Raw genomic sequence first — 112,972 nt, 5'->3', positions numbered from 1 at the left:
TTTCAACGTCTCCGGCTTTCCGGGGCTCGGCGCTGATGAAGAATTCCTCGGCGCCCAAGGCCCTGGCAAAGTCCACGTCGTGGGTCACCGCAATGATCGCCGTGCCGCGGGCCAGCTCCTCGCGCAACAGCATGGCAAGTTCCCGCCACGTGTTGGCGTCCTGCCCGAAGGTCGGCTCGTCGAGGATCAGGATGGCCGGGCTGGAGGCCAGCACCGTGGCCACCGACAACCGCCGCTTTTCGCCGCCCGAAAGGGTGAACGGGTTCGCCTCGGCAAGGTGCTCGAGCCGAAGCCGCTGCAGGAGTTCGTCGACCCTCCGCTCGATGGACTCCGCGTCGAAGAGCGGTTCCCGGGTTCCGGGTTTCACGGCATGGCTTGGGCCGAAGGCCAGTTCCTCGCGGACCGTGGCGGCCACGAACTGGTGTTCCGGCTCTTGGAAGACCGAACCGATGCGGCCGACCAGCTCGGTTGCACGCCAGTTGTAGGGGCGCGCCTCGGTGCCGTCGGCGAGGTCCATGGTGGCCAGCAGGCTGCCCGAGACCTGGGGCAGGAGTCCGCCCAGGGTCAGCGCAAACGTCGACTTGCCGGCGCCGTTGGCCCCGCGGATGCACCAGGCGTTGCCGCCGGTGATGCGGAGGTCCAGGTTGCCGGCGGCAATCGATCCGCCCTTTTTCCGGGCGACCGACAGGTCCTTGGCCTCCAGCAGGACGGTGGCGTCCGCCGGGGCCGATTCGATGGCCCCGATCGTTGGCGAGCACCCGGGTACCCAGACGCCGGCCGCGATGAGTTCATCGCGCACCGGGCCCGGCGCAAAGAGCGTCTCCGGGCTCCCGTCATGCGCGACTCCCCCACCGGGTTCCAGCACGATGACCCTGTCCATGTGCGGCGCCCAGGCATCGAGGCGGTGTTCGACGATCAGCAGCGTTGCCCCGGTGGAATCCAACGCCCTGATGACAGCATCGCGGACTTCAAGGACACCTTCCGGGTCAAGGTTCGCCGTGGGTTCGTCGAGCAGCACCAGGCCAGGTCCCATGGCGAGGATTCCGGCGAGGGCCAGCCGTTGTTTTTGCCCGCCCGAAAGCGCGCTGGTCGGATGGTCCAGCGGAACGTCCAGGCCAACCGCGTCGAGTGCCTCGACAATCCGTCGCTGGATCTCTGCGGGCGGCACCGACAGGTTCTCGGCGCCGAAGGCCACGTCGTCCCCGACCCGGGCCTGGACCACCTGGGTTTCAGGATCCTGCTGCATGAGACCCACCAACCCGCGGCCCTCGGACGCCGGTCGGCCATCGAGCAGGAGTTCCCCGGAGGAATATGCCTCGTCGTCTTCGTGTAGGACCCCGGCCAGGGCATAGAGGAGCGTGGATTTGCCGGCACCGGAGGCGCCTGCCAACAGCACGCGCTGCCCCGCGGGAATCTCCAGGTCAAGTCCCCACAGTGCCGGGTTGCTCCGGTCTGCGTGACGCCACCCCCAGTCCTTGGCGGTGACCGACACGGCCGCACCGTGCATGTCCGGCGTCGGGGTGCCGGAGCCGTGTTGAAGCGTTGAAGGGGTGTTCATGGCTTCGGGCCCTTCCTAGCCGAACGTTGGTTCGGTTGCCGCCTTGCGGCTGGACAACGCGCCCAGTGCACCGGTCTTGGCCAAGGCACGGGTGGCGTAGAAGGACAGCAGGCCCGCAATGACCAGGCCGGAGATGGTCATGAAGGCAACGTAGGTCAGCTGCATGGCCATGGTGTATTCGGGGAACCAGCGGAAGATGAAGGCGTCGTTGATGCCGCCAAACAGGCCCGTTGCGGCGCCGGCGAGCAGTGCCACGGGCAGGTTCCAGCGGCGGTAGCGGAACGCGGCGAAGACGGCTTCGGCGCCCAGACCCTGGACGAGTCCGGAAGCCAAAACCGTCAAGCCGAACTCGGAACCCAGCAGCGCGCTCACCATGGCGGCGACAAGTTCGCAGAAGAGGGCTGCTCCGGGCTTGCGGATGATCAGCGCGCCCAGGACCGCGGGGAACAGCCACATGCCAGCAACCAGTGCGGAGGATGGCGGGAATGCCAAGAACAGGAAATCCAGGACGTGGTGGGTGTTGTTCCATGCCCAGAAGATGACGCCCGAGGACACCGCGATGACCGCGGCAATGACGATGTCGACGACACGCCACGAACTGGTCCTGGGTGCTGCGTTGCTTTGGCCGTTACGGCCTTCGATGGTGCTCATGATGATGATCCTCCTTGGATACAAGGAGGGGAGGGAATGCGTTTTTCGGCGCACCCCTGAGAACTCGACTTCCTTCGCCGGTACTAGCCGGGGCAGGTTCGAGGGTCTGCGGCTTTCCGCACTCTCAGCGCTTTTGCATCGGCCTAGACCGCGCAGCGCTCCCCTGTCGTGATTGTTTCAGTCCTGTCATGCTACCGCAGGCTATGCTGGAGCAGGTACCGTTGCCGCAACATATTGGGAGCACCCGTGAACAGCTTGATGAAACTACTTGGCCCGGCCATCACCATCGCCGCAGGATTCGTTGGCGGAAAGATCGTCGACAAGCTGTGGGTTGGATTTACGGGCCAGCAGCCGCCGAAGCACGGAAACAAGGAAGCCCAAGCGGAAGCCACAATGCGCCAGGCCATCGGGTTTGCCCTGCTTTCGGCAGTCACCGCGGCGCTGATCCAGGTGCTCACCGACCGTGGCACCCAGAAGGCGATTGCCAAGTTCACCAAGAACTCGTAACTTACTGACTTCCAGGACCCGAAGAACTTTCTTCGGGTCCTTTGTCTTGCGCCGAAGAGCAACGTCGCGGATGCCACGGATCGGGCCCGCCGGATCCGATCCGTCGTCGGGATGCGTATAGTCCACCAAACGGGATCGGCAGTCACACCCCACGTGACGCTACGGAGGACACCCTATTTTTGGGTGTCCTCCGTAGCATCAGCTGCAGGGTCCGGCGCTACCCGCCATCCCGGCTCTGCTTTTCCGCTTAGGACAGCTCGGCGCAGAGGTCCCGTTGTGTTCCGGAAGCACTGAGCAATGTAGTACGACCGTCATCGAGGTCAAAGGTGAAGACGATGCGTCCCGTGTACTGGATTGCCGACGGCGCTTCTACCCCCGGGACGTTTGACGCGTCCGGAGGGGGAAACAGGATCAGGCCGGTGCTTCCCCTCGACGTGATGGTCACGACGTTGTCAGCGTCGGGGGCCGACGTATGCTCGGACGTTCCGTTGGTTTCGAAGGACACGGATTTCCCGGTGTCGGCGTTCGTGTAGGTCAGCAGGTAGCCCTTGCCCGAGATGATCTGGCTGCCGTTTGCGAACGACTTGATGCGCGCCTTGGCGCCGGTCCCGGCAACCCCCAGCGCAAAATCACAGGCAGCCCCGGCGGGGACCACCACGCCAGGCGGAAAGTCCGGCCGGGGCGGCGGAGGTGCTGCGACAGCTGCCGACGATACGGCGAGCAGCGCGGAGGTAAGCAGGGCAGCAGGTGCAAATCGACGAACGGTGGTGCGGTTCATGGGTCTCTCCGTTGTTCGGGGGCCGTTGCAAAAACCTGGCATCCAAGCCCATGGAATCCTTGGGTTCCGAGGCCTTGGCATGCACCAAAGCCAATCCCAGGTACTACTCCTTTACAAGAGAGATCTGTACTCGCTTTTCTTCTTTTCCGCTGTGCTGGATCCATCGAATGCGCCCTGCAACCACTGAACGCCACGTCATCGACGGGTATAACCGAGTCTTGGCATGGAGCCTCGTTGCCTCGCCGCCAATGGCGCTCTCGGCCGACTGTTCTTGATTGTGACCGGTTGCCAAGACCCGCTGCGGGCACCTAGTCGATGAAGTCGGTGCGGTCCGCGGGCGGGTTTTCGCCGTGCTCCCGGCCTTCGCGTTTGCCGGCAGCCTCGACCACCGTGGCCAGCTCGTCGGTGACCAGGGTGTCACGCTTGAGGTGTCGGGTGCGGTAGCCGGCCCGGCCGACCATGTGCGCCGAGACAGGTGCGGTGAGCAGCTGGACGATCCAGGCCAACAGCAGCACCGGGGCCACGGCCCAGCTGCGCAGCTCCAGACCCAGCGCGGAAAGCAGCAGGAACAGGCCCAGGACCTGGGGCTTGGTCGCCGCGTGCATGCGTGAGAGCAGGTCCGGGAAGCGAAGCATGCCGATGCCCGCGGCCAGGGACATAAGGCAGCCCAGGATCATGAAGACGCCGGCAACAATGTCGATGATCGTGTCGTCCATCAGGCGTTCCTTCGATCCGTGACATAGCGGGAAACCGTGACCGATCCGATGAACCCGACCAGGCAGGCCAGAACCACGAAGACCAGGTTGTTGGTGTGCTTGTTCACCGTCATTTCGAGGGACAGCGCCGCCGAAACGATCAGCAGCAGCACGTCGGTGGCGATGACCCTCTCGAGGATCGATGGTCCCCTGACCAGTCGGATGATGGCAAGGAAGGCGGATACCGAAAGTATGGTCCCGCAAATCCACAAAACTACACTCATGGCGTCCCTTCCTTGCCCGTGGCGGTTTCATTTGATTCTGCGTTCAATGCTGCAAGCTCGTCCTTGCTGCCCATCATGCGGATCAGCTTCGCCTCGAGGGCCAGCACATCGGCGCGCGCCTTCTCGACACTCGCTTGGTCCTTGACGTTCAATACGTGCAGGTAGAGCGTGGAGGAGCGTCTGTCCACCTCTACCACGAAGGAGCCCGGCACCAGCGTCAGTGCATGCCCCACCGCGGTGACCATGAGGTCCGATTCGGTGCGCAGCGACACCGCGACCACCGCGCTCTTGGTCTTCGGCCCGCGGAACACCGCAAGGAACATGACCTCGAAGCTTGCACGCACCACGTCCCACAGGAACGACACCGCGAAGGCGAGGGCCCGCAGCACGTTGAAGCGGCCCGAAAGGATCACCGGCGGCAGCTGGAAGAGGTTGACGACGATCAGCGAGAGCAGCAGCCCGAACACCAGGTTTCCCGGCGCAAAGTCCTGCCACAGCGCACCCCACACCAGGACCATCCACACCAGCAGTGGGAGTTCCTGGCGCAGCGTGGCACGTTGGCGCTTGCCGCTTTCGTTCTTGGAGTCGCTCAGTCTCTGTTGCGGACTCATCGCGGGACCTCCGTCATCGATCCGAGCACTGCCTCGATGTAGTTGCCGTTGTCCATGATCTGGGCCGCGGCCCTGTCGCTGAACTCGAAGATCGGGCCGGCGAAGACCGTCAGCGCCAGGCCCACCAGGACCAGCACAGCGGTCATGGCGACCATGCCGTTGGGAAGCAGCGCGGTGTCGCCGCGGTCGCTGTAGCGGCTTGCGGGTTCGTCGGCGACGATGTCGTAGGTGGCCCCGCGGGCACCGTGCACGCCGACCAGCAGCAGCGGGTCCGGGTCGGTGGCGTCCTCGGCCTTGCGCCAGAACGCCCTGTTCCACACTCGGGCGACGGCCAGCAGCGTCAGCAGCGAGGTGAGCAGCGATACGCCGATCAGCGTCCACGCCAGCGGCGTGCCGACCTCGGCGCCGCCCTGGACCAGTCCCAGCTTGCCCAGGAAGCCGGAGAACGGCGGGATGCCGCCGAGGTTCATGGCCGGGATGAAGAAGAGCAGCGCAAGCACCGGGGAGATCTTGGCCAGCGAACCCAGCCGGTCGATGTTCGAGGTGCCTCCGCGGCGTTCGATCAGCCCGACCACCAGGAACAGCGAGGTCTGGACCACGATGTGGTGTGCCACGTAGTAGATCGTCGCGGCCATGCCCAGCTGGTTGCCCAGCGAGACGCCGAAGATCAGGAAGCCGATGTGGCTGGTCAGCGTGAAGGAGAGCATTCGCTTGATGTCCGTCTGCGCCACGGCGCCCAGGATTCCCACCAGCATCGTGAGCCCGGCCGCGACCATCAGCAGCGTCGAGAGCTTGTTCCCGGGGAACAGCAGCGTCTCGGTGCGGATGATCGCGTACACGCCGACCTTGGTCAGCAAGCCCGCGAACACCGCGGTCACCGGGGCCGGGGCCGTCGGGTAGGAGTCCGGAAGCCAGAAGGACAGCGGGAACACCGCGGCCTTGATGCCGAAGGCGACCAGCAGCATCACGTGCAGCACCATCTGGGTGCCCTCGGAAACCTGCGGCAGCTTCACCGCCAGGTCCGCCATGTTCACGGTGCCGGCGGCCGCGTAGATCATCGCGATCGAGATCAGGAACAGCAGCGAGGAGGCCACGGAGACCACCACGTAGGTGGTGCCGGCGCGGATGCGCGCGTTGGTCCCGCCCAGGGTCAGCAGCACGTAGGAGGCCGTCAGCAGGATCTCGAAGCCCACGTAGAGGTTGAAGAGGTCCCCGGCCAGGAAGGCGTTGGACACTCCGGCCACCAGGATCAGGTAGGCCGGGTGGAAGATCGAGACCGGCCCGTCCTCGTCGCCGTCGGCCATGCCCTGGCTGGTGGCGTAGAGCAGCACGGCAAGCGAGACGATCGTGGAGACCACCAGCATGAAGGCGGAGAACCCGTCGACCACCATGGAGATGCCGAACGGCGGCGCCCAGCCGCCCAGGGTGACGGAATAGGTCCCGCCGTTCCAGACGGTGGCGAGCATCCAGGATTCCAGCGCCAGCGTGAAGACCAGGACCCCGATGGTGACAAGTCGCTGCGAACGCTTGTGACGGCGCAGGATGAAGGCCAGCGCGGCGCCGAAGATCGGCAGCGCGACGGCGAGCGGTGCAAAGGACACCGCGGTGAGCGGGGCATCGATCATGCGCGGGCCTCCCCAGGGTCGGTGTTCGTGTTGGATGCGGAGACTGATTCGTCCCCGTCGAATTCGGTGGTGTCCTCGGGGACTGGCGAGTCCTCCTCGAAGTCGAAGGGCGACTGCTGGGAGACGCGCAAGTCCTCGTCGTCGTCGGCGACCACGTCGGCCCGGGAGATGACCCAGGAACGGTAGATGATGCCGAGCATGAACGCGGTCACCGCGAAGGTGATCACGATCGCCGTGAGGATCAGCGCCTGCGGCAGCGGGTCCGAGTACGCGGCCGGGTCGGTGCCCTTCTCGTAGAGCGGGGCTTTCCCGCGCGGCCCGCCCGTGGAGAGCAGCAGCAGGTTCACCCCGTTGCCCAGCAGCACGATGCCCAGCAGCACCCGGGTCAGGCTTCGTTCGAGCAGCAGGTAGATGCCCACCGCAAAGAGGACGCCCATCACTACAAGCAATGTGACATTGGTACTCATCGTCCCACTCCCGTGTCGGCGTCAGATACTAGGTCGTGCAGGTCGGTGGGGCTGCGGCCCTCGGAGCGCTCGTCGATTTCCGAGCCGAGCGAGCGCAGCACGTCGATGACCAGACCGATGACCACCAGGTACACCCCGATGTCGAAGATCGTGGAGGTCACGAACTTGTGCGTGCCAAAGAGCGGCAGCGTGAACTCGAAGGCCGCGGAGGTGAACATCTGCAGCCCGAACGCCAGCGGCGCCACGGCCGTCAGCGAGGCCAGGCCCAGCCCGACGCCCATCATGGTGCCGGGGCTGATCGGGGTCGATTCGGCAAGTTCCACGCGCCCGCCGGCCAGGTAGCGCATGGTCAGCGCCAGGCCGGCCAGCAAGCCGCCGGCAAAACCGCCGCCCGGGGTGTTGTGCCCGGTGAGCAGCAGGTACAGCGAGGCCAGCAGGATGGTGTGGAAGAGCAGCCGGGTGACGACCTCGAAGGTGATCGAGCGGCGTTCCGGTGCCAGCGTGTGGCCGGCGACCAGCCACGAGTCGTGCGTGGAACGTGCGAAGTTCCGCGCCACGGCCAGGCCGGCCTTGCTCCGCCCGTGGCTTCCGATGGCCTCGGAGCCGAGGTCCACCGAACCGGTGGCTACGGCCGAGGCCCGCAGGCGCGAGTCGCCGCGGCCGCGCACGAAGATCAGCGAGGCGACGCCCGTGGCGGCCGCGGCCAGCACCGTGATCTCGCCGAAGGTGTCCCAGGCGCGCATGTCCACGAGCGTCACGTTCACGATGTTCTTGCCGGCGCCGCCGGTGTAGGCAAGCTCCGGGTAGGCCAGCGAGATCGGCTCGGCAATGCGCGAGGCCATGGCCGTCGCGGCGATGTACACCATCGAGGCGCCGAAGCCGATGCCGATCAGGGCGCGGCCCAGCCGGTGCCCGGTGGGGTTCTTGGCCCAGATCTCGACGGGCAGCGCGCGCAGCGCCAGCACGAAGGCGACCAGCACGATGGTCTCGACCAGCAGCTGCGTGACGGCGAGGTCCGGGGCCCCCTGCAGGGCGAAGACCGCGGCCATGCCGTAGCCGGTGACCGAGACCATGAGCACGGCCAGGAAGCGGCGGTCGGCCTGCAGCGCGCCGATGGCGCCGATGATGATGATGACCCCGATCACCAGCTGCGCCGGGGAATCGAAGGCGATGAGGTTGCCAGGGGCCGGCGTGGTGAACCAGACCGAGACGAACGTCGGCACCACCAGCGCCACAATCAGGATCACGACCAGGTAGAAGGAGAGCGAACCGCGCTGGGTGCGGCCGGTGAGCCAGATCGCCAGGTTGTCCACGCCATTGACCAGGTGCTTGTAGTCGCGGTCCGCATCCAGCAGCGCCGGGACCCGGGCTTGGACGGCGAAGACCCGCTCGCGGGCCAGGAACAGTCCGGCGCCGGCGAGCATGGTCAGCACGCTCAGCCACAGGGCGGGCGTGAAGCCGTGCCAGAGGCCCAGGTGGATGGGGTGTTCGGCGGCCGGGAAGAGGCCGACGTAGGGGTCGATGATGCCTTCCAGCACGCCCGGAACCCAGGCGAAGACCACGGTTGCCACGGTGAGCACCAGCAGCGGGGCCAGGAACAGAGCCGGGACATTCGGGAAGGGCGTGGGAGCCAGGCCCTTCTTGGTGGCGAATCCGCCCCAAAGGAAGCGCGCGGAATAGGCGAAGGTCATGACCGCGCCCAGCACCACGCCGACCAGCAGCAGCGTGCCGGGAGTACCGTTGGCGTGCGCGTACTCGAGCAGCGCCTCGTAGACCGATTCCTTGGTCACGAAGCCGAGCAGCGGCGGGAAGCCCGCCATGGAGGCCGCGGCCATGGCCGCGACGGCAAAGAGCAGCGGGGAGCTCTTGTAGAGCCCGGAGAGCTGGTGCAGGTCGCGGGTTCCGGACTTGTGGTCGATGATGCCCACCACCAGGAAGAGCGTCGCCTTGAAGAAGCCGTGCGCCAGCATCATGGCCATGCCCGCAAGCGCCGCGTTGGCGTTGCCCAGACCCATGATCAGGATCAGGAAGCCAAGCTGGGAGACGGTTCCGTAGGCCAGCACCAGCTTCAGGTCGTGCTGCTTCAGGGCGCGCCAGCCGCCGATCAGCAGCGTCGCCAGGCCCAGGCCCAGCAACATCGGCTCCCAGAAGGCCGTCTGGTTGAAGCCCGGCGCCAGGCGTGCCACCAGGTAGACGCCGGCCTTGACCATCGCGGCGGCGTGCAGGTAGGCCGAGACCGGTGTGGGCGCGGCCATGGCCCCGGGGAGCCAGAAGTGGAAGGGCACCAGGGCCGATTTGGAGACGGCGCCGACCAGGACCAGGAGGATCGCGACGTCGATGAACGTGCCCATCGAGACGAGCTCCGGGGCCATGGCCATGATCTCGGAGATGCGGTAGGTTCCCGCGGCCTGTCCCAGCATGACCAGGCCGACCAACATCGTCAGCCCTCCGAAGGTGGTGACGATCAGCGCGGTCAGCGCCGAACGCCGGGCGCTCATGCGGGTGCGGTTGAAGCCGATCAGCAGGTAGGAAAGGATCGTTGTCAGTTCCCAGAAGATGAACATCAGGATCATGTCATCGGCCGTCACCAGGCCGAACATGGCGCCGGCGAAGGCCAGCAGCTGGGCGCCGAAGGTGCCGATGTTCGCGTCTTCGCTCTTGAAGTACCTGGCGCAGTAGAACAGCACCAGGGCCCCGACGCCCAGCACCAGCAGGCAGAGGATCGCGGCGAGCGCGTCCATGCGGAAATCCAGGTGCGTGTTCAGCGGTCCGATCCACTCATAAAGCTCGGAGGGCGGCGCGTTGGGAAGTCCGCTCGCGGCCGACTGTTGTGCGTCGGTGAAGGACGGGAAGTTGCCCAGAAGCCATACGAAGGCGATGGCCGGAACGGCCGCCAGGACGTAGAACGTTGAGCGACCCAGTTTCCGGAAGATCAGCGGGGCGATGCCGGCCACGGCAAAGAGCGCGAACAGGACGAGGAGCACAGTATCTCCTGGGGTCGGCGCGGCCAGGATCCTGGCAACAAGTGGTCAATGTATGGCTTTTAACCCTACCAGCCGAGCCATTCCCCCCCTGCCCGTCCGCGCCCAAACGCCCCTTTTCAGGAGCGGGAATTCTGCGGGCCCGGACCGTGTTAACCCGGCCGGACGCGGCCGGCGCACGACACGGAACCCGTCTTGGCGGAGCATCGTTAACCCGATGGAAGCCGGGAGCGGTTACGATGCAGCCATGAGCGAGTTTTCCGTCGGGACGCCGGACCCGGCCATCAAACCCAAAGTTGTCAATAAAACCGTGTTGGCTTGGGCGTCCTGGGACTGGGGGTCCGCCGCGATCAACGCGGTGATGACAACCTTCGTCTTCACGGTCTACCTGACCAGCGAGCTCTTCGGCGACAAGGACGCGAACTCCGTGGTGCTTGGCAACGCCCTGGCCATCGCCGGGTTCGCGATCGCGCTGCTGGCCCCGGTCATGGGGTTGCGCTCGGATGCCGGCGGCCGACGGCGCTTCTGGCTCGGGGTCAACACCGTGGTTGTCGCGGTGCTCACGGCCGCCTGCTTCTTCGTCTTCCCCGAACCGCGCTTCCTGGTCCTGGGTGTCACGCTCATCGCCCTCGCATCGATCTTCGCCGAGTTCGCCGCGGTGAACTACAACGCCATGCTGCCGCAGATCTCCACCCCCGCAACCATCGGCAAGGTCTCGGGTTTCGGATGGGGAATGGGCTACCTCGGCGGCATCGTGGCCCTGGCGATCGTCTTGTTCATGCTTGTCACACCGATCTTCCCGTGGGCCGGCGCCTCCGAGGAAAATGCGCTGAACCTGCGCCTTGTCGCGGTGTTCTCCGCTGTATGGTTCATGGGATTCGGCCTGCCGGTGCTCTTTGCCGTCCCGGAAATCCCCGGCACCGCGGGCGGCCCCCGCTTCACGGTGCTGCAGTCCTACACGGAACTCTGGCACCGCGTGGTGGCGCTGGCCCGCGCGGACCGCCACACCGTGTACTTCCTGGTTTCCAGCGCCGTGTTCCGCGACGGGCTAGCCGCGGTCTTCACCTTCGGCGGCGTCATTGCCGCGGGCACCTTCGGCTTCCCGCTGACCCAGGTGATCATCTTTGCCATTGTCGGAAACGTCGTTGCGGCCATCGGCGCCATGCTCGGAGGCTGGCTCGATGACAAGATCGGCCCGAAAAACGTCATCGTCACCTCGTTGATCGGACTCGTTGTTGCCGGCTTCGGCGTCTTCTTCTCACCCGACGCCGCGGGATTCTGGATCTTCGGGCTGCTGCTGTGCCTCTTCGTGGGGCCCGCGCAATCCTCCAGCCGGGCTTTCCTGGCGCGGCTGGCGCCGGCCGGGCAGGAGGGCGAACTCTTCGGGCTGTACGCCACCACCGGACGCGCGGTGAGCTTCCTTGCGCCGGCGCTTTTCGCGACATCCATTGCACTGGCGAAGCCGTTCGTCGAGGACGCGCAGCGCTATGGAATCCTTGGCATCATCCTCGTCCTGGTGCTGGGCCTGGCGTTGCTGCTGCCGGTGCGTGCGCCCCGGCGTCTGGGCGTGGAGCAGCTCGCCTAACCGGGTGCCACGGTGTTCTCGTTTCGGTCCCGGCTACTGACACCGGCCGGCCGCCGTGGTTCGATGGGACCATGAGCGCACCCTCCCCCGTGACAGTGACCGTGACAGGAGCGGGCGGACAGATCGGCTACGCCCTGCTATTCCGCATAGCCTCGGGCGCCATGCTTGGCCCGGACACACCGGTGCGCCTGCGACTCCTGGAAATCCCGGCCGGCATCAGGGCCGCCGAGGGAACCGCCCTCGAGCTGCAGGACTGTGCCTTCCCCGCCCTCGACTCCATCGACATCACCACGGACGTGTCCGCCGGGTTCGACGGGACGAACATCGCCCTGCTGGTCGGGGCCCGTCCGCGCGGACCGGGCATGGAACGCGGGGACCTTCTGCAAGCCAACGGCGCCATCTTCGCCCCGCAAGGTGCAGCCATCAATGCCGGGGCGGCCGACGACGTGAAGGTCTTGGTGGTCGGCAACCCGGCGAACACCAATGCATTCATTGCCTCCGCGCACGCACCAGACGTCCCCGCCGAACGGTTCACCGCCATGACGCGCCTCGACCACAACCGGGCGCTTGCGCAATTGGCGCTGACACTTCAGATACCGGTCCGCTCGATCTGCAACGTCACCATTTGGGGCAACCATTCGGCCACGCAGGTTCCCGACATCACCCACGGCATTGTCACGGATTCCAGCGGGGTGCCGCGCACCCTGCCCGAGGCGCTGGCCGCGGTGTTGGGCAGCCCCGGGGCGGTCGAGGCATGGCTGGATGAAACGTTCATTCCCCGGGTGGCCAAGCGCGGTGCCGAGATCATCGAGGTCAGGGGCTCGTCCTCGGCGGCATCGGCCGCGGCCGCGGCGGTGGACCACATGCACGACTGGGTGCTGGGCACCGGAGCTTCCTGGACGTCCGCGGCCCGGGTCTCCGACGGATCCTACGGAGTGGACCCCGGGCTGATCAGTTCGTTCCCGGTGCGCAGCAACAACCAGGCCTGGGAGATCGAGCAGGGGCTGGCGGTCTCGCCCGCGGTGCAGGCGCGCATCGACAGGTCGATCCGGGAATTGCGCGACGAGCGCGACATGGTCCGCAGCCTGGGAATGGTCCGCTAGAACGCTCCAGGCAGACCCGTCCACGGGTCGCGAGTCACCGCGACGGTTAAGCAGCGGAGGCCCGGACCACGTGGTCCGGGCCTTGGGCAGGGCGGGCTAGTTTTCCAGCGTCGTCCGGTGGAAGTTCAGGTGGCTGCGCGAGGCTGTGGGCCCGCGCTGGCCCTGGTAGCGGTTGCCGTAGGCACCGGAACCATAGGGGTGCTCCGCCGGGGAGGAAAGCTTGAAGAAGCAAAGCTGACCGATCTTGGACCCGGGCCACAGCTTGATCGGCAGCGTTGCCATGTTGGAAAGTTCCAGGGTCACGTGCCCGGAGAAACCCGGGTCGATGAACCCGGCGGTGGAGTGGGTCAACAGGCCCAGCCGGCCGAGGGAGCTCTTGCCCTCGAGGCGCGCAGCGATGTCCGTGGGGAGCGTGACGGTTTCGTAGGTCGAGCCGAGCACGAATTCACCGGGGTGCAGGATGAACGGCTCGTCGGGTTCAACCTCCACCAGGCGGGTCAGCTCCGGCTGGTCCAGCGCCGGGTCGATGTGGGCGTACTTGTGGTTGTCGAAGAGCCGGAAGAACCGGTCGATCCTCACGTCAACGCTCGCCGGCTGAACCATCGCCGGGTCGAAGGGGTCCAGCTTAATACGGTCGGCCGCGAGTTCGCGTCGAATATCACCATCAGAAATCAGCACAACACCCAAAATATCCCATTTACCGCTCCTATCAGGCATTGGCAACGAGGTTGTGGCCCACATGACCTCACCACCGGAATCCTCCGGCGGCTCACAGGCGGTGGTCGCGCAAGGATTATCCAAGGTTCAGCGGTTATCCTGAAACTATTCCTTGGTGTTTCAGTTCGTGAAAGGGCATCGTGTCTTCGTTTCGTCTTGGCGTTCCCGCGCTCCTGCTGGGCGTCGGCCTGCTGGTCTCCGGCGTCGCCGCGGCTCCGGCAGCCATGGCTGCCCCGGCGATACCTTCGGTTGGCTCGGAGAAACAGCCCAAGGCGCCCACCGCGAACGAGCTCACCAAGGACCCGGCCTCACTGCTGGTTTTGGTCAACCGCGACAACGCCCTGAAGCCGGCAAACTACAAGCCCAAGGATCTCCGCACGGTCGCGGGCAGCGACTCGCAGCTGCGTGACGAGGCGGCCACGGCGTTGGAACGTTTGCTCGACGCCGCGCGCAAGGATTCCCGTTCGCTGACGGTCCTGAGCGCCTACCGTTCATACGACCGGCAGGCAGCCCTCTTCAACCAGTACAAGGCGCGTTACGGGGTCGAGTTTGCAACCCGCATTTCGGCTCCGGCGGGCACCAGCGAACACCAGCTTGGACTCGCAACGGACTTGGGCTCGCACAACACGGCCTGCGACCTGAAGGCCTGCTTCGGTGACACTCCCGAAGGCAAGTGGTTGGCCAAGAACGTCGAACGCTTCGGCTTCATTGTTCGCTATCCCGCCGACGGCGAAAAGGTCACGGGCTACAAGCACGAGCCCTGGCACCTGCGCTACGTCGGCGTTGAACAGGCCATGGCCATGAAGGCATCCAAGGCCAAGACCTTCGAGGAATACCACGCGAGCCTGGTCAAGGCCACGAAGGTGAAGCCGTTGACCGCCGAGGAAATGAAGCAGCAACGCGAGTCCCTGCTGATCCTGCGCTTCCTTCCCCCGTACCGCGATTGGTCCATCGGCTACGACTTCGCCCGCTGACCTCCGGGACAATCGGCCAGGCTTCCGCCCTCGTCGGCAGCATGTTCCACAAACTGTTTTAGGCAAGACTAAAACACGCTACGCTTTAGTCATGCCTAAAAATGATTTCGGCGCCACCGTCGCCGCCGAAACAACCCACGCATCGACGACACTGCCGTCATCCCGACGCCTCTTGTGGCTGCTTGGCCCTGCCCTGGTCGCAGGCGTCGCCTACCTGGATCCCGGCAATGTCGCGGCCAACATGAGCGCCGGCGCCCAATACGGGTACCTGTTGGTGTGGGTGGTTGTCAGCGGCAACGTGATGGCGTGGTTGGTCCAATACCTCTCGGCCAAGCTGGGCGTGGTCACGGGCAAGTCCCTTCCGGAGGCGCTGCGCGACCGCTTCGGGACCCGCGCGGGCAGGATCGCCTACTGGCTGCAGGCCGAGGCCGTCGCCATGGCCACCGACATCGCCGAGGTCATCGGCGGTGCCGTGGCCCTGTACCTGCTCTTTGACCTGCCGCTGCTGCTCGGCGGATTGATCACCGGGGTGATCTCCATGGGCCTTCTCCTGGTGCAAACCCACAAGGGCCCCTGGGTCTTCGAACGCATCGTGATAGCGCTGCTGCTGATCATCGCGGTCGGATTCTGCGCCGGGGTCGTGATCGCCCCGCCCGAGGCCTCCAGCCTGGCCGGCGGACTGGTTCCGCGCTTTGCCGATGCCAACTCGGTGCTGCTGGCCGCATCGATCCTCGGGGCAACGATCATGCCCCATGCCATCTACGCGCATTCCTCGCTGGCGCGCGACCGCTTCGGCAGTGACCCGAGACAGCACAGCATCCCCCGCCTGCTGACGGCAACGCGCTGGGACGTCTCGGTCGCCATGCTCATCGCGGGCTCGGTCAACGTCGCCATGTTGCTGCTGGCCGCCGTCAACCTGTCGGGGGTCGAGGGAACCGATACGCTCGAGGGTGCGCACGCCGCACTGGAGACGGCGCTGGGCCCGGTCATCGCCACGCTCTTCGCCGTGGGCCTGCTGGCCTCCGGTCTGGCCTCGACGGCCGTCGGCGCCTACGCCGGGGCGGAAATCATGGACGGGCTGCTGCACCGGCGCATCTCCATCGTCGCCCGCCGGCTGATCACGCTCACGCCCGCGCTGATCATCCTCGCCGCGGGCGTCGATCCGACATTCGCGCTGATCCTGAGCCAGGTTGCGCTCTCGTTCGGCATCCCGTTTGCACTAATCCCTTTGGTGAACCTCACGGCCCGACCCAGCGTCATGGGCGGCTACGCCAACAAGTGGTTCACCACCGCCGCGGGCATCCTGGTTTCGGTGATGTTGATTTCGTTGAACGTGGTCCTGATCGTCCTGACCGTCCAAGGCTGAGCCGGTTCCCCGGGATACGGCGAAGGGCGCGGGTGTTTTCACACCCGCGCCCTTCGCTTTCCTGCGCAGCAGTCGATCCCCTCGCAGGGCCGCCGCTACTTGGTGCGGATCGGCAGGCCGGTGAAGGTCGGCTTCGAGGATTCCGAGAAGAAGTCGTTGCCCTTGTCATCGACGACGATGAACGCCGGGAAGTCCTCGACCTCGATCTTCCAGATGGCTTCCATGCCGAGCTCCTCGTATTCGACGACCTCGACCTTCTTGATGCAGTCGAGCGCCAGACGCGCGGCCGGGCCGCCGATGGAGCCCAGGTAGAAACCGCCGTGGGTGTTGCAGGCGTCGGTGACGGCCTTGGAGCGGTTGCCCTTGGCCAGCATGATCATGGAGCCGCCGGCCGCCTGGAACTGGTCCACGTAGGAGTCCATGCGTCCCGCGGTGGTCGGGCCGAAGGAACCCGAGGCCATGCCTTCGGGGGTCTTGGCCGGACCGGCGTAGTACACCGGGTGGTCCTTGAGGTATTGCGGCATGTCCTCGCCGGCGTCCAGGCGTTCCTTGATCTTGGCGTGCGCGATGTCGCGGGCCACCACCAGCGGGCCGGTGAGCGAGAGGCGGGACTTGACCGGGTGCTTGGTCAGCTCGGCCAAGATCTCGTCCATCGGCTTGTTCAGGTCGATCTTCACCACGGAGGATCCGCCGGTGCCGGAGACACCCGCGGTCTCGTCGTCGTGCGCGGCGATGGCCGGGTGGTCGGACTCGGGCATGAAGCGCGCCGGATCGGTTTCCAGCTGCTCCACGAACACGCCCTCGGGGGTGATCTTGGCAAGCATCTGGCGGTCGGCCGAGCAGGAGACGGCGATGGCCACCGGCAGCGAGGCGCCGTGGCGCGGCAGGCGCACCACGCGCACGTCGTGGCAGAAGTACTTGCCGCCGAACTGGGCGCCGATGCCGAAGTTGCGGGTCAGCTCAAGGACCTGCTTCTCGAGCTCGGTGTCGCGGAAGCCGCGGCCGGTCATCGCACCGGTGGTCGGCAGGTTGTCCAGGTACTTGGCCGAACCGTACTTGGCGGTCTTCATCGCGAACTCGGCGGAGGTGCCGCCGATGACGATGGAGAGGTGGTACGGCGGGCAGGCAGCGGTGCCCAGCGAGCGCAGCTTCTCATCAAGGAAGCGCAGCATCGCGTTCGGGTTCAGGATCGCCTTGGTTTCCTGGTACAGGAACGACTTGTTGGCGGATCCGCCGCCCTTGGCCATGAAGAGGAACTTGTACTGGTTCTCGTGTCCCGGGGTGGTGTCCGCGTACAGCTCGATCTGCGCCGGCAGGTTGTTGCCGGTGGACTTCTCTTCCCAGGTGGTCAGCGGGGCCAACTGCGAGTAGCGCAGGTTCAGCGTGGTGTAGGCGTCGTAGATGCCCTTGGACAGGTCCTTCTCGTCCGGGCCCTGGGTCAGCACATGCTGGCCGCGCTTGCCCATGACGATCGCGGTGCCGGTGTCCTGGCACATGGGCAGGATGCCGCCGGCGGCGATGTTTGCGTTCTTCAGCAGGTCCAGGGCGACGAACTTGTCGTTCGGGCTGGCTTCCTCATCGTCGAGGATGTTGCGCAGCTGCTGCAGGTGCGCCGGGCGCAGGTAGTGGGAGATGTCGTGGAGCGCGGTGGTGGCCAGCAGCTCCAGTGCTTCGGGGTCGACCTCGAGGTACGTTCGGCCGCCCGGGCCCTCGACGGTGCGGACACCCTCGGTGGAAATCTGGCGGTAGGTTGTCTCGTCCGCCCCGATGGGCAGGAGGTCTTCGTACTGGAATTCGGGCATGAGGTTTCCTCGCAAAAGATTCAAAACGTATGCCACCAGTTTAGGACGGTTGGGGGAACAACCAGACATCGGGTTGCGCCGCCGGGCGCAATATAGACATGCTTGGGGGCATGAGCGAAGAGAACCAGCAATCCCAGAACGCCTCGGCCACCGAGGAAAACCCCGCCGCGACCGCCAGCGTCACGAACCCCAACGCCCCCGTCACCCACTTCGAGATGATGATCCGTGCCGGGCAGAACGACCCCGCCCTCAGCGGCCAGGTCATCGCATCCTTCATGGCCTCCGAGGTCTTCTTCCTGAGCCGCGAGAAGGTCACCGGCGAAGCCACGAACGCCCAGCCGATGGTGTTGCAGAACGCGAACGGCCAACCGGTCATCGCGCTCTTCACCCACCTGGCACGCATTCCCGGAACCTACATCGACGCGGCCCCCTACGGAGTCCAGGTCCTGGGCGCAACGATCGTGCGTTCGCTGATCGACACGGGCTTCGTGATCAACCCGGGCCACGAACTGAGCTTCGAGATCGACGCCGAAGGCGTGAAGACCATCCGCGAGGACTTCAATCCCGATGGAACGCTGAAGAACCAGCAGGCATAACTCGTTCCGCTGGTACCCCGGCATCCATGGTGCCGGGGTTGCCAACGGCTGGCCCGTGAACGAGCTTGGGTACGAAGGACTGCGCACTCGGATGCGGCGGCGGTCTCCGCGCTGTTCCCGAGGGTGGGATTCCATGCGTTCCGGGCGTGGTCGCGGCTGGAATTCCTGCCGGTGTTCGCCCGCCCCGAGCTGTCCACATCCCCTCCGAGCCGGGCCCAAATTGTCGGTGGCGGGGTTCAGAATGAATGCGTGGATTACCCTCACCAAACCCCCACAGATCCTGCCCGCCAGCACCCTGTCCGGGGTCCCGGCGGACTACGGAGGATCTCGGCCCCGTTCGTGGTCGCCCCGCCGTCCGGGGTGCGGATCCGCAGCCGACTGCGCCCCACCGAGTCCGAGGCCCGCGCGCTGAGGCTGATCGGGGAGCATCTGGGGCACCTGTACCGCACGGACCTGTCCGGGCGGGTGGCGCTGGGAAGTGTCCCGGCCGCGGAGCGGGGCAGGGCCGAGCGCAAGCGCAACCTCACCGCCGCATCGTCGTCCCGGTGGGCCGGGTCGATCACACGGGCCGCCGAGGACCAATACCAGCTGGGCCTCCGTGCCCTGGCCGCGGAGGTCTCGCACCTGCGTGCGGCCACAACGGCCCTGCACCTACGGATCGCGGTACCCGTCGGACAGAACGGCGGGAAGGTCCGCGGCTACGGGAACGAGGCGGAGCGGTTCCAAAAGACCCGCCGATTGGCCCAGCTGAATGACCGCCTCGAGACGGCCCAATCCGCCCTGGCCGCGGGGCGCCCCTTGATCACGGTGGGCGGCAAGCGCCTCTGGAAGACCCGCAACCACTTGGATGCCGCCCACCTCACCCGGGAGCATTGGGAAGAACGGTGGGCATCTGCCCGGATGTTCCTGATCGCGGACGGGGAATCCGGACAGATCGGCGGCAACCAAACCATCCGCCTCAACGAAGACGGAACCCTGGCCATCAAGATCCCCACATTCCTGGATCCGGCCCTGGGTGACCACTTGGTGCTGTCGGTCCCGGTCGCGTTCAGCCACCGTGGCGGGGAGTGGGCGGACCGGGTGGCCGCGCGCCGCAGTATCCGCTACGACATCAGCCACGACCCGATCAAGGGGCGCTGGTATTTGGACGCGTCCTGGGGCTACCGCGACGTGTCTGTCCCGCCGCTTGGGACGTTGCACTCCTCCGGGGTGGTGGGGGTGGACCTGAACGCCGACCACTTGGCAGTCTGCCGGCTGGATGCCTCGGGTAACCCAGTCGGCCATCCGGTGACCATCCTGTTGGAGTTGGCGGGCCTGCCGACCGGCACCCGGGACGGACGGCTGCGCGCGGCGATCACCGCCCTGCTGGATCTCGCCCAGGGCACCGGCGCCGCGGCCATCGCCATCGAGGACCTGAACTTCCGGGACGCGCGGAGCACCGGGCGGGAGACCATGGGCCGCGGGGTGCGCGGGAAGCGCTTCCGCCGCACCGTGCACGGCATCCCCACCGGGAAGTTCCGGGAGCGGCTGGTGTCCATGGCCGCCAACCGTGGGCTCCACGTGATCGCCGTGGACCCGGCCTACACCTCGCGGTGGGGCGGCCAGCACTGGCAGAAACCCCTGCAAGCAGCTTCCGGTGGGACTGTGACGCGGCACCACGCCGCATCCGTGGCCATCGGCAGGCGCGCCCTCGGGTGCCCGATCAGGCGACGGGAGGACGGACCCCGCACGCGACAGCGGACGCTTGCGGGCCAACCCAGTCCCAGGCCCGGTCACGCACCCGAAAGCGCGGCCATCGGCACAGGCCCGGTTCGCCCGGCGGCCGCGAGCCGCCCGGGCCCGCCGGGAACCGGCCGGCGGTAGCCTCCCAAGACCGTTCGGGGAAATGGTGCGCTACTTGAACGCACCTAGCAGGAACGGTACTAAAGTTAAAGCATGAATTTTGAAGATACCTCGCTGCCCGGTCTCGGTGTCCGTCGCGAAATCACCCTCGCGTCGGGCCGCCGGGTCGGGGTGGTCATCCTGCGTGACGGATCCATGCAGCTGATCATCTCCCAGCGTGAAGATCCCGATGCGTGCGCCGCTGCCATTCCATTGAGTGTGGACGAAGCGGGGGCCATCGGCGCCATGCTGGGCGCACCGCAGCTGGTCACCCAGCTGACCGACCAGCACCGGGACCTCCCGGGGGTCAACACCCAGCAATTCGTGGTCAGCCACGAGAGCCCGTACGTGAACCGGACCCTCGGCGACACCAACCTGCGTACCCGTACCGGTGCGTCGGTTGTTGCGATTTCCCGCAGCGGAAACGTTTTCCCTTCCCCGGAGCCGTCCTTCGAACTCAATGCCGGTGATGTGTTGGTCATTGTCGGCACGTCCACTGGCCTTGACAGTGCCGCCCGCCTGATAAACGACGGATAAGGCGAAGGATCATGGGGGAAACAGCAGTCATTCTGATTGAGCTTGGAGCCGTCTTCCTTGGCCTTGGCCTCTTGGGACGCATGGCAGCCAAATTCGGGATGTCGCCGGTTCCGCTTTACCTCGTCGGCGGCCTCATGTTTGGGCACGGCGGGTTGATCGATCTTGGCGGAATCTCCGAATTCGGTGAAATTGCCAGTGAAATCGGCGTGATCCTGCTGCTGCTGATGCTGGGGCTTGAATACACTGCCCGAGAACTGGTCACGGGACTCAAGGGGTCCTGGTTTGCCGGGATCGTGGATTTCCTCTTGAATTTCACCCCGGGGGCAGGCCTTGCTTTGCTCATGGGATGGGGAGCCACCGGGGCCTTGGTCCTGGGCGGGGTCACCTACGTTTCTTCTTCCGGAATCATCGCAAAGGTCCTCTCCGACTTGGGGCGATTGGGTAACCGTGAAACCCCGGTTGTCCTTTCGATCCTGGTCCTCGAAGACCTGGCCATGGCCATTTACCTACCCGCACTCACCGCAACCTTGGCCGGCCTGAGTTTCTTTGGCGGGCTGCGCACGGTGGGCATCGCCTTGGCAGCAATTACCGTGGTGCTGCTTGCGGCACTTCGGTTCGGCCCGCAGATTTCCCGGCTCATACACTCGGCCGACCAGGAGAATTTCCTGCTCAAGCTCATCGGCGCGGCCCTGTTGGTTGCCGGCATCGCTTCGGCCCTTCAGGTTTCCGCAGCTGTGGGGGCGTTCCTCCTGGGCATCGCCATTTCCGGGTCGACAGCAAGCTCGGCAGCAAAGGTCCTCGAGCCCCTGCGCGATCTTTTCGCCGCCATGTTCTTTGTGGTCTTTGGGCTCAACACCGACCCGACAACCATTCCCGCCGTCCTGCCCATGGCCATTGGACTGGCAGTGGTCACCTCGGCGACCAAGGTCCTCACCGGCGTCTGGGCGGCGAAACGCGCAGGCATCGGCGTGCCGGGCCGCTTGCGTGCAGGTGTCGCATTGATCGCCCGCGGTGAATTCTCCATCGTCATCGCCGGCCTGGCGGTTGCCTCCGGCGTGGTCACCGGCGAGCTCGCTGCCCTGGCAACCGCCTACGTGTTGTTGCTCGCCGTCCTGGGACCGGTGGCTGCGCGCTTCGTGGAACCGCTGAGCAGGCCGTTCCTGCGCAAGCGGACCCGGCCGTCCCCAACACGCCCCGACAGCCCCTTCGTCACCGATTAGGTTTTGGGGGCCCACTTTGGGATATGCTGTCTGTGCCCGGGCGGTCAATAGGCTTCTCGGCGCATCGCGGGCGTAGCTCAATGGTAGAGCGCCAGCTTCCCAAGCTGGACACGCGGGTTCGATTCCCGTCGCCCGCTCGTGATTGTTGAGACCCGGCCGTTGGCCGGGTCTCAATGCGTTAAGCCGCAGTGCGCTCCGTGCACCGGGGACCGTGAAGTTCCCGACCTGCGATTCCGTCCGATCGGGAAGGTGCCACAACGTATGCTCGGTGTACTCTCGGGTTTTGCCGTGGTCTGGACGGTGATCGCCGTCGGCTACCTGGTGGGACGCACCGGGGTGTTGGGCCCCGATGCGCGGTATGTGCTCAACCGCCTGACCTTCTTCGTCGCCAGCCCGGCTCTGCTGTTCACCACTCTGGCGGACTCGGACCCTGTCGCTGTGCTGGGTCCCTACCTGGGCATCGCAGCGATCTCGTCGATAGCCACCGCCCTGGCCTTTGTGCTGGCCACTCGGTGGTGGCTGCGCCGCGACATCACCGAGACGACCATCGGCGCCATGAGCTCCTCGACGGTGAACTCGGCCAACTTGGGTCTGCCCATCGCGCTTTACGTGCTTGGCGACATTTCCTACGCGGCACCGGTGATCCTGTGGCAGCTGGCCCTCTACTCCCCCGTTTGCCTCGCCATCCTGGATGCAAGCACCTCGAGGCACCGCACCACGCCCCTGTCGATGCTGGTCCAGACGGCGAAGAACCCCATGATCGTGGGATCCCTGGCCGGATTGGCTTGTGCCCTGTTCAACGTGGAGTTGCCCCAGCCCCTGGCGGATCCCATCGGGCTCATTGCGGGCGCGTCCATTCCTGCGATGTTGATCGCCTTTGGCATTTCGTTGGTCGGATCCAAGCCGCTGGAGGCCTCCGGCGGCCGCAAAGCCGACACCGTCGTTGCCACGGCACTGAAATTGGTGTTCCAGCCGGTGGCGGCGTGGGCCTGCGCCCGGTGGCTGTTCGGGCTGGAAGGCAATGATGTCTTTATCGTGGTCATCATGGCTGCGCTCCCCACGGCCCAGAACATCTTTGTCACGGCCTCTCGCTATGAGCGCGGGGTCGTCTTGGCCAAGGACACGGTGCTGCTCACCACGATCGTTGCGGTTCCGGCCATGATGCTGGTTCCGCTGCTGCTTACCTAGCGGCGGCAGACCAAACACATGCGCCCCGTTCCGGCAAGGCATCCTTGGGCGTTTTATCCTCTTCGGCGAAGCTGGTTTCCACTGTGTACCGCAGGGGTGACATTGTTACGAATTTATCCACCTGGGTTGGCAATATTCAGCGAATAAGGCCCATTCAGCAAACATTTTCGACGCACTTCGGAACATAGCACTTATGCCGGCCGGGCCTCCGTGTTAGCGTCACATCAAGGTTCGCATCGGCAGGCGTTTTGTTTCACAGGACGCAGCCCGCCCTAGGTGCGAACATTTTTGTTTTCGAAAGGAACGTACTGCCCCATGAAACGCCAATTCTTTGCGTTGATGACCACCGCCGTGATCGCTGTGACGCTTACCGCTTGCGGAGGATCCTCAACCCCGTCCGCGACCTCCGGATCCGCCGGCGCCACGGGAACAGCCAGCGGCCTGACATTGCAGCAAGTCAAGGACGCCGGGGTGCTCAAGATCGGCACCGAGGGAACCTACAAGCCTTTCTCCTTCCATGAGGGTGGCACCGGCGCGCTGACCGGCTTCGACGTGGAAATCGCAACGGCGATCGCCGGCAAGCTTGGCGTCGAGGCCAAGTTCGAGGAAACCCAGTGGGATGCCATTTTTGCCGGTCTTGAGGCCGGCCGCTTCGACATGATCGCCAACCAGGTTTCGATCACCCCCGAGCGCAAGGCAAAGTACCTCTTCTCGACTCCCTACACGGTGAGCACCGGCGTGATCGTGACCAAGGCCGACAACACCGACATTTCTTCGTTCGCCGATCTCAAGGGCAAGACCACTGCCCAGTCGCTGACCAGCAACTGGTACCAGCTGGCCAAGGACTCGGGCGCAAAGGTCGAAGCCGTCGAGGGTTGGGCCCAGGCCGTCACGTTGCTCAAGCAGGGCCGGGTGGATGCGACGATCAACGACAAGCTGACTTACCTGGACTCGCAGAAGACCAAGAACGATCCAAGCATCAAGATCGCCGCCGAAACCACCGACAAGTCCGAAAGCGCGGTCGCCTTCCGCACTGGCAGCGAGGACCTCGTCAAGGCCGTCGACGGTGCATTGGCCGAACTGAAGGCCGACGGGACGCTGGCCAAGATCTCCGACAAGTACTTCGGGGCCGACGTCACCAAGTAGGTTTGAACGTTGTTGTCGTACACGTTGCTGCAAGTGGTTTTCCGACTAACTAAGGAGACCGGTCAATGAACGTCGACTGGAACCTATTCCTCGATTCGTTCTGGCCCATTGTGATCGGCGGACTCAAGGGCACCATCCCGCTGTCGTTGGCCAGCTTCGTCATCGGGCTGGCCATCGCCCTGCTCATGGCGCTCATGCGACTGAGCGCCAACCGCCTGGTGTCCTTCATTGCCCGGGCCTACATTTCGGTGATCCGGGGAACCCCGCTGCTGGTCCAGCTCTTCGTGATCTTCTACGGGATGCCCAGCATCGGGGTGACCCTGAACCCGTGGCCGAGTGCCATCATTGCGTTCTCCCTGAATGTCGGCGGGTACGCGGCCGAAGTCATTCGCGCCGCGATCTTGTCGGTCCCCCGCGGCCAGTGGGAGGCCGGATACACCATCGGGATGTCGCGAGCCACTACGTTGCGCCGGCTGATCCTCCCGCAGGCCGCCAGGGTGGCGGTGCCTCCCCTGTCCAACACCTTTATTTCCTTGGTGAAGGACACTTCCCTGGCGTCGCTGATCCTGGTGACCGAGCTCTTCCGCAAGGCAATGGAGATCGCTGCCTTCAGCCAGGAGTTCATGCTTATCTACATGGAGGCCGCGCTGGTCTACTGGGTGTTCTGCCTGGTGCTGTCCACCGGCCAGTCGCGTTTGGAAGGAAGGCTCGATCGCTATGTCGCACACTAGACCCCCGGCGGACGCCCCCGTGATGCTGCGTGCCGACGGCCTGCAGAAGAGCTTCGGTTCGAACCAGGTCCTCAAGTCCATCGACCTTGCCGTGCGCAAGGGCGAGGTGCTGGCGCTGATCGGCCCTTCCGGCTCCGGCAAGACCACGGTGTTGCGCTGCCTGAACGGGTTGGAGATCCCGGACGTGGGTGCCGTGGCATTCGACGGCGGGCCCGAAGTCACCTTTGATTCCAGGACCACGCAGAAGCAGGCACAGGTCCTGCGCACCCGCAGCGCCATGGTGTTCCAGAACTACAACCTGTTCCCACACAAGACGGTGTTGGAAAACATCATCGAGGGACCGGTACAGGTCCAGAAGCGCAAACGTGCCGAGGCGGTTGCCGAGGCCACGGAACTTCTGGCTCGGGTGGGGCTGGCCGACAAGCACAACCAGTATCCGCACCAGCTCTCGGGCGGGCAGCAGCAACGAGTGGGAATCGTCAGGGCGCTGGCGCTGAAGCCTTCGCTGCTGCTCTTCGACGAGCCGACCTCGGCCCTGGATCCCGAGTTGGTGGGCGATGTCCTGAAGGTCATCAAGGAGCTTGCCGACGAGGGGTGGACCATGGTCCTGGTGACCCACGAGCTGGCGTTCGCCCGCGAGGTGGCCGACGAGGTGGTCTTCATGGACCAGGGCGTGGTGGTCGAGCGCGGACACCCCGACGTGGTCTTGCGCGCCCCGGAGAATGAACGCACCCAGCAATTCGTGCACCGCCTGCTCAACCCGTTCTAGCATCCTTTGAGATCGCGATGCCCACAAGGCGCCCAAACATCGTTTGGGCGCCTTGTGGCGTCAAGGGGGGCTTGTAGGATCCACGAGGACCGTTGTCGCCCCGGGTCGCCCGCCGAAGCCCTGAACGCGCTGGATTACGACAGGTCCCGTCGTCAACACAATATTTGGCGTGCCAGCCTCATCTTCCGGCCTCCAGACCGTAGGCTATGGGCATGGCGAAGATGACAGCAGCTCAGCATGTGGAAACCATCAGAGCCGGTTACTCGTTCGAGGGGCCGGCAGTCAATTTGGGCGCGGCCCTGGTCGATGGCCAGGTCCATCCCGAGGCGCAGGTGCGCCTGCCCGTGCGCATGATGAATCGACACGGTTTGGTCGCCGGCGCCACCGGCACGGGCAAGACCATCACCCTGCAGTTGATGGCCGAGCAGCTCTCCGGCCACGGCGTCCCCGTGTTCCTCGCGGACATCAAGGGAGACCTCACCGGCCTGTCCACCCCCGGACAGCCGACCGAGAAGCTCATGGCGCGCACCGCCTCGGTGGGCATGGAGTGGTCGGCAAAGTCCTTCCCCGTCGAGTATTTTTCCCTCGGCGGCGACGGCACGGGCATCCCCATCCGTGCGACCATCTCGTCCTTCGGCCCGTTGTTGCTCTCCCGCATCATGGAGCTGAACGAGACCCAGGAATCATGCCTGCAGTTGATCTTCCACTACGCGGACACCAAGGACCTTGAGCTGTATGACCTCAAGGACCTGCGCGCCGTCATCCAGTACCTGACCAGCGACGAGGGCAAGCCCGAGCTGGAGAATCTGGGCGGCGTTTCCAAGGCCACCGCCGGCGTCATCCTGCGCGAGCTGGTGACCCTGGAAGCGCAGGGCATGGACAGCTTTTTCGGCGAACCGGAATTCGATACCTCGGAGCTCCTGCGTGTGGCTCCGGATGGCCGCGGCGTGATCAGCTGCCTCGAGCTGCCAACGCTGATGGAGAAGCCCGTGCTTTTCTCCACGTTCATGATCTGGCTGATCGCGGACCTGTTCGCCGAGTTGCCGGAGGTCGGCGACCCGGAAAAGCCCAAGCTGGTGTTCTTCCTCGACGAGGCCCACCTGCTGTTCCGCGGCGCTTCCAAGGCATTCCTGACCTCGATCACCACGACCGTTCGCCTGATCCGTTCCAAGGGCGTCGGGGTGTTCTTCGTGACCCAGACACCCAAGGACGTTCCGTCGGACGTGCTGGGCCAGCTGGCCAACCGCGTGCAGCATGCGCTTCGCGCATTCACCCCGGATGACGCCAAGGCACTGAAGGCAACCATCTCGACGTTCCCGACCAGCGAGTACGACCTGGAAGAGGCGCTCACCCAGGCCGGGACCGGCGAGGCCGTGGTGACGGTGATGAATGAAAGGGGCGCACCGACCCCGGTGGCCTGGACGCGGATGTGGAGCCCCGAATCGACGATGGGTCCCTCCAACCCCGGGACGGTCGCGGGAATCATCCAGGGCTCGGCATTGATGCAGGTCTACGGCACATCCGTGGACCGGGAGTCGGCGTTCGAGAAGCTCACATCGGCATCGGAAACCACGTCCGTCCTGGCACCGAATGCCCCGCGCGCAGGCTTCCCCGGCGTGACCGCCCCCGTGCCCACGGGCGGTTCCGTGGGCGGACGGATCCCGGGCGCCGGCCAATCCCAGGCGGACATCGACGCCGAAGCGCGCAGGATCGAGGAGTCCATCCTCGGCAAGCCCTCCTCGCTGCCGAGCTCGGCCCCGGGCCCGGGTGCCGCCGACTATTCCATGCCCGAACTCGAGGTCGACAAACCTGCCAGGAAGTCGACGCCACGCACGCGGTCCGCGCCCCCGGCACGGCCTGCCCAGCAGGGGAACCCGTTGCTGGACATGGCCCTGCAGGCTGCCAACGCGATCGGCAGCGAACTGTTGCGCGGCATGTTCGGAACCAAGAGGCGCAGGCGCCGCTAAGGACACGCAGGTCATAACCGCTTCGGATTCCCGGTAGCCTAGAGGATCATGAGCGAACGACTTTCCCCCACCAGGGTCGCAGCCATTTGGGCGGCGGCCCTGGTGCTGCTGGCCGTAGTAGCAGCATCCGTCATCATCTTGGCGAACCACACGGTCTTCGGTCCGGGCCAGAAGGTCCGGGAACTCCAGGCGCATCTGGTGGCAGGCGAGGGCGCGCAGGCCCTGGGCCTGCTCAACGCGACGGTGCCAGAGGGCAACGGCCTGCTGCTCGACGGCGACGGGCTGCGTGCCGCAAGCGCCGAGATCAAGGACTTCACGGTGGGCAAGCCGGAGCCGATCCCCGGGAGCGGGAAAGTGGTGCGGGTAACGGCAAGCTACACCGTCCACGGCACGGCCCAGCAGACCAGCTACAGCCTGCGGTCCGATGGCCGCCGCTGGCTGTTCTTCGACCGGTGGGGCTTCGTGCCCTCGATCCTGCCCACGGTGGAAGTCTCGGCGAGCACCACCAACGAAGTGGACATCAACGCCCTGCCCGCTCCGTTGGAGAACGGCAAGACGACCGTCCCGGTGTTTGCGCCGGCCGTGGTCAACGCGGGTTTTGAAACACCGAACTTCGTGGCCGATTCCCGCGGCATCGCGGTCACCGACCCGAACGCGCAGGGAACCGCGGTCAAGCTCCGCACCGAACCCACCAAGGCGCTGGTGGAAGAGGTCAACGGGCAAATCAAGAAGTACCTTGCCGACTGCGCCAGCCAACAGGTCCTGATGCCGGCAAGCTGCCCCATGAGCTACTCGACCTCGGCGCGGGTACGCTCCGATTCGATCCACTGGAGCATCCTGGACTACCCGAAGGCCGAGATCGTTTCCTACAACGGGGAATGGGCCCTGCGCCCGCTGACGGTCAAGACCCGGCTCAAGGTCACCGAACAGGATTTGCGCACCGGAGCTTCCTCCGAGCGTTCGATCGACGAAAGCTTCGGCTTCACCGCCCAGCTTGAGGCAGGCACCACCAAGGCCCGGGTCATCCCTGTGTCCAGCGAGTGACCCGTCCCTAGTGGCCCATGGCGGGAACCAGCCGGTATCCCCTGCGCCGCAGTTCCGCCGGCGTCCTCGACTTGAGGTGCCGTTGGTGCAACACGATAGCCACGGCGACCATTCCGGCGGCCAGCGAAATGATCGCTCCGCTTCCCACGGACCAGCGGGCGCCGAATTCGGTGCCCAGCCAGCCGACCAGCGGGGCGCCGAACGGCGTTCCGCCCTGCACCACCACAACGTAGAGTGCGATGACCCGGCCGCGGAAGGCGGGATCCACCGAAAGCTGGATGGTGGTGTTTGAGCTGTTCAGGAACGTCAGCGACGCGAACCCCACGGGGACCATCATGACCGCGTACCAGAAGAATGTCGGCATGGCGCTCGCAACCAGGGCGGCCAGCCCGAAACCGACGGCGCCACCCAGCAGGTAGCGCAGGCGCGGCCTGGCCCGGTGGGCCGCCAGCAGCGCCCCGGCCAGGGTTCCGACGGCCATGATGGTTCCGAGCAGGCCGAACTCGCCCGCGCCGACCCCGAACACGTCGGTGGCCATCATGGCGTTGGTCAGCTGGAAGTTCAGCCCGAAGGTGGAAATCACGAAGGCAAGGCCGAAGATCAGCAACAGGTCCGGCCGCTTGCTGACGTAGGCGATGCCCTCCCTGATCTGTCCCTTTTCCCGGGCCGCCAATGTGGTTGGCTGGAACAGTTCGGCGCGCATCTTGCTCAGCGAGAAGATCACGGCGCCGAAGCTTGCCGCGTTGATCAGGAAGGCCGGGCCCGTTCCGAACAAGGCAATGACCAGGCCTGCCACGCCGGGGCCCGCAAGCCGTGCCAGGTTGAAGGAGGCGCTGTTCAGGGCCACCGCATTGGGCAGGTCGTCGGCGGGTACGAGTTCGGAGACGAACGCCTGGCGTGCCGGTGCGTCGAATGCGCTGGCAACGCCCAGGCCCAGCGCCAGGAGGTACACGTGCCAGAGCTCTGCGGTTCCCGTGACAACCAGCAGGCCGAGGCAGAGGGCGAAGAATCCCATGGCCGTTTGGGTGATCACCAGCAGCTTGCGCTTGTTCATCCGGTCCGCGAGGACCCCGGCGAAGGGCCCTAGGAACAGGATGGGGAGGAACTGCAGGCCGGTGGTGACGCCGGCCGCGGTCCCGTCGTGGTGGGTGAGCACCGTGAGGACCAGCCAGTCCTGGGCAACGCGCTGCATCCAGGTGCCGATGTTGGACACCAGGGCGCCGGCGGTCCAGAGCCGGTAGTTGGGGATCCTCAAGGCGCGGAACATCTTGCTCATTTTGCGCTCATTTCCTGCAACAGGGCGGCGGCCCTTGCAAGGATCTGTCGGTCGTCCTCCCCCAGCTGGTCGATCCGGCGGGCCAGCCATGCCGTGCGCTGGCTGCGGGCGCCGACGAAGGTGCGCATGCCTTCCTCGCTGATGTCGATCATCACCTGGCGGGCGTCCTGCGCGTTGGAGGTGCGTGTCACCCACCCGGACTCGACCAGCGATTTCACGATGCGTGTCATGGAGGGCGCCGCGACCTGTTCGCGCTGGGCCAGCTCACCGATGGTGTGCCCTTCCGACTTCAGGGCGGCCAGCACCGAGTACTGGGCGGGGGTCAGCATTTCGGAGCTGGATTCCAGGCGCAGCCGCCGGGAAGTCTTCATGACGGCCACGCGCAGTTCGGCGGCCAGGTCTCCGGTCCTGGTGGCGTTTTTCTTGCGTGCCGCGCTTGTTCGTACGGGTTTCGATTCGTTTTCAGTTGCGTTCGCTTGATCCGGGGTGGTCACGGATCCTCCTTCGGCGCGCCCCGTATCCGGGCGTCTTTGGTTTCGACCTCAATTAGTTCCTTAGCATTGCTAACAATACTTCGGTGGAAATATTCCCGCCATGACGCCGATCACCATCACGGGATCCGCCCGGGTGAGGTGCTCTACGCCGCGCAGCGGACAGCAAAAGGCCCCCTGGGTGTCGACCGGAAAATCCGGAAAACACCCAAGGGGCCTCGGCTCGACGGCCAAACCGCAGGTCAGTCCATGCCGCGCAGGTCAAGGACCAGTTCGGTCTCGCCCTCGGCATCCAGGATCACCGGGATGCCCCAGTCCTGCTGGTACAGGTGGCATGCGGCGTGGTCGGGGATCTCGCCGCCCGGCTCTCCGTCGCAGGCCGCGGCGCGGGCGGTGATGTGCAGCACGCCTTCGGAGATCTCCGGGTTGAGCTGCAGGGTGCGCTTCAGGCCGGTGGAGGTTCCGCCGCCGCCAAGCAGCAGCTCCTCCGGGGAGGAGGAAATCTTTAGCTGCGTGGGATCGCCCCAGCGGTCGTCGAGCTTCTGTCCCTTGGGTGCGGAGAAGCGCACGGTCAACTCGTGTGCCCCGGCCGTGACCTTCGTCTTGGGGCGCTGGGTCTGTGCCGCGCCCTCGTCGACCACCAAGGCTTCCGCCGGCAGCGGCAGCCGCACCAGCTGGTGGTTGTTGGTCTCGACGACCAGCAGCACCGGCTCGCCGTCCACCGTGTCGTCGAGCTGCACGTCTGCCGGCTCGTTCAAGCCGCGGGCCAGCGTGCTGACCGTGGCGGTGGCAGGGTCGTAGCGGCGCACGGCGCCGTTGTAGGTGTCGGCGATGGCGACCGAGCCGTCCGGCAGCACGGCAACGCCCAGCGGGTGCTGGAGGCGGGCCTGGTCCGCGGCGCCGTCACGGAAGCCGAAGTCGAAGAGCCCGGCGCCGATGGCCGACTCGACGGCCTCGACCGACCCGTCCTCGGCCAGCACCAGGCGGCGCAGCGCGGAGGTCTCGGAATCGGCGACCCAGATGTTGCCCTGGGCGTCGGAGGCCAGGCCCGAGGACTGGGCGAACCAGCTCTCCCCCGGCTTGCCGTCGGCCAGGCCCTCGAGCCCGGTTCCGGCGAAGACGCGCAGCGCCAGGCTGGACGGGTCGAAGGAGAAGATCTGGTGGGTCCCGGCCATGGCGATGACGACCGCGTTGGCCTTCTCGCTCCACAGCACGTCCCACGGCGAGGACAGCGAGGTGTTCAGCGGGTCGTTGCCCAGGTCGCTGATCCAGGCGTCCGCGTCGGCGTTGTCGGCCGCGGTGCGGGCCTGTTCTGCGTCGAGCAGGCGCTGCACGCCGTTGCCGGCCAGCGTTCCCACGGCACCGGTTTCCAGGTTGAGCGAGCGCAGGCGGTGGTTGACGGTGTCGGCGACGACCACGTGGTAGCCGAGGCTTGCGGCCAATTTGGCCGGCAAGAGGGTCAGGCCCTGGGGTTCGTTGAACTGCGCGGTTTCCGCGTCGCCGTCGGCGAAGCCCTTGACGCCGGATCCGAAGGTGCGCACCACGGTGGTCAGGTCGTTGCCCAGTTCCACGATGCGGTGGTGGCCGGAATCGCCGACCAGGAAGTTTCCGTTTTCCAGCGCGACGGCCTTGCCCGGGAAGCGCAGGTCGCCCTCGCGTGCCGGGGGCGCCACGTAGGGTCCGTCCCCGCGGTGCAGGGTCCCCTTCTCGGTGTGCTCGGCAATGAGTTCCTCGATCAGCGATTCCATGCCGCTGGCGTGGCCCTCGCCGGAGAGGTGGGCCACGATGTAGCCCTCGGGGTCGACGACCACCAGGGTCGGCCAGGCGCGGGCCGCGTAGGCCTGCCAGGTGACCAGCTCCGGGTCGTCGAGCACCGGGTGGTGGATTTCGTAGCGCTCGACGGCCGCGGCCAGCGCCACCGGATCGGCCTCGTACTCGAACTTCGGGGAGTGTACGCCGACGGTGACCAGGACGTCCGAGTACTTCGCCTCAAGCGGGCGCAGTTCGTCCAGGACGTGCAGGCAGTTGATGCAGCAGAAGGTCCAAAAATCCAGGATCGTGATCTTGCCGCGCAAGTCCTCGAGGGACAGCTGCTTGCCGCCGGTGTTCAACCAGTTCCGTCCGACCAGTTCGGAGGCACGAACCTTGTAGGAGGTGCGAACCGATTCGGTTCCGGTGTTTGAGGGCGCTGTCATGGGGTACTCCTTGAGCTTGTCGGCTGACGCGGTGCTGCACCCCATTATCCAGCTTTTGGCACCCCGCCAGCGACATCATGACCGGATGCTACTTCCGGCCCCGGAGCCGACCCCGGCTTCGCCCATCCCTTAGCGGGCCTGGGCCAGTGCCGCGTTGAGGATCTCGCCTGCCATCTGGGTGAACTCGGGCGAGTCCAGCCCGTCGCTGGCGATGAAGGAAACCATGCCGACGTAGTCCCCCTGGGCCTTGACCAGCACCAGGGCCTGCTGGCGCATGGCGTGCCCCGGCTTGGCACGGGTCCACAGGATGGTCGAATCGGCCTGGCCCTCCTTCACGGCGGGCTTCTGCGTGGTGAACGGGACGGTTTCCGAATCCTGATGCAGGGAGACCTTGTTGCATTCGGTGAGCATGCGCAGCACCGTGCCGTAGTGCTTCTCCAACGCCGGCTTGTCGGTGATCTTCGCGACCTCGACCGAACCGGTGGCCGCGATCTTGTCGGTCAGGAAGTCGGTGCGCGCACCCTCGGCGCCCATTTGCACGGGCGACCAGTTCAGCGACTCGATGACCTCGGAGCACTGCGAGGGAATGACGACCACGCCGTTGAGCGAATCCTTGGGGGCTTCCTTGAGGGACTCCAGCTCCTGGCCGTTGATGACGCGCGCCTGGTCGAAGCCAAGGCGCGCGGCCATGGAGATGCCCGAGGCAACGGCCAGCTGCGCGGTGGTCAGCTGCTCCTGGGCGCCGGCCGAGGCCCCCGCGGATGCACTGGGGCTGGCGCTCGAGGGCAGCGGCGCGTGGCCCGCCGGGAGCTCCATCGACTGGTCCTTGCCCGCGCAGCCGCTCAGCAGCAGGCCCAGCGACGCGGTCAGGGCGAGGGCGCGCATGGCACCCATCTTGGTCTTAGCGGCCACGTCGTTCAATCTCCTGGTCTTGTTGTTTCAGCTGGGCAAACATTTGGTTGTAGGCCTGCAGTTCCGCGTCGTTGTCGCGGTCGGCCTGGCGGTCCGAGCGCTTCGATTCCTTCGCGTCGTCGCGGCTCCAGGCGACCATCACGCCCAGGGCCAGCAGCAGCGTGGGCACCTCGCCGATGCCCCACATCGCGGCGGCCCCCAGGCGCTGGTCCTCCATCGCCGGCGCGCCCCACGGGCGCCCCAGGTTGCCGAACCAGTCGGCCTGGATCAACGAGGTCGATCCCATCAGGGACACCCCGTAGAAGGCGTGGAAGCTCATGGTGGCCAGCAGGATCACCAGGCGCAGCGGGTAGGGTGCGCGCTTGGGAACCGGGTCGGTGCCGATCATGCTCAGCGCAAAGAGGTACCCGGTGAGCAGGAAGTGCACGTTCATCAATTCGTGGCCCACGTGCTGGCGCAGCGCAAACCCGAAGAGGTCGGTGTTGTAGAAGATGATGATCGACCCGGCGAAGTTGGCCGCGGCGAAGATCGGGTGCGTGATGATCGCCGAGTACTTCGAGTGCACCAGCACCAGGATCCACTCGCGCGGGCCGCGGGTGCCGTCGGTGCGCGACGAGAGGGCCTTCAGGGCCAGCGTCACGGGCGCGCCCATGACCAGGAACATCGGGGCGACCATGGTCAGGGCCATGTGGTCGACCATGTGCATGGAGAAGAGCACCATGCCGTAGACGGCGGGGGCGCCGGAGGTGATGTAGAACAGGGCCACCAGGCCGACCATCCAGGCGGCCAGCCGCAGGATCGGCCATTTGTCGCCGCGTCGGCGCACCTTGACTGTCGCAATCACGTAGAGCACGGCAAGAAGAATGATGATGGCGATCCACAGCCAGTCAAAGCGCCATACGGTGAGCCAGCTGTCGCTCGTGAGTTCCGGCGGCAACTCGTAGCCGCTGAGCAGGCGCGCTGGGGTCGGGACCTCCGGCGGGGTATCCGGGGTCGGCGGCGCGGTGCTGCCCAGCACGGTACCCAGCGCCATGACCACGGCCATGACGAGTGCCTCTACCCCGACCACGCGCCAAGCGGCGTTCAGGGCGCCGATCTTGCCGGCCTCGAGGCGCGGAATCACGTAGCGGCGGTGGGCCAGGCCGAGCGCGCCCAGCCCGATGGTTGCCACCGCCTTGGCGATGACCAGCCAGCCGTAGGGGCTGTTCAGTTGCTCCCAGCTGGTGATCCGGATCGTGGCGCTGACAACGCCGGAACCGGCGACCAGGAAGATCGAGATGGTGGCCAGCGCGGAGAACCTGTGCAGGACGGTGCCGGCCAGGACGGGCGTGGTTCCGCCGTGGCGTCCCGGTGCCTTGCCCTGCAGCAGCGGGGCCAACGCGGCGAGCACCGCGATGCCGCCGAACCAGAGGGACACGCCCACCAGGTGCAGGCCGATCGCGTTGACCGCTCCCCAGTGGTCGGTGCCGCCGGCCGCGTGGCCGATCAGCGACAGCGGCAGCACGCCCGTCATCGAGAATGCCGCGGCGGCTCCCACCCAGGCCGGGGAGCGCACGCCGAAGGCCAGCGAGGAAGTGATCGCGGCAATGACGATCATCCAGGCCCAGGCCCGGCCCACGGAAATCTCCAGGACGAAGTCGAGCATCGCCGTGGTGTAGGTGGGGTCCAGGCTCATCGGCTTGCCGACGAGGTCCCAGAAGCTGAAGACCAGCACCGCCGCGGCCGACACTGTCCAGACCATGCCTGCTGCCGCAGCCAGGTTCATGGCGCGCACGAACGCGGGGTGGGCCTTGCCGCCGTCGGTGTCGTGCTCGCCCTGGGCGGGGCGCTTGGGCTTGGTGGAGCGCGGCAGGATCGCCGCGGCGAAGACCAGGGCGGCGATGGTGACCGACATGGCAGTGTGGTGCATGGCCTTGGCGATCGGCAGTGCCCAGCGCACGAAGGCGCCCGGGTCGCCGAGTTGGCTGGCCGCGGAGGTGCCGGCGAAGATGCTGGCGGCCACCAGGGCCATGAGGCCCAGCAGCACCGCGGGAAGGGTCAGGACCGGCCAGAGCCTGCCGACGGAACCCCCGGAGGTCTTTGCTTCATCCCGGAGTCCGGTGTTCTGTGAGTTGTTCACAATGTCCTTTCAACTTCCACGCTTGTTCATTCTCCCATCGTTCGGCGCCCGCCGTGGTGCCGTGGTGGCGCGCGCCACCACGGCACCACGGCGGGCACGCGATCAACCGGCGAACAATTCCCTGCCCAGGTACGACCCCTCCGCGCACCCCGGAAGGATTGCGTAGACGGCCGAGCCTATTGCCGTTGTCCATTCGTTGAGCATGTCGGCCTGGGCCAACCGCCTTTGGATGGGCAGGAACTGGCGCCCGGGATCGCATTGGTAGGAGGCGAATAGCAATCCCGCGCTGTCCGGTTCGAGGTAGTTGTAGCCGCGGCGCAGAATGATCTCGTCGGCCTCGCGCGGCTGGGACCGGGCAACGTGCGAATCCGGGGAAATCACGGGCAACCCCAGTTCGTCCGTGGCGCGCAGATCCGGCGCATCGAACTCGTGGCCGCCGGTCAGCGGCGCACCAGTGTCCTGCCGCCTCCCCATGGTGAAGTCCCGGCCCGGGCGGTCCACCTGGTCCCAGGAGTCCAGGTCCATTTCGATGCGGCGCAGCACCAGCGAGGTGCCGCCGGGAACCCACGGTTCCAGGTTTTCGCCGCCCCAGAGCGCACGGTCCAGCATGTCACCCCTCGGGTTTCCGGTGCCGTCCAGCTGCCCGAAGAGGTTGCGCATGGTCGCGGCCTCGTCCTGGGACCCGCGGGAATGGCGGAACCCGTCCTGCACCCAACGGATCCTTGCCAGCGGTCGCAGGTCCTTGAGCAATGCGCGCGAGGCGTGGGCGATCGACATCCTGTCATCCCCGCAGAGCTGAAGGACCACGTCGCTTTGGCCCCATGCGGGGTCCAGCCGGTCAGTGGGGAAGGATTCGAGATCCTTGAGCCAGGTCGGCTGCAGGCCCGGGTTCATGATCCTGACCGCGCGCGACCCCAGCCCGATGGTGACGGTCAGCCGTGCGGGGTTTGCCGAGAGCTCGGGTTCGGTGTCGGCCAGGATGCCCCGCCCGGCCATGAGCCGGGCCGCATCGTCGCTGATGAGCCTGAACATACGGCGCAGGATCTCGCGTTGTTCGACCCCGCTTGAGGCGTCGGGCAGGACCAGGTCCAGTGCCAGGAAGGAAACGAAGGCCGGTGCCGGGTTCTGGATTCCCGGTTGCCTGTCCCCGTGGAAGGCAATGGTTTCCTGTCCGTGCAACGGGCCGCCGGGCAGCCCTTCGGCGGCCCGTGCGGTGACGGCGCCGGATCCGGCGGCAAAGCCCGCGGCGGCACCGGCAACGGTTGCCGCACCGCCAAAGAGCAGTGCGCGCCGCGAAGGAACGCTTGGTTGATTGGTTGTGTTTGTCACCGCGATCAGCTGTCCCCGTGCCCGGAGTGTTCGGCCTCCGGCGCGTAGGATTCCTTGGCACCGCCGAATTCCTTGATCTCGAAGTCCACTGTCTGGGTGCTGTGGTCCGCGTAGGTGAAGACCATGGTGGCGGTGGAACCTGCCTTCAGTTCCTGTTTCAGGCCCATGAGCATGATGTGCTTGGATCCCGGTTCCAAGGCAACGGTCGAGTTGGCGGGAATGGCCAGCGGGCCGTCGAGCTTTTGCATGCTCATGGACGTCCCGGTTCCCGTCATGTCATGCAATTCGACGCTCTCGGCAATGGGCGAAGAAACCGAAACAAGGGCCTGTTCCTGGCCTGTGGTGTTGTGCAATTCGGCGAAGCCGCTGGTCATTCCCTTGGGCGCGGCCTTGATCCAGGCTTCGCTGACATGAACCGCGTCTTCGTGGGTCGTTGAATGCGTGCCGTGGCTTGCCGCATCGGGAGTATTGGCGCTTGCACAGCCGCTCAACAGGGCTGCCGCGACGACAGCGATGACGCCTGCGCGGGCGAAGCGGGTGGTTGGGGTGTTCAACGTGGTGGTGTTCGAGGGCATGGGAAATCTCCAATGTGTGTGGCGGAGCATCCGGACTTGGCCCGACGGGCAGCCTGCGGATTCCGCGCGGCATCCAACGGGTGCGGCCAACCGGGGCCCGGCCGCAGGAGAACATGCGGCGGCCCGGCAGCGGGCACACGTGGGTGCCAAGGGTGTGTGAAAGTGTGTGCGTCCGCGAGATTTCACTCGGACGCCCTGGAAGGCCGTTGCCGCACGACTGTGGCGGCGACGGCACCCGGACGGCTTACTTGCCTTGGCGGCGAACCTTCAGCAGGACCATCAGCACCGAGCCCAGCACGACGACCCCGGCAATGAGCCAGACGACCGCTGCAGGAAGCCCTGACAGCTGCTCTGCGGGGCTTTGCTTGTCCGGTGCCGGAACCGGCGCCGCCTCGGAGCTTGGTGCCGCGCTTGGGGCCGCGGTGGCCGCAGGCGTCGGTGTCGCGGATTCGACGGCTTTCGGGTCCTTCACGCTGAAGGCCAGCTTCTTGTCGATGGGGTGGCCATCGGAGGAGACGACCCGTGCGACCAAGGTGTAGTCGCCGTTGGGCAGCGTGGCGTCGGGTGTGATGGTCAGGTCCCTGCGCGCGATTTCGTAGCTCGTCTGGACGCTGTCGCCCTTCTCGTCCTTCAGCTCAACGATCGTTCCGATTTCCTTCAGGTCGCCGCTGAAGGTCAGGACGAATTTTTCCGGGGATGACTTGAGCACAGCACCGTTCGCCGGCGTTGATGCCACCAACTCGTCGTGGGCCTGTGCGCTGCCGACGCCGAAAAGCGTCATCAGGCTTAGTAGTGCAACGGCAAGCAGGGCCGCAAAGCGTGCCTTGGAAGTCGAAATCTGGGTTGAAGCATTCATGGTTTGTGGTCCTTGTCCCCCGCCGTTCCCGGCGGGTTCCTGTGTGGATGGTTCTGCAATTAGCAATAAGCGAAAGCAGGACCGACAGGAGGACCGCGCCGGCGCAGCGCGGGCAGCAAGACGTCCAGGCGGGCCACAGGCATTGGGGATGAGACAACCCGGGATCGTTTGGCAACAAGTGGCTGCCACGCGCGGGAAGACAGGATGCGCCGCGGAACGTACAGCAGAATGCTGTCGACCATGGAGCGTACGGCAAGTTCGCCCTTGCGGAGGGCCGCGACGGTCAGCAAAGCGGCCAACAGGTGTGCAACCGGCATGAGGTAGCCGAGGGGCGATTCTGCAACTGCGTTTGGCTGCAGGACCTGCTCAACGCTCAGAACCGTGGAATGCGAACCATGTCCCGGCAGGGTTCCCGTTTCATGCAGGTTCCCGGTTGCCGATTGGTGTCCGAAAAGGCCGAAAACCGCATGGTAGAGCCCCTGGCTCAAGACAACGGCAATCGTCGTGCGGATCAGGGAAAAATTGGTCGAGGCCAGTGCAGTGCAAACGGCACCGGAAACTGCCAGGACAAGGCCGACAATCGCCAAGGGCGGCATCATGCCGTCGGCAATGGTGTGTGAGGCAACGGCAAGGCATGTGCACACAAGCGCACCGATCCAGCCACGCACAATGCGCAGGCCGTGATCTTCCATGCCGAGTCCTTCCAAGAGTTTTGTCCCTGGGCGTTCATGCCCAGGCAGCCTATTCTACGCGATTCTACGATACGTAGAACTCAAGCCTTGTTGGGACATGACCATTAAACCAAATTGCCCCCGTGCAATCGGTCCGAAGACCCATTGCACGGGGGCAGTTTGAAAGCTTCTGCGGGAGCGCAGACTACTTGCCGGTAACGGCAGCCTTCAGCTTCGAGCCAGCGGTCAGCTTGACCGAGTGGCCTGCTGGGATCTGGATGGCTTCGCCGGTCTGCGGGTTGCGGCCGGTGCGAGCTGCACGGTCGGTGCGCTCAACTGCGAGCCATCCCGGGATCGAAACCTTTTCGCCCTGCGAAATCTGGGAAACGAATACCTCGAACACTGCATCCAGAACGCCGTTGACGGCTACCTGGGAGTTGCCGGTCTTCTCGGCGACGGCTGCAACAAGTTCACTACGGTTCATAGCCAAAGTATGTCCTCCTGGACTTTTCTTCCCGACCGATTCCGGTTCAGGACGCCTCGCATTCGCGGGGACTTCTGTGTGAGAACTTACCAAATGTTCAGACGCGAAACGCCCGAAATGGGCTGAATTCCCGGGATTTTTTTGAACTTTGGCAGGTTTTTCGCGTTCAACGGCCAGTTTTAAGCCAAAAGAGAGATAAAGGGCACTTTTTTGAGCCGGCGCCGGCCACGCCCCAGGCGCCCGGTTTCCGGGCGTCTGGGGCCAGATTCCGACCCGTTTTCGGACCGCTCCGGCCCGGCGATTCGGTGCTCCTAGGTTGCACTCGGCTCAGGACAGCAGCTTGATTCCCGTCGCCTTTTCGGCCTCTTCCCATATGGCTTCGGCGGCCCGGGAATCGGTCGTGACTCGTGCCGGCTTCGACCGGACAGGAGCCCCCTTGACCCACCCCCGGGGGCCGAAGAACACGGCGCCTTCGTTCCGGAATGCCTGCGGGTCCAGTGCCGCACGCACCACCGCCAGGGCGCCTCGGTTCTTGCCCTGGGTAAAGGCCGCCTGCAACGAGTCGGCGAAAAGCGTTCCCCGACTTGGCTCATTGACACCGGGAACCCTCGGGGTTCGGCCCGAAATCGAGTAGCCGGGATGTGCGCTCAACGCACGCACCGGACTCCCGGCAGCCTGCAGCCTTCGGTCGAGTTCGAACCCGAAGGACTGCACCATGATTTTCGACTGCGCATAGGCCTGCCATCCCGAGTACCCGTTGTGCAGCTGCAGGTCATCCAATCTCAATTTGACCAGAAGGGTCGAAAGCGATCCCAAGGTGAGCACCCGGCTCCCCGGGGTCCGTTCCAGCACGGGCAACAGGCCTGCAACCAGCGCAAAGTGCCCGAAGAAGTTGGTGGCAGCGACCAGTTCCAGTCCGTCCGGGCTTTGTTTCCGCGCCCTTGGGGCATGGACCACGCCAGCGTTGGCGATGAGCACATCCAGGCCGTCCAGCTCGCTGAGTAGAACGACTGCCTCGGCGACGGATTCGAGGTTTGCCATGTCCAGGATTACCGAAGAGACGTTTGCGTTCGGCACCCGCGAACGAATGGCCTGCAGCGCGGCATCCGCCTTTGCCTGGTTCCGGCAGGCCAGAATCACTTCGGCACCCCGCTGGGCCAGCTGCAGGCTGGTCCAGAAACCAATGCCAGCATTGGCACCCGTCACGAGGATCCGCTTGCCCGAGGCATCCCCCACCGCGTTCTGTCCGCATTCCGCCGAATCACCGAGGATTGGACCGTTCTTTGTGATGCCGCATTGATGTGTGCTCATGGAGACCAAAGCTACCCCCTAGTCCCCTGTTTCGTCAGGAGTCGCGGGACACCGTGAACACGGGCTTCTGACGCATTGTCGCCGCGGTGCCCCGCTGGTTAAGGTTGAGACGGAGAACAAAGAGAGGCCGGTCGACTCAGATGACACACCGCAACCAAGACGAAAACCGTGATGCGTCACTGCATGCCGCACGGTATCGGTTGGCGCAGGAACTGGCGACCAAAGATATTCCGGTTGATGAATACACTCAAGCCACAGGGCGTAAATTCTCCAATGAAAAGGACGTTCCTACCGAGACGCCGCATTTCCATGCCGATGAGGAAGTCTGGGAGGTAGCCAACAGCGCCCTTGATGCGGCCTTTGCGCGCGGCGACTTCGACAACCTCGCCTACGCGGGGAAGCCCATCCCGGGATTGGGCAACAACGCCGACCCCGACTGGTGGGTCAAGGGGATGATGGAGCGGGAAAAGATCAGCGGCGTTGGACCGCCGGCCTTGATGCTGCGCAAGGAGGACGCGGAGCTCGAGGCAACCGTGGACGGCTTCCATTCAAGAGCCCAGGTGCGGGAGCTTCTTGAGGATTTCAATGCTCGAATCATCAATGCCCGCCGGCAGCTCAACGGCGGTCCTCCGGTGATTACCAAGTTGCGGGACGTCGATGCCGAGCTTGAGGGCTGGGAATCGCGCCGTTCCCAGCGAGCGGCGTCGGCAGCATCCGAGACGGACTCGACGACCCCGGAACGCGCATCGGGGTGGAAGCGGTGGTTCGGCGGTGCTTAGCCCCGCCGGGCGGCAACCAATCCTCCGATTCGCCGATTCCATGGAGCATGGTCAATGCGGGGCATTTGCTCAGGCCAGATGCCGGATTCTTCCTGATCTTTAAATGGCCAAAGGCCCCAACCGATTCGGTTGGGGCCTTTGACTGCTTCTGGAATTTACCAGGAAGACTTGGTGATGCCCGGAAGCTCGCCACGGTGTGCCATGTCGCGGAAGCGAACACGGGAGATACCGAACTTCTGGAAGGTACCGCGCGGGCGGCCGTCGATGGCGTCGCGGTTGCGAACGCGGATCGGCGATGCGTTGCGGGGCAGCTTCTGCAGGCCCAAGCGGGCCTCTTCGCGTGCCTCGTCGGTTGCATTCGGATCAACGAGGGTCTTCTTGAGGGCTGCACGCTTTTCGGCGTAACGCTCAACGATGACCTTGCGCTGCTCGTTCTTTGCAATCATAGACTTCTTAGCCATGTTTAGCGCTCCTCTCGGAATTCGACGTGCTTGCGGACTACCGGATCGTACTTCTTCAGCACGAGGCGGTCCGGGTCATTGCGGCGGTTCTTGCGGGTCACGTAAGTGAATCCGGTACCGGCGGTCGACTTGAGCTTGATGATGGGACGTACGTCCTTATCCTTAGCCACTAGATCTTCACACCCTTTGCAATGAGTCCGGTTACAACGGCATCGATGCCGCGTACGTCAATGAGCTTGATGCCCTTGACGGACAGCGTCAACGTAACGTTGCGACGCAGGGACGGAACCCAGTAGCGCTTCTTCTGGATATTCGGGTCGAACCGACGCTTGTTGCGGCGGTGCGAGTGGGAGATGCTGTGTCCGAAGTTCGGAACCGCACCGGTCACCTGGCATACTGCTGCCATGATCACTCCTCAGTTGTAGTAAATATTGGCGGTACTCATTTACAGATACAGCGGAAAAATGCTGCCTCTGAATCTGCGATTAAGAGTCCCGCCACCAGTTGTGACACCGTATATTACTGCACACCTTGAAGGTAACCAGGCTGGGTGAGAACCAACCGAAGCGCCTTTATTAGCGTGAAAGACGGTGAACCTCGCGGTCAGTTGAGCACTTTTCCCTACTCGGTGGCCGCGATATTCGGTTTTACGGGTAAACGCACACACCCATAGGGCATACGCGACTTAACGCCTTACCATCCTAGGCGATTAACACATGTGCGGACAAATCGAAGCCAACCAAAACCGTGTCTTTAATTGCGATCTGCCTCACGTCACGCCACTCGCCGCCGAAGTAGATGCTCGCCCGCCGGCCCTGCGATGACCAGAATCAGCGAAGAATCCAGTGCTCAGGATCGAGTTGGCAGGTGAGCTTGCGGCCAATGCGCGCCAATTCCGCCACGTCGCGCTCATCAAGGCCGTCGAAGATAAACTGCCGCACCGACGCGACGTGCTCTGGGGCCAAGTGTTCGATCATCTCCCAGCCCGTGGCGGTGAGCCTTGCAATGGTGACTCGCGCGTCGGATTCCGAGCGACTGCGCTCCACCCAACCACGGGCCTCGAGCTTCTTCACCACGTGCGACAGCCGCGACAACGAGGCGCTGGTGCGCGAGGCCAATTCACTCATGGGCAACGTCCGGTCCTCCGTTTCGGAGAGCATCGCCAGCACGTCGTAGTCAAAGAGCGTGATCTTGGCCTGCACCTGCAATTCGCTGTCCAGGGCCGCCGGCAACAGCGTGGTGACCGACAACAGGGCCAGCCAAGCCTCTCGTTCAATGGGGCTCAGCCACTTCGGTTCACTCATGGGAACCATCTTTCCATAGCCGCGCATTGGCTCACCTCACCGGCGTGTTTGGATGTTGCCGCAAAACATGCCGGTCCCGGTTTCCCTGACGGATGTCCGTCAGCGAAACCGGGACCCACGTGGGCATGTCCATGCCCGGCCTGCGGCTCCCTACCTTGCGGCGAGGGCCTTGCGCCTGCGGTACGCGATGACCTGCGAGGCAACCACAACGACAAGCGCCAGGATGAACATTGCGGAGCCGATCACGTTGGCCTGCGCCGGAATGCCGCGTGTTGCCGAAACGTAGATGAACTTCGGGAAGGTCGTGAAGTTGCCGGAGTTGAAGTTGGTGATGATGAAGTCATCGAAACTCATGGCAAAGGACAACAGTGCCGCCGCGACGATGCCCGGAAGCAACAGCGGGAAGGTGACCTTCCAGAACGTGATGAACGGGCTGGCGTAGAGATCCGAGGCGGCCTCTTCAAGCCTCGGGTCCAGCGAAGAAACCCTGGCCCGCACGGTCACCACCACGAAGGACATGCAGAACATGATGTGGGAGATCACGATGGTGGTGAAGCCGAGTTCCCAACCCAGGTTCAGGAACTGGGCCAACAGGGAGGCACCAAGAACGACTTCCGGGGTCGCCAGCGGCAGGATGATCAACAGGTCCGCGGTGTTGCGGAACTTGAACTTGTAGCGGACCAGCCCCAGGGCCACACAGGTGCCCAGGACTGTGGCGAAAAGTGTAGCCACGACGCCGATCTGCAGCGAGTTGACCAACGATTCACACACGTTCGGCGCACCGCAGGGGTTCTTCCAGTTGTCCAACGTGAAACCGCGCCATTCAAGGTTGGTGCGGCCTGCATCGTTGAAGGAAAACACAAAGATGTATGCGATGGGAACCAGAAGGTAAACGAAGGCTAGGCCTCCAGCGACGGGGATGAACCAGCGTCCAATTTTTTGTCTCATGCCATAACCTCCTAGAACAGTTCCTTGGTGCCGAAGCGCTTGATGTATATGAGGACCAAAGCCAGGATGAGGATCATCAGGATGAAGCTCAAGGCCGAGGCGCCGGGGTAGTCGACAACCTTGAAGAAGCGCGAATCGATGATCTGGCCGATCATTGCCGTGTCTCGGTTGTTGCCCAGCAGCGCCGCGTTGACGTAGTCGCCGGCCGCCGGAATGAAGGTCAGCAGGGTGCCCGCAAAGACGCCGGGCATTGACAGCGGAAGCGTGACCTTGAAGAACGTCGTGATGGGGTTGGCGTACAGGTCCCCCGAGGCTTCGAGTAGGTTGGTGTCCAGCCTGTCGAGGTTGGCGTAGATCGGCAGCATCATGAACGGCAGGAAGTTGTAGGTCAAGCCGCAGACAACCGCAAACGCGGTGGCCGTGAGATGCCCGTCCGGCGGCAGGATCGCAATCGCGCGAAGCACCGTGACAACCGGCCCCTCGTCCGAGAGGATCTGCTTCCAGGCCTGCGTGCGCAGGATGAAGCTGGAGAAGAACGGGGCGATCAGCAAGACCAGCAGGATTCCCTGCATCAGCTGGCGCCCGCGCAGGCGCACTGCCACCAGATACGCCATGGGGTACCCGATCAGCAGCGCCGCAATGGTGGCGATCAGCGCGAAGAAGAAGGAACGCAGGAAGACGTCCCAGTAGGCGGTGATGACCGTGGTGTAGTTGCTGAACTGCAGGGCCGGAACAAATTCGCCGATTTCGGCGCCCGGCGGCTTGGTATACAGGGACATCGAGAGCAGCACCAAGACCGGAGCCGCAAAGAACAAGGCCAAGAAGGCCATGCCCGGAAGGATCAGGTAGAGCCCGACCCGTCCCTTGCGTTTCTCCGCGGCGATTTCCTCTTCGCTGCGGACATCCTCGGGCTCGCCGCGCTTCTTTCCTCGGGGACGGGTGGCGGTGGTAGTCATACCGCGTCCTGCCCCTCGGTCGTTTTCTCTGCCCCGTCCAGCCCAAACGAGAACTCGGGTTCCCAGGTCATGCGGACGGTGTCACCGCGCTGCGCGGGGTGCTGGCCCATGTTCTGGGAGAACGTGCCGATGGTTCCGATGCCCGGGACCTCGACGAGGTACTCGGTGCTCACACCTGTGAACGATGCATCCAGCACGGTGCCTGTGAGCATGTTGGCGGTGTGCGAGTAGTCATCGGGCAGGTTCAGGATGCGCATCTTTTCCGGCCGCACGCCGACGATCGCGGCGCCGCTGTGGGCCACCGAGCGGTTCTTCGGCATGACCAGTCGGTGCCCGGAGACGTCCACGGCTACGGCGTCACCCAGGTCCTCGGTCACGGTGCCGTGCATCAGGTTGGACTTGCCCAGGAAGTTGGCCACGAACGCGGTCTTGGGAAGTTCGTACAGGTCGCGCGGGGCGCCCATCTGTTCGATCCGCCCCTTGTTCATGACGGCAACCGTGTCGGCCATGGTCATGGCCTCCTCCTGGTCGTGGGTCACGTGGATGAAGGTCAGGCCGACCTCGGTCTGGATCGACTTGAGCTCAACCTGCATCTGGCGGCGCAGCTTCATGTCCAGCGCACCGAGCGGCTCGTCGAGCAGCAGCACCGCCGGCCGGTTGACCAACGCACGGGCGAGCGCCACGCGCTGCTGCTGGCCGCCCGAAAGCTGGCTTGGCTTGCGCGAGGCCAGGTGCCCGAGCTCCACCATTTCCAGTGCGGCCTTGGCGCGGGATAGCTGGTCCTTGACGCCCTTGCGCTTCAGGCCGAACGCCACGTTGTCCAGCACGCTCATGTGCGGGAACAGCGCATAGGACTGGAACACGGTGTTGACCTGGCGCTGGAACGAGGGCAACTTGGTGACGTCCTGGCCACCGATGCTGATGCTGCCGCTGGTCGGCTGCTCCAGTCCGGCGATCATGCGCAGCGTGGTGGTCTTTCCGCAACCGGACGGACCGAGGAGCGCAAAGAACGTCCCGCTGGGGACGGTGAGCGTCAGGTCATCCACGGCGGTGAATTCCGTGAATCGCTTGGTCACATTGCTGAGGTGAAGGTCGGCTCCCGAGGACGCCCCGGTCAGTGCCGGATCCTTCAGGGTTGTTGGAGTGCTCAATTTAGGCGCCAATCACTTGCTGGAACAAATTCTGGAATTCTGTTTCTTCGTCAACGGTCATTTCCCGTTCGCTGGTTGCCAGGCTCAGGAATTCCTCGGTGGGGAAGATCAGCGGGTTGTCGACGAGCTCGGGGTCGATCGCCTTCATCGCCTCGCGTGCTCCGGCAACCGGGCAAACGTAGTTCACGTACGCCGCAACCTCGGCGGCGACCGCGGGGTCGTAGTAGAAGTTCATGAGTTCTTCCGCGTTGCTCTTGTGCGGCGAACCGATCGGGACCATGAAATTGTCACTCCACAACAGGCCCTTGCGTTCGGGCATGATGAACTCCCATTTGTCGCCTTCCTCGAAGTTCAGCTGGGTGATGTCACCCGAGTAGACGAGGCCGGCGATGGCATCCCCCGAAATGAAGTCCTGCTTGTAGGAGTTGCCCTTTACCTGGCGGATCTGGCCGTTCTTGATGTTCTTGTCCAGCACGTCCAGGGAGTTCGAGTACTCGTCGAGGCCCCAATCGCCGGCGATGTCGATGCCGTCGTCGAGCATGAGCATCGGCATGGTGTCGCGCATTTCATCCAACACCGTGATGCGCCCCTTCAGGGCCGGGTCCCAGAGGTCCGAAACGTTCTTCAGCCCCTTGGGGAAGGCCTCCTTGTTCCAGGCCAGGCCCGTGAACCCGGACTGCCAGGTGAGCGATTTCTTGCGTCCCGGGTCGAAGCGCACGCTTTCGAGCTCCGGCAACAGGTTCTTGATGTTGGGGATGTTTGCGTGGTTCAGTTCCTGGACGTAGCCCTGGCGGATCAGTCGCTCGGACATCCAGTCGCTGGGCGTGATGATGTCCTGTCCGATGTCCTTGCCGGCGGCAAGCTGCGCCTGGATCTTGCCGTAGTAGGTGTCGTTGGAATCGATGTCCTCGGAGTACTTGGCCGTGATTCCGGATTCCTTCATGAACCGTTCGAGGGTCGGGTACTTCTTGGTTTTGTCGTCGTAATCCAGGTAGAGGGTCCAGTTGGCCCAATTGACGACCTTTGATTCCGCAGAGAGATCCGCGGCGGCACTCGGCGCGGCGGCCTTGCTGCCGCCCGCTGTCCCGCCCGAGGTTCCGCATGCGGCCAAGAAGCTCGCCAGCGCCAATCCGCCGGCCCCCGCCAACACTCCCCTTCGAGATACCTGGGCCGCGGCAATGCCCCGGCTCAGGCGTTGCAGGGAATTACGTTGATGGTCACTGCGAGACATCATGCTCCGATTGCTGTTTGGAATTGGCTGTTGAACTTGGTTTCCTCGTCGGCGTTGAGGCTCCTGAAGACGTGCGCCTTTTCGAGGTCCGCATCGGACGGGAAAATCAGCGAGTTGGTGACCAGACTCGGGTCGATCTTCTCCATGGCTTCCTTCGCACCCTGGACCGGTGAAATGAAGTTCACGTACGCGGCGACCTGGGCAGCGATTTCCGGTTCGTAGTAGAAGTCCATGAGCTTCTCCGCGTTGGTCTTGCGCGGGGAGGCCACCGGAATCAGCATGTTGTCGCTCCACAGGGTGCAACCGGCCTCCGGGATGACGAACTCCCACTGGTCGTTGTTCTCGAAATTCATCTGCACGATGTCGCCGCTCCAGACGATTCCGGCGATGGCGTCCCCGGAGATGAAGTCCTCCTTGTAGGAGTTGCCCTTCACCTGGCGGATCTGCCCGTCGTTGATCTGCTTGGCCAGCACGTCGGTGGCCTTGGTGAACTCGGCGTCGCCCCACGGTCCCGAAATGTCCACGCCTTCATCGAGCATCAAGAGACCAATGGTGTCGCGCATTTCGTCGAGCACCGTGATGCGGCCCTTGAGGTCCGGGCTCCAGAGATCCGACACCGTGCGCAGACCCTTGGGGTACTTCGCCTTGTTCCAGGCGATGCCCGCGTAACCGCTCTGCCAGGTCAGCGAGTGCTCGCGTCCCGGGTCGAAGTCGACCTTTTGCAGGGCGGGGAGCAGGTTCTTGGCATTCGGGATGTTGGCTTGGTCGAGCTTCTGCGTGAAGCCCTGGCGGATCACGCGTCCCGCCATCCAGTCGGTCAGGGTGATGATGTCCTGCCCGATGTCCTGGCCCGCTGAAAGCTGCCCCTGCACCTTGCCGTAGTAGGTGTCGTTTCCGTCGATGTCTTCGACATAGTGAACCTCAATGCCGGTGCGCTTGGTGAATTCCTGCAGCGTCGGATACTTCTTGGTTTTGTCGTCATAGTCGAGATAGAGCGTCCAGTTGGCCCAGAAGACATTTTTGTCGGTTGCAGACATGTCCGTGACCGCGGGTGCCGTTCCGGCTGCCCCGCCGGTGGCCCCGCCACCGGTTCCTCCGCCGGTGCCGCAGGCAGCCAGAAGTCCGGCAATGCCCAAGCCGCCGGCACCCGCGAGTAGCTTGCGACGGGACACCTGCATACGTTGCGCCTGCGCGATCAGCGCCCGAACCCCCGGATCACTGGGCAGTTCGCGATGGTTTTGATTAGACATGGCCGGATTCCCCTTCAGCTGATGCTGCATACACGACTGTCCATGTCACTCGTGACATAAGCCACAAAGAACATGTGACATGGATCATGTCAGGAATTCCGCATTCTGACAATAGTTTTCGGCTGAAATGCTTTCTTAACAAACGAAATCCATTGCACAAGACCTCTTCCACAACCGATTCCCTCGGGATACGCTCTAGTGAAGCGACGTGGTGCCCACCATGTTGAAAGATTTCAGTGCTATCAGAACGGCTCGATCAGGAGGTCGATAAGCAGTGACCCATTCCGCGCACACCGGCGCAGGCAACGGATTCACCATGGACGCCACATCCAAGGCGATCATTGAGCAATTGCAGGAAGACGGGCGTCGTTCATACGCGTCAGTCGGCAAGGCCGTTGGCCTCAGCGAAGCGGCGGTGCGCCAACGGGTCCAAAAACTCGTCGACAGCAAGGTCATGCAGGTAGTGGCGGTCACCGATCCACTACAGCTTGGTTTCAAGCGGCAGGCCATGCTTGGCATTCGATCCACCGGCGACATCATCGCCACGGCGGATCGGATTTCGGCCCTCCCGGAGGTCGACTACTGCGTTGTGGTCGCCGGACCTTCGGACATCATTGCGGAAGTCATTTGCGCCAATGATGAGGACCTACTTCGTATCATCACTGAAATTCGAGCCATCGAGGGCGTACGCGAAACCGAAACGTTCATGTACCTCTCGTTGCGTAAACAGGAATACAACTGGGGTACCCGATGAGCATTGTCAACACCACTCCGCGTGGCACCGATCGCCAGATCGCAGCCCGCGACCACCTATGGATGCATATGGCCCGCTACTCTCCGTTGGAGAACGGCGCCCGCGTCCCGATCATTACCCGCGGCGAAGGCCACACCCTCTGGGATGACCAGGGCAAGAGCTACATTGACGGCCTGGCAGGCCTGTTTGTGGTCAACGCCGGCCACGGCCGTGCCGAACTGGCCGAGGCCGCGGCAAAGCAGGCCGAAAAGCTTGCCTTCATGCCGCTGTGGTCCTACGGCCACGAACCGGCAATCGACCTGGCTGAGCGTCTGGCGCACTACGCCCCGGGCGACCTGAACCGCGTCTTCTTCACCACCGGCGGCGGCGAAGCTGTCGAGTCGGCCTTCAAGCTTGCCAAGCAGTACTTCAAGCTGAAGGGCAAGCCTGGCAAGTACAAGGTCATCTCCCGCGCGCTGGCCTACCACGGCACCCCGCAGGGCGCCCTGGCCATCACCTCGCTGCCGGGCATGAAGACCCCGTTCGAGCCGCTGGTGCCGGGCACCTTCCGCGTCCCGAACACCAACTTCTACCGCGCCCCCGACCAGTTCGAGGACAACGAGAAGGACTTCGGCCTGTGGGCCGCGGAGCGCATCCGCGAGGCCATCGAGTTCGAGGGCGCCGAGTCCGTTGCGGCAGTGTTCCTTGAGCCGGTGCAGAACTCCGGCGGCTGCTTCCCGCCGCCCCCGGGCTACTTCCAGCGCGTGCGCGAAATCTGCGACGAGTACGACGTACTGCTGGTATCGGACGAGGTCATCTGCGCCTTCGGCCGCATCGGCTCGATGTTCGCCTGTGATGACTTCGGCTACGTGCCGGACATCATCACCTGCGCCAAGGGCATCACCAGCGGCTACTCGCCGCTGGGCGCCATGATCGCCTCGGAGAAGCTGTTCGAACCGTTCAAGCACGGCGACACCACGTTCTACCACGGCTACACCTTCGGCGGACACCCCGTGTCCACCGCAGTCGCCATGGCAAACCTGGACATCTTCGAACGCGAGGGCCTGAACCAGCGGGTGAAGGACAACGCGCCGATCTTCAAGTCCACCCTGGAGAAGCTCAAGGACCTGCCGATCGTCGGCGACGTCCGCGGTGCCGGTTACTTCTACGGCATCGAGCTGGTCAAGGACAAGGCGACCAAGGAGACATTCAACGACGACGAGTCCGAGCGCCTGTTGCGCGGATTCCTCTCCACGGCCCTCTACGACGCAGGGCTGTACTGCCGCGCCGACGACCGCGGCGACCCAGTCATCCAGCTGGCCCCGCCGCTGACGGTCGGCCCGCCGGAGTTCGACCAGATCGAGTCGATCCTGCGTTCGGTCCTGACCGAGGCGGAGAACCACCTCTAAAGGGACTTCGTTCCAAGTGGTGTTTGGGTGGCGGTGAAGAAATTCACCGCCACCCATTCGTTTGTGGCCGGGGATGACTGCGCGTCCTTCGCGGTCCGTGGCAAGGTTCCTTGTTTCCGGCTCCCCCGTCGTATTGAATGTTCCGACACCAGGCTCGGGAACGACGAGAGCGCCAGACGCAGAGAAAGCCGCAACCGCCATGGAAACCAGCAACTCCCCGCGGGTCTCCCCGCGCCGGGACCCGGCCAACCCCGCACCCAAACAGCCCGGCAGGAAACTCCGCGTTTTCCTGCTGGCCATCACCATCGTGACGCTCGCCTTTGCCGTCTTCAGCGTCTTCGGGGCAACCGTGGGAACGACGGACAACGCCCCCTATACGACGCGTTTCCTGCTCACCTGGATCACGCTGCCTTCGTTCCTGCTCGGCTTTGTGTACCTGGCTTTGTACTTTCTCGTTCGCTGGCGCCAAGCACGGCAATCCAGCTAAGCCTGTTGCATCTGCCAGTCGTTTTCCAGGGGTCGTTGCAACATTGACAATGTCTGGCATGCACCCGGGCGCATCGGCTGGCACCCATCCATGCTTGCAGTCGGCACTTCGGAAAAATGGCTCTCAGCAGCCCCGCAGGATCCCTACAGCCCCGCTGGTTTCAGCTCGATTTCCACGAACACGAACTCGGTATCCGCTGCGTTGACGACGTTGTGCTCACTGCCTGCAACCCGGGTATAGGAAACGCCGGCGGTCAATTCATTGGTCGCAACCCCGTCTCCGGTTTCCAGAACCAGTTCTCCGGTGGTCATGGGAACCACCACGTAGTCGACGGGGTGGACGTGCCAACCGGTTTCGGTGCCGGGAGCAAAGCGCCATTCGGTGACGCGAACACGATCATTGTCGATCTGGACTGTGGCGATTGCAGGGGTGCGTGTCATGGGTTTCCTCTGGTTTCTTGGTGCCGTAAAGTCCGCCAACCATGCATCCAGTGAGCATGGTTTTGAAGCGGAGGGCACCAATGCAGGTGCCACAGGTTCATCGTGGCAGCGGACCCCTCCAACGCAAAGAAGATGACACCGCATGCCCACTGCCCCTGGCATATCTTGGCCTGCCTCTCCTGGCCTTGATGTCCCTTGCACCGGTTCAGCTTCTCGCATAGGGTCACAAATACAGAAGCCTGTCAACGCCAAGGATTGGACTATTGGATCATGGAAACTCTCTTGGGAATCCTGAAAGACGACGAACGTGATTTGATCCGCGAGGTCGAGGCCGAGCGCATGGAATTACTTGACGAAGACGAACTGCTGGCGCTGCACAAACGCGTGCGTCGCTCTCGCAAGAAGCACACAAAGAACTACCGTCGGAGTGCAGCCGCAGGAGTGGCGGATGAAGGCGCCCGGGGAACCGCCCGCCCGCGTCATGGCAAGGCTGCACAACGTGCCGAAATCTTTGAAGAGGCGCTGTCCCGTGTCAGCAATCGTCTGGCGGTCGTCGCACAGGAAACCTACGAGGCACTGAAGACCGAACGCCTTGAGCGCGCACAGGCAGGAAAGTCAACAGGGCCTGACAGTTCAGGCCTCCCCACGTCCGGAGGCGTTGGTTCCGGACGCACCGCCTCGCACCAAACGTCCGCGGGGGCAAAGAAGGCACAGGCCTCATCCCAGGCCGCCAATGCCCAGCGACAGGCAAAGCGGGATTCCAAGTAGTCCAGCTTCAACCACCAAGGGCCCGAACCTTCCTCATCGAAGGTTCGGGCCCTTGGTGTCTAGCGCACGATTGCGCCCCCGCGAGATGTTTCCCATTACAGGGTTTTAGCGCCCTCGCGCCGTTGCGAGACGGTTCAGAGCTAGGGCCCCGACCAACAGCCCGAAGTCGCGAAGTGCAACGTCAAAGTAGTTGGGGATCATCAGCAGGTTGATGATGATGCCGAGCAGCCAGAGCGCGACGATCAGCGATCCGATCTTCGGGCGAAGCGCCACGAGGATGCCCGCGGCGATTTCCACGACGCCCACTGCATACATGAAGACCTGCGGGGAAACGGGGATGATGTCGGTGGCGATGGGCGCCAGATAGTGCGTCCAGTCGGTGAGCAAGTTGGTGAACTTGTCGAGGCCGAAAACGATCGGCGCAACGGTGAAGATCGTGTGCAAGAGCATGAACGCCTGGTGATTGAGCTTGGTGCTCTCGGCCGTCGCGACACTCACTGTGTTCGTAGCCATGATCCTTGCCTTCTTTCTAAAGTTGAGATTCCTTATTTTAGAATCGGCCGAATCTCTAAGTCAACACTTTCTCGTTTTAGATTTACACTTGATGCATGAGGTTGCTTCCCAAGGGTCAAGAAATCAACGCCCTATCTGCACTTGCCGATCCGGTCCGCGGTGCCGTCTACGAATTTGTGCGCACCAGGGATGCCGCCGTTGGGCGCGACGAAGCCGCCACGGCACTGGGATTGCCCCGCAACACCGTTGCCTTCCAACTCGACCGACTGGCCGACGAAGGACTTCTATCCGTCGAGTTCCGCCGACTCAGCGGGAAGGGCGGTCCCGGTTCGGGGCGGCCCTCCAAGCTTTATTCGCCATTGCATGTAGAGATTTCTGCGAGTGTCCCGCACCGCGAGTATGGCTTGGCTGCGGATTTGATGGCCAAGGCCATCGAGCGCGCGAGCGCCGAGGATCGTCCCGTGGCCCAGGTCCTGGCCGAGGTCGCGCGTGAAGCCGGCGAAGAAATCGGCGCCAACGCCCCGTCGCTGGCCCAGGCCCTCACCGACCACGGATACCGTCCCGAGGAACGCGAAAACGGATCGCTCGGACTCCTTGATTGCCCCTTCCACCAGCTCTCCACGAGTTACAGGGAAACCGTCTGCTCCATGAACCTGGAGTTGCTCAGCGCCGTCGTCGACGGAACCAAGGCTCCCTACCGCGCCAGCTTTGAAGCACCGACCCGCGACGGGCATTGCTGCGTTCGCTTAGATCCGGAGAACCCCGCCCCACAGGCCTAAGCAGCGCCGTCCTGACTGCTCCGGGCCATACGGGTGCCGGACGCTTGGCCTGGGCAGATGCGACACGCCCGTCACGCGCGAGCAGTTCCTCGTCTGCCAATCCGGGCCGTGGTAGGAATGAGCCATGAACCCTCTAGGGCGAGTTTCGACCGTATCGGCGGCCTTGTGCCTGCTGGCCATGACAACCGCTTGCGTGCCGGAAGCGAAGGCGCAACTTTCCCCGACGGAACAAGCCGCGCTGGATGCAGGTGTATCCGACTACGCGAATCTCTTGTCTGCGACACTCGAGGGCAGGGAATACCCGGCGAACACCAGCGACAAGAGAATAGCCGAAGAGTCCTTCGGTTACATGCGAAGCACCTACCGCAACGCCGGAATGAAAATCGCCGATTCGGAGGTCGTGGTCACCGTTCGAAACGCGACCATGCAAAACGGCCAGATCGTCGCAAAGGTTGACGTTGCGACCACCATGGTCACCAAGGAATCCGGCACGAAGGCAACCGAAGAGTCCGGGTTCACCGACCCCCATGAGCTGACATTCCATCCGAATGACAGCGGCTACTCGCTGATCTCGGATGTGCTTGCCCCTCCGACCGACTGAAACCGGACGCTTCCCCGGCACCCTGCCAATCCATGCCCGTCACCCCGCCGCCTTCGTCACTGCTCAAGTCACCGCCCCTATCGGGAACAAGACTCCGCGACTAGGCTGGCCAGTATCCGTCCGGGTCTGCACAACCCACCGTGGCAGGCTCTTCGTATACGACAGAGGATTCGCCATGAGCATTGATGATCGTCTCTCCACTGAACGCGTCGACGAGAGGGCAGCCCGCCAGGTTGCCGAAGATGCCCGCGAACAGACATGGGAACGCCCGAGCTTTGCCAAGGGCCTCTACATGGGCGACTTCAACTGGGCGCTGATCCATCCGCACCCGCGGCCGGACGCCGAGGCAGCGGCCCGCGGTGCGGCATTCCTGAAGGAGCTGCGTGCGGCACTGGAGGGTTTCGATGCGGCGCTGATCGAGCGCGAGGCCCGCATTCCCGACGCGTATATCCGGACGCTGAGGGAGCTCGGCGCCTTCGGCATGAAGATCCCGTTGAAGTACGGCGGCCTGGGCCTGAGCCTGCTGGACTACGGCCGGTCACTGATGATGGTGGGCACCGTGAGCCCGAGCATGGGCGCGTTGCTTTCCGCACACCAATCCATCGGCGTCCCGGAACCGGTGAAGATGTTCGGCACCGAGGAACAGAAACAGGCTTTCCTCCCCCGCTGCGCCGCGGGTGCGATCTCGGCGTTCCTGCTCACGGAAAACGACGTGGGATCGGACCCGGCCCGGCTGGGGACCACCGCGACGCTGTCCGAGGACGGGAAGAGCTACAGAATCAACGGCGCCAAGCTCTGGACGACCAACGGGGTTGTCGCGGAACTGCTGGTGGTCATGGCCGCGGTCCCGAAACACCGGTTGCCGGACGGCACCATGGCCCGCGGCGGCATCAGCGCCTTCGTGGTGGAAGCGGATTCCCCCGGCATCACGGTCGAAAACCGCAACTCCTTCATGGGCCTGAGGGGTATCGAAAACGGGGTGACCCGCTTCCGCAACGTCGTGGTTCCCGCCGAAAACCGCTTGGGCAAGGAGGGCGCCGGGCTGAAGATCGCACTGAGCACGCTGAACACCGGGCGCCTCTCGATCCCCGCCATGTGCGCCGGGGCCGGCAAGTGGTCGCTGAAGATCGCCCGCGAGTGGTCAAACGCCCGCGTCCAGTGGGGCAAGCCGGTGGGCGAACACGAGGCCGTGGGCAAGAAGATCGCCTACATCGCCGCCAGCACCTTCGCCCTGGAATCCGTCTTCGAGCTCTCGGCAGGCCTCGCCGATGCCGGCATGAAGGACGTGCGCATCGAGGCCGCGCTGGCCAAGCTCTTCTCCTCGGAGGTGTCCTGCAAGATCGCCGACGAGCTGGTGCAGATCCGCGGCGGCCGCGGCTACGAGACGGCCGACTCCCAGCGCGCCCGCGGCGAACGCGCCGTCCCGGTCGAGCAGCTGCAACGCGACCTGCGGATCAACCGCATCTTCGAGGGCTCCACCGAAATCATGCACCTGATCATTGCCCGCGAGGCCGTCGACGCCCACCTGAAGGCCGCCGGCGACCTGGCCAGCAAGGACGCGGACCTGCAGGCCAAGGCGAAGGCGGCCCTGGGCGCCTCAGGCTTCTACGCCAGGTGGCTGCCCACGCTTGCCGTGGGCACGGGCCTGCTGCCCAATTCCTACGCCGCCCACGGACGTCTGGCCCCCTACCTTCGGCTCATCGAGCGTTCCTCGCGAAAACTGGCCAGGCACACCTTTGCCGGGATGGCCACGTGGCAGGCGGGAATGGAATCGCACCAGGCATTCCTGGGCAGGGTCGTCGACATCGGCGCCGAGCTCTTTGCCATGGCTGCGTGCATCTCGCGTGTCGAGCTCATGCGCACCACGGACCCCGGCCACGCCGACTCGGCAGAGCTGCTGGCCATTGCCTTCTGCGAACAATCCGAGCACCGCTGCGAGGCCCTGTTCAAGGAGCTGTGGGCAAACAGCGACAAGACCGACAGGAAGCTGACCAAGAGGGTGCTCGCCGGGGACTTCGAGTGGCTCGAATCCGGGATCATCGACACCTCCGAGGGCACCGGCCAATGGATCGCCGAATGGTCGGACGAATCGCTACCCGACCAGCGGCGTCCCTACGGCATCTAACCATCCGTACCAGGATGGTTAGATGCCTGGCTTCATCCCAAGTTGAGCACCAAGCGTCGGCCCTTGCACCGGGAGACACAGATCATCATGGTGTCCCCGGCCTCGCGCTCCTCTTCGGAGAGCAGGGAATCCCGATGTTCCACCTCCCCGGAAACCACCGTCGTTTCGCAGGTCCCGCAGATTCCCTCGCGGCAGGAGCTCAGCGGGCTGAGCCCCGCCTGTTCCATGGCCTCGAGGATTGAGGTTCCGGTGGGTACCGTGAACTCATCACCGCCGGTGGTTTCCACGACGAACTCATGGTCCCCGGCATGCGGCGCATGCGTCTCGGCCGAAAGCTGCGGATCGGCGGCAAAGCGTTCGAAGTGCAACCGGGCAGGGTCGTCCCACTCAGCCGTCATCTTCTGGATGACGTTCAGTAGTGGGCCGGGACCGCACGCATACAGGTCGAAGTCGCCGGCGGGGTCTTCCAGCAGCCCGGCCAGCGGGTAGATTCCGGACTCGTCGTCGGCATGGACGTGCACGGCATCCCCATAGGACGCCAATTCGCCCAGGAACGCCATCGAGGTGCGGCTGCGCCCCAGATAGACAAGTTTCCAGTCGGCCCCGGCTGCGGCCGCCGCCCTGACCATAGGCAGGATCGGGGTGATGCCGATGCCGCCTGCCAGGAACACGTATTTGCCGGCAGGATCCAGCGCGAAGTTGTTCTTGGGCCCGCGCACCTGGACCTTGGTGCCCGGCCGCAACTCGTCGTGGATATACGCCGATCCGCCGCGTCCGGCCGGTTCGCGCAGCACCGCGATCCGCCAGGAGCTCTCCGCCGGGTCCGAGCAGAGGGAATACTGCCGCACCAGGCCGTTGGGCAGCAGCACGTCCAAGTGCGCCCCGGCGCACCAGGACGGGAGGACCTCCCCCAACGGATGGCGGAGGTTCAGCGAGAGGACCGAGTCCGATTCGCGAGTCATGGAGTGGACTTCGGTTTCGAAGAATTCAAGGGTAGACATCGTTGTGTTCCCTTTCCTGGGTGGGTGGGTGTGTGTTCAGAGCACGGAGGCCAGGAAGGCGCGGGTGCGTTCGTGCTGCGGATTGCCGATTACCTCATGGGCGGGACCTTGTTCCACGACGTGGCCGTCGGCCATAAACACCACGCGGTCCGCGACGTCCCGCGCAAAATTCATTTCGTGGGTCACCACCACCATGGTCATTCCGGTGGCAGCCAGGTCCTTCATGACCTTAAGCACCTCGCCGACCAGTTCGGGGTCCAGGGCGGAAGTCGGCTCGTCAAAGAGCATGACCTTCGGGTTCATGCATAACGCCCGGGCTATGGCGACTCGCTGTTGTTGGCCACCGGAAAGCTGGCGCGGATAGGACTTGGCCTTGTCCGACAGCCCCACAGATTCCAACAGCTTCAGCGCGCGCGCCGTGGCCTCGGAGCGTTTTTCCTTCAACACGAGTCGGGGTGCCTCAATCAGGTTTTCCAGCACACTCATGTGTGGGAAGAGATTGAAGTGCTGGAACACCATGCCTATCTCAATGCGGCTGCGGCAGATCTTCGAATGCGCCTGCTCATGCAGCTTGGTGCCTTTGATGTCATAGCCCATGACGGCACCGTCCACCCACATGCGCCCGGCGTCGATTGATTCCAGGTGGTTTATGCAGCGCAACAGCGTTGACTTGCCCGACCCGGAAGGTCCGATCAGGCACACGACCTCGCCGCGGGCCACCTCCAGATCGATGCCCTTGAGGACTTCCAGCCGCCCGTAGTTCTTGCGGATCATATCGGCCTTGATCATGGGTTCGTGGCCTGCCCCTGCTGCCGCCGGCGTCACCGTCGTCATTTGAAGGCTCCCTTTCTGGTGAGCGGATCGTGGACCCGCATGAAGCGTTTGAGTTGCTGCCACGGAGTCGGTGGCAGGCTGCGCTGCCCGCCCTTGGCGTAGTGCCGCTCTAGGTAGAACTGCCCGATGCTCAGGATCGAGGTGACCACGATGTACCAAATGCTGGCCACCATGAGCAACGGGATCGTTTCAAAATTGCGGGCGTAGATGATCTGCGCGGAATACAACAGTTCGGGCACCGAGATCACCGAGACCAGTGCGGTGGTCTTGAGCATGCCGATGGTCTCGTTGCCCGTGGGCGGGATGATCACGCGCATGGCCTGCGGCAGGATGATCCGGCGCATGGTCTGCAACCGGTTGATGCCCAACGCGCCCGCAGCCTCGGCTTGGCCGTGTTCCACGGAGAGGATGCCCGCACGCACGATCTCGGACATGTAGGCCGCCTGGTTCAGTCCCAGCCCCAGGATCGCGGCGGTCAGCGGCGTGATGATTTCGTTTGCGTCCAGGTCCACCCCCGGGATCCCGAAGGTGATGGATGGATAGAGCGCAGCCAGGTTGTACCAAAAGAGCAACTGGACGAGCACCGGCGTGCCGCGAAAGAAATTCACGTACGCGAAGGCCGCGGTGCGCACCACGGGGTTCGCCGAGATGCGCATGACTGCCAGGACCACGCCCAGCACTATGCCGATGAGCATGCAGATGGCCGTGAGTTCCAGTGTGATGGCGATGCCCCGCACGATGGAGACGTCCCTGATATACATCCCGACGGTCTCCCACCCGAAATTCGGGTTGGAGACCACCGATCGCAGCAGGAGCAGGCCCAGGAACACTATCGCGGCAGCGGAAATCCAGCGCCCCGGATGCCGGGCCTTGACGATGCTGTAGGCATCGCTCGCCGCCGCGGTTTGTTGTGGTTCTTTTGTGATCGTCATGGCGTGGGCACCATCGCTACTTCAACACGACGTCGACAGGGGTGATGGCGGTGCTGGACGGCAGCCCCCACTTGGTGTTGATCTCCTGGTAGGTCGGGGATTCCAGCACCGCCTGCGTGGCGGCCTGGATGGCCGGCAACAGCTCGCTCTTCTTGCCCAGCGCCGTGCCGGTCAGTTCCGGTGCGTAGTCCGGGCCCTCGGCAACCTCGAATTTTCCGCCGGCCAGCTTGCCCTGGTAGGCCAGGGACACCGAGTCGGCCATGACGCCCTGGACCCGGCCGGAGGTCAGTGCGAGGTTCGCGTCGTTTTGCGTGGGGAAGAACTGCATGTCGATGGCGGGGTTGCCAGCCTCGGTGCATTTCTTGGAGAAGACCGGCAGGATGTCCAGCGACTGGATCGATCCCTTCTGCGCGGCGACGGCCTTGCCGCACAGGCTCGCTGCGTCCACGCTGAGCTTGTCCGGATTGCCCGGGGCCACGGCCAGCCCGGTGCCGCCCTGCAGGTAGGGTACGAAGTCCACGGACTTGCGGCGTTCCTCGGTGACGCTGAAGGTGGACATGCCCAGGTCGTACTTTCCCGACTGCAGTCCGGGCAGGATGGTGTCGAAGGTTGCAGGCACGTGCTCGACTTTCAGGCCCAGCACCGCGCCGATGGCGTCCCCCATGTCGGCGTCCCATCCGATCAGCGTCTTGTTGTCGGTGTCATAGAACTCGAACGGCGGGTAGGTGGGGTCCGATGCGATACTCAGCACGCCCTTGTCACGGATGGCAGCAGGCAACAGTGCGCGGGCGGCTTCGTTGACGCCCAGAGCAGAGGCGGTCGCAGAACCGGAAGCAGGGCTGTCTGAGCCCTGCTTCGGTTCAGCTTGGGAAACGGTGGTACAACCCGTGGAGGCAAAGGCAACGAGCATGCCGGCGGCCATAAAACGGGCGGTGCGGTGCGAGATCATGTGGTGTCCTTCGTAGGTGGTGTCCGGGCCGAAAAGCGCCGGAATTGCGGGGAGTTGAGGGGGTCTAGGGACCCGTTGGGTCCAGGACCGGTGCGATGTGCATCAGGTGCGTGCCCGGCGCCACCAGGGTGGGGCGGCGGAGGATCCCGACCACGCCGTCGATGCGGGCCTGATACAGGCGCGGCGACCTGTCCAGTTCGTCGATGAAGTGCACGCGCGCCACCGACTGCCCGGCGCGCACCGCATCCCCAAGGTCGACAAGCGGTTCGAAGAGCCCGGCGGCGGTGGAGGTCACCGGGGAATCGGACACCAGTTCAAGCCATTGCGGCTCGGCGGTGATGGCGGCGGCTGCATCCTTCAGGATCCCCAGACCGGCCAAAAGTTGCGGCATGCCGCTACGCATTGCCCCGAGCGCATGCCTGTCCACGGTGCCGGCACCGGAAAGCTCCGTGGAAATGGTCGGGATTCCGGCAAGGTCCCCGGCGCTGGAAAGCGAGCCCGGTTCAAGCATCGGGGCGACCACCATGACGTACGGCAACCCCAGAAGCCGGGCAGCCCGTACCTTCTCTCGCCACAGCCCCTCGTCGGGGCCGCGGTAGATGAACGCGCACGGCAGATAGGTCGAGTTCGAGCCGCCCGAGTGCATATCGATCACGAAGTCGGCGCGCGGCAGCAACTCACCTGCAATCAGCGCGGCTACCTGTTCGGTGGGCCCGCCATTGGCGCGGCCAGGGTAGCTCCGATTGAGGTTTCCCGCGTCGATCGGCGAGACGCGTGCGGCGCCGCGCACGGCCGGGGAATTGGCCGCCGGGACAATGATCACGGTGCCCGACAGCTTCCCCGGGTCCAGCTCGCGGATCAATTCGTGGGCCAGGACCTGCCCCTCGTATTCGTCCCCGTGGGTGCCGGCCACGACCAGTGCGACCGGCCCGGGACCCGAGGAAATGACAGCCACGGGCACCGGGATGATGGCTCCGTCGTGAACGTTGTCCGAGTGCACCACGTGCCCGTAGCCCAGCTGCTTGCCGGTGGCGGTGAAATCGATGCCGGTGAAGGCGGCGGACGGTGCGTGGGTGCGCGTGGTCGCGCCCCGGAAGCTCATGGGACCCACCTCAGGGCCGGGGCGCGGCGAGGGGCCAGCGTCGTGACCGAGACCCGGGCCTCGGGCGCGGTGAGTGAAATGCGCAGCGACTCGTCCTCCTCGCCCTCCACGATGAACACGTCGCCGGGGTTCAGCCAGCGTTCCCACGGCCCGTCGACCGCCGCAACCAACACCTGGCCGTGCAGCGAGGTCAACAACATTTGCTGTCCGGCGGCACGTTGGACAACCCCTGTGTGGCCGTCGGCGAAGACGGTGGTCTGGACCCCGATGTACTCGGGGTCGGCTTCGATGTGCACCTGCGGCCCCGCACTGTGTTCGGCCAGCCGCGCAGTCCACCTCCACGGGTCCCCGCGTTCGTCGGTGTCGGGGCAGGCGGCCAGGGTGCGGCGCCCGTCGTCCACATCCCAATAGTCGTCGAGCGAGTCTGCGCGTACCAGTAACCACATCGCGGCTACGCTCTTGACCCGGCAGGCTGGGCGGCGACGGCCGCCTGTTCGCGTTTGATCAGCGTGGCGAGGATGCGCCGGGCCTTGGCCACACCGCCATCCTGGGCGATCAGCACGTCGAATTCGCCGGCAGGGCGGGTCTGCATGCCGATTTCCTGGGCGGCCAGCGCATCCGCGTCCTCGCGGAGCACGGTATCCAGACCCACTCGCAGATCCTCAGTTGCCTGCGCATCGTCGACTGCGAAGTTGCGGCTGAAGGCGTAGTAGTACCAGGAGTTGTGTTCGTCGATGGGGGTGATGCCGTTGAGCACCTTGATCAGGTAGCCCTCGGCGCGCGGCTTGCCCTCCCCTGTGATCCCGGAGTGCAGCACATGCAGGTTCGGGACGAAGAACTCGGTGCAGTGGAAGCGGTCGAAGAGGCCGCGGGCGTTCATGGTGTCGGCGTACAGCGGCGGGGCCTCGACCGAGGGCATCAGGCGGTCGACGCTGACCACCGAGCCCTCGACCTCCACCGTGATTCCGTGCTCGTAGATGTAGTCGTCGCCGACCGTGGTCTTGTGCAGGAAGGACTCGTGGGTGAGGTCCAGCAGGTTGTCGTGGATCAACTCGGCCCGGCATTCGAAGTGGAACGAGTGGGTGACCGTGGCCCATTCCGGGTCGTTCATCCAGTGGGTGTCCGGCACATCGGCCGGGTCGGCCAGCTCGGGGTCACCGGTCCATGCCCAGATCCAACCGTCCTTTTCCACTAGCGGGTACTTGCGAACCTTGGCGCGCTCGGGGATGGTGCTTTGTGCCGGAACCTTGGTGCACATGCCATCTTCCCCATAGGTGAAGCCGTGGTAGCCGCACTCGATTGAATCCCCGAGGGTACGGCCCTCCGAGAGCGGGAAGGCCCGATGCGCGCAACGGTCAGCCAAGGCCACGGGCGTTCCGTTCTGCGTGCGGAAGAGCACCAGCGGCTGCTCACAGATCACGCGCCGGATCGGCTTGCGGCCCACCTCGGAGCTCCAGGCTGCCACGTACCAGGTGTTCAAGACATACATGTTTATTCCTTCTTCGTGAGGTGGAACGCTATGGATTGGATTCACCGTATACAGTGGATACGAAAGGGTCAAGGGTTTTTCATGACCCGCATCGCAGCCTCCCCAAGGGTCCCGACGACGCGGGCTAGACTTCTGGCACGGGCGAGAGCGAAAACAGGGAGACACATGGCAACCGGAGTCCACGACACGCGACCGCTGGCGGTGCGGGTCCACGAAAGAATCTCCGCGGAAATCGTCGATGGAACACTGAAACCCGGAACCGCGCTCGTCCAAGAACAGGTCGCCGCGCAATACGGAGTTTCCCGCACGCCCGTGCGCGACGCGCTGACCCAGGTGGCGATGGAAGGACTGGCCACTTTGGTGCCCGGCAGCGGCTATGTGGTCAACGATCTCACCGCGCAGGATGTGCACAATGTCTTCGAGGTGCGCTACGCACTGGAGCGTCTGGCCATGGAACAGGCGCTGGGCAACCACACCCCTGTCCAACTAATACGGCTTCGTGCGCTCATCGACGAATTCGAGACGGTCGAAGCCGACGACGCCGAGGAGCAATTCCGCCTCGGCAAGGAATTCCATCTCAAGCTCATTGAGCCCTGCCCCAATCAGTACCTGCGTGAGACCTTGGGCAACATTTGGGCACACCCGATTCAACGCCGGATCACCCGCGCCTATCAGATCGGTCCGGAACACCAAGCCGACATTGCCAGGGCGCACAGGGAAATTCTTAGGGCCCTCCCTCTGGGGGACATGGAAACCATCGTTCGGGTGCTGGGCTACTGCCACGATGCCGGTGACATCGACCCGAAGAGCCTGCCGGCCCGCCGCTGATCGGCAGTACGGGCGCGCGGCATAGTTGGCGTTAGGCGATTTCGTTTTGTAGTCGCAGGATTTCGTCTTGGTATGCAAGATAGAGGTTGCTGATGATCCCCACGTCATTCAGGTTGCCACCAAGCAGTTCACCGACCTTTTTGATCCGGTACCGCACAGTGTTCGGATGCACATAGAGCCAAGCAGCGACTCGGGCGATATCCTGGTCCATCGCCAAGTAGCCCTGAATCGTGTCGACAAGCTCTTTCTCCTTGCGCAAGGGCTGAACATAGGTAGTCAGCCTCTTTCTGTCCGTCGGGCTCTTCAACCTGCCCAGGAACCAACTGGCCGGATCAACATCGTCCATCCGAACCAGACAACCCTGCGTTGGCTTGCCCGAAGCGTTTCGGCGCCTCGCGATGGTTGCCGCCAGCTCGGCATCTTGGAATAGCTCGGGTATCTGCGACAGGGAACTGGAGGGCTCACTGAGACCGATGATCAAATCGTGGATGTTGGAATCCAACCAGTGTTCGGCTTCCTTGGTTCGCGGCACCAGTGCGTGGAACCCGGCAGGAACTTCCGGGGTTTTCCCGTTCTCTGCAAAGAGCAACGGCAATCCCATACGTTCAGCCGAGTCGATCAGAGCATCCACGCGAGCAGGCGGCAGCGTTCCATCGCTCAACGTGGTGGCCACGACCGCACGGACCGGCTCGAAGCCCCTGTACCCGAAAGGCTTGAGCAATTCCCAATAGCGCAATTCACGCGAAACGCTGATACCGTCCTGCAGACTCGTCAGGATCTGAGCGTTCTCGTGCCGCTGCCGCGAGGTATCAAGGTGGCTGATGCCTTTAATGGCTCCCAACATACGCTGCGTGGTCTCCAGCAATACGTCGCCCAAGTCATCGAGCATGGCCCCCTGTCGCGTGGCAATGGCCAAATAGTAGCCTCTTCCGCGTAGCACCATGGAACGGTACATGACTTCCCAGCGACCAATGCTTATCCTGTCGTAACGCGAGGGCTGGCCACTTATTGATGCAAAGATGAGGTTCGTAGGACCTTCCCCCGTTGATTCGACAATGATTCCAGAGTCTTCGTAGAGCACAGCCGTTCCCCTGCACGCAGCCCCCAATCGTCCGATCAAGGATCGAATCGGCTCATCGGAGGAGATGCTGTCCAGCAGGTCGTTGGTAAGCCACATCATCCGCTTGAGCCCATAGGAATCCGGAGCCGGAGCACTGCGGTTGACGAAGTTTTCTACATGTCGAAAAGGGATTTCCGGGGCAACCGCGACCAACGGGATCCCTGCGTCCCGGCAGCTTTGCAACACCGAATCAGGGATCTTTTCGAAGTACACCCCGATCCCAAAGAAAAGTGCCGCGATCTTGGCCCGACGCAATCCCTCGACCAGCTCGGTGGCCATGATCCCCGGATTTGCTTCATTCATAAAGCGCATTCCAGTGGTCAACATGATGTTGCCCGGTTCAAACCATCGTGCCGGTTCGTGGATCTCGGAGGTATGGGCACCCGTGATCTGAGGGTCACCCGCCCCCGGCAGCACCAGCTGTAGGCCCAGGGACTTCTCGGCCAGCAGATCGCTGAGTTGAAGCAATTGATGCTCTTTCACTATTTCCCTCTTCAACGAACGTCGGCCATAACGCAAACATGCGATAGCCCACATGGGCTTTTGTAGAAATTACAATCTATCGCCAGCGTTCTTTGAATTCCACCAGTGACAGAGATGCGCATCACACCGCATCGTTGTGGAAGCACAATTTCTCGAACAATCAAGGAGCGCATGATGGCCAACGTACGAGTCGCCGTGGACGTCGGGGGCACCTTTACCGATGTTTGCATTTTCGATGAAGAAACCCAGAAAATGCGGGTAACCAAGGTCCCCTCAACGCCACACGATCCAATGCTTGCCGTAATGAGTGGGGTGGAGCGTGCCAATATCAACTTGGCCGACGTGTCCCTGTTTTCCCATGGAACCACCGTTGCAACCAACGCTTTGATCACCCGCAAATTCCCCGCCGCGGCCATGGTGACAACCCAGGGATTCCGCGACGTCATCGAAATTCGCGATGGCACCAAGGACGATCTTTGGGATGCTTACAACGATGTTTCGGGACCATACATCCGACGCAGAGACCGCTTTGAGGTATCCGAACGCATCGATTTCTCCGGCAAGATCATTACCCCGCTGGATGAAATCGAGGCCCGCAGACTCGCGGCCCTGCTCCGCAAGCGCGGGGTCACCACAGTTGCGGTGTGTTTCATTAATTCTTACGCCAACCCGGACAATGAGATCCGCATGCGCGAAATTCTCGAAGAAGAGCTACCGGAAGCAGCCGTATCCACCTCGGCGGAAATCCTTCCCGAAATTTTCGAACACGATCGATTCAACACTGCGGTTTCCAACGCGGTATTGGCTCCGTTGGTTACAGGGTATGTGGACCGGCTCGCCGACCAGCTCAAAGCGGGAGGCTACACTGGCGACTTGCTGCTGTTGCATTCCGGAGGCGGTTCGATGACTCCACGCATGGTCAAGCGCTATCCGGTTCGTCTCGCAGCCTCAGGCATTGCCGCCGGTGCGATCGCTGCCAAGCACATCGCGCAGCAGTGCGGATTCGAGAATGCCGTGGGCCTTGATATGGGTGGCACTTCCACCGACATTGCCCTGATCTCCGGTGGCGAACTGCGCATCACCAAGGAGTGGCAGGTCGAATACGGGCACCCGATCGTTTTCCCTTCCATCGAGGTTTTGACCATCGGCGCAGGCGGAGGATCCCTGGCATACATCGATATCGCCGGTTCGCTACGCAACGGCCCGCAATCTGCAGGTGCCGACCCCGGGCCGGCCTGCTACAACACCGGTGGTGACCAGCCCACCAACTGCGATGCGAATGTGACCCTCAATCGGTTGGGGACTTCGCTGGCCGGTGGTGCCAAAACCCTGGAACGCGAGCTCGCGCGCGAGGCCATCAACCGGGTGATCGCCGGCCCCCTCCAGATGGAGGAGGCCCAGGCAGCACACGCAGTCCTGCAGGTTGCCAACGCCAATATGGCAGACGCCGTACGTCTCATTTCCATTCGTCGTGGATACGACCCCCGGGATTTCGCGCTTATCGCATTCGGTGGCGCAGGTGCCTTGCATGGTGCGGAAGTCGCCCGGGAACTGAACATCCCCACCGTCGTCGTACCGACCAACCCAGGGGTGACCTCGGCATTGGGCTGCCTGCTGGTGGACATCCGCCATGATCTTTCGGCAATGTTTACGGGTCTGGCCTCCGCAACCGATCCCGCAGCGCTTGAAGCACAATTCGTCGCACTCGAGAAAGAAGCCACCTCTCGTCTGCGCCACGAGGGCGTCAGCGATGACAATGCAGTGCTCCAACGCGAGATCTCCATGCGCTACGCCGGCCAGTGGCGTTCACTTTCCGTCCCCATCGGATCGGGACGCGGTGCCCTGGACCGGGCCATCGAAACCTTCCATCAGGAACACGAACGCGAATTCGCGTTCCGCCAGGATGACCAGCCGGTGGAAATCTACCAGCTGCTGCTCAGCGCGATCGGCAAGACCCCGAAGCCGGCATTCGTACCCGCGACCGAGCTCAATGCGGATCCAGGCACACCGTCGTCGGTGCGCGAGGTGTACTTCGGTGAAACCGGCTGGGTCTCAACGCCCGTCTATGACCGCGAACTACTACCTGCCGGCGCGACATTCGCAGGACCCGCAATCATCGACCAGCTGGATTCCACCACCGTGGTTCCACCACGCACCACCGCCGAAATCGACGGCTGGGGCAATATCCGCATCCACCTGCACGATCTTCCCTCCAGCAAGGAGTCCTAGCCATGACCGATACACTCGTTGCCCAAGAAACACTGGCACCCGTCACTGCGCACCCCACCCTGGACCCGGTGACTTTCGAGGTCCTCAAGAACGCATTCGCCACCTCCGTGGACTTGATGAGCGAACAGATCCTGCGCACCTGCTATTCGTTCGTGATCTACTCGCGGGACTTCTCCTCGGCCCTGTGCGACGCCACGGGAAACACCGTGATGCAGGGTTCCGGCGATATCGCAGTACACGTCGGCACCCTGCACTTCCAGTGCAAGGCAGTGATCGAGGAGTTCGGGACGGACATCCACCCGAATGACGTTTTTGCCATCAACGACCCATATCGCGGTGGCACGCACTTCAACGACGTTTCCTTTATCCGCCCGATCTTCGCCGGCGGGGAGATTATCGCCTTCGCACAGAACAAGGGGCACTGGGCGGACATCGGCGGCAACGTCCCGGGATCGTTCGATGTCAATGCCAAGGATCATTTCGGGGAAGGCCTGCGCATCACCCCGGTGCGCATATGGAGCAAGGGAGTGTTCCTGCACGACGTGGCCCAGCTTTTGGTCTCCAACACCCGGGCCCCGCGCCAGGCAATGGGCGATCTGCACGCCCAATCCGAGGCCACAGCCGTCTGCGAGCGCGAAATCATGCGTCTGGTCGACAAGTACTCCAAGGACACTGTCGTCGAGGCGATGCAGGAAACCCAGGACTACGTCGAACGCATTGTGCGCCGCCAGCTTGTTTCCCTGCCACAGGGCGAATGGGAAACCACCGATTACATCGACGTGGATCCGGGCAAGGGCGAAGGCCTGGTGCCGATCAAGATCAAGCTGAAGCTTGACGGCGAGGGAATCCACTACGACCTCTCCGAGTCGGCTCCGGCAGTGGCCACGTTCCTGAACTCCGGCTACGGCACCACGCATTCAGCCATCTATGCGGGCACCAAAACGTTCTTCCCCGAGGTCCCGTTGAACTCCGGATTCTATGCAGCGGTGCAGGCGGAGATAGGCCCTGAGGGTTCGGTGGTCAACGCGGGTTGGCCGTTCGCCGTCACGGGATTCTGCTCCGGCCCGTACGAGAAGATCATGAACGGCATCTTTGAGCTGTGGAGCCAGATCATGCCGGAACGCGCCATGGCGTGCGCCTTCAACCTCGAGTACCTGCTGGTCGGCGGCAAAGACGCCCGCACCCCGAACAACGAGTACTTCATGTGGTACGACTGGATGGCCGGCGGCTGGGGAGGACGCGCCTCCAAGGACGGTTCCAGCGCCACCGCACCGGTGTTCGGCCCGGGCCTGGCCGTGCAACCTGTCGAGGGCCAGGAACGGCTCTCCCCCGTGCTGACCACCCGGCACGAGATCGCCATCGATTCCGCCGGACCTGGCCGCTACCGCGGCGGGTTGGGCATCGAAAAGGGCGGCGTTCTCACGGACGCATTCGACACGGTGATGAGCTATTGCTGCGACCGCGCCCGTTCGATCACCTGGGGCATCGAGGGCGGGTTGCCCTCGATCCCGCACGGCGTCTGGCTGAACAAGGGCACCGACCAGGAAAAGTTCCTCGGTTCGAACTTCTCCTCGGTGCCGGTCCAGTCCGGCGACTCCTTCACACGGCCCTCGGCTGGTGGCGGCGGTTTCGGAGATCCGTTGCTGCGCACTGCTGATGAAGTCCGCGAAGACGTCATTGACGGCTATGTTTCACTGGACCGCGCGGCCAAGGACTACGGCGTTGTGATCCGCGAGATCGACGTCGAGCTCGATGACTTCGAGATCGACGAGGCAGCCACCGAGGCGCTGCGCACCGAGATCCGGGGCTCGCGGGCCGGCTGGCTCACCGAGGACGCCCACGCGGTGGCCGAGAACTACCGCAACGGCACCACCCCGATGCTGGACGTGATTCGCCGCCACGGCGTCATCCTCGACTGGGGCACCGGCGAACTCTTTGAGAACACCACGGCCGAGTACCGCCGACTGATGGCTCGCCGTTCTTCCTCGCACTGGGTCTAACCCGATCCCGCAGCAACCGTAGTTGGTTCCCCTGCTTGGGTGTGGGGATGCGTGGCACGGCGCCGCCCATCCCCACACGCAGACGGGAGACCCTCGCAACTCCCCCGCCCGTCCGGGGTGCCAGATTCGGTCTTCGACTTTTGCGCCCACAAGGGTTTTCGCCTTATTCGATACTCCCGCAGTACCCCGCATGACCCGTGCCTCACCATCCACGGGCTAGTTCGACACGCTTCACCGGGACCCGGCCGTCTCTCGCGCCGTTTGTTGTCCCTTCCTTGTCATCCACGTCTGGCACCAGGCACGCGGGCCGTTCCCGCAAGAGTGCCGTGCCCGTTTTGAGGAGAAGTACCTTGTCAACGCAATCAACGGCGACCGAGCAGGCCGCAAACACCAGCAAGATGAGCGCAGGCTCGCTCTCCATGGCCTGGTATGGGCTGGTCTCCGCCATGTTCTTCATCTACATCGGCGCTTCCCTGGCCCAGGCCTACGGAACCATCGACACCCTGATCGGCTTGGCGATTACCATCGTGATCTACGGGGCCATCAACCGCATCTTGGCCGGCTATGCGCTGAAGCATGGCCTCACCGTCGCACAGTTCTCGCGCACACTGCTCGGCCGCAAGGGGGCCGTTCTTGCCACGCTGATTTTTGCCGCCACAGCCATCTACTACGCGGTCTTTGAGGGTGCCATCCTCGGCTACGCCTTCCAGACCCAATTCGGCGGGCCCATCCAGCTTTGGTACGCACTCGTGGTGCTCTACACGATCCCGCTGATCGCCGGCGGCATCCAACGCTGGCTGGACAAAATCAACGGTTGGCTGCTGCCCATCTATTGGGGAGGCTTGCTCACCGCGGTCATCTGGGCCGGCATCGCACACCCCAACGGAAACGCCTGGTTGACCCACTCGACCGGCCAGCTGCCCTTCGCCTCCGGCGGCCCCGGATGGCTGGCCACCTGCGCCGCGTTCATGGGCGTGTGGATCCTGATGATGTACACGATGGACTTCGCGGCATTGGGACGCGCCAAGGACGTCAAGTTCCACCAGCGCTACACCTTCGGCTGGCTGTTCTACACGCTGGCCTTTGGCGTCAATTCACTCATCGGCATCTACCTCACCTTCACGGTTCCGGGTGCCGAGGCCACCGAGACCGGTGTCGCCGGTGCACTGGTCCAGCTCATGGGTCCGTTGGGGCTGCTGGTGATCTTTGTTTCGCAGACCCGCATCAATACCGCGAACTATGCGCTGGGCATTTCCAACCTGCGTCAATTCGGTGAAAAGGCACTGCGGTTGCGGTTGCCGTCGCTGGCATGGGTCGGCATCGGGGCGATCATCATTTACCTGCTGATGCTTCTGCCGGTGGTCAAGTACCTTTTGCTGGCGCTGTCATGGCAGGGGGCATTGGTCACTGGCTGGGTTGCCATCGCCCTGGTGCACATCTGGTTCGAGGAACGCAACGGCGCGGCAGTCCGTGCCGGATCCCTGCCGGATGACGCATTCCCTGCTGTCAACCGGGCAGGTGTCACCGCTTGGGTGGTTTCGGCCATCGCCGGCATCGCTCTGATCCAATCAGGAACTGCATGGGGGTCCAACATTGGTTCTCTGATCACTCCGGTGCTGGCCGCACTGATTTACGCGCTGCTGATTCGTGGCGGAAAAACGCAGGCCAAGTCCGCCGCAACGGAATTTGCCGGCCGCTAGAGGTATATATCGCCGTGGTCGAACCGATGCGGGGAACTCCATTGGGGTTCCCCGCATTTCGCGTTGCCGGCTATCCTTCCCGAAACGAACGGCTTTCGCATGTTCGAGATACTTGTTCCCGAAGAGTCCAGACAACGACGATCGCCGAGCGACGGACGGACCGCTGCCCGATCTGCAGCATTCCTATTGCCGCTGGATTTTCTGTCATTGCGTCGCTATCTGGTGACAGCCATCCTGCGTTCGCGCCGTATGACGGTCTCTTGCAAGAACTCACCCAGCAGCGCCTCGAACTGCCCCGCCGGGGTGCCAATTTCCTCCGGATGCCATTGCACGCCCAGGATCCATTCGCCGTGCTCCGACACGGGCACCTCGATGGCTTCAACGATCCCGTCCTCGGCGAGCGCCGAGACGATCAATCCCTCGCCAAGCTCGTCCACGGCCTGGTGGTGCGATGACATGACGGTGGCGTGCCCCGACCCGAGGAAGCCCTGCAACCGCGTCTCGGCCACCAGCATCACCTCGTGTTCGACCATGTCCTCGGCCGAGGTGTGGTCCTTGTGGAAGGAGTCCGCCCCGAGGTCCTCGATGAGGGTTCCGCCGAAGGCCACGTTGAGCAGTTGGGTTCCGCGGCAGATGGCAAGGATCGGACGCCCGGCCGGTCGGGCCGCCCGGATGAGCGCTAGTTCGAGGTCGTCCGCCCTCCGGTCCACCCCGTTGATGCTGGGGTGCCCGGCGCTACCGTAGAGGGCAGGGTCTACGTCCCCTCCCCCGAGCACCAGCACCCCGTCGACCGAGTCGATGTCCACCAGCTCCGCGGCATGCGCCGGGAGGCTTGCCCCGGAGGCATCCAGCAGCAGCGCGCGGCCGCCGGCGGCTTCGATGCCGGCCGCGGCGAGGGCCGCAAGCCTGCCGATGTCGGCACCGTAGGCCTCGTCGTAGGAGCTTGAGTGGATGGGAGCGGTCAGGGCAATCAACGGGAGCGCGTCGGTCATGGAAGAACCCTACCGCCGGGACCCGGGCACCGGCTATTGGTTTCCGTTGAGCGTGTACCAGAGCATCGCAACGTGCAGGGAGGTGCGCGACTCGGCGTCCTCGAGGCTGACCCCCAGCTTGTCCTCGAGCTTTTCCAGCCGGGCGTACAGCGCGGGCCTGCTGAGGAACCCGGTGCGGGCCAGCGCCGACTTGTTGCCCCCGTGCTTGAGGTAGAGCTCGAGCAGCTCAAGGGCCGAGGTGTCCGGCGGATCAAGGATGCCCGCCAGTTCCGCCTCCGCAAAGGACCTGACACGGGCATCGCCCTGCATCAGCGCCAGCAGGCCGTGCAGCCGCACATCGGTGAAACGGTAGAAGGGGCGGGCCTTGGTGTCGAAGGTCGCGACGATCTCGGCGACCTGTGCGGCCTCGTCCAGCCCGCGGGCCGCATCCTTGACGCTTCCCCGGCCGTGCCCGACGCCCGCCGACCAGTCGACGCGCACCTGCCCCCGGGACAGCTGCCGGAAGATGCGCTCGAGCAGCGGCTCCTCGAGCTGCTTGGCACCCACGCCCAGCACCATGCCGATCTGTCCCGATTGCAGGCTGGCACTCAGCGCGGTGGCCCTGGAGGATTCCAGCACCGCAAGCAGCGCCTCCAGCAGTTCGCGTTCGCGCAGCTGCAGCCCGGTGGGGGTCTGCCCGCCGTGCGTGTCCAGGCGCAGGACCACCGGGACGTAGTGCGCCACGTCCGCCAGCCCCAGGGCCATGGAGCGCACCAGCACCTCGTCCGCGCTCAGGGCGTGGGCCTGACGCAGCTCGTGCAACAGGCCGGCCCGCGCCTGGTGCAGCAATTCCTTCTGGTCCCGGCCGGCCAGCCGGGCGATGGACAGGGTTTGGCCGGCGCGTTCCAGCACCATGGCCGCGTCGTCGTCGTCGGCCAGGGCGCCGGGGACCACCAGCCTGCCCCAGCGCTGTCCGCGCACCCCCACGGGCGTCTGCAGCCAGCTTTCCTCCCCGGCCCCGCGGCCGGTGGATTCCAGGTAGCCGACCCGGCGCGAGCGCTCGGCCCAGCGGGCCAGCAGTTCCGCCCGCTCGGTGCCCGAGGCGTCGAAGGCCAGCACCAGGTGCGCCACGTCCTCGAGCACCACCGGCGCCCCGATCAGCCGTGCCGTGCGCGAGACGATCTCTTCCTCGTCCGCGTTCTCCAGGCTCAGCGCGGTGAACACCTCGTGGATGGTGCGCGAGCGCTCGAGCGCGGCGAGCTGGTCGGACACCAGCATGCGGTGCGCGACCTCGGTGATTTCGACGAACCTGACCCGCCGGTGCAGCAGCACCACGGGGAAGTCGATGCGGCTTGCCGCATCGCGCAGGGCGGAGATGGTCGCATCCACGTTCCGACTCACCCCCGGCACCAGCTCCACCAGGATCCCCACCGCACCCGCATTCCGGACCTGGCCGAGGAAGTCCCCCACGCCGACGCCGCCCTCGCCGAAGGCCATGCCGGTGGTGAGCACCAGCTCGCCGCCGGTCAGCAGTTCGGCGAGGTCGGGGGTTTCGGTCACGTGGACCCAGCGCACGGCCGTCCCCAGCAGGTCGAAACCGCTGAGCACCTCCGGGTCCCCCGCCCGCACCACGGCCAATTCCAGGATGCGGGCAATGCTCAGGACGGCAGGAACTGCGGGGGCTTCAACGCTTGAGACGTGGTTCACAAGACATAGTGTATTGCTTCAGGCAAAAGAACTGACACATTGCCAATGTCGCGCACGTGACCCAGCCGACACAATTGAACCAGGAACACCGTGAAACACCGTTTCACCACCATGTCTTGAAAGGACACCTCCACGTGCAGACTCTCGCTCACTGGTCCAACGGCGCCACCCTCGAAGCCCCGGCCGACTCCCGCTACGCCGATGTCATGAACCCCGCCACCGGCGAGGTCAGCTCCCGCGTTGCACTGGCCAGTGCCGAAACCACCGCCGAGGTCATCGCCGCGGCCCACGCAGCATTCCCGGGATGGCGCGACACCTCGCTGACCCGCCGCGCACAGATCCTCTTCAACTACCGCGAACTGCTGAACAAGCGCAAGGGCGAGCTCGCCGCGATCATCACCGCCGAGCACGGCAAGGTGCTTGACGACGCCATGGGCGAAATCGCCCGCGGCCTCGAGGTCGTCGAGTACGCCTGCGGCATCCCGCACCTGGTCAAGGGCGGCTACACGGAGAACGCCTCCACCAAGATCGACGTCCACTCGATCCGCCAGCCGCTCGGCGTTTCGGCCATCATCTCCCCGTTCAATTTCCCGGCCATGGTGCCGATGTGGTTCTTCCCGATCGCCATCGCCGCCGGCAACGCCGTCGTCCTGAAGCCAAGCGAGAAGGACCCGACCGCAGCACAGTGGATGGCCGAGCTCTGGAAGGAAGCCGGCCTTCCGGACGGCGTCTTCAACGTCGTGCACGGCGACAAGGAATCGGTCGACACCCTGCTGACCGACCCGCGCGTCTCCTCCGTCTCCTTCGTGGGCTCGACCCCGATCGCCCAGTACGTCTACGCCACCGGCACCGCCCACGGCAAGCGCGTCCAGGCCCTCGGCGGCGCCAAGAACCACATGCTGGTCCTCCCGGATGCGGACCTCGACCTGGCCGCCGACGCCGCCGTCAACGCCGGCTTCGGCGCAGCGGGCGAACGCTGCATGGCCATCTCCGCCATCGTCGCCATCGACTCGATCGCCGACGAACTCGTCGAGAAGATCGCCGAGCGCACCCGCACCCTTCGCGTCGGCGACGGCACCCGCGGCTGCGACATGGGCCCGCTGGTCACCGCCGCACACCGCGACAAGGTCGCAGGCTACATCGACGCCGGCGAGGCCGCAGGCGCCACCATGGTGCTCGACGGCCGCAAGGTCAACCCGGACGCCGACGGCGAGGGCTTCTTCTTGAACCCGACCCTCTTCGACAACGTCACCACCGACATGACGATCTACACCGACGAAATCTTCGGCCCGGTCCTCTCCGTGGTCCGCGTCGAGTCCTTCGACGAGGGCATCGAGACCATCAACGCCAACCCGTACGGCAACGGCACCGCGATCTTCACGAACGACGGCGGCGCCGCACGCCGCTTCGAGAACGAGATCCAGGTCGGTATGGTTGGCATCAACGTGCCGATCCCGGTACCGATGGCCTACTACTCCTTCGGCGGCTGGAAGAACTCGCTCTTCGGCGACACCCACGCATACGGCGCCGAGGGCATCAACTTCTTCACCCGCGGCAAGGTTGTCACCTCCCGCTGGCTCGACCCGAGCCACGGCGGCCTGAACCTCGGCTTCCCGCAGAACGCCTAGGCTCAAAGAACCGTCAGAAAGGGCAATCCCATCATGAGCACCGATGTGAGCACCGAAACCATCACCGCGGAGCAGATCGCAGCGGGCGCGCGCGCCCACGAGCTTGACCGCGCACACGTCTTCCACTCCTGGCAGGCGCAGGGTCCGTTCGACCCGATGACCATCATCAAGACCGAGGGCTCCTGGGTCTGGGACGGGGCGGGCAACAAGCTGCTCGACTTCTCCTCGCAGCTGGTCAACACCAACATCGGCCACCAGCACCCGAAGGTCGTCGCGGCGATCCAGGAGCAGGCTGCGCAGATCTGCACCATCGCCCCGCAGTACGTCAACGACGCACGCTCGGAAGCAGCGCGCCTGATCGCCGAGCTGACCCCCGGCGACCTGAACCGCATCTTCTTCACCAACGGCGGCGCAGACGCCAACGAGCACGCGATCCGCATGGCCCGCGTGCACACCGGCAAGCACAAGGTGCTTTCGGCGTACCGCAGCTACCACGGCGGCACGCACCTGGCAGTGAACGTCACCGGAGACCCGCGCCGCGTGGCCTCCGACAACGCCACCGACGGGGTCGTGCACTTCTTCCCGGCCTACCCGTACCGCTCCTACTTCAACTCCACCACGGAGGCCGAAGAGACGCAGCGCGCGCTGCGCCACCTGGAAGACACCATCATCTTGGAGGGCCCGAGCAACATTGCGGCGCTGATCCTCGAATCGATTCCGGGCAGCTGCGGCATCTACGTGCCGCCGGCCGGCTACATGGAGGGCGTGCGCGAGCTGACCACCAAGTACGGCATCGTCTTCATCGCCGACGAGGTCATGGCCGGCTTCGGCCGCGCCGGAAAGTGGTTCTCCGTGAACCACTGGAACGTGACCCCGGACCTGCTCACCTTCGCCAAGGGCGTGAACTCCGGCTACGTTCCGCTCGGCGGCGTGGCGATCTCGGATGCCATCTTCGAGACCTTCCGCGACCGCGTCTACCCGGGCGGCCTGACCTACTCCGGCCACCCGCTGGCATCCGCCGCGGTGGTCGCGACCATCCACGCGATGAAGGAAGAGGGCATGGTGGAGAACGCCGCCCGCATCGGCGAAGACATCATCGGCCCGGCCCTCGACGAGCTCAAGGCGAAGCACCCCTCCGTGGGCGATGTCCGCGGAACCGGCTGCTTCTGGGCCGTCGAACTGGTCACCAACCGCGAGACCCGCGAGCCGATGGCACCCTACGGCGGATCCTCGCCGGCCATGGCAGCAGTGACCGGCGCGTTGAAGAAGGCCGGCATGTTGCCGTTCGTGAACTTCAACCGCATCCACGTGGTTCCGCCGCTGAACATCAGCGACGAGGACCTGCGCGCGGGTCTGGCCATGCTTGACGAGGCATTGTCGGTGGCCGACACCTTCGTCGAAGCCTAAACAACGCTGAAGTAAACGGCTGGCCTGGTGCCCGGGGTTTTCCCGGGCACCAGGCCAGTTGTCGTTTGCGGTGTCGGCCGGGGCGGCCGTTTCCGACCCAGCGCCATCGTGCCCGGGCCGCGTGTCACCGTGAATGGCTCCCATGCTCCCGGCCTAGGCTGGTGCCCATGCGCCTGACAAAAATGCATCTCACCACCGGAATCATGGCAGCAATTGCCCTGGGCCTGGCAGGGTGCTCGACCCCCGCACCGGCTACCGACCCGGTCCGCGGCCAGGCATGGTTTGATGCCGTTCTTGACGACGAGCACAAGGACGAGGAAAACACGTCCTCCGGAGGCGGGACCGTCGGCGCCACCATCACCATCACCGACGTGAAGGCCGGATGGTACGCCTTCGACATGGCTTGCCAGGGAGTCAACGAAGCAACGTTCACCATCAGCCATTCGGAAGAGGCCCTGGGCGAGGGACAGATCGGTTGCGACGGTTCCGGATTCGTCACCTCGACGATGGAGCTCCCCTCAGGCGAGATATCGGTGACCGCCACCGGCACCGACCCTTCCACCTGGTGGGCGGCCCGCCTGCGCCCCACCGCCGCGCCGACCCCGTAGCACCCTCCGGCTGGTGGCGGGAGGATGCACTCATTCGGGGCGTTCCGACCAAGCACACGAGTCGAGGGAGCCGGCGAAACCATACGCCCAAAGGTGCATGTGGAAGCAATAGCGGTGTTGCTACTATGGGCGAATGTACCTGCCCGTCGATTTCCTGACTCCGCTGCTCTACGTGGCCGCTGCAGGCATCTTCGCGGTTTTCGCAATCCCGTTGGGCATTGGCGCCCTGGTCCGCTGGAAGAAGTTCCGCGCCGATGCCGATGGTTTGCAAACCTATGCGCGCCGCAGGGATCTGCAGGTCCATTCCGGCGTGGCAATCCTTGGCGTGGCACTGGTGCTCGCTGCTTCGGTCACCGCGGCCATCGGCTGGGACGAGTCGCGCCGGAACCTCAGCTCCAATGTGGAAGCACGCTATGAGGTCAGCGAAGTGACGATGACCAGCTGGAACGGCACGTGGGCCGAGGTCGACCTGGTCGACGGCAAGGGCCGCCCCGCCAGCGGGATAGGAGTGCTCCTTGGCCCGGACCACGAACCGGAACTCTTGGACCCTGCATCTGAGACCGGTTCCCCCACAGATCCCGAGCCCGCCCTGGATCTGCGCTAGCCCTGCGACGTGCGGGAAATTTTCAGGGCCGCCGCCGCGAGAAGCAGGCAACCGCCGGCAACGACGGAAACAAACAACGATGCTGCCACCGTGATGCCCAGGCTCCCCGTCAGCGCACCAAGGCCCACGACCGGAGCGGCACTTCCCAGGTACGTCACCACGTAGACGGAGCTGAACACCCTCGCGCTTTCCTGAGCCGGCAGGCTCACCGAAAGGCGGTGGAAGGCCGACTGGAACGCAATGCCCTGTGCGATTCCCGCACCCAGCATGGCCAGGCAAAGCATCCACAACAGCCCGGATTCGGCGGAAACCACGATGAGGACCGACGAGACGCCCATGCCGACGAGTGCTCCGGGCAACGAAGAGCCACGCGCCGGCGCCACCAGCTGGATCCCTGCGGACCCCAGCAGCACCAGGGAGGCCAGCGTCCCCGTGCCCACGGCGGAATGGACGCCCGTTGCGTGGGCAAAGTACCCGGGGCCGAGTGACAAGCAAAACCCGAAGAGTGCGAAGCTGAGGAACCCGACGAGCGAAGTCACCCAGAACTGGGAGCGAACCGTTTCGGTGAGGCGCGGTTTTTGCGGTTTCAGTACGGAATATTCACCAGGCGTCGGCGCGATGGCCGGGCGTGCGCGGACCAGGCACAGGGGAACCAGCATGGCCGCCATCAGCAGCGCATGCACGATGAAGGGAGTCCGCGTGGGCTCGCCATAGGCGGCAAGAAATCCACCCACAATGGGGCCCAGCGCCACGCCGCCTGTGGAGGCCAACAGCGTGAAGCGGCTGGCCCAACGCGGGTGCCGGGGCAGCAGTTCCCGCAGTGCCGCGCCGCTTGCGCCGATGGCCATGGCCACGGCCGCCCCTTGAAGCGAACGGCCAACCATCAGCGCACCCAACCCGTCCGCAGTTGCGAAGACGACTTCACCGCCCAGCCCCACGACCACGGCAAGCACCAAGGCCGCACGTCGGCCAAGGTGGTCCGACCAGTGGCCATACAGCACCAGCCCCAGGATCAGGGCAATGACGTAGGAGGAAAACGTCAGGGTCACCGCGAAGGGCCCCAGACCCAGGCGTGATTGCAACAACGGATAGAGCGGTGTTGCAAGGTTGGCTCCCACCAACAGCAACGCCGTGGCAAAGATTGTCAGCACCAACCGTGCCGGAATGCTCGCATTCCATCCGCGGACGCCGGGAACGTCCGCAAGCGGACGCATGGCAAGTTCACTGAATACCGTCATCGCGCATCTCCTGGAGTCTTGGCTCGCGCACCACACGCCGAGGATCGCCCGACGCACTGTCACAGAGATTCTGGCAGTACTTGATGCCTATAATTCAACTAATCAGCAATCACTGATCATGATGATTAGATTTGATGCTTTGACGAGCAGAATGGGATGCAGCGTGAGCGTACTGGATGAGATCGAAGTCGGGATACTGCTTCACCTGCTCGAAGACCCCCGAACACAAATCGGCGATATTGCGGACTCGCTGGGGGTTGCTCGAAATACCGTTTCCTCTCGCATGCGTCGCCTGGAGAGCCGCAATGTGCTTCGGTCCGGCGGGCGTGACGTGGACCTGAGCGCCTTGGGCTTCGATGTCCTGGGCTTCATCACCCTGGAAGTGGCGCACCGTGAACTTGATCCGGTGCTCACGGCGTTGCGGTCCTTGGATCGCGTGTTGGAAGTCCATGAGATCTCGGGACGAGGCGATGTGTGGTGCCGCGTCGTCGCCCAGGACACCAAGGACCTGCACCGCACCCTGCGTTCGATCCTGCGCATCCGCGGAGTGCTTCGCACCGAGACCTCACTGGCACTCAAGGAACACCTCCCCTACCGGATTCAGCCGCTCCTACAGGGCCTGATCAAGCCCGCGCGATAAATCAACGTGGCGATCGCATGGCCAAAACCCAGTTGATCCGTCGAAAGCACTGATCCCGGAACCCTGTTGGGACGACGCGAACGGGTCGGCATTCAATACCCACGGCTGGTACCTGCGGATGGGAAACGGGTGGGCGACCTCCTCCCTGGGACTTAGTTCGGCTTCCGGAACATAAACCCCAAGTCCGATGCGCCTTGTGCCCCCGGTTTTCTAGGCTGGAAGCATGACAAGTACCGTTCTGCTCTCCCCCGCGGCCTCCAACCGGCGCAAAATGCTCGGCTTGGCCTCCACAACAGTATTGGCGGGCCTCGCCATGACCGGTTGCTCGGCCCTGGGCATCGAATCGAAGTACGACAAGACCTCCAGCTACGAATTCGCGACCGGAAGCGAGGGCAAGGAAAAGGACGTCGTCCCTGCCTGGGCTCCGGATCAGGCAACGGAGTTGAAGGAAGTCCAGCGGACCACTGGCAACGAACGCATCCTGCGCATGAAATATGCCGGCTCGTTGCCCGAATCCTGCATCGCTCTGGGCACAGCCGGGAAGCCGACGGCCGAGGAACTTGCCTCGGGCTTGAAGGCCGAGCCGGGCGTCAAGCCCGAGGACATCGCCGGCGTCGTGGCCATGCAATACCAAACGCCGTTGCTGAGCGCCGAATGGTGGCAGACGGGCAAGGAAAACCAGAGCACCCATCTATGCGGCAAGTGGTGGATTTCCCAGGAGTCCGGAGTCCTCTACGCCTTCTCACCCGAACAGCAGGGCATTGCCGAGCCGGTTCTGGCGGAACAGGCGGCAAAGCAGCGGGCGGAAGCGAAATAGCAAAGGCGTTGCCATCGGTGCCGTGGAAAACGACGGCGAAGACAACGCCTTTGCTGGGAGGGAACGAGGCAGTTAGCCGTTGATGACCTGCGGCTGGCCCAGGGCCTTGAGCCCGTCGACGCCGAACTCGACGCCGTAGCCCGAGGTCTTGGCGCCGCCGAACGGGATGCGCGGATCCACGCCACCGTGGCTGTTGATCCACACGGTGCCGGCCTGCAGGCGTGCGGCAACCTCGCGCGCGGCATCGCGGTCGGACGACCATACGGAGGCACCCAGCCCGACGTCCAGGGCGTTGGCCAGCTGGACGGCCTGCTCGATCGAGTCGACCTTGACGATCGGGAGGACCGGGCCGAACTGTTCCTCGATGACCAGCGGGTTGTCGGTGGCGATGTCCGCGATCAGCGTGCTCGGGTAGAAGTAGCCCGGCTGTTCCGCCTGCGGGTTGGCGCCGAGCAGCACGCGGGCACCGGAGCCGGTGGCCTTGCGGACCAGGGAATCGACGATGTCGTACTGGGCCTTGTTCTGCAGCGGGCCCAGCACGTTCGCCTCGTCCAGGCCCACGCCCATCGGCATGTTCTTGGCGACCTCGATCAGCGCCTCACAGACCTCTTCGTAGATGTCGGCGTGCACGTAGAGGCGCTTGAGCGCGGCGCAGGTCTGGCCCGTGTTGATGAACGCGCCCCAGAACAGTCCCTCGGCGATGGCCTTCGGGTCCGCGTCGGGCAGCACGATGCCCGCGTCGTTGCCGCCCAGTTCCAGGGTCAGGCGCTTCACGGTGTCCGCGGAGGAGCGGATGATGGCCTTGCCCGTGGCCGTCGAGCCGGTGAACATGACCTTGTCGATGTCCTTGTGGGTGCTCAGCAGCTGGCCCACGTCGCGGCCGCCGGCGACGACATGCAGGACGCCCTCGGGCAGCACCTGGTTGATGACGTGGACCAGGGCCAGCACGCTCAACGGGGTGTATTCGCTGGGCTTCATCACCACGGTGTTGCCCATGCGCAACGCCGGGGCCAGCTGCCAGACACTGATCATCATCGGCCAGTTCCACGGGCCGATCGCACCGACGACGCCGAAGGGGCGGTAGTGCATCTCGGCGTAGGTGGTTCCGTCGTCCACGATGACCTCTGCCTCGAGGTCGAAGGCGGCGGCGGCACGCAGCCAGGCCACGGAGCCGCCGACCTCGAAGCGGGCGTTCGGGCCGTTCAGCGGCTTGCCCTGCTCGCGCGAGAGCAGATGCGCCAGCGCCTCGGCGTTTGCCTCGATGGCATCGGCAGCCTGGTTCATCAGGGCGCGGCGCGCCGTGTGGCCCAGCGCGTCCCATTCCGGCTGCGCCGCATGGGCGGCGGCGATTGCCGCCTCGAGGTCCGCGACCTCGTGTTCCGGAGCGCGGCCCACCAGCTCGCCGGTGGCCGGGTCGAGGATTTCGCGGCCCCCGCTGGCAGGCTGGATGGCGGCAAGCAGTTCGTCCGCGGTGGCGTAGGTGGCGACGGTGTTGGTTTCGGTGCTCATGGATCGTTCCCTTTTCTTGTCTCTTGGATTGCCGGAAGTCTTGCTTGTGGAAGTGGTCGTTGAAGGGTTTTCGGTTCAGCGCTGCGTTGTCACGCCTGCTTCGGTTTCATCTTCGGACAGGTCGCCGCCGTGCCCAACGCCCGCGTAGATCGCCGGTTGGGTGGAGCGCAACCTGAACGCCCACAGCAGGCCGAGGACGCCCGGAACCACCACGAGTGCGGGAAGCAGCCAACCCAGGACGCTGGCGCCTTCCAGGCCGATCAGCACGTCGAAGTTCGCCACGATCGCCCCGAAGAGCACAACGAGTGCGATCCCGGCGATCAGCGGCGCCACCTGGGTGGTCCACTTTCCCAGTCCGTGCGGTTCGCTGCGGAAGTAGCCGATCACTGCGAAGCTGGTCAGCGCCATGAGCATGACGAGCCCGAAGGCACCGGTGTTGGTGAGCCACGTGAACAGCGTGAACACAGGGAACATGATGTCCGCTCCCGCTCCGGCGATGGCGAAGACCACCAGGACCACCAGTGCAAGCACCGACTGGGTCAGCGACCCAACCACGGGGGCGTGGGTGCGAGGGTTGGTCTTGGCCATGGCCGCAGGCAGCACGCCCTCGCGGCCCAGCGAGAAGAGATAGCGGGCCACCACGTTGTGGAAGGCAATCAACGCAGCGAGCAGGCTGGTGATGAACAGTATGTTCCCGAGGGTGACGAACCACCCCGGGGTGTGGGCGGCGAGGAAGCCGAAGACCAGACCCGGACCGGCGGCCGAATTTTCGATGACCGCGCTGTGCCCTTCGCCTACCGCCATGGCCCACGCGGAGAACGCGTAGAAGACACCGATGATGCCGATCGCGATCAGCGTTGCCCGGCGCGGGGTGGTCTTGGGGTCCTTGACCTCTTCGCCGTAGATGGCTCCGGATTCAAATCCCATGAACGCGGCAATGCTGAAGGCCAATGCGGCGCCGACGCCTGCCGTGAAAAGGCTTGACGGTTGCAGCGACTCGGTGGAGATCCCCTCCGGGGCGACCTTGAGCGCCAGCACGTCGTAGACGATGACGACGAGGAATTCGCAGGCAACGACGATGCCCAGCACCTTGGCGGAGAGGTCCACCTTGTTGACGCCAAGCACAGCCACGACGGCCCAGCCGATCAGGGCGCAGATCCACCAGGGTGTTGAAAGTCCGAATGTGGTGGTGAGGAAATCGGCCATGGCGAAGCCGAACATCCCGTAGATGCCGATCTGCATGGCGTTGTAGCTGACCAGTGCCACCCATGCCGCGCCGATGCCGGCCGGCTTGCCCAGCCCTCGGGCCACGTAGGCGTAGAAGGCGCCGGCGTTCTGCACGTGCTGGCTCATGGCCGTGTATCCCACGGCAAACACCAACAGCACAATGCCGAGCACGACGAAGGAGAGCGGGATGCCGAGCACCCCGGTGACCGCGTAGTTGCTGGTGACGCCGCCGGCGACGACCGTCAGCGGCGCCGAGGCCGCGATGATCATGAACACCAGCGCCGGCACGCCAAGCGTGCGTTTGCCCAGGCTCGGTGCCTGGGTGTCCATTGATTCGGTTGATGTTGCCATGGGATTCCTCCTTGAACCGTGATGCCCTACCAGCGTGCGCCCTGGCGGGGCGTAACGGCTTGGCTTTGCGTGAGCGGCACTTGCCGATTCGTGCAGGGTTATCCGGCGGCCTCCCGTTCGGGCGGGCGGGACACCGTCCTGAAACCGCAGTGGCTGCTCGATGAATCCGGCGAATTCCGGCTCCGGGCCGCCACCCGGTAGCGGTTGCAATACGATTCGTGGCAGAGGAACGATCCCCCGCGCATGACGCGGCCCTCGCCGAAGGGAGGACCCTGCGGTTCGAGTTCCGGGCTTCGCTTGTAGTAGCGGGGAAGGAACCAGTCGGCGCACCATTCCCAGACGTTGCCCGACATCTGCCACAGCCCGTACCCGTTGGGTTCGAAGGAACGCGCCGGCGCCGTGGCGCCGTACCCGTCATCCACGGTGTCCAGGTGCGGGAAGCTTCCCTGGAAGATGTTGCACCGGTGCCGGTTTCCGGGGGTGAGTTCGTTCCCCCACGGATAGCGTGCACCCTCCAGGCCGCCGCGGGCCGCGTATTCCCACTGGGCCTCGGTGGGCAGCGCCCGCCCTGCCCACTCGCAATAGGCCAGCGCGTCGTTCCAGCTGATGTGGACAACCGGGTGGTCGTCCGCGGCGGAGGAGCCCGGGCCCAGGGGCTCGCGCCAGCTTGCGCCCGGCACGTTGACCCACCACTGCAGGCCGGCCACCCGGCGGCTCCCCGCGGGCCATGCATCTTCGCTTCCCAGCTGCAGGTGGAACACCGCCGAGGAACCGTAGCGTTCGGCCTCCGTCACGTGTCCTGTCTGCTTCACGAACTGCGCGAACTGCAGGTTGGTGACGGCAACGGCGTCCATCCCGAATTCGGCGACCGCCACCCGGTGCACCGGGGTTTCCCCGTCGTCCGGGTAGCCCTCCGCAAAGTGGTCGCCCATCAGGTAGCTGCCGGCCGGCACGCGGGCCTGCTCGATCCCGTGCCGCGGCATGCCGTCCGGTGCGGTCCCCGGACCGGCGGCTGTGGCCGCGGCCTGGGCTGCCGGCCGGGCCGCGGGTTCTCCGGGGCTCGGCGCGGGCTGGCAGCACGACACGTGGTTCTCCTTCTGGGGACGAGGTTGGATCGGAATTGCTTCTGTGGCCAGGCTATGCGGCGAAGGTCGGCGTGGGTGCAAGGTCGCACACCCGCGCCATTTCCTCCAGCAGCGCGTTCTCCAGGGTCCGCTGCAGCTCGGCCGCCTGCGGCTGCCCGGCGACGTTGCGCAGTTCCCCCGGATCGGTGCGGTGGTCGTACACCTCGATGCCGGGGGCCCCGAAGTACCTGGTCAACCGCCCCTCGGCGGTCACCACGCTGCGCATGCGAACCGGCGCCGGCAGCCCGTCGATGGAGAACGGCTGGTCCTCCTCGATCAGCACCGCCTCCCGTATCGTATCGGTCGAGCCGTCCAGCAGGGGCTGCAGGCTGCGGCCCTGGATCCCGTGGAACGCACGCACCCCGGCCATCTCGAGCATGGTGGGGGCCAGGTCGGCCGTCGAGACCAGGGCATTGCTGCGCCGTTGTGCGCTGCCGCGCGTCCCCGGGATGCGGATGGCCAGCGGCACCCGGGTCACGGATTCGTAGTGGACGAAGTGCTTGAGCATCAGCCCGTGGTCCCCGAACATGTCCCCGTGGTCGGAGGTGAACACGACGATGGTGTCCTGGTCCTGGCCCGAGTCCTCCAGCGCCGCCAGGATCCGGCCGACCTGCGCGTCCATGAGCTCGATCAGTCCGTACTGGGCGGCAACGGCGCGGCGGTACTGGTCCTCGGAGACGGCGAAGGCCATCGTCGCGTCGGAATTCGGGGTTCCGCGCCCGGCGATCATCGTGCGGATGTGTTCGGGCGAATCGCTGTGGTCCTGCTCGAACCCGTTGGGCAGCTCCATGACCGCCGGGTCGTAGAGCCCCGCGTACTCCTCGGGCGGCGCAAAGGGGTGGTGCGGGTCGGGGAAGGAGACGAAGAGGAAGAACGGGTCCTGCGACGCCGCGGCCGCCTTGATCCGTTCGGCGGCCCGCTCCCCCACGTAGGTGCTCGGGTGGACGTCGACGGGAATCGAGGTGGTGTAGACCTGGTCCCAGCCCGTCGGCGGCTTGGCGCTGGCCTCCGGCCCGCCGAGCACGCGCGGGTCCACGCCGCGATCGCGTGCCCAGTGCACCCAGTGGCCGCCCGGGGCATCGCCGTGGCCGATCACCAGGTCGACCTCCTGGTAGCCGTAGTAGTCCTCAGGCATGCCGACGAAGCCGCGCTCGTGGCGCTCCCGGTTTTCCCACTGGTCCCAGCCGGTCTCCCGCGTGCGTCCCACGGCCCGGGCCGTGCGGACGTCGATGAGCCCGGGGTCGGTGTCCCGGATCTGTTCGGCCTGCTCGGGTTCGAAGTCCCACCCCATGTTCTGGTGGTGGAGCTTGCCCACGGCCGCGGTCCGGTACCCGGACTGCGCCAGCGAGCGCACAAAGGTGGAGCTGTCCGGGTCCAGCGAGATCCCGTTGCACCGGGTGCCGTGCACCGAGGGCCAGCGCCCGGTCAGCAGGCTGGCGCGGTTGGGCATGCAGGTCGGGTTGGCGACGAAGGCGCGGTCGAACACCGCGGCGTCGCTTGTCAGCCGGTCGAGGTTCGGGGTGCGGACCTCGGTGTTGCCGTTGAACCCGAGGTGGTCGGCGCGCAGCTGGTCGGCGATGATGAAGACGATGTTCGGCCGGCCGGCCGTCGTCTCTGGGCCTGCCGTCATGACTGGGCCTGGCGGATCAGCGAGAGCGTGCGGGTGCGCAGCTCGGCGAACCGGGGCAGGGCGCGGGTGCCGATCTGTTCCCGCCCGCCGGGCAGGTCCACGTCGATGATGTCCAGAACCCGGGCCGGCTTGGAGCCGATGGCCACGATCCGGTCCGAGAGGTACACGGCCTCGTCGATGTCGTGGGTGACCAGCAGGATCGTCATGCCGAAGTCCTCGCGGATCTTCAGGCACAGGTCTTCGAGCTCGAAGCGGGTCTGCGCGTCGACCGAGGCGAACGGCTCGTCCATGATCAGGATCTCGGGGCGGTAGGCCAGCGCGCGGGCGATCGCCACGCGCTGCTGCATGCCGCCGGAGAGCTGCCACGGGTACTTGTGGTCTGCGGCGGCCAGCCCGACGGCGGCCAGCGCGGTGTCGCAGCGGGCCTTGAGCTCGGCCGGGTCCAGGCGCAGGTGGCGCAGCGGCAGCACCAGGTTCTTGCGCACGGTCAACCACGGCATGAGCGAGCGCGAGTAGTCCTGGAAGACCAGCGCCATCTCCGGCGGCGGCCCGGAGATCGCCCGGCCGTCGATGCTGATGGTTCCGCCGGTGCTCGGGTGCAGGCCGGCCAGGCACTTGAGCAGGGTGGTCTTGCCGACGCCGGAGGGCCCGACGATGCACATGATCTCGCCGGCCTCGGTGGAGAACGTGAGGTCACCGATGATGTGCGCGGCGGCCGGGCCGGAGCCGTAGCTCTTGGCCAGCGACTGGACCGTGAGTCGCGGTGTTGCAGTTGAGGTTTCCATGGGTTCCTCCGAACCTGAGCGAGCCGAACGGCGGGAAGTGTGGATGGGTGTGCTGTTGTCGGGTGCCCGGTTTTCGGGTGCCGTGTTTTCGGAGACCTTGGTGCTCATGCGGCACGCTCCACCCGGCGGGAGCCGACGTACCAGCGCAGCACCCGTCCCTTGATGAGCTCGAAGACGATGTTCACCAGGAAGCCGATGGCGCCGAGCAGCAGGATGCCCGCCCACATGTCGGCGGACATGAAGGACTGCTGCGCCAGCAGCGTCATCGCCCCGATGCCCTGGGAGGACCCGAGCATCTCGGAGGCGATCATGACCACGAAGCTCACCTGCAGGCTGACCTGCATCCCGGAGAAGATCTGCGGGCCGGCCGCGGGCAGGTACACGCGCACCATCCGTTCGGCCGGGGTGAGCCGGTAGACGGAGCAGACGTCCTTCAGCGAGCCGTCGAGGCCGCGGATCCCGTCCATCGTGGCGATGAGCGTGGGGAAGAACGCGGCCAGCGCGATGTTGGCCACGCGCATTTCCGGGCCGAAGCCGATCAGCGTGATGACGATCGGGATCATCGCCACCGGCGGGATGCCGCGGAAGAAGTGGATGGTCGGCTCGAACATCCAGCGGATGGTCGGGACCATCGCCAGCACGAAGCCGACCAGCACGCCGGCCGCGATGCCGATCAGGAACCCGGTGAACAGGTTGCCCATGCTCAGCAGCACGTCGGACTTGAAATGCTCGAAGAGCCACAGGTCGGCGAAGCGCTCCATGATCCGGCTCAGCGGCGGGAAGAAGGCGTTCGTCGAGTTCTCCGACAGCGTCCACCAGGCGACCAGCGCCGCCACGGGGCTCGCGATGCCCAGCAGGACCAGCAGCATCTTGTTTTTGGACATCATGTTTTTCACAGCGATACCTCCCGGTGGGACGGGTGCCAGTGCAGCGCCTTGGCTTCGGCCCACGAGCTGGTCCAGTGGAAGACGAGCCCCAGCATGCCCAGCACGATCACCAGGGCGTAGAGCGTGGAGAAGTTGCCGGCGGCCTGGGCCTGGTAGATCGAGCGGCCGAGGCCCGGGGCGCCGCCCAGCAGCCCGGCAACCACGGCGATGACCAGCGCGGTGGGCGCGGCCACCCGCATGGCGGTGCCGATGAACGGGCTGGCGCTGGGCAGCACGATCCGCGCCTTGATCTCCATCGGCGTCATGCCGAAGGAGCGGGCGGTGGCCAGCGCGACGGGATCGGTGTCCTGGACGCCGGAGGCCGTCTGCATGACGATGGCCAGCGAGCAGCCGAACGCGACCAGCACGAAGGCCATGGGCCAGGTCGGGCCCAGCACCATGACGGCCAGCGGCAGGATGACGATCGGCGGGATCGGCTTCAGGAACTCGAAGACCGCCAGGGTCAGCGACCTGAGCACCGCCGAGGTGCCGATCAGGATGCCCAGCACGATCCCCAGCACCGCGCTGAAGACCAGGCCGGCCAGGGCGATGAGCACGGTGACCGACAGCTCGGCCCAGAACTCCTGGGTCCCCAGCAGCGCGGCCAGCTTGCCGGCCGTCTCGAACACCGAGGGAACCGCGTCGCCGAAGAGCTGCGCGGCCGCGACAACCTGCCAGGCCACCAGCACGATCACTGCGCCGAGGGCGCCCAGCAGGGTCCGGGTGCTGCGGGAATCGCGCTGGGGCAGGACCAGCAGGCCGTTGGGCGTGCGGCTATTTGTCGCTGAGGATGAGGCTGTCATCGATCTTCACCTCTTCCGGCAGGAACCCGAGCTCGGCCAGGCGGGTGTCGACGCGCTGGATGTCGGCGAACCGGACCTCGGTCGGCCAGTAGGTCAGTGCCGAGTTCTTCAGGACCTCCAGCGGGGTGTCGGTCAGCTTGGCGGCGATCTCCAGGGCCTCGTCGTGGTGCTCGTTCGCGTAGGCATTGGCCTTGTTGATGGCGCGGGCAAAGGCCTTCAGCTGCTCGGCCTTCTTGGTCGCCGTGGATTCCCCGGCGACGTAGAGGCCGACGGCGCCCTTTTCGAAGAACTCGACGCCCGGCGAGGAAACGACCTTGCCGCCGTCGGCAACGGCCTTGGAGGTGAACGGGGCCACCAGGCCCGCGGCGTCGACGCGGCCCTGCTTCAGGGACTGCACCGCGGAGGAGAAGTCCAGGACGATCCAGTTGATCTTGGACGGGTCCCCGCCGGCCTGCTTGACCGCATTCGAGATGGTGACCTCAAGCTGGGCCTTGCGCGCCGGCACCGAGATCGTCTTGCCCTCCAGCTCGCCGACCGAGGTGATCGGCGAATCCTTGCCGACGATCAGCGCGGTGTCGTCGACCAGCGTCAGGTCGCTCTTGCCCATGGCGTCGTCGCTGTAGCCGTCGGCGGCCGCCACGATCTTCAGCGGCACGCCCTGGGACAGCGCGTTGAACATCGGGATCGAGGGGGTGTAGGTCAGGTCCAGCTGGCCGCTCTGGGCGGCCGCCACTCCGGCGGGCGGGTTGGCGACCACGGAGGTTTCGACGGTGAGGCCTTCGTCCTTGAAGTAGCCCTTCGTCTTCGCCAGCTCGATGGCCGCGTCGGAGGTCAGGCCGATGGTGCCGACCTTCAGGGTGGTGCTGCCGCCGGGCGTGGGTGCCGCGGCGGGTTCGTTTCCGGTGCTGCAGGCGGCCATTGACAGGGTCAGCGAGCCCACGGCGAGCAGGGCCATTGAACGTAGGGAAAGTTTCACTTTTGCTCCTGGAGTGTTGGCGCCGCCACGGAGGCGGCGCGTGGTGATTTGGTGGGGCAGGCGTTGCGGGAGAACGGTTCGTTCACAACGCCGAATAGACGAGACTGCCGTTGGAAATCGTGTGGGTCGTCGGGTTGTCGCGCAGTGCGCGGACATCGTCGGCAACCGGTTTTTCGAGAATGCAAAGGTCGGCGAGGTAACCGGCGGCAAGGCGCCCCTTGCGGTCCTCGGAGTGGTCCTGCCACGCGGGGTGGATGGTCATCATCTCCAGCGCCTGTCGGAAGCCGACCCGCTCGGGGTCGTCGGTGGCGCCCGGGCCGGCCGTGGTGTCCCGGGTGACGGCCGCGATGACCGATTCCCGCCAGTCCGGCGTGGTCACCGGCGCGTCCGAGGCGATGTTCGTCGGCACTCCCGCCGCCAGCAGCGAGGACAGCGGCTGCTGCCCGTCGAACCTTTCCGCGCCCAGGATCTTCTTCATCAGGGCCCCGGCCTCCGAGCGGATGGTCGGGTTCGTGCTGAGGCCGACGCCGTGGCGCTGGAACCTTGCGATGGTTTCCCGGTCCTTGAAGGCGCCATGGATGATGTAGTGCCGTGCGTCGCGTGGGTTTTTCCCCTGGGCATCGGCGATGGCGGCGATGGCGGCGTCCGTCGTCGCGTCGCCCGTGGCGTGGATTCCGGCCTGGAGTCCGCCCTCATGGATGCGGTCGATGATCTTGCGGAGTTCTTGCTCGCGCTCGGCATCGGAATTCCCGACGATGACCATGCTTCCGTGGTTGTGGCCGCAAGGGGTCTCGTAGGGTTCGCTCATCCACGCGGTGCCGGAACGCGGGATGCCGTCGGCGAAGATCTTGACCCCGGCGATCCGCAGGAGGTCTTCGCTGATGCCGCGGCGCCGCAGGCTGCCTGGAAGGTCTCCGGCCAGTCCCGTGCGGACGTCGTTTTCGTTCGCCCCGCCGGTGGAGGAGAAGAGCAACAGCACGTTGATCCGAAGGGTCAGTTCCTCGTCGGCCGCGAGATCCGCCAGCAGCGACAGGCTCCGGGTTGCACTCGATCCTCCCATGAGTCCCTCGCCGCCCGGACCCAGGCCGGGTTCCGTCAGCGACGTGATTCCCAGGGAGTGCAACAGGCGCTGGTGCTTGACGATGCATTCCTTGAGTTCGGCATCTCCCAGTTGCGGGACGACCTTGCCCGCGAGTTCGACGGCCGCGTCGACCAGCAGTCCGTTTGCCCTTCCGTCGGCGAAGCGTCCCACGACGCCGTCGGGGTAGCCGCCGGTCCATGAATCGAGCCCGGCCAGCCGGGCCGCGGTTTCGTTCATGAGCAGCTGGTGCCCTGTTTGGTCGTAGGCAACCAACGGGGATTCCGGTCGAAGACCAAACACGTGCTCCGGGCCTCCGTGGCCGAGCACTGCTTCGTCCCAGCCATGTGCGCGAATCCAGCCGTCGTTAGCCGGAGCCGCATCCTCGAGGATGCGGACGACTTCCGCCCAGCTGCCCGCCACATGGCTTCCGACCGACAGCGTCCCGTGCTCGGAGACCGCCGACTCGACGAAATGCAGGTGGCCGTCGTTGATTCCGGGGAGCACAGCCCCGCCTTGCGCGTCGATGACCCGGGTCCGGTTTCCGATGAGATCCCGGATTTCGCTGCCGCCGACCGCTGAAATTCGACGGCCTGTCACGGCAACGGCAGTGGCGTCCCCCGCGGATGCGTCGGCTCCGTGAACTTGTCCGTTCACGATGACAACGTCTGCTGCTTGGTTGGTTCCCGTCATTTGCTTGCACTCCCCTTCGTCAAATTGTCACGCCTGGTGTGATCCAGCTAACTTGCCAAGTAGAGTATGTCGTATGACTTAGTCGTTTGACCAGAACTATCGAAAAGTTTCTTTCCGCGACCTTCGGTGAGGATCCGTAGGATGGAATACAAGTTGCACAGGAAGGCATCTCGAAAATGGCACACGTTTCCATAAAAGATCGCAGTCACCAGTTTGTTGAGGCTGCTGCTCGGGTAATTGCGCGAGAGGGAATTGCTGCTGCCACGACACGGCGAATTGCGGCGGAAGCCGACGCCCCGCTGGCGGCATTGCACTATTGCTTCCGCAGCAAGGATGAGCTTCTTGACGAGGTTTACAATTTCCTCAGCCGGGACTACGCCCGCGAGCTGGAGCCCATGCAGAGCGACTTGACACTGGAGGAATCCGTTCGGGAGCACGCCAAAAGAATTTGGCGACGAATGCTAAACACGCCTCACGAACAAGTAACCACTTTTGAGCTTTTGCTTCGCCGGAATCGAATGAAATCCGGGGACGAAATGGAACGGGCAATTGAAATCAACCGGTCAATGTACCAGGGCTGGGTAAATTCAACGGTCTCGATTTTCGAGGCCGGCGCCAAGACCTCCGGAGTCGCCGATCCACGCGACCTGGACATCATTGCACGCTCATTCATCGCGAACATTGACGGCATCAGCCTGCAACACCTGGCCGACCCCGATGACGAACGCTCGTGGCAGCTGGTCGAGATACTGATCGATTCGATAATCTTTCAGATACTCAAGCGGAACGCCGTCGGCGAGCAGCCGTAGGACGCACGAAAAACCCTGCTGAAGTGGGCGCCGTCGGGCAAGCCCCACCGCGCGCCGATGGCACCCACCGGCACCTGGACCTGCAGCGGGTCCTCAAGGTCCCGTCGACAATGCTCGAGGCGCCGGGTGCGGATCCACTCGGCAACGGTGTGCCCGGTGTCAGCGAAGAGCTTGTGCAAGCTTCGCAACGACATGAAATGTGCATCGGCAACCGCGCCGGGACTCAGCCTCGAGTCCGAGAGATGCTCCTCGATATATGCCTGGATTTGCCGGATCTGGCGAGACTGATTCCCGTCAAGCAGTTCATTTCGCTCATGGAGCTCGCTGGCCAGCAGGGTTCCAAGAATGTCGACGGCGTTGGCCGCCAGGCGTTGGCCAATGGGCCCACCCATCTGCGGCAACATGTGAGCGATCTGGGTCAGGAACGGAGCCACCGCGCAGCCGATCTGGTTCCGCGATCCGATGCCAACCGCAGTCAGCTCCGAAACGTCGCGGGCGGGAAGCCCCAAAAGGTGGTGCGGAAACATCAGCACGAGGGTCCGGAAATCCTCTTCAAACAAGAGCGTGTATGGCTGCTGGGTGTCGTAGATTGCCAGCTCGCCGGGGCGCAGAACCGTCTCGCGTCCACCCTGGAGCAACATGCCGTGTCCGCTCAATTGAAGGTTGAGCTTGAAGTACGGCGTATCCCCGGCCGCCACCAGCTCCTCGGTCCGGCGAACCACGTGGGCCGTTGCGGCGACTTCCATGACACCCACGCTCCCCAGCTGGTTTCCGGCAATGGCACCCGAAAAGGCACCCGGACGAACCGGCTCGGAGAGCAGCGGAACGAAGGCCCCGGAAACAAGTTCCTTCCATGCGCTGAAGGAATCAACATGCTGCAGCTGGTACACGAGCGGCGAACCTTTCCCCAATCCGGCCAACATCCCCTGCCGATACATCGGACGGGTCAGTGAGTGGCATCACATTGGTGCCAATCTACGCCGGAAAGCTCGCAAAGTCACGTTTTTTCTCTGGCTGGAGGGTTTAGAAATTTTCGGCGGATCAGTCCGCCTTCAGCATGCCCAGGTGTGCATCCAGTTGCTCCTGAAGCAATCGGGGGGTGTTGAATTTTGCGTCCAGAACCGCAACCACCTGCGCGCCCATGAGGAATGTCAGCAGGGATTCACTCGCGTGATCGACCCGGATTTCACCCCGCAGAACGCCGCCGCCGATACCCTCGGAGATCCAGTGCCGGATGAGCGCTCGCCACTGGGCCATGGCCTCGTCGTTGACTTCGGCAAACTCCCGCTCATGAATGGCCATCTGCCAGAACGGGATCACGACACGGGCCTCGTCCAGCCGATCCGCATCCATCGGAAGAACCTCCAGGGCGAAACTGCGCAGGGCTTCCAGCCCGTCCAGCCCGCGGGTGGCTCTTTCGATCCTCGCATTCGTCCGGCCGAACACGTGGGTGAAGGTCGCGCGCATCAGGCTGGCGCGCGTGGGGAAGTAGGGCTTAAGCGCACCGTTGGCAAAGCCCGCCTCGGCGGCAACGTCCCTAAGGGTCACCCCGTCGAATCCCCGTCGGGCAATAACCCTCCACGTGACCTCAACCAATTCAAGGCGACGTGCGTCATGGTCCACAATTTTCGGCATGTCGTCCATCCTACGGGTCGCCGCCGCGACCTCGGAGTCACTCGGGCCCGTCAAGTCAACCCCTTGTAAAGAACGACGATCGTGGCTATTCTCTACAATCAGAGAATATAAACGTGGCGCACATCACGACCGTTCGAGATGGCACACACCCCACAAGTCCTCCCCCCGAAAGGCAAGCTCATGACCCTCAGCAACGCCACCGAACAGCACACCGGCACCGGTGCCTACGCACTGGCCAGCAGCGAAGAAATCGATGCGGTGCGCGCCATCCTTTCCGAGAACGGCCACTTCCCGGAGTCGGCCCGGGTCACCTACCTGGGCCTGGAAGATCCACGCCGCGGCGAGGAAACGGTGGACCGCCGGTTCCGCGTCTTCCTACTCGATGTTGCGGGTTCCCGCCCCAAGGACGTCGTGGTTTCGGTGACGAACCGGATCATCGAAAGCGTCGTCGAACTGGACACCGCCACCAGCGGCGAGCTGCCGGTCCTGGAAGAGGAATTCGAGATGGTCGAGCAGCTGCTCTCCGAAGACCCCCGCTGGCTCGAGGCCCTGGCCAAGCGCAACCTGGCCGTCGAAAACGTCCGCGTGGCACCGTTGTCCGCCGGCGTCTTCGAATACCCTGAAGAATCCGGGCGGCGCATCCTTCGCGGCCTGGCCTTCGTGCAGAACCACCCGGAGGATTCGGCTTGGGCACACCCCGTCGACGGTCTGGTCGGTTACGTGGACGTGGCGAACCGCAGCGTGGACCAGGTCATCGACCTGGGCGTCGTGGACATCCCTGCCGAGCACGGCAACTACACCGACCCGGAACTCACCGGCCCGTTGCGCACCACGCAGAAGCCGATCTCCATCACCCAGCCCGAGGGCCCCAGCTTCATGGTCACCGGAGGCAACCACGTCGAGTGGGAAAAGTGGAGCCTGGATGTGGGCTTCGACGTGCGCGAGGGCCTGGTGCTGCACAACATCTCCTTCGAGGACAAGGGCCGGCCCCGACGCATCCTCAACCGCGCCTCGATCGCCGAAATGGTAGTGCCCTACGGCGACCCCTCCCCCGTGCGCAGCTGGCAGAACTACTTCGACACCGGCGAATACCTGGTGGGCCAGTTCGCCAACTCCCTGGAGCTGGGCTGCGATTGCCTGGGCGAAATCCACTACATGTCCCCGGTGGTCTCCAACGCCCGCGGCGAGGCGCGCACCATCAAGAACGGCATCTGCATGCACGAGGAAGACTGGTCGATCCTGGCCAAGCACTCGGACCTGTGGAGCGGCATCAACTACACCCGCCGCAACCGCCGCCTGGTGATCTCGTTCTTCACCACCGTAGGCAACTACGACTATGGCTTCTACTGGTACCTGTACCTCGATGGCACCATCGAATTCGAGGCCAAGGCGACCGGCATCGTGTTCACCAGCGCACACCCGGGCGGCGACTACCCGTACGCCTCGGAAATGGCGCCGGGCCTCGGCGCCCCGTACCACCAGCACCTCTTCGGTGCCCGGCTGGACTTCGCCCTTGACGGCGGCCCGGGCCGCGTCGAGGAAGAGGACGTGGTTCGCGTGCCCACCGGTCCCGAGAACCTGCGCGGCAACGCCTTCTCGCGCAAGCGCACGGTCTTCACCCGCGAATCCGAGGCGATCCGCGACGCCGACTCGTCCAAGGGACGCACCTGGGTGGTGTCCAACCCTGAATCCACCAACCGCCTTGGCCACCCGGTGGGCTACAAGCTGCACCCTGCCGGGCAGCCAACCCTGCTGGCGGACGAGGATTCCTCCATCTACCGCCGCGCGACCTTCGCCTCCAAGGCACTGTGGGTGACCCCGGCCGCGGAGGGTGAGCGCTACCCGACCGGCGACTTCGTGAACCAGCACGCGGGCGGCGCGGGCCTGCCCGAGTGGGTCAAGGCCGACCGCGACATCGACGGCAAGGACCTCGTCGTGTGGCACACCTTCGGGCTGACCCACTTCCCGCGTCCCGAGGACTGGCCGATCATGCCGGTGGACACCATCGGGTTCAAGCTGCGCCCCGAGGGCTTCTTCGACCGCTCGCCGGTCCTCGACGTCCCGGCGCCGGCCACCGGCAAGTCCTGCCACAGCTAGGCATCCACACCATGACGACGATTCATGCGGGTGTCGCAACAGCGGCGCCCGCATGGGATCCGGCCCCCGGTTCCGCGGCCACGGCTTCGCCGCCGCCTGCGGCTTCCGGTCAGGTCCTGGCCAGGGCCATTGCCGCCACGGCGATGGCCCTGGGCCTTGCCCACGGGTGGCTCCTGGTGGTGTTCCCGCATGGCCTGCCAATAACCCTGTTGTTGGCCGCAATGGTCGCCGCGTGCCTGAAATGTGCGCACCGGGCATGGGGCGGCCCGCAGGCGCTGTCCGGGCTGTTGGCCATGTCGGCACTCATGGCCATCGTCCACACGTTCATGGCGTTGGGATTTGGCGGCCACCAGCACGGGGTCCACGGTGCAGCAACCGCGGCAACGGCGGCTTCAGGCGCCATGCTCGCCATTGCCGCGGCCGAATTGGCGCTCGTCATGCTGTGCAGCATCGGCATGCGGCGCGCTTTCCCCTCGGGCCGTGCTGCCCGCTACTTGGTGTAGTACTTCTCCAAGGTCTTGACCTTTTTGCTCTTCATGTCCTTGGCAATCGCGGTTCCGACGTAGCGGAAATGCCAGGGTTCGTAGGCGTACCCGGTGGTCTTCTCGGCGCCCTTGGGGTAGCGCATGATGAACCCGTATTTGTGCGAGTTCTTGGCCACCCACTTGCCCTCACGGGTGCTTGCAAAGCACTTGGAAATCACGCACCGGCCGCTTGATGCGCCCACGTCCATGGCCAGACCGGTCTGATGTTCGGAAGTTCCCGGCCGTGCGGAGACGCGTGCGGCCTGCTTGGCACCCAACTGGCGGGAGTAATAGGCAAACAGCACCTTTTGGCGGGCGTAGGAGCGGTAACCCGACACCGCCGTCAGCGAGATCCCGTCTTTCTTTGCAGCCTTGCGCATCTTGGAGAAGGCAGCAACCGCCTCGGGGGTCATTTGTTTCGAGGTCCCGGGAATGGCCTTCAAGGCCGGCTTGTAGCTTGGGCTCAGTTTGTGGTCTTTGTTGACGATGAATCCGAGCTCGTATTTGGCCGGCGCCTTCAGGGGCGGCTTCGACGAATCCGTGGCCTTCGATGCCATGGCGTTGAGTCCCGGATCGACTTTTTTGGCCACCAGAGGCAGGATTTGGATGGAGACACCAGCGTCAATGCCAGACGGTGCAGTTTGTGCATTTCCCGGGCCGGTTGCAGCGATTACCGCGGCCACGGCGAGGCTCGTCGCGATCACCAACACTCGGGGGAAACCGGATCTCTTCTCGAATGGCATCGCGTTTGCCTTCTTCCCGACTTGGCTGGTTACGCATCGAGGATATTTCGCTGAAATTCAATTCACCATACATCCGGGTCCGGCACGCTTCCACCCCCCGATACCCTGGGGCAGGGCCCAATGCCCCGGTTGGGAAGACCCGGCGCGAACGCGGCCCGGTGGTTTTCGAAGCCGGATTTTGTCAGCTCCGAGACTTGTCCGTGCCCTTGCCCAGCCGAACCTTGATCCCGTCGATCAGCAGGCCCATGGCAAACCGGTAATTCTCGTCGTCCTGCACCTCTGCCATGACCCCCACGGATGCCACCGCCAGCGGGTAATCCGCCCGGGGCACCTTCGCATAACTCGCCACCCAGGCCCGGTCATCTTCGGTGGACTTTTCGCCCAGGAGAAGCAACCCCGCGCTGAAACCGGTCCACGCCAACATGAAGTCGGCACATGCCCGATGGATCAATGCAGCCTCCCGCAGTTCGAACCCGGCCAGCTTCAGGACGGCAAGCATGGCTTCGACGAACTTCATCTCGCCCTCCTGACGGGTCACCCGCAGGGCCGCCAGCGTCGCCACCGACGGATAGCGCAGAAAACTGGCCCTGGCGCGGAGCAGGAGCTCCTCCAGCGAAAGCTCCCAATACGGCCCCTGCTCGTAGCCTTCCATGCCCATGTCCAGAACCCGATCGGCGAGCGCCAGGAGGAGTTCGTCCTTGTCGGCAAAGTGCCGGTAGAGCGCGGTGGGATCGGCTCCCAGCTCCTTGCCGATCTTGCGGAATGAGAGCGTGTCGGTGGCCGAGTCTGCGGCCAAATGCAGGCATGCCTCGAGAATGTTCTCTCGATTCAGTCCTTGTGCACGGCGACGCGGCTTGGCATCCGGACCGCTCTCAGTGTTGTTCCCCATGGCTGGCTTGGCTCCTCGGCCGCTCAATATTGTCAACGGTGTTGACTTTAAGACGTTACTGCGATTTTATGAACTGAAACACATTTTACCTCGCGGTATTTTTTTGAGAGGGCTCTCGTGAACGACACCTGGCTTTTCCACTCGGGGACCATCTTCGATGGAGCCACGGTCTTGGATGCAGGAAGTGCCGTCGCCGTGCGCGACGGGCGGGTCATTGCCGTGGGCAAGGAATCCAGGGTTCGCGCAATCCTGCCGCATCCCGATCACGACATCGCCCTCGGTTCACGGGCCCTGACGCCCGGTTTCACCGATGCCCATGTGCACAACATCATGGGCGGACTCGAGTCCCTGGCCTGCGACCTGACCGGCGCCGCGGGCATCGCCGAAGTGTGCGAGCTCATCGGGACCTACGCTGCCGGATGCGACGATGCTTGGATCACGGGTGGCGGATGGTCGATGAGCGACTTCGCCGGGGGCTCCCCCACCGCCGAGTTGTTGGATTCGCTGGTGCCGGACCGCCCCGTCTACCTGCTCAACCGCGACCACCACGGCGCCTGGGTCAACAGCGCCGCCCTGAGGTTGGCCGGCATCACCGCCCGGACACCGGACCCCTCCGACGGACGCATCGAACGCGACGCTTCAGGCAACCCCACCGGCACCCTGCACGAGGGCGCCATGGACCTTGTCACCGCATTCATCCCGGCACCCGATGCCGCAACCTTGCGTGCCGGACTGCTGGCAGGGCAGGCCTACCTGCATTCCTTTGGCGTCACCGGATGGCAGGAAGCAATCCTTGGCACCTACGCCGGCTACTCCGACGTGTCACCCGCCTACCGCGCACTCTATGCCGAGGGGCTGGCCACCGGGCAGGCTGCAGGCGCCCTGTGGGTGCCGCGCGAAACAACGCTGGAAGCCGTCCCGGCGCTTGTCGAAAACTTCCTGGCTCGCCGGTCCGAAAACGCCGCCGCGGGGTTCCGCACCACCACGGCCAAGATCATGGTCGACGGGATCGCGGAAAACCAGACCGCCGCAATGCTCGAGCCCTACCTGCGCACCTGCGACTGCGCCCCGGACACACCCGAGAACACCGGCCCGCAATACCTGGACCCCGTCGTTCTCACGGCAGTTGCCGTGGCCCTCGATGCCGCGGGATTCGACTTGCACCTGCACGTCATCGGCGATGCCGCGACCCGCCTGGCGCTCGACGCCATCGAGGCGGCCCGCACCGCCAACGGGACCACCGGCGGACGCCACCATCTGGCGCACCTGCAGATCATCCACCCCGACGACGTGCCGCGCTTCGGTGCGCTGGGTCTGAGCATCAACGCCCAGGCGCTGTGGGCCTGCAACGACGACCAAATGGTCGAGCTGACCAACCCGATCCTCGGCGCCGAACGCCTCGGGTGGCAGTACCCGTTCCGTTCACTCGTCGATTCCGGGGCGCACCTGGTCATGGGCTCGGACTGGCCGGTCTCCACCCCCAACCCGTGGGAAGCCATCCATGTGGCCGTCAACCGCACCCACCCCGATTACCCGGGCGCCGAACCCCTCGTCGCGGACCAGTCCATCACGCTGCTGCAGGCCATGCGCGCCTACACGCAGGGCAGCGCCTGGATCAACCGCGACCACGAGGGCGGCCGGATCCGCCCCGGGGCCCGCGCCGACCTGGTCCTGCTGGATTCGGATCCCTTTGCCCTTGCCTCCGACGATTTGCACGCTGTGGGGGTGGAACTCACCCTCGCCGCAGGACGCGCAGTGTACGAACGCGCAGCCATGAGCGTCTAGGGCCACCGGTTCCCCCATTCCACACCCATCGCGTTTTGCACACGAACATTGCGTTCACATCATCCATGCAAGGAAATTCCATGAGCACCACTCCCAATGGCACCCCCGTGTCCTTCGACCTGATCGAAGCCAACACCCCCGACTCCGTCATCGACGCCGCGCTGGCCGGCACCGACCACTCCCCCTACTGGCTGCAGCACCCGGACCGCCCCGCCGCGCTTCCGGCGCTTGAGGGCAGCATCGACACCGACCTGCTCGTGGTCGGCGGCGGCTACAGCGGGCTCTGGACCGCGCTGCTGGCCAAGGAAGCCGATCCGCAGCGCGAGGTCGTGCTGATCGAATCCGAAACCATCGGCTGGGCTGCCTCCGGGCGCAACGGCGGATTCTGCGAGGCCTCGCTGGTCCACGGCGAATCCAACGGCGAAACGCACCTTCCCAAGGAAAACGCCAGGCTCACCGAGCTCGGCATCGAAAACCTTGCCGGCATCGCCGAGACGATCCGCAAGTACGGCATCGACTGCGACTTCTGGGAAACCGGCGTGCTGAACGTCGCCACCGAAAAGCACCAGGTTGCCTGGCTCAAGGAGGAATCCGAGGCCAACGCGGGCGTCCCGTTCCTCGATGCCGACGAGGTCAAGACCCACATCAACTCCCCACTCTTCGAGGGCGGCATCTGGGACAAGGAATCGGCGGTGCTGGTCCACCCGGCCAAGCTGGCATGGGGCCTGCGCCGCGTCTGTCTGGAGCTCGGAGTGAAGATCTTCGAGCACACCAAGGGCGAGGCGCTGTCCGCCACCGACGACGCCGTCACCGTGCGCACCGGAGCGGGCACCGTCAACGCCAAGAAGGTCGCGCTGGCCACCAACGTGTTCCCATCGCTGCTCAAGCGCCACCGCCTGCACACCATCCCGGTGTACGACTACGCGCTGATGACCGAACCGCTCACCGAGGCCCAGCGCGAGGCCATCGGCTGGCACAACAACACCGGCCTGACGGACATGAACAACCGCTTCCACTACTCCCGGCCCACCGTCGACGAGAACGGCGGCTGGCGCATCCTCTTCGGCGGGTACGACGCGGTCTACCACTACGGCCGAACGGTCAAGCCCGAGTACGACAACAACCCGGAGACGTTCCGGAAGCTCGCCGCGCACTTCGTCGGCGTTTTCCCGCAGCTTGAGGGCATCAAGTTCTCGCACGCCTGGGGCGGGGCCATCGATACCTGCAGCCGCTTCTTCGCCTTCTTCGACACCTCGCACAACGGCCGCGTCGCCTACTGCGCCGGGTTCACCGGGCTCGGCGTCGGTGCCACTCGCTTCGGCGCCCGCGTCATGCTCGACCTGCTCTCCGGGCGGAAGACCGAGCTCACCGAGCTGGAAATGGTCAAGAAGAAGCCGATCCCCTTCCCGCCGGAGCCGGTGGCCTGGCTGGGCGTGAAGCTGATGACCAACGGACTGGTCAAGGCCGACCGCAACGAGGGCAAGCGCGGGCCGTTCCTGAAGGTCATGGACGCCGTGGGGATGGGGTTCGACTCGTGAGCACCCAACCATGGCCGCACCTGCGCGGCGGAGAGGCCCTGCGCATCAACCTCGTGCCGATGGACCACGAACCTGTCCCCGCCGACCAGGCCGCCACGGCATCGACCAGCACCGCCGTCCTTGACCTGGGCACCCTGGGCAACACGGAGTTCGGGATCTGGGAGATGAGCGCAGGTTCCATGTACGACGTTGAGGCCGAGGAGGTCTTCATCGTCACCGCGGGCCAGGGCACGGTGGTCATCGACGACTTCGAGGGCCGCCCCGCGCATTCGGCCCTGCTGGTCCCGGGCACCGTCATGCGGCTGAGCGCCGGCATGAAAACCACCTGGACCGTCACCGAACCGCTGCGCAAGATCTACTTCACCCCCACCGAGAACACCGGGAGCAATTCATGAGCACGATCCCCCAGGGCCACCAGTACATCGACGGCGAATACCGCGTCGGACGCGGGCCCGTCGCCGAGCGCGTCAACCCGGCCACCGGCCAGGTCGCCCAGACCCTCGACTTCGCCTCCGTTGCCGACGTCGAGGACGCCGTCACAGCGGCCGCTGCCGCCTTCAAGACCTGGTCCCGGCTGACCCCGGGCGCCCGCGCCGACCACCTGCTGGCCTTCGCCACCGAGCTCGGCACCCGCGCCGCGGAGCTCGCCGTCCTGGAAACCGAGCAGACCGGCAAGTCCACACGCATGTCCCACGAGTTCGACGTGCCGGGCACCATCGACAACGTGAACTTCTTCGCGGGCGCCGCGCGCCACCTGCAGGGCCAGGCCGCCGGCGACTACGCCGGCAACTCCACCTCGATGATCCGCCGCGAGGCCATCGGCGTGATCGGCTCGATCGCCCCCTGGAACTACCCGCTGCAGATGGCAGCCTGGAAGATCCTTCCGGCCATCGCCGCCGGCAACACGATCGTGCTCAAGCCCAGCGAGCTGACCCCGGGCACCACACTGCTCTTCGCCGAGGCAGCGACCGCCGCGGGCATCCCGGCCGGCGTCATCAACGTGGTCGTCGGCACCGGCCGCGAGATCGGCGAGGCGCTGGTCCGCCACCCGCAGGTGGTCATGAGCTCCTTCACCGGCTCCACCCAGGTCGGGCGCCGCATCATGGAAATGGCCGCCGAGACCGGCAAGCGCGTCCACTTGGAACTCGGCGGCAAGGCACCGCTGGTGGTCTTCAAGGACGCCGATGTCGAGGCCGCGGCCCACGGCGCCGTCGCGGGCTCCACCATCAACGGCGGCCAGGACTGCACCGCTGCAACCCGCGCCTACGTGCATTCCTCGCTGTTCGACACGTTCACCACCCGCGTCGCCGAGCTCATGGATGCCATGGTCGTCGGGGATCCCACCGACCCGGACACCGACATGGGCTCGCTGATCTCCTTTGTGCACCGCGACAAGGTAGCCGGCATGGTCGAACGCGCCAAGGAGGCGGGCGCCATCGCGCTCTCCGGCGGTTTCGCCCCGGACCTGCCGGGCGCCTTCTACCGCCCCACGCTGATCACCGGCGCCACCCAGGACAGCGAAATCGTGCAGGACGAGATCTTCGGCCCCGTCCTGGTCGCGCTTCCCTTCGAGACCGACGACGAGGGCATCGAGCTGGCCAACGACACCCCGTACGGCCTGGCGGCCTCCGCGTGGACCAACAACGTCAACCTCGCCCTGCGCGCCGCCGCGGAGATCCAGGCCGGCTGCGTGTGGGTCAACGAGCACATCCCGATCGTCTCGGAAATGCCGCACGGCGGCTACAAGGCCTCGGGCTTCGGCAAGGACATGAGCAGCTACTCCTTCGAGGAGTACACCAACGTCAAGCACGTACTCATTTCCCACGACACCGACACCCACAAGGAATGGCAGGACACGGTCTTCAAGCAGCGCTAAACGCCGCTGGACCTTGACGACCTCGGGCCGGAGAGCTATCCGGCCCGAGGGAGTCCCTGTTTTGGGCCGTTCTTCATCATCGCCGCCCAAAACAGGGCAACGCCATCCTTAATGAGAATCATTAGCCCATCTTCGGTAGACTTCCCAAGGAACACACGGGCAGCAAACCGAACGGGGCTGAATCACTTTCATGGGCGGGCATCACCACGGCGACGTACTCGTGGATCCACGGCGGCGGCGGCGCGCCAACCTCATCCTCTGGATCCTGCTGGCCCCCGTGGGGGTCGCGGCCCTGCTGGGCACCATCCTGCTATGGCCGACGGGCGACCACGCACCCTTCCTCGACGACCCCTACAACGCGGGCCCGGGCGTCAGCATGGCAACCGGGACCGTCACCCGGACCCTCACGGAAACCTGCCCGTCCTCCGAGGGCCTCGAGGACGTGGGGGGCAAGGAACTCAAGTGCGAAATCTCCTACGTGGCACCGGACGGCGCCGGGAAAACATTCGCCCTTGAAGTGCCGCCGGAAACCACGAGCTCGCGCCCCCTGGAGCCCGGGGACCGCATCAAGTACCTTGACCTCTCGGAGGTCTCCGACGGCTCCTCGGCCCCCTACGTCTTTGTCGACTTCGTCCGCACGGTGCCGCTCGCGGTCCTGGCCCTGGCCTACGCGGCGGTCGTCTGCCTTGTCGCCCGCTGGCGGGGCCTGCGCGCACTGCTCGGCCTGGCGGGCGGCCTGGTTTTCATTGTCGGCTTCATGATTCCTGCGCTGCTCGAGGGCAAGTCCCCCATGCTCGTCGGGCTCGTCGGATCCACGGTGGTCATGTTTGCCGCCCTGTATTTTGCCCACGGCTTTTCCGCCCGGACCTCCACGGCCCTGCTGGGGACACTCTTCGGCCTTGGCGTCACCGCCGCCATCGCCAGCTGGGCCACCGACGCCGCGGCCCTCACCGGAGCCACCGACGACGCCGCCCTCACGCTCAACACGGTGGCCCCGGGCCTGAGCCTCTCCGGCCTCCTGCTCTGCGGGCTGCTCATCGCGGGGCTCGGGGTGCTCAACGACGTCACGATCACCCAGTCCTCCGCAATCTGGGAACTGGCGGAGATCGCCCCGCACTCCACCGCCCGGCAGCTGTTCGCCTCCGGCATGCGCATCGGCCGCGACCACATCGCCTCGACCGTCTACACCATCGCCTTCGCCTACGCGGGGGCGGCACTGCCCATCCTGGTGCTGGTCAGCCTCTACGACCGTCCGCTGCTGGACACGCTCAGCACCGGGGAAATGGCGGAGGAAATCATTCGAATCCTGGTCGGATCGATCGGGCTGGTGCTCGCGATCCCCGTCACCACGGCCATTGCCGTGGTGGTGGTCAAGGCGACCGGAAACGGCGGCCCACCCAAGCGTTCCGGCCGACGCGCACTTCGAGGCAGCCAGCCCATCCAGGAGCAGCCGCACGCCCCGGAAGCGCATGCTGTCGACCTGCAACACAACCATTAATGCGAATGATTCTTATTTAAGTTACTGTGGGGACCTCGACACTTTCAACGCGTCCCGAAAGGACCCACTCCCCTCATGACTCGATCACTAGGCCTTGCCGCCGCGGCACTGCTCGGCACCCTGGCTCTTGCCGCCTGCGGGAACACTGCCCAGGCGCAACCCGCCGAAGACTCGCGCATCCAGGTGCTCAGCAGCACGACCGTCTATGCAAACCTCGCCGGGCAAATTGGCGGGGACCTGGTGGACAGCGTTTCCATCATTGACTCCCCGTCGCAAGACCCGCATTCCTACGAGGCCACGGCCCGCGACAAACTCGCCGTTTCCAAGGCCCAGCTCGTCATCGGCAACGGCGGCGGGTACGACCAGTTCCTCGACAACCTGACCCAGGACCTGCACCTTCCCGAGCAGGCTGTTCTCCACGCGGTGGACCATTCCCCGGTCCCCGCAGAGAGTCCCGAGCCCGAGCATGAGGCGACGGAGCATGACGCGCATGAGCATGAGCACGAGGCGACGGAGCATGACGCGCATGAGCATGAAGACGATGCCCACTCCGGCCACGCGCACGCAGGCTACAACGAACACGTTTGGTACGACTTGGATTCCATGCGCGAGCTTGTCCCGGAAATCGCGGACAGGCTCTCAACGATCAGTCCGGAAAACCGGGCCGCATTCGAGGCCAACGCAGCAACCCTGGACAAGGAGTTGTCTGGACTGGAATCCAGCGCCAAGACCCTCCGGGGTGAAGTCCAAGGGCGACACTTCGCGATGACCGAACCCGTGCCCTACCACTTGCTGGAGGATCTCGGCATGGAGGACCTGACGCCGGCCGGGTTCAGCGAGGCCATCGAAGGCGGCGCGGAAGTTTCACCGCAGGCCCTGAAGAAGATGACCGATCTGCTGGCGGCAGGAAAAATCGACGTGCTGGCCTACAACACCCAAACCGCCAGCCCGCAAACGGAACGCATCCGTGATTTCGCCCTGAAGCAGAACGTGCCTGTCGTTGATTTCTCCGAGACGCTTCCGCCAAACACCGGATACACCGAATGGATGGCCGGCAACCTGCAGTCCATCGAAACCGGCGTCAAGTAGCGATCTTAAAGCAACGGTGGAGGCCCCTGTGCAGGGGCCTCCACCGTTGCTTGCGAATTTCTCAAATCACTCTGCCGGGCGTCCCTCGCCCGTGGGCCAACGCAGCAACGCCGCGATGCCAACACCTTCGGGCAGGATGCCCTCCGGTACGTAGCGGATCGTCGCGTCCGTCAACGCCGTGGCACGCAACAGCACCTCAGGTGCCGGCCACGAACCGATGACCAACTCGGCGTGTTCATCCGAGTCCTCGCCCGTGAGCCACGGCTCGGAGGTCAACGCAACCAGGGACTCGTCGTCCTGGAACTGGTTGACCAACACGGTGCTTGCCTGTGCCTGCTGCAGGGCCGCGACAACCTCGTCGAAGCCCAACGCCAAATCCGATCGGCCGTTGCCAGTTCTATTGGCAACCTTCTCGGACAGTTCCTTCAACTCGCGGTCGACCACGAGGTTCACATGTTCGGCCACCGCCGCGGCAAAGGCCGCCAGGTCGGCGCCGCCGGTTCGGGTGTGCTGGTCCAAGGTCGTGGTGATCGCCTTGTTTGCAGGGGCCATCTGGCTGACCACCAATTCGCGGGCCTTCACGTCGCCGGCCAGCACAATCAACTTCACGTAGTTTTCGCGGGCCAAATCATCTATTTGCTTGGCCAGTTCATCGGCATTGCGCCGCCAAATCTCTTCGGTGGCGGACTGGTTCTTTGGCTCGTCGTAGCGACCCGGCACCTTGCGTGCGTGGTGCGCTTCTTCGGGATCCCCGGTGACCCCGCGACGTTCGCCCACCTCTTGAATCGACGAGTGGTACAGGCGGACTTCGCCGCCGTCCCGGCTGGCCTCGGCCACCAGATACGGGAATTGGCCTCCCCTGGCCCTGGCCAGTGCCACGAGGTTCGGGAAGGGCCCGCAGTCGACGTCGGGGTCTTGGATCTTGAGCCCCTGGATGAGTTCGTCGACCACAACTTCCCCGCCGTTCACGGCCACGAAGCGCGCAACCGGTGCGGGACAACCGGTGGCAGGCACCAAGGCCTCCCTGATGGCACTGATGTCCGCTTCGGAAGCCTGCTGCGAGGCAAGGATCTTGCTGACGGTTTCCGGAAGTTCATCCGCCGCTTCATGCGCGGCGGTGGTTCCTAGAGAAGCGTCGAAAAGGGCCGTACACCATTGGCCCTCTCGACGGTAGAGCGAGGCGTCGATTCCTGTGGAACCTGCGCGTGAAGCCATGGGGGAACTCCTTCCCACGCGGTGTTTGCCGCATGCCGATTCGATCCGTCTGCCCACCGTAGCACCGGAGCACACCTTGCCGAAAGGGTCTGTTCGAAACGCTTCCCGATGGGTAGGATGAGGCGGCCCGCGGGCCCCGTACTGGCTTTCGCGGGGCCTGCGGAACCGCCTCAATCGGGCAAACCCGGAGGCTTGCTGCGGAGCGCTAGAGGCCCAAGATGCTGGTGGCGATCAGGAAGTAGATGACCAGGCCCGTGGCATCGACAAACGTCGAGATGAACGGGTTGGAGAACACCGCAGGATCCGCCTTGACGGCCTTTCCCAGCAAGGGCATCAGCCCTCCGAGGCTTGCTGCCATGGTGCACACGCCGAGCAGCGTCAGCCCGATGACCAGCCCGATGGGCACGGAGAAGGCCAATGCGGCAATCGCGAATCCCAGGGTCCCCAAAAGCAGGCCCATCAGGGCACCGACGCGCACCTCGCGGGCAAGGACCTTGAACACGTCCCGGGGCCGGACATCCCCCAGCGCCAAGGCGCGGGTGATCGTTGTTGCCGCCTGGTTGCCGGTGTTTCCACCCGTGCCGATCAGCAGCGGAATGAACAGCGAAAGCACCACCTGCTGTTCAAGCGTCGCCTGGAAGGCCCCGAGCACCTGCACGGTGAGTGTCGCACCGAGGGCCAGCACCAGCAGCCACACCACGCGGGCCCGCACGATGCTTCGCACGGGTGTTGCAAGGTACGGCCTGCGAAGCGGTTCGCTGCCGCCGGCGCGGGCGGCGTCTTCGCTCTCGGCATCCTCGAGGATCTGCAGCGCGTCGTCCACCGTGAGGATTCCGACCAGCCGTTCCTCGGCATCCACGATCGGCAGCACCAGCACCTTGGCGTCCGCGCAGTAGCGCGCGGCTTCCTCCGCGTCCTGGGTCGCCGGGACACTCAGCGGGCTTTTCATGATCCCGGAAACGAACACGTCGGGTTCGGCGCGCAGCACGTCGCGCAACGACACGACCCCCACCAGGTGGCGACCGACGTCGGTCACGGGAATCGTGTAGACACTCTCTGCGTCGTCGAGCCGGGCGCGCACGCGGGCCAGGGTCTCCCCCACCGTGAGCTCGGGGTGGGTGATCACGAATTCGGGGCTCATGTAGCGGCCTACCGCGCCCTGGGGGTAGCCGAGCACCGTGGAGGTCAGCGCACGGTCCTTCTCGCTCAGCCCGAGGATCAGGCGGTTGGCCACGGAAGCCGGCAATTCATCCATCAACGCCACGCGGTCATCGGGGCTCAGGCCCGCGAATACCTCGGCGACCTCCGAATCCTGCAATCCCGCGACAAGGTCGGCCTGCAGCGCGGCGTCAAGACGCTCGAAGACCTCGATGGCACGGCCCTTGGGCAGCGTGCGGTAGGCCAGCGCGCGTTCGATGGTGCTGAGGCGCTCGAGCTGTTCGAGCGTTTCGGTGACGTCAAGGGGCTGCAACACCCGTGATACGTCCGCCACGTTGTTGGCCCCAAGGGCCTTGACCAAGAGTTCGGCGTTTTCGTCGAACGAGATGGTGGGGGATTTGATCATGTTCCGGTTCCCTCCGGCTGGGCACACGCAGGAATTCGCGGTGGGTGCCGCGGCGTGCGCAAAGAATGAGTGAGGTGTGGATGCAATACCGCAACCGCACGAACTCATCGCCGGGAAAGGGGGAATACCAGGTTCTCCGGAAGATTTTCCGGATTCACCGCCATGGCAGGAGATTGCCACAAGCCGATTGTGGGGCTTTTCGGGCGTGTCCCGAAAACGTCTTAGGCTCGGTGAAAGGATGATTCCCGCGGGCTCAGGCGAGGCTCGCGCGGTGCGGTAGATCGACTATGTCCGTCGTCCATGCGAGCGGTCACCTCCATCCGTTCTAGGGTCTCATCGGGGCGGATCGACTGCATGCCAATGGCGGCACGCGAAATTCGTTCCCTAGGGTCATCCTAAGCGGAAAACCTCCAAGCTGGCCAATGCGGCGCCCGGACGCACCCCGGTCTCCCATCCGGAACCGGCCTCCAACGTCAGCTGGTGGGAACCCAGAACCTCATGGTGCGTTCCTCTCCGACCTGGACGATGTTCTCCAGCACTCCCCCGTTCGCTTCGATGGTGCGTGCCGAAGCGGTGTTCTTCTCGTCGCAGGTGACAAGCGCTTTCTCGATGCCGCGCAGTGCCAGTTGTTCCAGCGAGAGACGGAGGATCTCTGTCGCGTAGCCGCGGCGGCGGCATGCAGGACGCACCCCGTAGCCGATGTGGCCGCCGACCAGCAGCAAATAGTCGTTGAGTTCAAAGCGGATGCAGGTGCGTCCCACCAGTTCCCCGTCGACGTAGGCGCCCCACAGCGCGGAGGGAACCCATCCGTCCGGAAGACCGAGGCCCTGTTCATGGGCGTTGAGCTGGTCCAGGTACTCGTCGAAACCGCGGCGGAAGGAGTAGCCCAGCAGGAAATCGAAGTCGTCGGCGTCCAGTTCGGTGCGCGCCAGCAGCGCTTCGTCGCGGTCTTCGATTTCGAAAGGTCTGATCGTGAGCATGCTTCGAAGATTACCAGTGCGGGACGCACGGTTCCGGCGATGCGGGGATCCGACCCCATGCCGTGGCACGAAAAAGCCGCCCGGGCCTGGGGCCCGGGCGGCATCGCGTGGTTCGCCGACTACTCGGACGGGAACCGGGGTGTTTGGCCGGTCAGCACTCGATGACGTTGACGGCGAGGCCGCCCATGGCGGTTTCCTTGTACTTGGAGCTCATGTCCTTGCCGGTTTCACGCATGGTGATGATGACCTCGTCGAGGGTCACGTGGTGCTGGCCGTCGCCCATCAGCGCCATCTTCGCGGCATTGATCGCCTTGGAGGCGGCGATGGCGTTGCGTTCGATGCACGGGATCTGCACGAGTCCGCCGATCGGGTCGCAGGTCAGGCCCAGGTTGTGTTCCATGGCGATCTCCGCCGCGTTTTCCACCTGGTCAACGGTGCCGCCGAGGATTTCGGCAAGCCCGCCGGCGGCCATCGAGGAGGCCGAACCGACCTCGCCCTGGCAACCGACCTCGGCGCCCGAGATCGAGGCCTGCTCCTTGTAGAGCACGCCGATGGCGGCGGCCGTGAGCATGAAGCGGACGATGACATCGTCGCGTTCTTCCTGGTTCCAGTACTTGGCACCCGGCGCGTAGTGGGTGGCGTAGAACATGACGGCGGGGATGATGCCCGCGGCGCCGTTGGTGGGGGCCGTGACCACGCGGCCGCCGGAGGCGTTTTCCTCGTTGACGGCCAGCGCCACCAGGTTCACCCATTCCTGCCAGTACACCGGGTCGCGGTCCTTGTCCTCCTTGGCCAGGCGCTTGTGCCATTCGGGGGCACGTCGGCGCACCTTCAGCCCGCCGGGCAGCACGCCCTCGCGTTCCAGCGAGGCGTCCTTGCAGTCCTCCATGACCTGCCAGATGTGCAGCAGGCCGGCACGGATTTCCTCCTTGGTGCGGTGGACTTCCTCGTTCGCGGCCATGACCCCGGCGATCGAAAGACCGCTGGTGGCGCAGTGCTCCAGCAGCTGGGCCGCCGTGCGGAACGGGTAGGGCTGGGAGTTGATGGCCTGCTCGAAGTTGGCGGCGAGCTTTTCCTCGGCGCCCTCGCGCACGATGAAGCCGCCGCCGACGGAGTAGTAGGTTTCCTCGCACAGCGTGTTGCCGTCGGCGTCCAGGGCCGCGAGCTTCATGCCGTTGGTGTGGCGGGGAAGCACGGTCAGCGGGTGCTGGATCATGTCGGCCACGGAGAATTCAAGTTCCTTGCCGGCACCCAGGGCCCGGCACAGCTGCAGCTTGCCGCTGGATTCCATTTCTTCCAGGCGCTCGTCGACCTCCGAAGGCAGGATCTTCTCGGGTTCAAACCCCTCGAGCCCAAGCATGATCGCGGTGAAGGTTCCGTGGCCGCGGCCGGTTGCGGCCAGCGAGCCGTATACGTCAACGCGCAGCGAGACGGTGTCGGCGATGAAGCCCTCGCGCACCAGCTTTGCGGAAAAGGCGTAGGCGGCGCGCATGGGGCCGACCGTGTGGGATGACGAGGGCCCGATGCCGACGGTGAAAAGATCAAAGACGCTGATAGCCATGAGATGACTTCCTTCATGAGGTACTGCCGAGGGGGCGGTCGAATGGGAGATGGATCGGTGCGCATGTGACGCGCACCACGACCGTTTGTAAAAACACTGCGAGTCCGGGATCTTGTGAATCCCGGACTCGCAGCGACGTTACTGGTGAACCGGGCCTTAGGCCAGTTTTGCCAGTTCCGGGTACAGCGGGTGTGCGTTGGCCAGGGCGTGCACGCGGTCCTTCAGGGCCGCGAGGGTCGCCTCGTTGTTCTCCTCGGTGCCGGCGATGAGGGTCTCGGCGATGATGTCCGCGACCTCCACGAACGCGGCCTCGGAGAAGCCGCGGGTGGCCAGCGCCGGGGTGCCGATCCGCAGGCCGGAGGTGACCATCGGCGGGCGCGGGTCGAACGGGACCGCGTTGCGGTTCACCGTGATCTCCACCTTCGCCAGCAGGTCCTCGCCCTGCTGGCCGTCCAGCTCCGAGTGGCGCAGGTCCACCAGGACCAGGTGCACGTCGGTGCCGCCGGTGAGCACGCTGATGCCCTTCGCGGCGACGTCGGCGGCGTTGAGCCGCTCGGCCAGGATCTTCGCCCCGGCCAGGGTGCGCCCCTGGCGTTCGGCGAACTCCTCGGTCGCGGCGATCTTGAACGCGACCGCCTTGCCGGCGATCACGTGCTCCAGCGGGCCGCCCTGCTGGCCCGGGAAGACCGCGGAGTTGATCTTCTTGGCGATGTCCGCGTCGTTGGTCAGGATGATGCCCCCGCGCGGACCGGCCAGGGTCTTGTGCGTGGTGGAGGAGACGACGTGGGCGTGCGGGACCGGGCTCGGGTGCAGCCCGGCGGCGACCAGGCCGGCGAAGTGCGC

The 112,972-nt window shown here is 64.8% G+C and carries 103 protein-coding genes, 1 tRNA gene, 1 pseudogene and 1 riboswitch (1 of these 106 cut by a window edge); of the genes and pseudogenes, 43 read left to right on the top strand and 62 right to left on the bottom strand.

Features of this window, described 5'->3' with window-relative positions; genetic code table 11:
• Together ACIQLF_RS15290 and ACIQLF_RS15285 are read right to left on the bottom strand one after the other, a co-directional pair.
• Positions 1-1,558: the 5' portion of an ATP-binding cassette domain-containing protein gene (locus ACIQLF_RS15290; RefSeq protein WP_400300088.1), read on the bottom strand. The gene continues 803 nt to the left of window position 1, outside the view; the window shows 1,558 of its 2,361 coding nt (coding positions 1-1,558); it begins with the start codon at positions 1,556-1,558; its stop codon lies off the left edge, out of view.
• 15 nt (positions 1,559-1,573) lie between these two features.
• Positions 1,574-2,209 (bottom strand): ECF transporter S component, encoded by a 636-nt coding sequence (locus ACIQLF_RS15285; protein ID WP_400300085.1) that lies wholly within the window; start codon positions 2,207-2,209, stop codon positions 1,574-1,576.
• Positions 2,210-2,261: 52 nt separating this feature from the next.
• Positions 2,262-2,384, bottom strand: a riboswitch (TPP riboswitch).
• A 71-nt stretch (positions 2,385-2,455) separates the two neighbouring features.
• Between ACIQLF_RS15285 and ACIQLF_RS15280 the strand changes: the two genes are divergently transcribed.
• Complete coding sequence (locus tag ACIQLF_RS15280) at positions 2,456-2,716, top strand: DUF4235 domain-containing protein (RefSeq protein WP_400300082.1); 261 nt, start codon at positions 2,456-2,458, stop codon at positions 2,714-2,716.
• 247 nt (positions 2,717-2,963) lie between these two features.
• Here the strand turns inward: ACIQLF_RS15280 and ACIQLF_RS15275 are convergent, their stop codons facing one another.
• The 7 genes from ACIQLF_RS15275 to ACIQLF_RS15245 form a co-directional block, all read right to left on the bottom strand.
• Positions 2,964-3,494: a hypothetical protein gene (locus tag ACIQLF_RS15275; RefSeq protein WP_400300079.1), complete on the bottom strand. Its 531-nt coding sequence runs from the start codon at positions 3,492-3,494 to the stop codon at positions 2,964-2,966.
• Between the two features lie 308 nt (positions 3,495-3,802).
• Entirely contained in the window at positions 3,803-4,210 is a 408-nt protein-coding gene (mnhG, locus tag ACIQLF_RS15270; protein ID WP_400300076.1) for a monovalent cation/H(+) antiporter subunit G, read from the bottom strand.
• Positions 4,210-4,473, bottom strand: a complete 264-nt coding sequence (locus tag ACIQLF_RS15265) for a monovalent cation/H+ antiporter complex subunit F (RefSeq protein ID WP_400300073.1) — start codon at positions 4,471-4,473, stop codon at positions 4,210-4,212. Before ACIQLF_RS15265 ends, mnhG begins: the two co-directional genes overlap by 1 nt.
• Positions 4,470-5,084, bottom strand: a complete 615-nt coding sequence (locus ACIQLF_RS15260; protein WP_400300070.1) for a Na+/H+ antiporter subunit E — start codon at positions 5,082-5,084, stop codon at positions 4,470-4,472. Before ACIQLF_RS15260 ends, ACIQLF_RS15265 begins: the two co-directional genes overlap by 4 nt.
• Positions 5,081-6,709, bottom strand: coding sequence for a Na+/H+ antiporter subunit D (locus ACIQLF_RS15255; protein ID WP_400300067.1), 1,629 nt, complete (start codon positions 6,707-6,709; stop codon positions 5,081-5,083). The genes ACIQLF_RS15260 and ACIQLF_RS15255 overlap by 4 nt, the downstream gene beginning before the upstream one ends.
• Complete coding sequence (locus ACIQLF_RS15250; protein ID WP_400300065.1) at positions 6,706-7,176, bottom strand: Na(+)/H(+) antiporter subunit C; 471 nt, start codon at positions 7,174-7,176, stop codon at positions 6,706-6,708. Before ACIQLF_RS15250 ends, ACIQLF_RS15255 begins: the two co-directional genes overlap by 4 nt.
• Positions 7,173-10,160, bottom strand: a complete 2,988-nt coding sequence (locus ACIQLF_RS15245) for a Na+/H+ antiporter subunit A (protein WP_400300063.1) — start codon at positions 10,158-10,160, stop codon at positions 7,173-7,175. The genes ACIQLF_RS15250 and ACIQLF_RS15245 overlap by 4 nt, the downstream gene beginning before the upstream one ends.
• A gap of 244 nt (positions 10,161-10,404) precedes the next feature.
• Between ACIQLF_RS15245 and ACIQLF_RS15240 the strand changes: the two genes are divergently transcribed.
• Together ACIQLF_RS15240 and ACIQLF_RS15235 are read left to right on the top strand one after the other, a co-directional pair.
• Positions 10,405-11,742: an MFS transporter gene (locus tag ACIQLF_RS15240; RefSeq protein ID WP_400300060.1), complete on the top strand. Its 1,338-nt coding sequence runs from the start codon at positions 10,405-10,407 to the stop codon at positions 11,740-11,742.
• 71 nt (positions 11,743-11,813) lie between these two features.
• Positions 11,814-12,845, top strand: a complete 1,032-nt coding sequence (locus ACIQLF_RS15235; protein WP_400300058.1) for a malate dehydrogenase — start codon at positions 11,814-11,816, stop codon at positions 12,843-12,845.
• Between the two features lie 96 nt (positions 12,846-12,941).
• On the opposite strand, the gene dcd is transcribed toward ACIQLF_RS15235, so the two are convergent.
• Positions 12,942-13,523: a dCTP deaminase gene (dcd, locus tag ACIQLF_RS15230; protein WP_387527192.1), complete on the bottom strand. Its 582-nt coding sequence runs from the start codon at positions 13,521-13,523 to the stop codon at positions 12,942-12,944.
• A gap of 179 nt (positions 13,524-13,702) precedes the next feature.
• Between dcd and ACIQLF_RS15225 the strand changes: the two genes are divergently transcribed.
• On the top strand, positions 13,703-14,536 hold the full coding sequence (locus tag ACIQLF_RS15225; protein ID WP_400300054.1) for a D-alanyl-D-alanine carboxypeptidase family protein: 834 nt from the start codon (positions 13,703-13,705) through the stop codon (positions 14,534-14,536).
• A gap of 91 nt (positions 14,537-14,627) precedes the next feature.
• On the top strand, positions 14,628-15,902 hold the full coding sequence (locus tag ACIQLF_RS15220; protein ID WP_400300052.1) for an Nramp family divalent metal transporter: 1,275 nt from the start codon (positions 14,628-14,630) through the stop codon (positions 15,900-15,902).
• Positions 15,903-15,997: 95 nt separating this feature from the next.
• Here ACIQLF_RS15220 and ACIQLF_RS15215 read toward each other — a convergent pair whose 3' ends face one another.
• Positions 15,998-17,704: a fumarate hydratase gene (locus ACIQLF_RS15215; protein WP_400300049.1), complete on the bottom strand. Its 1,707-nt coding sequence runs from the start codon at positions 17,702-17,704 to the stop codon at positions 15,998-16,000.
• Between the two features lie 110 nt (positions 17,705-17,814).
• Between ACIQLF_RS15215 and ACIQLF_RS15210 the strand changes: the two genes are divergently transcribed.
• The 11 genes from ACIQLF_RS15210 (at position 17,815) to ACIQLF_RS15160 (ending at position 28,783) form a co-directional block, all read left to right on the top strand.
• Complete coding sequence (locus ACIQLF_RS15210; RefSeq protein ID WP_400300046.1) at positions 17,815-18,300, top strand: SseB family protein; 486 nt, start codon at positions 17,815-17,817, stop codon at positions 18,298-18,300.
• 249 nt (positions 18,301-18,549) lie between these two features.
• A complete protein-coding gene (locus ACIQLF_RS15205; protein ID WP_400300043.1) occupies positions 18,550-20,163 on the top strand; it encodes a hypothetical protein in 1,614 nt (537 codons plus the stop codon).
• A 72-nt stretch (positions 20,164-20,235) separates the two neighbouring features.
• The gene (locus tag ACIQLF_RS15200) at positions 20,236-20,718 is read left to right on the top strand and encodes a cation:proton antiporter regulatory subunit (RefSeq protein WP_400300040.1); all 483 of its coding nucleotides are present in this window, start codon (positions 20,236-20,238) and stop codon (positions 20,716-20,718) included.
• An 11-nt stretch (positions 20,719-20,729) separates the two neighbouring features.
• Positions 20,730-21,938, top strand: a complete 1,209-nt coding sequence (locus tag ACIQLF_RS15195) for a cation:proton antiporter (protein ID WP_400300037.1) — start codon at positions 20,730-20,732, stop codon at positions 21,936-21,938.
• Between the two features lie 66 nt (positions 21,939-22,004).
• Positions 22,005-22,075 (top strand) — tRNA-Gly (locus ACIQLF_RS15190).
• 124 nt (positions 22,076-22,199) lie between these two features.
• A complete protein-coding gene (locus tag ACIQLF_RS15185; protein WP_400300035.1) occupies positions 22,200-23,126 on the top strand; it encodes an AEC family transporter in 927 nt (308 codons plus the stop codon).
• A 315-nt stretch (positions 23,127-23,441) separates the two neighbouring features.
• Positions 23,442-24,272: a transporter substrate-binding domain-containing protein gene (locus tag ACIQLF_RS15180; protein WP_400300033.1), complete on the top strand. Its 831-nt coding sequence runs from the start codon at positions 23,442-23,444 to the stop codon at positions 24,270-24,272.
• Between the two features lie 65 nt (positions 24,273-24,337).
• Entirely contained in the window at positions 24,338-25,003 is a 666-nt protein-coding gene (locus ACIQLF_RS15175; protein WP_400300030.1) for an amino acid ABC transporter permease, read from the top strand.
• A complete protein-coding gene (locus ACIQLF_RS15170; protein ID WP_400300028.1) occupies positions 24,990-25,772 on the top strand; it encodes an amino acid ABC transporter ATP-binding protein in 783 nt (260 codons plus the stop codon). Before ACIQLF_RS15175 ends, ACIQLF_RS15170 begins: the two co-directional genes overlap by 14 nt.
• Positions 25,773-25,984: 212 nt before the next feature.
• Positions 25,985-27,739, top strand: coding sequence for a helicase HerA-like domain-containing protein (locus tag ACIQLF_RS15165; protein ID WP_400300025.1), 1,755 nt, complete (start codon positions 25,985-25,987; stop codon positions 27,737-27,739).
• 48 nt (positions 27,740-27,787) lie between these two features.
• Entirely contained in the window at positions 27,788-28,783 is a 996-nt protein-coding gene (locus ACIQLF_RS15160; protein WP_400300023.1) for a hypothetical protein, read from the top strand.
• Between the two features lie 7 nt (positions 28,784-28,790).
• Here the strand turns inward: ACIQLF_RS15160 and ACIQLF_RS15155 are convergent, their stop codons facing one another.
• From ACIQLF_RS15155 to ACIQLF_RS15105, 11 genes are all read right to left on the bottom strand, one after another.
• On the bottom strand, positions 28,791-30,059 hold the full coding sequence (locus ACIQLF_RS15155) for an MFS transporter (protein WP_400300020.1): 1,269 nt from the start codon (positions 30,057-30,059) through the stop codon (positions 28,791-28,793).
• The gene (locus ACIQLF_RS15150) at positions 30,056-30,553 is read right to left on the bottom strand and encodes a MarR family winged helix-turn-helix transcriptional regulator (protein WP_400300017.1); all 498 of its coding nucleotides are present in this window, start codon (positions 30,551-30,553) and stop codon (positions 30,056-30,058) included. Before ACIQLF_RS15150 ends, ACIQLF_RS15155 begins: the two co-directional genes overlap by 4 nt.
• A 239-nt stretch (positions 30,554-30,792) precedes the next feature.
• Positions 30,793-32,745 (bottom strand): NHL domain-containing thioredoxin family protein, encoded by a 1,953-nt coding sequence (locus tag ACIQLF_RS15145; protein WP_400300014.1) that lies wholly within the window; start codon positions 32,743-32,745, stop codon positions 30,793-30,795.
• Positions 32,746-32,874: 129 nt separating this feature from the next.
• Positions 32,875-33,657 (bottom strand): hypothetical protein, encoded by a 783-nt coding sequence (locus tag ACIQLF_RS15140; RefSeq protein WP_400300012.1) that lies wholly within the window; start codon positions 33,655-33,657, stop codon positions 32,875-32,877.
• Positions 33,647-35,776, bottom strand: coding sequence for a cytochrome c oxidase assembly protein (locus ACIQLF_RS15135; protein WP_400300009.1), 2,130 nt, complete (start codon positions 35,774-35,776; stop codon positions 33,647-33,649). The genes ACIQLF_RS15140 and ACIQLF_RS15135 overlap by 11 nt, the downstream gene beginning before the upstream one ends.
• A 102-nt stretch (positions 35,777-35,878) precedes the next feature.
• Complete coding sequence (locus ACIQLF_RS15130) at positions 35,879-37,105, bottom strand: Dyp-type peroxidase (protein WP_400300007.1); 1,227 nt, start codon at positions 37,103-37,105, stop codon at positions 35,879-35,881.
• Positions 37,106-37,110: 5 nt separating this feature from the next.
• Positions 37,111-37,680, bottom strand: a complete 570-nt coding sequence (locus ACIQLF_RS15125) for a copper chaperone PCu(A)C (protein WP_400300004.1) — start codon at positions 37,678-37,680, stop codon at positions 37,111-37,113.
• A 244-nt stretch (positions 37,681-37,924) separates the two neighbouring features.
• Positions 37,925-38,536, bottom strand: coding sequence for a copper resistance protein CopC (locus tag ACIQLF_RS15120; RefSeq protein WP_400300001.1), 612 nt, complete (start codon positions 38,534-38,536; stop codon positions 37,925-37,927).
• Between the two features lie 59 nt (positions 38,537-38,595).
• Entirely contained in the window at positions 38,596-39,228 is a 633-nt protein-coding gene (locus ACIQLF_RS15115) for a hypothetical protein (protein ID WP_400299999.1), read from the bottom strand.
• A gap of 184 nt (positions 39,229-39,412) precedes the next feature.
• Positions 39,413-39,697 (bottom strand): HU family DNA-binding protein, encoded by a 285-nt coding sequence (locus ACIQLF_RS15110; protein WP_068733068.1) that lies wholly within the window; start codon positions 39,695-39,697, stop codon positions 39,413-39,415.
• A gap of 321 nt (positions 39,698-40,018) precedes the next feature.
• Positions 40,019-41,002, bottom strand: a complete 984-nt coding sequence (locus tag ACIQLF_RS15105; protein WP_400299996.1) for an SDR family NAD(P)-dependent oxidoreductase — start codon at positions 41,000-41,002, stop codon at positions 40,019-40,021.
• A 200-nt stretch (positions 41,003-41,202) separates the two neighbouring features.
• Here ACIQLF_RS15105 and ACIQLF_RS15100 point away from each other — a divergent pair, with 200 nt between their 5' ends.
• On the top strand, positions 41,203-41,781 hold the full coding sequence (locus ACIQLF_RS15100; protein ID WP_400299994.1) for a DUF1992 domain-containing protein: 579 nt from the start codon (positions 41,203-41,205) through the stop codon (positions 41,779-41,781).
• Positions 41,782-41,936: 155 nt separating this feature from the next.
• Here ACIQLF_RS15100 and rpsN read toward each other — a convergent pair whose 3' ends face one another.
• The 9 genes from rpsN to ACIQLF_RS15055 all read right to left on the bottom strand — a co-directional run bounded on the left by rpsN (position 41,937) and on the right by ACIQLF_RS15055 (position 49,082).
• A complete protein-coding gene (gene rpsN / locus ACIQLF_RS15095; RefSeq protein ID WP_209999415.1) occupies positions 41,937-42,242 on the bottom strand; it encodes a 30S ribosomal protein S14 in 306 nt (101 codons plus the stop codon).
• Positions 42,243-42,244: 2 nt separating this feature from the next.
• Positions 42,245-42,412, bottom strand: coding sequence for a 50S ribosomal protein L33 (rpmG, locus tag ACIQLF_RS15090; RefSeq protein ID WP_068733060.1), 168 nt, complete (start codon positions 42,410-42,412; stop codon positions 42,245-42,247).
• Positions 42,412-42,648, bottom strand: coding sequence for a 50S ribosomal protein L28 (gene rpmB, locus ACIQLF_RS15085; protein WP_068733058.1), 237 nt, complete (start codon positions 42,646-42,648; stop codon positions 42,412-42,414). The genes rpmG and rpmB overlap by 1 nt, the downstream gene beginning before the upstream one ends.
• 424 nt (positions 42,649-43,072) lie before the next feature.
• A complete protein-coding gene (locus ACIQLF_RS15080) occupies positions 43,073-43,546 on the bottom strand; it encodes a MarR family winged helix-turn-helix transcriptional regulator (RefSeq protein WP_400299990.1) in 474 nt (157 codons plus the stop codon).
• A gap of 150 nt (positions 43,547-43,696) precedes the next feature.
• Positions 43,697-44,494, bottom strand: coding sequence for an ABC transporter permease (locus tag ACIQLF_RS15075; protein WP_400299988.1), 798 nt, complete (start codon positions 44,492-44,494; stop codon positions 43,697-43,699).
• An 11-nt stretch (positions 44,495-44,505) separates the two neighbouring features.
• Positions 44,506-45,450: an ABC transporter permease gene (locus ACIQLF_RS15070; protein ID WP_400299985.1), complete on the bottom strand. Its 945-nt coding sequence runs from the start codon at positions 45,448-45,450 to the stop codon at positions 44,506-44,508.
• Positions 45,447-46,601 carry an ABC transporter ATP-binding protein gene (locus ACIQLF_RS15065; protein ID WP_400299983.1) on the bottom strand — a complete coding sequence of 385 codons (1,155 nt, stop codon included), beginning with the start codon at positions 46,599-46,601 and terminating at the stop codon, positions 45,447-45,449. The genes ACIQLF_RS15070 and ACIQLF_RS15065 overlap by 4 nt, the downstream gene beginning before the upstream one ends.
• 1 nt (position 46,602) lies before the next feature.
• Entirely contained in the window at positions 46,603-47,835 is a 1,233-nt protein-coding gene (locus ACIQLF_RS15060) for a PotD/PotF family extracellular solute-binding protein (protein ID WP_400299980.1), read from the bottom strand.
• A complete protein-coding gene (locus ACIQLF_RS15055; protein WP_400299978.1) occupies positions 47,832-49,082 on the bottom strand; it encodes a spermidine/putrescine ABC transporter substrate-binding protein in 1,251 nt (416 codons plus the stop codon). The genes ACIQLF_RS15060 and ACIQLF_RS15055 overlap by 4 nt, the downstream gene beginning before the upstream one ends.
• A gap of 316 nt (positions 49,083-49,398) precedes the next feature.
• Between ACIQLF_RS15055 and ACIQLF_RS15050 the strand changes: the two genes are divergently transcribed.
• The 3 genes from ACIQLF_RS15050 (at position 49,399) to ACIQLF_RS15040 (ending at position 51,711) form a co-directional block, all read left to right on the top strand.
• Positions 49,399-49,836 carry an Lrp/AsnC family transcriptional regulator gene (locus ACIQLF_RS15050; RefSeq protein WP_210001671.1) on the top strand — a complete coding sequence of 146 codons (438 nt, stop codon included), beginning with the start codon at positions 49,399-49,401 and terminating at the stop codon, positions 49,834-49,836.
• A complete protein-coding gene (locus tag ACIQLF_RS15045) occupies positions 49,833-51,224 on the top strand; it encodes an aspartate aminotransferase family protein (protein WP_400299975.1) in 1,392 nt (463 codons plus the stop codon). The genes ACIQLF_RS15050 and ACIQLF_RS15045 overlap by 4 nt, the downstream gene beginning before the upstream one ends.
• A gap of 199 nt (positions 51,225-51,423) precedes the next feature.
• A complete protein-coding gene (locus ACIQLF_RS15040; protein WP_400299973.1) occupies positions 51,424-51,711 on the top strand; it encodes a hypothetical protein in 288 nt (95 codons plus the stop codon).
• Positions 51,712-51,854: 143 nt separating this feature from the next.
• Here ACIQLF_RS15040 and ACIQLF_RS15035 read toward each other — a convergent pair whose 3' ends face one another.
• Positions 51,855-52,151, bottom strand: coding sequence for a cupin domain-containing protein (locus tag ACIQLF_RS15035; protein WP_400299970.1), 297 nt, complete (start codon positions 52,149-52,151; stop codon positions 51,855-51,857).
• Positions 52,152-52,421: 270 nt separating this feature from the next.
• Here ACIQLF_RS15035 and ACIQLF_RS15030 point away from each other — a divergent pair, with 270 nt between their 5' ends.
• Positions 52,422-52,919: a hypothetical protein gene (locus ACIQLF_RS15030; protein ID WP_400299967.1), complete on the top strand. Its 498-nt coding sequence runs from the start codon at positions 52,422-52,424 to the stop codon at positions 52,917-52,919.
• Positions 52,920-53,024: 105 nt separating this feature from the next.
• Here ACIQLF_RS15030 and ACIQLF_RS15025 read toward each other — a convergent pair whose 3' ends face one another.
• Complete coding sequence (locus ACIQLF_RS15025; protein WP_400299965.1) at positions 53,025-53,432, bottom strand: hypothetical protein; 408 nt, start codon at positions 53,430-53,432, stop codon at positions 53,025-53,027.
• A 95-nt stretch (positions 53,433-53,527) separates the two neighbouring features.
• Here ACIQLF_RS15025 and ACIQLF_RS15020 point away from each other — a divergent pair, with 95 nt between their 5' ends.
• The 3 genes from ACIQLF_RS15020 to ACIQLF_RS15010 all read left to right on the top strand — a co-directional run bounded on the left by ACIQLF_RS15020 (position 53,528) and on the right by ACIQLF_RS15010 (position 56,937).
• Positions 53,528-54,211, top strand: a complete 684-nt coding sequence (locus ACIQLF_RS15020; RefSeq protein WP_400299962.1) for a helix-turn-helix transcriptional regulator — start codon at positions 53,528-53,530, stop codon at positions 54,209-54,211.
• Positions 54,212-54,335: 124 nt separating this feature from the next.
• Positions 54,336-54,812 (top strand): hypothetical protein, encoded by a 477-nt coding sequence (locus tag ACIQLF_RS15015; RefSeq protein WP_400299959.1) that lies wholly within the window; start codon positions 54,336-54,338, stop codon positions 54,810-54,812.
• 175 nt (positions 54,813-54,987) lie between these two features.
• Entirely contained in the window at positions 54,988-56,937 is a 1,950-nt protein-coding gene (locus tag ACIQLF_RS15010; RefSeq protein ID WP_400299957.1) for an acyl-CoA dehydrogenase family protein, read from the top strand.
• Positions 56,938-56,969: 32 nt separating this feature from the next.
• On the opposite strand, the gene ACIQLF_RS15005 is transcribed toward ACIQLF_RS15010, so the two are convergent.
• The 7 genes from ACIQLF_RS15005 to ACIQLF_RS14975 all read right to left on the bottom strand — a co-directional run bounded on the left by ACIQLF_RS15005 (position 56,970) and on the right by ACIQLF_RS14975 (position 63,244).
• Positions 56,970-57,938, bottom strand: coding sequence for a PDR/VanB family oxidoreductase (locus ACIQLF_RS15005; protein WP_400299954.1), 969 nt, complete (start codon positions 57,936-57,938; stop codon positions 56,970-56,972).
• A gap of 36 nt (positions 57,939-57,974) precedes the next feature.
• On the bottom strand, positions 57,975-58,772 hold the full coding sequence (locus tag ACIQLF_RS15000) for an amino acid ABC transporter ATP-binding protein (protein ID WP_400299951.1): 798 nt from the start codon (positions 58,770-58,772) through the stop codon (positions 57,975-57,977).
• Positions 58,769-59,704, bottom strand: a complete 936-nt coding sequence (locus tag ACIQLF_RS14995) for an amino acid ABC transporter permease (protein ID WP_400299948.1) — start codon at positions 59,702-59,704, stop codon at positions 58,769-58,771. The genes ACIQLF_RS15000 and ACIQLF_RS14995 overlap by 4 nt, the downstream gene beginning before the upstream one ends.
• Positions 59,705-59,720: 16 nt before the next feature.
• Entirely contained in the window at positions 59,721-60,653 is a 933-nt protein-coding gene (locus ACIQLF_RS14990) for an ABC transporter substrate-binding protein (protein ID WP_400299946.1), read from the bottom strand.
• Positions 60,654-60,717: 64 nt separating this feature from the next.
• Entirely contained in the window at positions 60,718-61,755 is a 1,038-nt protein-coding gene (locus tag ACIQLF_RS14985; protein ID WP_400299943.1) for a succinylglutamate desuccinylase/aspartoacylase family protein, read from the bottom strand.
• On the bottom strand, positions 61,752-62,201 hold the full coding sequence (locus ACIQLF_RS14980) for a hypothetical protein (RefSeq protein WP_400299940.1): 450 nt from the start codon (positions 62,199-62,201) through the stop codon (positions 61,752-61,754). The genes ACIQLF_RS14985 and ACIQLF_RS14980 overlap by 4 nt, the downstream gene beginning before the upstream one ends.
• Positions 62,202-62,206: 5 nt before the next feature.
• A complete protein-coding gene (locus tag ACIQLF_RS14975; RefSeq protein WP_400299938.1) occupies positions 62,207-63,244 on the bottom strand; it encodes a Rieske 2Fe-2S domain-containing protein in 1,038 nt (345 codons plus the stop codon).
• Between the two features lie 165 nt (positions 63,245-63,409).
• On the opposite strand from ACIQLF_RS14975, the gene ACIQLF_RS14970 reads away from it, so the two are divergent.
• On the top strand, positions 63,410-64,072 hold the full coding sequence (locus tag ACIQLF_RS14970) for a GntR family transcriptional regulator (protein ID WP_400299935.1): 663 nt from the start codon (positions 63,410-63,412) through the stop codon (positions 64,070-64,072).
• Between the two features lie 31 nt (positions 64,073-64,103).
• On the opposite strand, the gene ACIQLF_RS14965 is transcribed toward ACIQLF_RS14970, so the two are convergent.
• Positions 64,104-65,675 (bottom strand): PucR family transcriptional regulator, encoded by a 1,572-nt coding sequence (locus ACIQLF_RS14965; RefSeq protein ID WP_400299933.1) that lies wholly within the window; start codon positions 65,673-65,675, stop codon positions 64,104-64,106.
• 174 nt (positions 65,676-65,849) lie between these two features.
• On the opposite strand from ACIQLF_RS14965, the gene ACIQLF_RS14960 reads away from it, so the two are divergent.
• The 3 genes from ACIQLF_RS14960 (at position 65,850) to ACIQLF_RS14950 (ending at position 71,604) form a co-directional block, all read left to right on the top strand.
• A complete protein-coding gene (locus tag ACIQLF_RS14960) occupies positions 65,850-67,904 on the top strand; it encodes a hydantoinase/oxoprolinase family protein (RefSeq protein WP_400299930.1) in 2,055 nt (684 codons plus the stop codon).
• 2 nt (positions 67,905-67,906) lie between these two features.
• Positions 67,907-69,904, top strand: coding sequence for a hydantoinase B/oxoprolinase family protein (locus ACIQLF_RS14955; protein ID WP_400299928.1), 1,998 nt, complete (start codon positions 67,907-67,909; stop codon positions 69,902-69,904).
• A gap of 350 nt (positions 69,905-70,254) precedes the next feature.
• A complete protein-coding gene (locus ACIQLF_RS14950) occupies positions 70,255-71,604 on the top strand; it encodes a purine-cytosine permease family protein (protein ID WP_400299925.1) in 1,350 nt (449 codons plus the stop codon).
• Positions 71,605-71,819: 215 nt separating this feature from the next.
• Here ACIQLF_RS14950 and ACIQLF_RS14945 read toward each other — a convergent pair whose 3' ends face one another.
• Positions 71,820-72,596: a gamma-glutamyl-gamma-aminobutyrate hydrolase family protein gene (locus ACIQLF_RS14945; protein WP_400299922.1), complete on the bottom strand. Its 777-nt coding sequence runs from the start codon at positions 72,594-72,596 to the stop codon at positions 71,820-71,822.
• 33 nt (positions 72,597-72,629) lie between these two features.
• Complete coding sequence (locus ACIQLF_RS14940) at positions 72,630-74,282, bottom strand: PucR family transcriptional regulator (RefSeq protein ID WP_400299919.1); 1,653 nt, start codon at positions 74,280-74,282, stop codon at positions 72,630-72,632.
• 134 nt (positions 74,283-74,416) lie between these two features.
• Here ACIQLF_RS14940 and ACIQLF_RS14935 point away from each other — a divergent pair, with 134 nt between their 5' ends.
• The 4 genes from ACIQLF_RS14935 to ACIQLF_RS14920 all read left to right on the top strand — a co-directional run bounded on the left by ACIQLF_RS14935 (position 74,417) and on the right by ACIQLF_RS14920 (position 78,529).
• Positions 74,417-75,910: a CoA-acylating methylmalonate-semialdehyde dehydrogenase gene (locus ACIQLF_RS14935; protein ID WP_400299917.1), complete on the top strand. Its 1,494-nt coding sequence runs from the start codon at positions 74,417-74,419 to the stop codon at positions 75,908-75,910.
• A 33-nt stretch (positions 75,911-75,943) separates the two neighbouring features.
• Positions 75,944-77,317, top strand: a complete 1,374-nt coding sequence (locus ACIQLF_RS14930) for an aspartate aminotransferase family protein (protein ID WP_400299914.1) — start codon at positions 75,944-75,946, stop codon at positions 77,315-77,317.
• A 167-nt stretch (positions 77,318-77,484) separates the two neighbouring features.
• The gene (locus ACIQLF_RS14925; protein ID WP_400299912.1) at positions 77,485-77,925 is read left to right on the top strand and encodes a hypothetical protein; all 441 of its coding nucleotides are present in this window, start codon (positions 77,485-77,487) and stop codon (positions 77,923-77,925) included.
• Positions 77,926-78,058: 133 nt separating this feature from the next.
• Positions 78,059-78,529, top strand: a complete 471-nt coding sequence (locus ACIQLF_RS14920; protein ID WP_400299909.1) for a hypothetical protein — start codon at positions 78,059-78,061, stop codon at positions 78,527-78,529.
• Here the strand turns inward: ACIQLF_RS14920 and ACIQLF_RS14915 are convergent.
• Positions 78,526-79,767 carry an MFS transporter gene (locus tag ACIQLF_RS14915; protein ID WP_400299906.1) on the bottom strand — a complete coding sequence of 414 codons (1,242 nt, stop codon included), beginning with the start codon at positions 79,765-79,767 and terminating at the stop codon, positions 78,526-78,528. The genes ACIQLF_RS14920 and ACIQLF_RS14915 overlap by 4 nt on opposite strands.
• Before the next feature lie 163 nt (positions 79,768-79,930).
• Between ACIQLF_RS14915 and ACIQLF_RS14910 the strand changes: the two genes are divergently transcribed.
• Positions 79,931-80,407 (top strand): Lrp/AsnC family transcriptional regulator, encoded by a 477-nt coding sequence (locus tag ACIQLF_RS14910; RefSeq protein ID WP_400299904.1) that lies wholly within the window; start codon positions 79,931-79,933, stop codon positions 80,405-80,407.
• A 223-nt stretch (positions 80,408-80,630) separates the two neighbouring features.
• Positions 80,631-81,224 carry a hypothetical protein gene (locus ACIQLF_RS14905; RefSeq protein ID WP_400299902.1) on the top strand — a complete coding sequence of 198 codons (594 nt, stop codon included), beginning with the start codon at positions 80,631-80,633 and terminating at the stop codon, positions 81,222-81,224.
• 72 nt (positions 81,225-81,296) lie between these two features.
• On the opposite strand, the gene ACIQLF_RS14900 is transcribed toward ACIQLF_RS14905, so the two are convergent.
• The 9 genes from ACIQLF_RS14900 to ACIQLF_RS14860 all read right to left on the bottom strand — a co-directional run bounded on the left by ACIQLF_RS14900 (position 81,297) and on the right by ACIQLF_RS14860 (position 92,326).
• On the bottom strand, positions 81,297-82,733 hold the full coding sequence (locus tag ACIQLF_RS14900; RefSeq protein ID WP_400299900.1) for an aldehyde dehydrogenase family protein: 1,437 nt from the start codon (positions 82,731-82,733) through the stop codon (positions 81,297-81,299).
• Between the two features lie 75 nt (positions 82,734-82,808).
• Positions 82,809-84,311 carry an APC family permease gene (locus ACIQLF_RS14895; RefSeq protein WP_400299897.1) on the bottom strand — a complete coding sequence of 501 codons (1,503 nt, stop codon included), beginning with the start codon at positions 84,309-84,311 and terminating at the stop codon, positions 82,809-82,811.
• 98 nt (positions 84,312-84,409) lie between these two features.
• Positions 84,410-85,396, bottom strand: a complete 987-nt coding sequence (locus tag ACIQLF_RS14890) for a formylglycine-generating enzyme family protein (RefSeq protein ID WP_400299894.1) — start codon at positions 85,394-85,396, stop codon at positions 84,410-84,412.
• Between the two features lie 52 nt (positions 85,397-85,448).
• Positions 85,449-87,065, bottom strand: coding sequence for a sulfatase (locus ACIQLF_RS14885; RefSeq protein ID WP_400299892.1), 1,617 nt, complete (start codon positions 87,063-87,065; stop codon positions 85,449-85,451).
• A complete protein-coding gene (locus ACIQLF_RS14880; protein ID WP_400300318.1) occupies positions 87,062-87,850 on the bottom strand; it encodes an ABC transporter ATP-binding protein in 789 nt (262 codons plus the stop codon). Before ACIQLF_RS14880 ends, ACIQLF_RS14885 begins: the two co-directional genes overlap by 4 nt.
• A 104-nt stretch (positions 87,851-87,954) precedes the next feature.
• The gene (locus ACIQLF_RS14875; RefSeq protein ID WP_400299889.1) at positions 87,955-88,737 is read right to left on the bottom strand and encodes an ABC transporter permease; all 783 of its coding nucleotides are present in this window, start codon (positions 88,735-88,737) and stop codon (positions 87,955-87,957) included.
• Positions 88,738-88,742: 5 nt separating this feature from the next.
• Positions 88,743-89,579 (bottom strand): ABC transporter permease, encoded by an 837-nt coding sequence (locus tag ACIQLF_RS14870; protein WP_400299887.1) that lies wholly within the window; start codon positions 89,577-89,579, stop codon positions 88,743-88,745.
• On the bottom strand, positions 89,551-90,555 hold the full coding sequence (locus ACIQLF_RS14865; protein WP_400299885.1) for an ABC transporter substrate-binding protein: 1,005 nt from the start codon (positions 90,553-90,555) through the stop codon (positions 89,551-89,553). Before ACIQLF_RS14865 ends, ACIQLF_RS14870 begins: the two co-directional genes overlap by 29 nt.
• 82 nt (positions 90,556-90,637) lie before the next feature.
• Entirely contained in the window at positions 90,638-92,326 is a 1,689-nt protein-coding gene (locus tag ACIQLF_RS14860; protein WP_400299882.1) for an amidohydrolase, read from the bottom strand.
• 176 nt (positions 92,327-92,502) lie between these two features.
• Between ACIQLF_RS14860 and ACIQLF_RS14855 the strand changes: the two genes are divergently transcribed.
• Positions 92,503-93,135 (top strand): TetR/AcrR family transcriptional regulator, encoded by a 633-nt coding sequence (locus tag ACIQLF_RS14855; protein ID WP_400299880.1) that lies wholly within the window; start codon positions 92,503-92,505, stop codon positions 93,133-93,135.
• On the opposite strand, the gene ACIQLF_RS14850 is transcribed toward ACIQLF_RS14855, so the two are convergent.
• On the bottom strand, positions 93,096-94,025 hold the full coding sequence (locus ACIQLF_RS14850; protein WP_400299877.1) for a helix-turn-helix domain-containing protein: 930 nt from the start codon (positions 94,023-94,025) through the stop codon (positions 93,096-93,098). The two genes, ACIQLF_RS14855 and ACIQLF_RS14850, sit on opposite strands and share 40 nt — an antisense overlap.
• A 151-nt stretch (positions 94,026-94,176) precedes the next feature.
• Positions 94,177-94,779 (bottom strand): TetR/AcrR family transcriptional regulator, encoded by a 603-nt coding sequence (locus ACIQLF_RS14845; protein WP_400299874.1) that lies wholly within the window; start codon positions 94,777-94,779, stop codon positions 94,177-94,179.
• Between the two features lie 171 nt (positions 94,780-94,950).
• On the opposite strand from ACIQLF_RS14845, the gene ACIQLF_RS14840 reads away from it, so the two are divergent.
• Both ACIQLF_RS14840 and ACIQLF_RS14835 read left to right on the top strand, forming a co-directional pair.
• Entirely contained in the window at positions 94,951-96,867 is a 1,917-nt protein-coding gene (locus ACIQLF_RS14840) for a primary-amine oxidase (protein ID WP_400299872.1), read from the top strand.
• An 11-nt stretch (positions 96,868-96,878) separates the two neighbouring features.
• Positions 96,879-97,370: a hypothetical protein gene (locus ACIQLF_RS14835; protein WP_400299869.1), complete on the top strand. Its 492-nt coding sequence runs from the start codon at positions 96,879-96,881 to the stop codon at positions 97,368-97,370.
• Here ACIQLF_RS14835 and ACIQLF_RS14830 read toward each other — a convergent pair.
• Positions 97,358-97,981, bottom strand: coding sequence for a D-alanyl-D-alanine carboxypeptidase family protein (locus tag ACIQLF_RS14830; protein ID WP_400299867.1), 624 nt, complete (start codon positions 97,979-97,981; stop codon positions 97,358-97,360). The two genes, ACIQLF_RS14835 and ACIQLF_RS14830, sit on opposite strands and share 13 nt — an antisense overlap.
• Positions 97,982-98,315: 334 nt before the next feature.
• Positions 98,316-99,023: a TetR/AcrR family transcriptional regulator gene (locus ACIQLF_RS14825; RefSeq protein WP_400299865.1), complete on the bottom strand. Its 708-nt coding sequence runs from the start codon at positions 99,021-99,023 to the stop codon at positions 98,316-98,318.
• Positions 99,024-99,140: 117 nt separating this feature from the next.
• On the opposite strand from ACIQLF_RS14825, the gene ACIQLF_RS14820 reads away from it, so the two are divergent.
• The 6 genes from ACIQLF_RS14820 to ACIQLF_RS14795 all read left to right on the top strand — a co-directional run bounded on the left by ACIQLF_RS14820 (position 99,141) and on the right by ACIQLF_RS14795 (position 106,809).
• The gene (locus ACIQLF_RS14820) at positions 99,141-100,808 is read left to right on the top strand and encodes an amidohydrolase (protein ID WP_400299863.1); all 1,668 of its coding nucleotides are present in this window, start codon (positions 99,141-99,143) and stop codon (positions 100,806-100,808) included.
• 80 nt (positions 100,809-100,888) lie between these two features.
• On the top strand, positions 100,889-102,346 hold the full coding sequence (locus ACIQLF_RS14815; RefSeq protein WP_400299861.1) for an NAD(P)/FAD-dependent oxidoreductase: 1,458 nt from the start codon (positions 100,889-100,891) through the stop codon (positions 102,344-102,346).
• Positions 102,343-102,741 carry a cupin domain-containing protein gene (locus tag ACIQLF_RS14810; RefSeq protein ID WP_400299859.1) on the top strand — a complete coding sequence of 133 codons (399 nt, stop codon included), beginning with the start codon at positions 102,343-102,345 and terminating at the stop codon, positions 102,739-102,741. The genes ACIQLF_RS14815 and ACIQLF_RS14810 overlap by 4 nt, the downstream gene beginning before the upstream one ends.
• Positions 102,738-104,222: a gamma-aminobutyraldehyde dehydrogenase gene (locus ACIQLF_RS14805; protein WP_400299857.1), complete on the top strand. Its 1,485-nt coding sequence runs from the start codon at positions 102,738-102,740 to the stop codon at positions 104,220-104,222. The genes ACIQLF_RS14810 and ACIQLF_RS14805 overlap by 4 nt, the downstream gene beginning before the upstream one ends.
• A gap of 190 nt (positions 104,223-104,412) precedes the next feature.
• The gene (locus ACIQLF_RS14800; protein ID WP_400299855.1) at positions 104,413-105,720 is read left to right on the top strand and encodes a YibE/F family protein; all 1,308 of its coding nucleotides are present in this window, start codon (positions 104,413-104,415) and stop codon (positions 105,718-105,720) included.
• Positions 105,721-105,795: 75 nt separating this feature from the next.
• Positions 105,796-106,809, top strand: a complete 1,014-nt coding sequence (locus tag ACIQLF_RS14795; RefSeq protein ID WP_400299852.1) for a metal ABC transporter solute-binding protein, Zn/Mn family — start codon at positions 105,796-105,798, stop codon at positions 106,807-106,809.
• A 66-nt stretch (positions 106,810-106,875) separates the two neighbouring features.
• Here ACIQLF_RS14795 and ACIQLF_RS14790 read toward each other — a convergent pair whose 3' ends face one another.
• The 5 genes and pseudogenes from ACIQLF_RS14790 to ACIQLF_RS14770 all read right to left on the bottom strand — a co-directional run.
• Entirely contained in the window at positions 106,876-108,024 is a 1,149-nt protein-coding gene (locus tag ACIQLF_RS14790; RefSeq protein WP_400299850.1) for a hypothetical protein, read from the bottom strand.
• Between the two features lie 205 nt (positions 108,025-108,229).
• A complete protein-coding gene (mgtE, locus tag ACIQLF_RS14785) occupies positions 108,230-109,588 on the bottom strand; it encodes a magnesium transporter (protein WP_400299848.1) in 1,359 nt (452 codons plus the stop codon).
• A 473-nt stretch (positions 109,589-110,061) separates the two neighbouring features.
• Positions 110,062-110,568: a GNAT family N-acetyltransferase gene (locus ACIQLF_RS14780; protein WP_400299846.1), complete on the bottom strand. Its 507-nt coding sequence runs from the start codon at positions 110,566-110,568 to the stop codon at positions 110,062-110,064.
• Positions 110,569-110,719: 151 nt separating this feature from the next.
• Positions 110,720-112,129 (bottom strand): L-serine ammonia-lyase, encoded by a 1,410-nt coding sequence (locus ACIQLF_RS14775; protein WP_400299843.1) that lies wholly within the window; start codon positions 112,127-112,129, stop codon positions 110,720-110,722.
• 156 nt (positions 112,130-112,285) lie between these two features.
• Positions 112,286-112,972, bottom strand: a pseudogene (locus ACIQLF_RS14770) (serine hydroxymethyltransferase); the annotation flags it as partial.

This window comes from Paeniglutamicibacter sp. NPDC091659 (genome assembly GCF_044756805.1).
In the GTDB taxonomy this organism is placed as follows: domain Bacteria; phylum Actinomycetota; class Actinomycetes; order Actinomycetales; family Micrococcaceae; genus Paeniglutamicibacter.
Note: the sequence above shows the minus strand (reverse complement) of the source record. Positions and strands in the feature narration are given on the sequence as shown.

What these genes read in the sequence shown, in the direction of transcription:
- ACIQLF_RS15165 (WP_400300025.1), top strand. Translation starts at nt 25,985, where the DNA reads ATGGCGAAGATGACAGCAGCTCAGCATGTGGAAACCATCAGAGCCGGT.
- ACIQLF_RS15200 (WP_400300040.1), top strand. Translation starts at nt 20,236, where the DNA reads ATGAATTTTGAAGATACCTCGCTGCCCGGTCTCGGTGTCCGTCGCGAA.
- ACIQLF_RS14985 (WP_400299943.1), bottom strand. Translation starts at nt 61,755, where the DNA reads ATGAGCTTCCGGGGCGCGACCACGCGCACCCACGCACCGTCCGCCGCC.
- ACIQLF_RS14900 (WP_400299900.1), bottom strand. Translation starts at nt 82,733, where the DNA reads ATGAGCACCGAAACCAACACCGTCGCCACCTACGCCACCGCGGACGAA.
- ACIQLF_RS15125 (WP_400300004.1), bottom strand. Translation starts at nt 37,680, where the DNA reads ATGCCCTCGAACACCACCACGTTGAACACCCCAACCACCCGCTTCGCC.
- ACIQLF_RS14885 (WP_400299892.1), bottom strand. Translation starts at nt 87,065, where the DNA reads ATGACGGCAGGCCCAGAGACGACGGCCGGCCGGCCGAACATCGTCTTC.
- ACIQLF_RS15020 (WP_400299962.1), top strand. Translation starts at nt 53,528, where the DNA reads ATGAGGTTGCTTCCCAAGGGTCAAGAAATCAACGCCCTATCTGCACTT.
- ACIQLF_RS15050 (WP_210001671.1), top strand. Translation starts at nt 49,399, where the DNA reads ATGGACGCCACATCCAAGGCGATCATTGAGCAATTGCAGGAAGACGGG.
- ACIQLF_RS14780 (WP_400299846.1), bottom strand. Translation starts at nt 110,568, where the DNA reads ATGCTCACGATCAGACCTTTCGAAATCGAAGACCGCGACGAAGCGCTG.
- ACIQLF_RS14825 (WP_400299865.1), bottom strand. Translation starts at nt 99,023, where the DNA reads ATGGGGAACAACACTGAGAGCGGTCCGGATGCCAAGCCGCGTCGCCGT.
- ACIQLF_RS15070 (WP_400299985.1), bottom strand. Translation starts at nt 45,450, where the DNA reads ATGACTACCACCGCCACCCGTCCCCGAGGAAAGAAGCGCGGCGAGCCC.
- ACIQLF_RS15080 (WP_400299990.1), bottom strand. Translation starts at nt 43,546, where the DNA reads ATGAGTGAACCGAAGTGGCTGAGCCCCATTGAACGAGAGGCTTGGCTG.
- ACIQLF_RS15260 (WP_400300070.1), bottom strand. Translation starts at nt 5,084, where the DNA reads ATGAGTCCGCAACAGAGACTGAGCGACTCCAAGAACGAAAGCGGCAAG.
- ACIQLF_RS15220 (WP_400300052.1), top strand. Translation starts at nt 14,628, where the DNA reads ATGCCTAAAAATGATTTCGGCGCCACCGTCGCCGCCGAAACAACCCAC.
- ACIQLF_RS15120 (WP_400300001.1), bottom strand. Translation starts at nt 38,536, where the DNA reads ATGAATGCTTCAACCCAGATTTCGACTTCCAAGGCACGCTTTGCGGCC.
- ACIQLF_RS14860 (WP_400299882.1), bottom strand. Translation starts at nt 92,326, where the DNA reads ATGACGGGAACCAACCAAGCAGCAGACGTTGTCATCGTGAACGGACAA.
- ACIQLF_RS15285 (WP_400300085.1), bottom strand. Translation starts at nt 2,209, where the DNA reads ATGAGCACCATCGAAGGCCGTAACGGCCAAAGCAACGCAGCACCCAGG.
- ACIQLF_RS15215 (WP_400300049.1), bottom strand. Translation starts at nt 17,704, where the DNA reads ATGCCCGAATTCCAGTACGAAGACCTCCTGCCCATCGGGGCGGACGAG.
- ACIQLF_RS15145 (WP_400300014.1), bottom strand. Translation starts at nt 32,745, where the DNA reads ATGACAGCGCCCTCAAACACCGGAACCGAATCGGTTCGCACCTCCTAC.
- ACIQLF_RS14990 (WP_400299946.1), bottom strand. Translation starts at nt 60,653, where the DNA reads ATGATCTCGCACCGCACCGCCCGTTTTATGGCCGCCGGCATGCTCGTT.
- ACIQLF_RS14845 (WP_400299874.1), bottom strand. Translation starts at nt 94,779, where the DNA reads ATGGACGACATGCCGAAAATTGTGGACCATGACGCACGTCGCCTTGAA.
- ACIQLF_RS15175 (WP_400300030.1), top strand. Translation starts at nt 24,338, where the DNA reads ATGAACGTCGACTGGAACCTATTCCTCGATTCGTTCTGGCCCATTGTG.
- ACIQLF_RS14895 (WP_400299897.1), bottom strand. Translation starts at nt 84,311, where the DNA reads ATGGCAACATCAACCGAATCAATGGACACCCAGGCACCGAGCCTGGGC.
- ACIQLF_RS15265 (WP_400300073.1), bottom strand. Translation starts at nt 4,473, where the DNA reads ATGAGTGTAGTTTTGTGGATTTGCGGGACCATACTTTCGGTATCCGCC.
- ACIQLF_RS14920 (WP_400299909.1), top strand. Translation starts at nt 78,059, where the DNA reads ATGTACCTGCCCGTCGATTTCCTGACTCCGCTGCTCTACGTGGCCGCT.
- ACIQLF_RS15235 (WP_400300058.1), top strand. Translation starts at nt 11,814, where the DNA reads ATGAGCGCACCCTCCCCCGTGACAGTGACCGTGACAGGAGCGGGCGGA.
- ACIQLF_RS14800 (WP_400299855.1), top strand. Translation starts at nt 104,413, where the DNA reads ATGGGCGGGCATCACCACGGCGACGTACTCGTGGATCCACGGCGGCGG.
- ACIQLF_RS14795 (WP_400299852.1), top strand. Translation starts at nt 105,796, where the DNA reads ATGACTCGATCACTAGGCCTTGCCGCCGCGGCACTGCTCGGCACCCTG.
- ACIQLF_RS14815 (WP_400299861.1), top strand. Translation starts at nt 100,889, where the DNA reads ATGAGCACCACTCCCAATGGCACCCCCGTGTCCTTCGACCTGATCGAA.
- ACIQLF_RS15035 (WP_400299970.1), bottom strand. Translation starts at nt 52,151, where the DNA reads ATGACACGCACCCCTGCAATCGCCACAGTCCAGATCGACAATGATCGT.
- ACIQLF_RS15185 (WP_400300035.1), top strand. Translation starts at nt 22,200, where the DNA reads ATGCTCGGTGTACTCTCGGGTTTTGCCGTGGTCTGGACGGTGATCGCC.
- ACIQLF_RS15160 (WP_400300023.1), top strand. Translation starts at nt 27,788, where the DNA reads ATGAGCGAACGACTTTCCCCCACCAGGGTCGCAGCCATTTGGGCGGCG.
- ACIQLF_RS14975 (WP_400299938.1), bottom strand. Translation starts at nt 63,244, where the DNA reads ATGTATGTCTTGAACACCTGGTACGTGGCAGCCTGGAGCTCCGAGGTG.
- rpsN (WP_209999415.1), bottom strand. Translation starts at nt 42,242, where the DNA reads ATGGCTAAGAAGTCTATGATTGCAAAGAACGAGCAGCGCAAGGTCATC.
- ACIQLF_RS15115 (WP_400299999.1), bottom strand. Translation starts at nt 39,228, where the DNA reads ATGGAAGATCACGGCCTGCGCATTGTGCGTGGCTGGATCGGTGCGCTT.
- mgtE (WP_400299848.1), bottom strand. Translation starts at nt 109,588, where the DNA reads ATGATCAAATCCCCCACCATCTCGTTCGACGAAAACGCCGAACTCTTG.
- ACIQLF_RS14775 (WP_400299843.1), bottom strand. Translation starts at nt 112,129, where the DNA reads ATGGCTATCAGCGTCTTTGATCTTTTCACCGTCGGCATCGGGCCCTCG.
- ACIQLF_RS15045 (WP_400299975.1), top strand. Translation starts at nt 49,833, where the DNA reads ATGAGCATTGTCAACACCACTCCGCGTGGCACCGATCGCCAGATCGCA.
- ACIQLF_RS14805 (WP_400299857.1), top strand. Translation starts at nt 102,738, where the DNA reads ATGAGCACGATCCCCCAGGGCCACCAGTACATCGACGGCGAATACCGC.
- ACIQLF_RS15005 (WP_400299954.1), bottom strand. Translation starts at nt 57,938, where the DNA reads ATGTCTACCCTTGAATTCTTCGAAACCGAAGTCCACTCCATGACTCGC.
- ACIQLF_RS15025 (WP_400299965.1), bottom strand. Translation starts at nt 53,432, where the DNA reads ATGGCTACGAACACAGTGAGTGTCGCGACGGCCGAGAGCACCAAGCTC.
- ACIQLF_RS14835 (WP_400299869.1), top strand. Translation starts at nt 96,879, where the DNA reads ATGACGACGATTCATGCGGGTGTCGCAACAGCGGCGCCCGCATGGGAT.
- ACIQLF_RS14790 (WP_400299850.1), bottom strand. Translation starts at nt 108,024, where the DNA reads ATGGCTTCACGCGCAGGTTCCACAGGAATCGACGCCTCGCTCTACCGT.
- ACIQLF_RS15060 (WP_400299980.1), bottom strand. Translation starts at nt 47,835, where the DNA reads ATGATGTCTCGCAGTGACCATCAACGTAATTCCCTGCAACGCCTGAGC.
- ACIQLF_RS14945 (WP_400299922.1), bottom strand. Translation starts at nt 72,596, where the DNA reads ATGACCGACGCGCTCCCGTTGATTGCCCTGACCGCTCCCATCCACTCA.
- ACIQLF_RS15275 (WP_400300079.1), bottom strand. Translation starts at nt 3,494, where the DNA reads ATGAACCGCACCACCGTTCGTCGATTTGCACCTGCTGCCCTGCTTACC.
- ACIQLF_RS15255 (WP_400300067.1), bottom strand. Translation starts at nt 6,709, where the DNA reads ATGATCGATGCCCCGCTCACCGCGGTGTCCTTTGCACCGCTCGCCGTC.
- ACIQLF_RS15105 (WP_400299996.1), bottom strand. Translation starts at nt 41,002, where the DNA reads ATGAGCACACATCAATGCGGCATCACAAAGAACGGTCCAATCCTCGGT.
- ACIQLF_RS15250 (WP_400300065.1), bottom strand. Translation starts at nt 7,176, where the DNA reads ATGAGTACCAATGTCACATTGCTTGTAGTGATGGGCGTCCTCTTTGCG.
- ACIQLF_RS15010 (WP_400299957.1), top strand. Translation starts at nt 54,988, where the DNA reads ATGAGCATTGATGATCGTCTCTCCACTGAACGCGTCGACGAGAGGGCA.
- ACIQLF_RS14905 (WP_400299902.1), top strand. Translation starts at nt 80,631, where the DNA reads ATGACAAGTACCGTTCTGCTCTCCCCCGCGGCCTCCAACCGGCGCAAA.
- ACIQLF_RS15240 (WP_400300060.1), top strand. Translation starts at nt 10,405, where the DNA reads ATGAGCGAGTTTTCCGTCGGGACGCCGGACCCGGCCATCAAACCCAAA.
- ACIQLF_RS14930 (WP_400299914.1), top strand. Translation starts at nt 75,944, where the DNA reads ATGAGCACCGATGTGAGCACCGAAACCATCACCGCGGAGCAGATCGCA.
- ACIQLF_RS15055 (WP_400299978.1), bottom strand. Translation starts at nt 49,082, where the DNA reads ATGTCTAATCAAAACCATCGCGAACTGCCCAGTGATCCGGGGGTTCGG.
- ACIQLF_RS15030 (WP_400299967.1), top strand. Translation starts at nt 52,422, where the DNA reads ATGGAAACTCTCTTGGGAATCCTGAAAGACGACGAACGTGATTTGATC.
- ACIQLF_RS14855 (WP_400299880.1), top strand. Translation starts at nt 92,503, where the DNA reads ATGGCACACGTTTCCATAAAAGATCGCAGTCACCAGTTTGTTGAGGCT.
- ACIQLF_RS14960 (WP_400299930.1), top strand. Translation starts at nt 65,850, where the DNA reads ATGGCCAACGTACGAGTCGCCGTGGACGTCGGGGGCACCTTTACCGAT.
- rpmB (WP_068733058.1), bottom strand. Translation starts at nt 42,648, where the DNA reads ATGGCAGCAGTATGCCAGGTGACCGGTGCGGTTCCGAACTTCGGACAC.
- ACIQLF_RS14840 (WP_400299872.1), top strand. Translation starts at nt 94,951, where the DNA reads ATGACCCTCAGCAACGCCACCGAACAGCACACCGGCACCGGTGCCTAC.
- ACIQLF_RS15040 (WP_400299973.1), top strand. Translation starts at nt 51,424, where the DNA reads ATGGAAACCAGCAACTCCCCGCGGGTCTCCCCGCGCCGGGACCCGGCC.
- ACIQLF_RS15170 (WP_400300028.1), top strand. Translation starts at nt 24,990, where the DNA reads ATGTCGCACACTAGACCCCCGGCGGACGCCCCCGTGATGCTGCGTGCC.
- ACIQLF_RS14970 (WP_400299935.1), top strand. Translation starts at nt 63,410, where the DNA reads ATGGCAACCGGAGTCCACGACACGCGACCGCTGGCGGTGCGGGTCCAC.
- ACIQLF_RS14980 (WP_400299940.1), bottom strand. Translation starts at nt 62,201, where the DNA reads ATGTGGTTACTGGTACGCGCAGACTCGCTCGACGACTATTGGGATGTG.
- ACIQLF_RS15155 (WP_400300020.1), bottom strand. Translation starts at nt 30,059, where the DNA reads ATGAGCAAGATGTTCCGCGCCTTGAGGATCCCCAACTACCGGCTCTGG.
- ACIQLF_RS14915 (WP_400299906.1), bottom strand. Translation starts at nt 79,767, where the DNA reads ATGACGGTATTCAGTGAACTTGCCATGCGTCCGCTTGCGGACGTTCCC.
- ACIQLF_RS14955 (WP_400299928.1), top strand. Translation starts at nt 67,907, where the DNA reads ATGACCGATACACTCGTTGCCCAAGAAACACTGGCACCCGTCACTGCG.
- ACIQLF_RS15195 (WP_400300037.1), top strand. Translation starts at nt 20,730, where the DNA reads ATGGGGGAAACAGCAGTCATTCTGATTGAGCTTGGAGCCGTCTTCCTT.
- ACIQLF_RS15210 (WP_400300046.1), top strand. Translation starts at nt 17,815, where the DNA reads ATGAGCGAAGAGAACCAGCAATCCCAGAACGCCTCGGCCACCGAGGAA.
- ACIQLF_RS14995 (WP_400299948.1), bottom strand. Translation starts at nt 59,704, where the DNA reads ATGACGATCACAAAAGAACCACAACAAACCGCGGCGGCGAGCGATGCC.
- ACIQLF_RS14875 (WP_400299889.1), bottom strand. Translation starts at nt 88,737, where the DNA reads ATGATGTCCAAAAACAAGATGCTGCTGGTCCTGCTGGGCATCGCGAGC.
- ACIQLF_RS15180 (WP_400300033.1), top strand. Translation starts at nt 23,442, where the DNA reads ATGAAACGCCAATTCTTTGCGTTGATGACCACCGCCGTGATCGCTGTG.
- mnhG (WP_400300076.1), bottom strand. Translation starts at nt 4,210, where the DNA reads ATGGACGACACGATCATCGACATTGTTGCCGGCGTCTTCATGATCCTG.
- ACIQLF_RS15000 (WP_400299951.1), bottom strand. Translation starts at nt 58,772, where the DNA reads ATGACGACGGTGACGCCGGCGGCAGCAGGGGCAGGCCACGAACCCATG.
- ACIQLF_RS14880 (WP_400300318.1), bottom strand. Translation starts at nt 87,850, where the DNA reads ATGGAAACCTCAACTGCAACACCGCGACTCACGGTCCAGTCGCTGGCC.
- ACIQLF_RS15015 (WP_400299959.1), top strand. Translation starts at nt 54,336, where the DNA reads ATGAACCCTCTAGGGCGAGTTTCGACCGTATCGGCGGCCTTGTGCCTG.
- ACIQLF_RS14925 (WP_400299912.1), top strand. Translation starts at nt 77,485, where the DNA reads ATGCGCCTGACAAAAATGCATCTCACCACCGGAATCATGGCAGCAATT.
- ACIQLF_RS14870 (WP_400299887.1), bottom strand. Translation starts at nt 89,579, where the DNA reads ATGACAGCCTCATCCTCAGCGACAAATAGCCGCACGCCCAACGGCCTG.
- ACIQLF_RS15075 (WP_400299988.1), bottom strand. Translation starts at nt 44,494, where the DNA reads ATGAGACAAAAAATTGGACGCTGGTTCATCCCCGTCGCTGGAGGCCTA.